Source organism: Sandarakinorhabdus sp. AAP62, from assembly GCF_000331225.1.
GTDB lineage: Bacteria > Pseudomonadota > Alphaproteobacteria > Sphingomonadales > Sphingomonadaceae > Sandarakinorhabdus.
The window spans coordinates 514,622-620,285 of the sequence record NZ_ANFY01000003.1 but is presented as its reverse complement, the minus strand read 5'-3'; the positions used below and the strand labels follow the sequence as shown (position 1 = coordinate 620,285).

Sequence of the window (105,664 nt, the reverse complement as noted above, 5' to 3'; positions counted from 1 at the left end):
CACTGGCGGCGGCTTCGGCTTCGCGCAGGCGGGTGGCGGCCGCATCAGCGGCGGCGGCCGTGGCTTGGCGTTCGGCTTCCAGTTCGGCGGCCCTGCGGCGCGCGCGCAGACGGGCGGCGGCGGCATCCGTACGGCCACCGGCGTCCACCAATCCGTCCCAGCGCCACAATTTGCCATCGCGGCTCACCAGTCGCTGGCCCGGCTGCATGGCCGCCAGCAGCGCCGCATCCGGCACCGCATCGACAACGCCGATCTGCGCCAGCCGCCGCGCCAGTTCGGGCGGGGCCTGCACCTCGGCGGCCAACGGTCGAACGCCGGTGGGCAATGCCGGATCGGCCGTCGCACCCGCACCGGCAAAGCGGCGCGGCGCCGTCGAATCGGCAGGGCCAGCCTCCATATCCTCGCCCAGCGCCACTGCCAGCGCAGACTCGAAACCGGCGGCGACCACCAGCCGATCAGCCATGCGCGGGCCCTTGCCTTGATCGGCGGCAAGACGGCGAGCCAGCGCCTGGGCTTCGGCATCAAGGCTGGCCAGCGTGGCGCGCGCTGCAGCCAGCGCGGCGGCGGCCTCGCTGCGCGCCGTTTCGGTGGCCGGGCGCGCCGCTTCGGCTTCGGCGACAGCGGTTTCGCAGGCCGCCACATCGCCCTGGGCCTTGGCCACGGCCGCGCGCTGTGGTTCCAGATCAGGGGCTGGGGCCAGCCGTGCCAACCGGTCGGCCAGCGCCCTGGCTTCAGCCTCGGCGCGGGCGGCGCGGGCGGTGGCCGCGGCCGCTGCATCACTGGCGGCACGTGCAGCCGCCGCCGCCGTGGCATGGGCCGCCATTGCATCGGAAAGCGCCGCTTCGGCAGCAGCAGCTGTCGCTTCGGTAGCGGCCAGTTGCTGCGCAAGGGCTGGCTGGCCGGCAGACAGCGCCTGCAACCGCTCGGCCAGCGCCGCATTTTCGGCCGCCAGCCGTTGACCCGCCGCCGCCGCGTCATCGGCCAGCGCGGTTTCACGCATTGTATCCCGTTCGACACTGGCGATGCTGGCGGCCAGCGCGGCATCGCGGCGGGAAAGTTCCTGCGCTTCGGCCTCCAGCAGTGCGCGGCGCTGGCGCAGCGCCTGCGCGGCGGCGGCGGCTTCGGCTTCGGCCTGGCGCAGCGCCGGCAGCGCGGCATTGGCGTCGGCCGCTTCGGCAGTGAGTTGCGCGGCCAGCCGCGTGCGTTCGGCGGCCAGGGTTTCAGCGGCCACGGCGGCCTGGCGGGCGCGCTCACTCAGCGCAACGGCGGTGTGCCAGCGGGCGTGCAGCAAGGCTGCCTCGCCATGGCGGATCCGGTCCGACAGGCTGCGATAACGCTCGGCTGATTTGGCCTGCCTGCGCAGCGTGTTGGCCTGCGTCTCCAGCCCGCGGATGACATCATCCAGCCGCGTCACATTGGCTTCGGCGGCGCGCAGGCGAATCTCGGCCTCGCGGCGGCGCACGGCGAGGCCGGCAATGCCGGCGGCCTCTTCCAGCAACTGGCGGCGTTCGGCCGGCTTGGCAGCGATGATGGCGCTGATGCGGCCCTGGCCCACGATCGCGGGGCTGTGCGCGCCGGTGGCCGAATCGGCGAACAGCAGGCGCACATCCTGGGCGCGGGCATCGCGGCCGTTGAGGCGATAATCGGAACCGGCGCCGCGCTGGATGCGGCGCTGCACCTCGATCTCCTCGCCGGCGCTGCCGGCCAGATGCAGCGTCACCGTGGCGAACTCGCGCGCCGGGCGGGCGCTGGTGCCGGCAAAGATCACATCGTCCATGCCGCCTGATCGCATGGATTTCGGGCTGCCTTCGCCCATCACCCAGCGCAAGGCTTCCAGCAGATTGGACTTGCCGCAGCCGTTGGGGCCGACAACACCGGTCAACCCCGGTTCGATATGCAGATCGACCGGTTCAACGAAGGACTTGAAGCCCGCAAGGCGAAGGCTGCGAAATTCCAACGTTAGGGTCCAAACTCAGTCTGGAACGGGGTCGGCATGGGCCGGAGCGGCGATATGGCTAGGCGCGGGCGCGCAGGCGGGGCTTCGCCCCCCGGCAAGCGACTGCAACGACGCCATATCGCCGCTCCGGTCCACCCTTCGGGCGGTGGCTGGAAGCCCGATAGCGCGCTCGCTCGATTGCCAGATAGCGCCGCTATCTGGCTGCACTCGCTCACTTCTATCGGGCTTCCAGCCACCGTGACGACCCCGTTCCAGACTGAGTTTGGACCCTTACCGCAGCGCCGTCTGCAGCTTGGGTTCGAGATCCGCCCAGGTGTAGACGCCTTCCTGCACGGTGCCGTTGATGATGAAGCTGGGCGTGCCGGTAAGCTTCAGCTCGTTCACCGCCTGATTGCGCAGATCGTTGATGGCCTTCATCTGCGCCGGATCGGCCAGGCACTGATCGAACTTGGCGCGCGGGATGCCGCGCAGCTTCACATAATCGGCCAGGCCGCCCAGTTCGGCCATGCGGGCAATCGCCTGCTCTTCCGGCATCTTGCCCAGCGCTTCCTGATCGGCCTTGCCGATACGGCCGAAGGGCTCGGTCCAGCCGGCCTGATCGGCGAAGAAATTGTCGAGCAGGCCAAAGAACGGCCCGGCGCCCTGGCAGCGGGCCAGCACGGTGGCGGCAAAATCCGGACCGTTCAGCACGAAATTGCGGAATTCATAGGAGACATTGCCGCTGGCGATATATTTGGATTTCAGCGTGGCCGACGCGGCTTCGTGGAATTCGCGGCAGTGCGGGCAGGTGAGCGAGGCGAATTCGACCAGCTTCACGCGTGCATCGGGGTTGCCCATGCGGAAGCCGCCTTCCGGCGTGGCAGCGACAACATCCACCCAATTCTGGCCCGCTGGCGCGGCGACAGCGGGGGCGCTGGCGGTTTCACCGGCCGGCGCGGCCGTCTTGTCACCGCAGGCGGCAAGGGCAAAAGCGAGGGCGGAAACGGTGAGAAACTGGCGCATCATTACTTCCTTTGCGGTGCCGCCTTGATGGCAGCGTCAATCAGGGGTTCCAGCGCGGCCCAATCAAACACATCGGTCTGCATGCGGCCGTTGATGAGGAAACTGGGGGTGCCCTGCAGTTGGTGATTCTGCACGGCATCGGCACGGATGGCGAGTAGCCGTTCCATCGCGGGCTTGGCCGCGATGCAGGCATCATAGCGCGCGCGCGGCAAGCCGGCGGCGGCAGCGAATTCCGGCAGCTTGCCGGCGACGGCCATGGCCGGGCCCTGGGCGTCGGACGCCAGGCCCTGGATGCGGGCACGCTCGGCCTCCGGGATGGTCATGAACGGCGACACCAGCTCATCCTGCCGGGCATAGACGCGGTTGACGAAGGCCCAGGCTTGCGGCGCGGCCTGGCACTGCAGCAGCAGGCCAGCCATCAGATCGATGCCGTTCAGCGAGAAGGAGCGATATTCGTAACTCACCTGGCCCGCCGCCAGCCAGCGCCCCTTGATGACCGGCAGGCCCTCGGAATGGAAGGCGCGGCAGTGCGGGCAGGTGAGGCTGCCGAATTCGACCAGCTTCACCGGCGCATTGGGGTTGCCCAGCAGGATGCCGCCCTGCGGCGTGAGGGCAAGCCTGGTGGACCAATCAGCGACAGCCGCCCGCGCCGGCGCCCGCGCCGGCTGGGCCGCGATGGGAGCCGCCAGCAGGCCGGCGATCAGAAGTGCAGAAGCAAAGCGCATGGTTCTTCTCTAGCGTGGTGCAGCGGCAAGCGCCAAGCCCCCTCGGGAAGCGATGCGTATCAGCGGATCTTGGGCGGGCCCTCGCTGATGGTCAGCGCTTCGGCGAGCGATTGCAGCGTGGCGCGCAATTCCGGATCGGCGATGTCGCGCAAGGACGAGCGCGCGGTTTCCGGCAAGGGGCCGGGCTGTGGCGGCGGCGGGGTGGCTGCGGCCATGGTGGCAGCGCCCTGATCGATGCTGAGCCGGGCCACGGCGGCATAGCCCAGGATGCGATTGGTGCGTTCGATGATCTGCGGTTCGACATGGCGCAGCATCGGCGCCAGCGCGCCGGTGGCGGCGATGGTGAGCGTGCCGCCATCCTTCTGGCCGCGCGGGAATTTCAGCCGCGTCGGCTGGCAGTGGCGGGCATAGGTGGCGCCAACGATTTCGGCCCAGCGATCATTCAGCGCGCTATGGTTGAAGCCGAAGCGCTTGAAGGCCTGGCCGCCCACTTCGCCCACCAGTTCGGCAATCGGCTTGGCCCGGCCGCCCCTCACCCTTTCCTTGGGCGATTTGGGCAGCGCCGGCTGCGGCGGTTCACGGGGCGTTTTCGGCATGCGGCTTCCATGCCATAGACACGGTGTGACCGATAGCTGGCCCCATCAACTTCTCGACTGGTATCGCGCCCATGCAAGGGTGCTGCCGTGGCGTAATCCGCCAGGCAGAGCGCTGCCGACGGACCCCGATTGGCCGTACCGCGTGTGGCTGTCGGAAATCATGCTGCAGCAGACGACCGTGGAGGCGGTCACGCCCTATTTCCACGCTTTCACGGCACGCTGGCCCAATGTGGCGGCACTGGCAGCGGCAGACGATACCGAGGTGATGCAGGCCTGGGCTGGCCTTGGCTACTACGCCCGCGCCCGCAATCTGCTGGCCTGTGCTCGCGTCGTGGTGGAACGGCACGGCGGCCGCTTCCCCGGCCTTGAGCCCGAGCTGCGCGACCTGCCCGGCGTGGGCGATTATACGGCGGCGGCAGTGGCGGCGTTCGGTTTTGGCCGCGATGCCGTGGTGATCGATGGCAATGTCGAACGGGTGGTGAGCCGTCTGCATGCGATCAGCACCCCCCTGCCCGCCGCCCGCGCCGCGATCAGGGCCGCGCTGGCGCCGGTAGTGCCGCAGGGGCAGGCCGCTGATTTCGCCCAGGGAATGATGGATCTTGCCCGCCGCGTCTGCACGGTGCGAGGGCCGAACTGCCTGTTGTGCCCTCTGGCCAACAGCTGCGCCGCACGCCGCGCCGGCACGCCCGATGCCTTCCCGGTGAAGGCCGCCAGAAAAGCGCGACCAACCCGCACCGGCACGGCCTGGTGGATCGAGGCCGGCGGCCATGTGCTCACCATCCTGCGCCCGGCCAAGGGCCTGCTTGGCGGCATGCGGGCGCTGCCAAGTTGTGATTGGCGCGGGGAAGGCACGCCGCCGCTGGCTGGCGACTGGCAGAGCATCGGCATGGTGCGCCACGGCTTCACCCATTTTGAACTGGAACTTGTCGTGCAGGCGCTGCTGCTCGATCAGCGGCCCGATCTGGCCCTGCCCGGCGAGCAGTGGCTGGCGCTGGACACGGTGGAAGCCGCCGGCCTGCCCACGCTTTTTGCCAAGGCTGCCCGGCTGGGGCTTGCCGCCGCGCAAGAACGCGGGAAGATGGCGGCATGACGATGTTCCATGATGTGCCGGTCACCGGCTTTTCCGGCAACGAACTGGACCGCGCCGACGAGATCAGGCGCGACCCCGCCGCGCTGATCGCCATGCGCGCGCGGCCTGATGCGCGCTGGCTGGTGCTGGATGGCCTCAACCCAGTGGTCAGACCGGGCGACAATCCGACGATCCTGTGGGCCTATCGGTCCGATGTGCCGCACGATGCGCTGTCGATCTTTCTGGGCGTCGGCCCCGAAGGCCCGCGCTTTGCTGCCGCGGCGCCGTCTGATGAACTGATCAGTGATTTTGGCGGCAAGTTGCTGGATGCGCGTGCCGCAGGGGCCCTGCTGCCGGCGCGCGAAGCCGCCATCGTGGCGCAGGCGCGCTCCATCCTCGATTGGCATCAGCGCCACGGTTTCTGTGCGGTGTGTGGCGGCAAGACCGTGCTGGCCAAGGCCGGCTATGCCCGGCAATGCCAGGCCTGCAAGGCCGAACATTTCCCGCGCGTCGATCCGGTGGTGATCATGCTGGCGGTTAGGCAAGGTCACGCCCTGATCGGCCGCCAGCCGCGCTTTCCCAAGGGCTTCCTGTCGGCGCTGGCGGGTTTCGTCGAACCGGGTGAAAGCCTGGAGGAGGCCGTGCGCCGCGAATTGTGGGAAGAAGCCGGCATCAAGACGGGCCGCGTGCGCTATCTCGCCAGCCAGCCCTGGCCCTTCCCGTCCAGCCTGATGATCGCCGCCTTTGCCGAGGCGGAGGGGTTCGAGGTTCGGCTGGACGAGGATGAGCTGGAGGAAGTGCGCTGGGTGACCAAGGACGAAGTGCGCGCCGCGCTGGCCGGCACGGGGGACTTCCTGGCACCCCCACCGCTGGCGATTGCCCACACGCTGCTGAAGAGCTGGGTGGAGGAATAGGCCTCAGACGGCCACTGGCTGACACACCAACCTGGTCGCTTCTTCGGGCGGCATCGGCTTGCCGAACAGATAGCCCTGGACCTGCGTGCAGCCCAGTTCGCGGCACAATTCGAAGGCGGCGCGGGTTTCGGTGCCTTCCGCGGTGGTCTGCATGTCGAGGCTGGCGGCCAGCCGCACGATGGCCTGGATGATGGCACTGGCTTCATCGCCCATCGCCGTGGCGCGCTTCACGAAGCTGCGATCGATCTTGATGCGGCTGAAGCTGGCCTTCTGCAGCGTGCCCAGCGCCGAATAGCCAGTGCCGAAATCATCCAGCGCAAAGCTGACACCCAGCGCCGTCAGCCGCGCCAGTACATCGACGACGGCCGGCTTTTCGGCGAGGAACAGGCTTTCGGTGATCTCCAGTTCCAGCCGCTCCGGCGCCACCGCGTGGCGGGCCAGGGCGCGGGCGATCACGTCGGGCAGATCGGGTTCTTCCATCTGCACGGCCGAAAGGTTCACCGATACCTTGACATGCGCCGGCCAGCGCGTGGTCCAGGCCAGTGCCTCGTCAATCACCCAGGCGCCGATCGGCACGATCAGGCCGGTTTCCTCAGCCAGCGGGATGAAGTCCAGCGGCGAGACCACGCCCAGTTCGGGATGGTGCCAGCGCAGCAATGCTTCGAAACCGGTGATGCGTTCGTCGCCCGAATCCACCACCGGCTGAAACAGCAGCCGCAACTGATCGCGTTCCAGCGCAGCGGCCAGATCTGCTTCCAGCTTGCGGCGCTCGGCCGCGGCCGCCGCCATTTCCGGCGTGAAGCGGCAGGCGGCGCCGCGGCCCTGTTCCTTCACCCGGTACAAGGCCAGATCGGCGCATTTCAGCAGTTCTTCGGGCGTGGTTGCGTCAAAGGGGGCCAACGCCCAGCCCACCGACGCACCCACCACGGCCGAACCGGCATGGCCTTCGTCACCCAGCGGGAACGGCCGCGCCATGTCCCGCACGATGCGTTCGGCGAATTTCTGAACGCGATCGCCGCCGCCGTCGGGCAACACGATGGCAAATTCGTCGCCGCCCAGGCGCGCGATGGTGGCGCCGCCCTTCACATGCGCCTTCACCAGCGCCTGCAGCCGCTGCGCGACCTGGCGCAGCAACAGATCGCCGGCGCCATGGCCAAAGCAATCGTTCACCGCCTTGAAGCGGTCGAGATCGACAAACAGCAGCGCCGAAGGCTTGCCCGACAGGGTCGCCGTTTCCACCAGCTCGTCCAGCGATTCGCGGAACAGGCTGCGATTGGCCAGGCCGGTGAGCGGATCGAAGCGGGCCAGCTGCGCGATGCGTTCCTGGCTGCGCCGCACCTCGGTCACATCACGGCCCACGCCGCGAAAACCGGTGAAATTGCCGGCCGGATCCTGCTTGGGCGTGCCCGACAGCGCCCACCAGCGCAGATCACGGCCCAGCGGCACCGGCACCACCAGATCACGGAACGCCTCCCGCTCCCGGATGGCGTGAACCAGTGCGGCCGTGTTTGCACCGCCCTGCACCGGATCGAGCAGCGCCAGCAGCGGCTGCCCCAGCATGTCGGCGCGACGGCGGCGAGCAACATCGGCAAAGCGCACGGTAACATGGGTGAGGCAACCACGCGCATCCAGTTCCAGCAGCCAGTCCGAGCCGTTGGATTCATATTCGTTGAGCAGCAGGCGCACGACTTCGCCCTGTTCCTGCAGATCAGCCTCGCTCTTCAGCCGCGCCATGGTGTGATAGGTGGTGACCAGCGCCGACCGCAGCTTGATGGCGATGAAGCAGGCCAAGCCGAACCCGACCAGCGGATGGCTGAGCGGCGCACCGTCTGGCAGGGCCAGCACCATGCCGCCGCCAATGGCGAAGCACACCAGCAGCGCCGCCACCGGCATGGTGGCCGCCGCGTTGGTGACGCTGCCCATGAAGATCAGCGAGAACAACATGATCACCGTCTGGCTGTCGGCGGGAAGTTCGGGCACCAGGGCATTGAGCAATCCGGCCCAGAACAGCGCCAGCACCCCGATTTCGCAGGTGACGCGCAGATGTTCGTTCCGGCTGGCACGGCGCGGGCCAATGCTGGGCGGTCGGCGCACGATGCGCAGGCTCCACAGGCACACCAGCAGGCCAATGCCGCACAGCCAGGGCGCCAGCCGCATGAAATTCACGACCGTGCCGAAATTGGCCAGAACGGCAATCAGGTTTACGGCCAGCAGGGTGAGATTGAACGGGATGTTGCGGCTGAGCTGCTGCAGTTGCTGGCCGCGCACTTCGGCCCAGAACACATCATCGGCCTGATCCAGCCCCAGCACTTGCCGCCATCCCAGATCGCGCACCATCTGGACAGGCGGCTTCAGCATCGCGGTCATCGGTCATCCTTGTCGATCAGGCCACAAGGAGAGGAACGGCGGCGATGGCAGCGCATTGAATCGCCCGCATGAACAGCCCCGCATTGCAGCTTGGCAGCCGAGCCGTTGTTCCTTAATTGTTCACTGATGACCCTGCCCGCCTCCCCTGATTCCGCGCCGCCGTGGCTCGCCGGGCTGAACCCGCCCCAGCGCGAGGCGGTGACGACCACCGAAGGCCCGGTGCTGATCCTCGCCGGCGCCGGCACCGGCAAGACCAAGGCGCTCACCGCCCGGCTGGCGCATATCCTGTTCAATCGCCTCGCCTGGCCGTCGGAGGTGCTGGCCGTCACCTTCACCAACAAGGCGGCGCGCGAGATGCGCCACCGCACCGAAATGCTGCTGGGTCCGATGGCCGAAGGCCTGCCGTGGCTGGGCACATTTCACGCTCTGGCGGCCAAGATGCTGCGCCGTCATGCCGGGCTGGTGGGTTTGAATGCCCAGTTCACCATCCTCGATACCGATGATCAGCTGCGCCTGCTGAAGCAGGTGGTGGCCGAAGCCGGCCATGACGACAAGCGCTGGCCCGCCAAGCAGCTGGCCGGCCTGATCGACCGCTGGAAGAACAAGGGGCAATTGCCCGCCGACGTGCCGGCAGGCGAGAGTTTTGCCTATGCCGATGGCGCCAAGGGCGGTGGTGCGGCCATGTATGCGCGCTATCAGGAGCGGCTGGTGGCCCTGAACGCCTGCGATTTCGGCGATCTGCTGCTGCACATGCTGACCATTTTCCGCCAGCATCCCGATGTCGCCGCCGATTATCAGCGCCGCTTCAAATATCTGATGGTGGATGAATATCAGGACACCAACAGCGCCCAGTATCAATGGCTGAAGGCGCTGGTGGGGCCGGGGCGCAATCTCGCCTGTGTCGGCGATGATGATCAGTCGATCTACAGCTGGCGCGGTGCCGAAGTCGCCAACATCCTGCGCTTCGAACAGGATTTCCCCGGCGCCAGGATGATCCGGCTGGAACAGAATTACCGCTCCACCCCGCACATCCTCGCCGCCGCCAACGCGCTGATTGCCCATAATCGCGGCCGGCTCGGCAAGGCGCTGTTCACCGCCCACACCAGCGGCGAACGGGTGGAAGTGACCAGCGTGTGGGATGGGCCGGAGGAAGCGCGGCTGGTGGGCGACGAGGCCGAACGGCTGGGCCGCGAAGGCGCGTCGCTCAATGACATGGCGATATTGGTGCGCGCCCAGTTCCAGACCCGCCTGTTTGAAGACCGTTTCATCGCCATCGGCCTGCCCTATCGCATCGTCGGTGGTTTCCGTTTCTATGAACGCGCCGAGGTGCGGGACGCGCTGGCGTATCTGCGGCTGGTGCAGTCGCCCGATGATGCGCTGGCCTTTGAACGCATCATCAACGTGCCGAAACGCGGCCTCGGCGACAAGGCGATGGCGACCATGCATGCCGCCGCGCGGGGCCTGAAGCTGTCGCTGCCGCGCGCGGCGGCAGAGTTGGTGGACAGCAATGATCTTACCCCGGCCGCACGGCGGGCAGTGAAATCCTTCATGACCGATCTCGCCCGCTGGCGCGACATGGCCGGCACCATGGGGCATGCCGAACTGGCCGAAGTGGTGCTGGAAGAATCCGGCTATGTCGCCATGTGGCAGGCTGACAAGTCCACCGAAGCCGATGGCCGCATCGAGAATTTGAAGGAACTGGTGCGGGCGATGGGCGATTATCCCAGCCTGACCGCCTTTCTCGAACATGTCGCGCTGGTGATGGACAATGACGCCAATGCCGATGGCGAGAAGATCACCATCATGACGCTGCATGCCGCCAAGGGCCTGGAGTTTGATCATGTCTTCCTGCCCGGCTGGGAAGAAGGCGTGTTCCCCAGCCAGCGCTCCCTGGATGAAGGCGGCACCAATGCGCTGGAGGAGGAACGACGGCTGGCCTATGTCGGCATCACCCGCGCCCGGAAACGCGCCCATATCATCAACGCCGCCAACCGGCAGGTCTATGGCCAGTGGACGGCCGCCCTGCCCAGCCGCTTCATCGCCGAATTGCCCGAAAGCCATGTCGTCGCCCGCTCCACGATGAGCGGCGGCCCCAGCCTGTGGCGGGCAGCACTGGCAGGCGGCGACCCGTTCGCCCACATCAGCCGTGGCACCGGACGCGGGCCGGGGTGGGACCGGGCGGCGCAGGGAGGCGGCAGCTTTGCCAACCGATCAGAACGCGATTTCGGCCCGCGCAGCGCTGCCCCCCGGGAAGCGCGGGTCAGCGCCGTCTCGCTCAGCCCCAGCCCGTCGTTCCGCAAGGGCGCGCGCGTGTTTCACGCCAAGTTCGGCGAAGGCACCGTGTTCCATGTCGATGGCAACAAGCTGGAGATCGATTTCCCCGCCGCGGGACGCAAACGCGTGCTCGACAGTTTCGTGAGCCTCAAAGAGGCCTGATATCATGCCCGGTCAGCGCGCTCATCACTTCGCGGAAAATGCCGGGTGTCAGGAAAATCAGGCCCACGGCCGTCAGGGCCAGGCACTGCGGCATCTGCCAGTGCAGATATTCCTGCCCAAAGAAAAAAGTGCCGACCAGGATATAGCCGTTGAACCGCGCCACAAGTGACAGCACGATCGCGACCAGCCCCCATTGCCAATTCAGGCCCAGGCTCCAGCCCGCCCAGGCCAATATCATCATCATGACGCCAACGCCGCACAGGACGACGGCCATCACATAGCCGGGAAATTTGCGAAAACTCGACATTGGCACCGAAACTACCACCGTCAGCGATGATCGGCAAATTGGCTGCGCCGCGCAGATTTCCCGAATGGATGATTGCCGCTCGCGCCGGCGCTTTCTATGGAGGATGGGTGCCGTCCATCCCTGCGCCCTTGCTGATCGCCGATTATCGCGCCTTCTGGGTTTCGCGCTTTCTCGCCACCGTGGCCGGGCTGATGCTGGTAGTGGTCATCGGCTGGCAAGTGTACGACATCGCCCGCGAAACCATGAGCCGGGACGATGCGGCCTTCCTGCTCGGCATGATCGGGCTGGCGCAGTTCCTGCCCTTGTTTTGCCTGGCCCTCGTCGTCGGCGTCATCGCTGATCGGGTGGACCGGCGTTACATCGCCCGCGCCGCTGTTGCACTGGAAGTCGGCTGTGCCGGCGTGCTCGGCTGGCTGGCGCTTGTGGGCACCGTGCCGATGGTCTCGCTGTTCGTGGTGGCGGCGCTGTTGGGCGTGGCCCGCGCTTTTCAGGGGCCATCGATGGCCGCCCTCGCCCCCAATCTGGTGCCGCGCGAACTGCTGCCACAGGCCATCGCGCTGAACAGCATCAGCTGGCAGGCCGGCGCGGTGATCGGCCCGCCGCTGGGCGCCCTTCTCTATGCGGTGTCGCCGGCAACGCCCTATGTGGTGGCGGCGATCCTGTTCGCGCTGACCTTCGTCTGCCTGATGATCATCCGGCCGGTGCCGCGCCCGGCGCCCTCCACGCTGACGCCGTGGCGCAGCCTCGTCGAAGGCATCGCCTATGTCCGCCACAACAAGGTGCTGCTGGGCGCGATCAGCCTGGATCTGTTTGCCGTGCTGCTGGGCGGAGCGACGGCGATGCTGCCGGTTTATGCCCGCGACGTACTGCACGTTGGCGTCGAAGGGCTGGGGCCGCTCAGGGCCGCGCCGTCGGCCGGCGCCGTGCTGATGGCGGTGCTGCTCGCCAGCCGGCCGCTGCGTCGTCACGTCGGGCCGGTGATGTTCGGCTCGGTGGCGCTGTTCGGGCTGGCCACCATCGTCTTTGGCCTGTCGACATCATATCCGCTCAGCCTCGCTGCCCTGTTCGTGCTCGGCGCCGCCGATGCCATCAGCGTGTTCGTGCGCGGCAGCCTGATCCAGCTGCACACGCCCGATGACATGCGCGGGCGGGTCAGCAGCGTGTCGGGCCTGTTCATTTCGGCCAGCAACGAACTGGGTGAGCTCGAATCCGGCCTTGCCGCCCGCTATATCGGTGCCGTGCCGGGCGTGGTGATCGGCGGTGTGGGCGCCATCATCGTCACGCTTGTCTGGGCCTGGCGCTTTCCGCAACTGCGGCTGGCTGACCGCTTCGACCAGCAACGGCCCGGCTGAAATTCGGCCGTTGGCGCAGGCCGCGGCAGGGCCTAAAAGGAGTGCAAACAACCCGGGAAGGTGCCGCGATGAAGGCCAACAACATCCTTGAAACCATCGGTCGCACGCCGCATGTGCGCGTCGCCAAATTGTTCCCGAATGCCGAAGTGTGGATCAAGTCCGAACGCACCAACCCCGGCGGTTCGATCAAGGATCGCATCGCATTGGCCATGATCGAGGCCGCCGAAGCCGATGGCACGCTGAAGCCCGGCGGCATCATCGTTGAACCGACCAGCGGCAACACCGGCATTGGCCTTGCCATGGTCGCCGCCGTGAAGGGCTACAAGTTGATCCTGGTCATGCCCGAAAGCATGTCGATCGAGCGGCGGCGGCTGATGCTGGCCTATGGCGCCAGTTTCGATCTCACGCCGCGCGAAAAGGGCATGAACGGCGCCATCGCCCGCGCACTGGAAATCGTGTCCACCACGCCCAACAGCTGGATGCCGCAGCAATTCGAGAACCCGGCCAACATCGATGTGCATGTTCGCACGACATCGGAAGAGATTTACGCCGATTTCGCTGACAGCCCGCCTGATGCCATCATCACTGGCGTTGGCACCGGCGGGCACATCACCGGTGTCGCCAAGGTACTGAAGGCCCGCTGGCCCAAGCTGAAGGTTTTTGCCGTCGAACCCGCCGCCTCGCCGGTGATTTCCGGCGGCTCGCCCAGCCCGCACCCGATCCAGGGCATCGGCGCCGGCTTCATCCCGAAGAATCTGGATGTGGCGCTGCTCGACGGCGTGATCCAGGTGGACGCTGCCGACGCCAAGGCCTGGGCACTGCGCTCGGCCGCGGAAGAAGGCATGCTGGTCGGCATCTCGTCGGGTGCGACACTGGCCGCCATTGCACTGAAGCTGAAGGAAATGCCCGCCGGCGCCCGCATCGTCGGCTTCAACTACGACACCGGCGAGCGTTATCTGTCGGTGCCGGAATTCCTGCCAGGGGGTTGAGGCGCCGGCTGAAGCGCCACCACCACGATCTCGCCCTGCGTGCCCAGCCGCATCGGCACCACCGATGTGCCGATGCCGGCAGACACGATCATCTGCTGGCCGGATGCGTTGCGGAAGAGGCCGCGCAGATATTTGGCATCGGCCTTCTTGAACCGTGGCCAGCCAAATATCTGGATCTGGCCGCCGTGGGTGTGCCCGGCCAGCAGCAGGCCCACGTTGGGGGGTAACTGCGTGAACAGTCGCGGTTCGTGCACCAGCGCGATCAGCGGCTTGTCTGGCCGAGCGCGGGCGGCGGCAGAGCGCAGGCGCTGAAGGGGCAGATGGCCCATGATCAGATCATCACTGCCGACGATCTGGATGGGCCCGAGATCAACCAGATCACCGGCCAGCAGCTTGAGGCCGAAGCGGCGCATCACCCAGCGTATCCAGTAGGGATCATCATGGTTGCCCGGCACGCTCCACACGCCCAGCGGCGCCTTCAGCTTTGTCAGCGGGCGCAGCGCATCTTCCAGCCGCATTGGCGGGTCCCAGATCTTGCTGGCGTGGAAATCACCGGTGATCACCACCAGATCGGGATGCAATGCATTCACCTGATCCATGATGCGGTTCAATCGCACCTGCGGCATGTCCCAATTGCTGCCATGCATGTCAGACAGGTGGACGATGCGCAGCGGACGCTGCAACCCGGCCAGTTCGACATGCGTGTGCACCACCGCCGGATCGCGGATCGCACCCAGCCAGCCAGCCCAGCCGATCGCCGCGGCCAGGCCCAGTATCAACAGGGAAAAGCGCTTCAAACGCGGGCCTTGTTTTCCTTGTCCTCGGCCAGGAACGCCTTGAACGGGTTCAACTTCTCTGCCGGGGCGCCGCTCGCGACCCGCCTGATCTGCTGGTAATACCACGACTGTGCGGCAAAGCCGTTCAGCGTGCGCACCAGCTTGAAAGGTGATTTCGGACCGAGCCAGCCGGGCCCGATCGCCAGCCGTTCCTCGTCGCGCGGCAATTCCTCGATATGGCCTTCCAGCAGCTCGGTGACGCAGGTGGGATCGGCGCACAATGGCCGGCCAACGCCGACAAAGGCGATGCCACTGGCCAGCGCATCCTGCATCGCACCCAGGCTGCGGAAACCACCCGTCACCATCAACGGCGGCGTCCTGGCGGCCATCAGGGCCTTGGCCAGCTGCACGAAATAGGCCTCCCGCTGGCGGGTGGATTGCTGCTTCGGCTCCTCGCGCGGGGCGAGGCCGTCCATGTCCATCATCGCCGGCTGTTCGTAGGTGCCGCCCGACAATTCCAGGCAATCGACGCCCAGATCGGCCAGCCAGCCAGCAACGGTGAGGCAATCTTCGAAGGCAAAGCCGCCCTTCTGGAAATCGGCGCTGTTCAGCTTCACCGACACGGTGAAATCGGCGCCAACCGCGGCCCGCACCGCCTTCACCGCTTCAATCAGGAAACGCGCGCGGTTTTCAAGGCTGCCGCCCCATTCATCGCGGCGCAGATTGGCGAGCGGGGAGAGGAACTGGCTGATCAGATATCCATGTGCCGCGTGGATCTGCACGCCGGTGAAGCCGGCTTCGCGCGACACGACGGCGGCGTGCGCCCAGCGCGCGATCAGATCCTGGATTTCAATGCCGGTAAGCGGATGCGGCATGCCGAATTGCCCGCCCGGCAGCGCCAGCGGCACCGCCGACGGCGCGCGTGGATGTGGGTTGACGTTCTTCTGCGTCTGGCGGCCGGCGTGGCTGATCTGCACCCAGGCCTGGGTGTCGTTCTCGGTCGCCGCCGCCGCCCAGCGCGCCCAGGCCGCCTTGGCCTCATCGCTCAATGGCCCATCGACGATGACATTACCCGGCCGTTCCAGATGGCCGCGATCGATCTGCACATTGCCGGTGATGAGGAGGCCGCAGCCGCCATCCGCCCAGCGCCGATACAGGGTTTCATGGGCCGGGTTGGGCAGGCCATCACGAAACGCCAGCCCTTCCGTCATCGCCGCCTTGGCGATGCGATTGCGGAACTTCTGGCCGTTGGGCAGGCTGAAGGCGTCGTTCACGTCTGGCATGGTGGCACCCCTGTTTGCCGGCAAGGTGCCGTGGTGGCGGCAAGAGAGCAAGCCACCTTCTCCCCTCCCTGCTTGCAGGGAGGGGCCGGGGGAGGGTCCTGACCACCAGCACCACTGGTTGGCGCGTGGGGCCAGTCACCCTCCCCCAACCCCTCCCTTGAAAAAAGGGAGGGGGGCTTTCTTACGCTGCCTGCTTCGCCGCCATGGCGTAGAAGCTGTCACCGCGTGCCGCCATGTCGCGCAGCAGTTGCGGCGGCGCGAAGCGCTCGCCATGGCGCTGGGCCAGCCGGTCCAGCGTGGCGACGACATTGGCGATGCCCACCGTGTCCATGTGGCTGAACGGCCCGCCAGTGAAGGGCGCAAAGCCCCAGCCGAAGATGGCGCCCAGGTCGCCATCCTGCGGGGTTTCCAGCACGCCTTCGGCAAAGCAGCGCGCGCATTCGACGAGTTGGCGATAGAGCAGGCGCTCCTTCACATCGGCGGCGGAAGGCTGGTCAGCAGCAAGGCCACCGGCCACCGTTTCCACCAGTTCCGGCCACAGATATTTCTTGCCGCCTTCCGGATAGACATAGAAACCCTTGGCATTCTTGCGGCCCTGGCGACCAAGTTCATACATCCTGGTGATCACGCCATCCGCCGGGCCCGGCTTGTAGGCGTCACCCAGATCGGCGCGCGTCTGCTGGCCAACCTTGTAGCTGAGATCAAGGCCGACTTCGTCGTTCACCGCCAGCGGGCCAACGGGCATGCCCATCTGCTTGCCGACATTCTCGATCAGCGCCGGCGTGGTGCCTTCGCCCAGCAGCGCCAGGCCTTCCTGCACATAGGTGCCAAAGCAGCGCGAGGTGTAGAAACCGCGGCTGTCGTTCACCACGATCGGCGTCTTGCGGATGGCGGCGACATAATCCAGCGCCTTGGCGATGGCGGCGGGGCCGGTTTCCTTGCCGACGATGATTTCGACCAGCGGCATCTTTTCCACCGGCGAGAAGAAGTGGATGCCGATGAAATTTTCCGGCTTGCTCCACGCCTTGGCCAGGCCGGTGATCGGCAGGGTGGAGGTGTTGGAACCAAAGATCACATCGGGGCCGACCACGGCTTCGGTGGCCTTGGTGACATCGGCCTTGATCTCGCGGGTTTCGAACACCGCTTCGATGATCAGGTCGCAGCCGGCCAGATCGGCATAATCGGCGGTGGGGTGGATGCGATCAAGAATGACCTGCGCCTTGGCCGGATCCATGCGCTTCTTGGCGAGGCGATCGGCGGTGTATTGCTTGCCCTTCTCGGCGGCGGCCAGATCACGATCGAGCAGCACCACTTCGATGCCGGCCTGCGCCGTCACCATGGCAACGCCCGCGCCCATCAGGCCAGCGCCGAGCATGCCGATCTTCTTCGTCGGCATCGGCGCGATGCCCTTGGGACGACGCGCGCCCTTTTCGGCGGCCTGCTTGGAGACGAACAGGCTGCGGATCATGTTGCCGGCCTGCGGGTCGGCCACGACCTTGGCGAAATATTTGCTCTCGATGCGGATGGCGGTGTCCATCGGCACCTGGGTGCCTTCATACACGGCGCTCAGGATCGCCTTGGGCGCGTTCATGTTGTCACCGGCATTCACGTGCGTCATCGCCGTGCCACCCACGAAAATCTGCGCGAAATTGGGGTTGAGCGCCGTTGCCGGCCCGCCCGGCATCTTGAAATTCTTGGTATCCCACGGCTGCACGCCGCCATTGGGGTTGGCCTTCACCCACGCCTTTGCCGTGGCGATGATCTGATCGGCGGGCACCACGGCCTGCGCGACGCCAAAGCCAAGCGCTTCCTGCGGGCTCATGTTCTTGCCTTGCAGCAGGTACATCAGCGCTGGCTGGATGCCCATCAGGCGCGGCAGGCGCTGGGTGCCACCCGCGCCGGGGAACAGGCCGACCATGATTTCCGGCAGGCCGAGCGTGATCTTGGGATTGTCGGCAATCACGCGATAATGGCAGGCAAGGATGAATTCGAGCCCGCCGCCCAGCGCCAGGCCATTGACAGCCGCCGCCACCGGCTTGCCGCAGGTTTCGAGGTCGCGCAGCAGCTTGTTGAGGCCGAAGACGCCATCGAACAGCGCGGCCATCTTGCTCTTGCCTTCCGGCACACCGCCGCCGCCGAACAGCGCACCCATGCCCTTCAGATCTGCACCGGCCATGAAGCCGCTGGCCTTGCCACTGGTGAGCACGGCGCCCTTCACGGCGTCGTCGGTCTTCAGCCGCTCGATGGCGGCAGCGAGATCGGCCTGCACTTCGGGCGTGATGACATTCATCGACTGGCCGGGCACGTCCAGGCGCAAGAGGAGGATGCCGTCGGCATCGAGTTCGGTGTGGATGGCGGTGGTCATTGCTCGGTCCCTTCTTTCTTCTCCCCTCCCTGCAAGGGAGGGGTCGGGGGAGGGTGCGTGCCGCGAGGACACAGCTTGGTTTCAAATGGCGGTGCGGGCGGGGAGAACCCTCCCCCAGCCCCTCCCTGCGAGCAGGGAGGGGAGTTTTACAGGCGCTCGATGATGGTCCCGGTGCCCATGCCGGCACCGACGCACAGGTTCACCAGCGCGGTGCCCTTGCCGGTGCGTTCCAGCTCATCCAGCACCGTGCCCAGGATCATCGCGCCAGTGGCGCCCAGCGGATGGCCCATGGCGATGGCGCCGCCGTTCACGTTGATCTTGTCGTGCGGGATGTTCAGCGCCTGCATGTAGCGCAGCACGACGGACGCAAAGGCCTCGTTCAGCTCGAACAGGTCGATATCATCCTTGGTCATGCCGGCGCGCTGCAGCACCTTGGCGGCCACGAATTCCGGCCCGGTCAGCATGATCATCGGCTCGCTGCCGATAGAAGCCATGGCGCGGATGCGGGCGCGGGGCTTCAGGCCATATTTCTCGCCCATCGCCTTGTTGCCCACCAGGATGGCCGATGCGCCATCGACGATGCCGCTCGAGTTGCCGCCATGGTGGACATGGTCGATCTTCTCGATTTCCGGATAGCGCATCAGGGCGATGGCATCGAAACCGGGCATCTGTTCGCCCATCGCCTGGAAGGCCGGCGCGAGGCTGCCCAGCGACTGCATGTCGGTCTGCGGGCGCATATGCTCGTCATGGGCCAGCACGATCTCGCCGATCACGTCGCGCACCGGCACGATGCTGTTCTTGAAACGGCCTTCCGCCCAGGCGCGGGCAGCGCGGGCCTGCGACTCCATCGCATAGGCGTCCACATCGTGGCGGCTGAAGCCATATTTGGTGGCGATCAGATCGGCGCCGATGCCCTGCGGGGCGAAATAGGTCTTGTAGGCCACGGCCGGGTCCATCGCCCAGGCGGCGCCGTCGCTGCCCATCGGCACGCGGCTCATGCTTTCCACGCCGCCGCCGATGGCGAACATGGCTTCGCCCGACATCACCTTGGCCGCCGCCATGTTGGTGGCTTCCAGGCCCGAGGCGCAAAAGCGGTTGATCTGCACGCCCGCGGTGGTTTCGGCATAATCGGCGTTGAGCACGGCGACGCGCGCGATATCGCTGCCCTGCTCACCCACCGGGGAGACGCAGCCCAGCACCACATCGTCCACATCAGACGTGTCGATGCCGGTACGGTCGCGCACGGCCTGCAGCACCTGGGTTGCCAGCTGGATCGGCGTGATCTCGTGCAGCTTGCCGTCCTTGCGGCCCTTGCCGCGTGGGGTGCGGACGGCGTCGTAGATATAGGCTTCGGTCATTGTCGGGCCTTTCTTCTCTTACCCCCCTCCCTGCTTGCAGGGAGGGGTTGGGGGAGGGTTTGTGGGGTCGGAGATCGGCCGTGCGGCACGAACCTTCCCCCGGCCCCTCCCTGCTACGCAAGGAGGGGAGGAGTCGGTCAGAACATCTCGGCGGGCAGTGCCATCACGGTGTCGGCGCCAGCTTCCAGCTGGCCTTTCAGGCTCGCGGTTTCCGGCAGCACGCGGGCGGCAAAGAAGCGGGCGGTGGTGAGTTTGGCGTTGTGGAAATCGGGATCGGCCGTACCGGCATCGAGCGCAGCCAGCGATGCACCGGCCATCTTCAGCCACATATGGCCCAATGCGACATGGCCCATCATGCGCATGAAGGCGGTCGCCCCAGCCCCGGCATTATCCGGATTGGCCATGCCATTCTGCAGCAGCCACATCACCCCAGCCTGCACATCGCCCAGTGCCTTGGCCAGCGGCTGCGCGATGAAGGCCAGCCGCTCGTCGCTCGCCGCCGCGATGTCACCCGCCACCAGCCCCAGCCACGCCTGCGTGCCGCGCCCGCCCTTCGATCCCAGCTTGCGGCCGACCAGATCGAGCGCCTGGATGCCGTTGGTGCCTTCGTAGATCATGGCGATGCGGGCATCGCGCACGAACTGGTCCATGCCCCATTCGGCGATATAGCCATGGCCGCCCAGCACCTGCTGGCAATTGGTGGCGACCTCATAGCCGCGATCGGTGCCATAGCCCTTGATAACGGGGGTGAGCAGGCTGATCAGGTCGTCGGCCATCTCCCGCTCGGCGGCGTCGGGCGCCTTGCGCGACAGGTCTACCCGGATCGCGCCCCACAGCACCAGCGCGCGCATGCCCTCGGTATAGGCGCGCGCGTCCATCAGCATGCGGCGCACATCGGGGTGGACGATGATCGGATCGGCCTTGCCGTCGGGGTTCTTCGCACCGGTCAGGCTGCGGCCCTGCAGGCGGCCCTTGGCGTATTCGACGGCGTTCTGATAGGCGGCATCGGCCTGTGCCAGGCCCTGGATGCCCACCCCCAGCCGCGCCGCGTTCATCATGATGAACATGGCGGCCAGGCCCTTCATCTCCTCGCCCAGCATATAGCCGGTCGCGCCATCATAGTTCATCACGCAGGTGGCGTTGGCGTGGATACCCATCTTGTGTTCGATGGAACCGCACGTGACGGCGTTGCGCGCACCCAGCGAACCATCGTCATTCACGATATACTTCGGCACGATGAACAGGCTGATGCCCTTCACGCTGTCCGGCGCGCCCGGCGTCTTGGCCAGCACGAGGTGGATGATGTTTTCGGACAGGTCATGCTCGCCGGCCGAGATGAAGATCTTGGTGCCGGTGATGGCGTAACTGCCATCGGCGTTGGGCTCGGCGCGGGTGCGGATCAGGCCGAGATCGGTGCCGCAATGCGGCTCGGTCAGGTTCATGGTGCCGGTCCAGCGGCCCTGCACCATGTTGGGCAGCCACTTGGCCTTCTGCTCCGGCGAGCCCACCACCTCGATCGCCGCCTGCGCGCCTTCGGACAGGCCGGGATACATGCCGAACGCCATGTTGGACGCGGCGATATATTCCTGCAGCACCGCGCCGATCGTGTAGGGCAGGCCTTGGCCGCCGTGATGTTCGTCCGCAATCAGCCCGCCCCAGCCGCCGTCGCAGAACTGCTTGTAGGCATCACGGAACCCATCGGGCGCGGTCACGCTGCCATCGGGGTGGCGGGTGCAGCCCTGGCGATCACCGGGCAGATTGAGCGGCGCCAGCACTTCGCCGCAGAATTTGCCGCCCTCGTTCAGCACGGCCTCCACCAGATCGGGCGAGACGCTCTCGAAACCGGGCACGTGGGACTGGTTGTAGAGGCCGGCCACGGCCTCCAGCACGAACAGCGTGTCTTTCACCGGGGCGCGATAGCTGGGCATGGAATCAGGCTTTCATCGATTGTTCGACGATGTCGCAAAATTGTTGCAGCTCGTGGATGGTGGCGTCGATATCGGCGCGCTGCTCTTCCAGCAGGGCCACGCGGGCACGGCATTTTTCCAGCGTGACGCGCTTCTGCGTCAGCCGATGATCGCCCACGTCATACAGGTCGATCATCTCGCGGATTTCGGCGAGGCTGAAGCCGACATTCTTGGCGCGCAGGATCCACGCCAGCCGGGCGCGATCCCGCCGGGAATAGATGCGGTTCTGCCCTTGCCGTTCCGGCGTGATCAGGCCCTGGTCTTCATAGAAACGGATGGCGCGCGGCGTGATGTTGAAGGCCAGCGCCAATTCGGTGATCGAAAAATGGCTGGCATCTCCGGCGGCCGGCGGGGCCGGCGCGGTGGCAAAGGCGTGCAGCAGGGCTGCTGCCTCATCATCAGTGCGGGGCGCCTCAGCCGGGTTGCTCATGGCCGAAGGAGGTAGTTGACGTTTACGTTAAGGTCAAGTTGCGGGCATCGGGTAGAGCGGACTGTCTGATCTTGGGACAATCTGGTCATTTGATATCGCCGCACTGACGACGACCAATACGCAGTGGCTCAGGATGGAGCGCCGAGATAAGCTTCGGCATGGACCGATTTGCGCCAACCACGAGCGACTATGGCTTGCTTGCCTTGCCGCTGAAGCAGGTTGCATCCGCCTATGCCGCACTCTGGGCGAATGAGCCTGTAGTCACGCATAAGCTTGACCTTCAGGGCAACCAGGAAGAACTCTTCAGGCAACTGGAACCGCTGAGCATGGCGCTGGATCGAACCCTGCTTATTGCCAACGGCGACAACTGGACCAGCTATTTCGCCAACGGGTTGCTGGGATCGGATGTCTTCCTGCCGGTATCCCGCATGGCCGCAGCGTGCGGATGCACTGGGTTGCGCGTCGTCAGGTCGGCCGCTGCGACAATATTCGAGGCATATGAAAGCCCGGAGCGCGGCGGTAACCGAATAAACAGTCGCAGGTCCATCTATGCCGCACGCGATGGCAGTTGGAGATTCGGATCCTCGGGCGAGCCTTACGCGTTCGAAGACGTCTCCCGATACGACGCAAAGCGCATCAGGGATCGGTTCACACCCGAACATCTCGACGACCTTCTTGCGGGCCTGGGCGCGCCCTCGGGTCCACTTCCAGAGGACCGGCCCCTCACCGCAGTTTTGTTCGTTCGGGACTCGAGGGCGCCGCACCTAGCACGCTTCAGTTACGCGGAAGTGCAGGCCGGGATACCGTGGAAGAGGGGGTAGACGGTCACGCCAGCGCGGGCGCGGTGGCAAGACCATCCCGCAGCCTCGGGAACCAATCGTCAGTTCGAGAGGCTCGGCCGGATTGCTCACGAGCCAATGTGTCCTTGAGGTTCACTTCAACTGAAGGTTGGCGATGGCGCTGTTCGTGTGGCGGAAGACGCCAGCTTCGCTGCGTTTCGTAAGCGCCACAATCGCACCCGCCACCGCGTGGGCCGGCAGGCTGCCCAGGTCACGCGGCAGGGCGAGGTCCATCACCGGCGCGGCCCATTGCAGGAAGCGTTCCACCGGGCGGCGTTCGGCGCGGGGGCCGATGAGAAGGCCGGGCTGCATTATGTCGAGCCGGGCAAAGCCCATGGCCGCCAGCGCCGCCTCCACTTCGCCCTTGGTGCGCGGGTAGAGCAGGCTGGCCTTGGGGTTGGCGCCGACGCTGCTGACCAGGATGAAGTGGGTGACTCCGGCGGCTTTCGCGGCGCTGGCGAAGGCAAGCACGGCGTCATGATCGACGGCGCGGAAGGCGGCATCGCTGCCGGCCTTGGCCCGCGTCGTGCCGAGTGCGCAGACGCCGACTTGCGCCTCTGGCAAGGGCGGCAGATCGTCGAAATCGGCAACCACGCCCGGCCGGCCGATCGGGCGGCGCGTGATGGGGATGGCGTCCGGGCACAGGCCCAGTACAAGGCCACCGACGAGGCCAGACGCGCCGGCCAACAATAGCCTCACGGGCGAACCCACAATTGCTGCACGCCATTGAAGGCGGCGGAGATGTTGCGCTCGATCGGATCGCCGGTCAGCGCCAGGTTGGGGAAGCGCGCGAACAGGCGGGTGAGCGCGATTTCGGCTTCGGCGCGGGCGAGCGGCGCACCCAGGCAGAAATGCACACCGCCGCCAAAGGCAAAGTGCGTCTTGTCGGCCCGGTCGATGTCGAAGGTGAGCGGGTCCTTGTGCAGCGCCGGGTCCTGCCCGGCGGCCATCAGGAAGGTGGTTACCGCCTCCCCGGCCCGCACCGGGCAGCCGCCGATCTCGCGTGGCTCCAGCGGGATGCGCAGGGACTGTACCACCGGCGGATCGAGCCGCAGCGTTTCCTCGATGGCATCAGCGATGCGGGCCGGGTTGGCTTGCACCGTCGCCCGTTGTTCGGGGTGGCGCAGCAGGGCCAGCACGCAATTGCCGATCAGATCGGTGGTGGTGAGGTTGCCGGCGAGCAGCAGCAGGATGCACATGGTGACGATTTCCTGCGTCGTCAGCCGATCGCCGCCGTCTTCCGCCGCGATCAGCGCGCTGATCAGGTCATCACGCGGGGCCGTCCGGCGTTCACCGATCACGCGTTCGAAATAGGCGCTGATCTCGTCGGAATTGGCCTGCAGCGCGGCCAGAAATTCCGGCGAGCGAATGGGCGAGAACACGTTGGCCAACCCCTTGGACCAGCGCCGGAAATCGCCGCGATCAGCCACATCCACGCCCAACATGGCGGCAATCACCGTGATCGGCAGCGGCGAGGCGAAATCCTCGATCAGGTCGAACCTGTCCTGCTCCACAACGGCGTCGAGCAGTTCATCAGCCACGGCGACCACCTGCGGCTTTACCGCTTCGATGGCGCGGGCGTTGAAGGCGTGGGTGACCAGCCGGCGCAGGCGGCCGTGTTCGGGATCATCCAGCACCAGCATCGAACGCGGCGCCTCGCGGTCCTGCATCGTGGCGAGACGCTGCACGATCGTATCGGGCGCGGCATTGCGCTGATCGACCGACAGGCTGCGATCTTTCAGTGTGGCGGCAACATCGGCGGCGCGGGTAAGCAGCACGCGGCCGAGCACCTTGTCCTCATGCACCGGGTCCGCCTCGCGCAGGGCATCGAAGCGTTCGTGCGGGCGGTTGCGGAATATCTCGTCGAAGATGGTGACTTGCAGGCCAGTGGGGATGCTCATTCGCCGTCTCCGATCATCACCAGCCGGCCGCCATCGAGCCGGCGATAGAAGCAATCCTGCCGGCCGGTGTGGCAGGCCGGGCCGGCCGGTTCCACGCGCAGCAGCAGGCAATCCTGGTCGCAATCCACCCGGATTTCGACGACTCGCTGGATGGCGCCACTTGTGGCACCCTTATGCCATAATTCGCGGCGGCTGCGGCTCCAATAATGCGCTTCGCCAGTGGCCAGTGTCGCCGCCAGCGCATCGGCGTTCATGTGCGCCACCATCAGCACCGCGCCGGTGCCGGCATCCACCGCCACGGCCGTGAGCAGATCATCGGCACCCCATTTGGGTCGGAATTCCAGGGTTTCGTCCAGCGCATGGCTCATATGTGACACTTTCATCACAACACGGGGGGCGACAAAGCCCCGCCTCCACCCTATATGGCGCGGCATCTGCCGAATGACAAAGGCCGCACAATGGATTCGATGCTCACCACCGATCCGTGGGAAGATGACCATCTCCACGAAGAATGCGGCGTGTTTGCGGTATATGGCGCCGAGGGCGCCGCTGCGCTGGTGGCGCTGGGCCTGCACGCCCTGCAGCACCGTGGCCAGGAAGCCGCCGGCATCACCACCTTCGATGGCAAGGAATTCCACACCCACCGCGCCATGGGGCATGTGGCGGGCAATTTCGACAATGATGCGGTGATCGCCAAGCTGAAGGGCGAAATAGCCATCGGCCACAACCGCTATTCCACCACCGGCGAAACCGCGCTGAGGAACGTGCAGCCGCTGTTTGCCGAGCTGGCCTCGGGCGGCTTTGCGGTGGCGCACAACGGCAATATCTCCAACGCCACCACCCTGCGCCGCGAACTGGTGCGGCGCGGTTCGATCTTCCAGTCGACCAGCGATACCGAGGTGATCATCCACCTTGTTGCCACCTCGTCCTATCGTACCCTGCTCGATCGCTTCATCGATGCGCTGAAGCGTGTGGAAGGCGCCTACAGCCTGATCTGCCTCACCGCTGAAGGCATGCTGGCCTGCCGCGATCCGCTCGGCATCCGCCCGCTGGTGCTGGGCCGACTGGGGGACAGCTACATCCTCGCCTCCGAAACCGTCGGGCTCGACATGGTGGGCGCGACCTTCCTGCGCTCGGTGGAGCCGGGCGAGCTGATCATCATCACCGGCCGCGGCCTGCGTTCGATCCGGCCGTTCGCGCCGGTACGCGCCCGCCCGTGCATTTTCGAGCACGTCTATTTCAGCCGGCCCGATTCAATGATGGACGGCAGCAGCGTCTATGAAGTGCGCAAGCGCATCGGCGCCGAACTGGCCCGCGAAAATCCGGTGGACGCCGACATGGTGGTGCCCGTGCCGGACAGCGGCGTGCCGGGCGCCATCGGCTATGCGCAGCAAAGCGGCATCCCCTTCGAACTGGGCATCATCCGCAGCCACTATATCGGCCGGACGTTCATTCAGCCCGGCGATCAGATCCGCAACCTGGGCGTGAAACTGAAGCACAATGCCAACCGCGCGCTGATCGCCGGCAAGCGCATCGTGCTGATCGACGATTCGATCGTGCGCGGCACGACATCCGTGAAGATCGTGCAGATGCTGCGCGAGGCCGGCGCCGAGGAAGTGCATATGCGGATCGCCAGCCCGCCGACGCGGCACAGCTGTTTCTATGGCGTCGACACGCCGGAACGATCGAAGCTGCTGGCAGCGCAGATGGATGTCGAGCGGATGCGCGATTACATCAAGGTGGACAGCCTGTCCTTCCTCTCCATCGACGGCCTCTATCGCGCCGTGGGAGAGCCGGCCCGCGACGAGCACGCGCCGCAATATTGCGATGCCTGCTTCACTGGCGACTATCCCACCCGCCTGACCGATCAGGAAGAAGTGGAAGTGCCGGACCAGCTGAGCCTGCTGGCCGAGCGCGTCATCTGAGGCGCTTGCCCTGCCCGCCCCTGCCGCCTAAGGCCGCCGCATGACTGATATCACTGCCAAGAAACTCGCCCTCGTCACGGGTGCCAGCCGCGGCATTGGCGCGGCCACCGCCGAAATGCTGGCCCGCGAAGGCTGGCACGTGATCATCACCGGCCGCACCGAAGCCGGGCTGGCCGAGCTGGACGACCGCATCCACAAGGCTGGCGGCACAGCCACGATCGCGCCGTTTGACCTGACCGACGGCGACGCCATCGACCGGCTGGGCAATGCCATCGGCGCGCGCTGGGGCCGGCTGGATGCGCTGATCCTCAATGCGGCGCAGCTCGGCACTCTGGCGCCGGTGCCGCATCTTGATCTGAAGGAATGGGACAAGCTGATCGCGCTCAATCTCACCGCCAACATGCGGCTGATCCGGGCGCTCGATCCGTGGCTGCGCCAGTCGGCGGCCGGTCATGTCGTGGCCGTCACCTCGTCGGTGGCCGCCAGCCCACGCGCCTATTGGGGCGGCTATGCCGCGACCAAGGCGGCGCTGGAAAATCTGGTGCGCACCTATGGCGAGGAAGTGAAGAACGTCTCCGCCATCCGCACGCATATCGTCGATCCCGGTGCCACCCGCACCGTGATGCGCGCCCGCGCCTATCCGGGTGAAGATCCGGCCAAGCTGAAGCCGCCCGAAGACGCGGCGCGGCTGATCCTCGATCGGCTGGGCTGAATCACCTCTCCCCGCCGGGGAGAGGTGAATTCAGGCCGCCCGGCTGCTTCTGCGCAGCTTTTCCAGCTTCTTCAGCAGCATGTCACGCTTCAGCTTGCTGAGGTGATCGATGAACAGCACGCCGTTCAGATGGTCCATCTCGTGCTGCAGGCAGGTGGCGAGCAGGCCATCCAGCTCCTCGTCGTGCGCCCTGCCCTGCTCGTCGAGCCAGGTGACGCGGATGCGCGCCGGGCGCTGCACATCGGCATACATTTCCGGCACCGACAGGCAGCCTTCCTGATAGACCGACAGTTCGTCGGATTCCCAGGTGATCTCCGGGTTGATGAACACCCGCGGTTCCTTCACCCGCACAATCCTTTCGGGATCGGCGTCCTCTGGCGTATCATCCGCCTCGCGCTGCAGATCGATCACCAGGATGCGTTCCGCCACGCCGACCTGGATGGCGGCAAGGCCGATGCCGGGCGCGTCATACATGGTCTCGAACATGTCGGCGATCAGCGTGCGGTGCGCGTCGGTGACGGTTTCCACGGGCTTGCTGATCTGCTTCAGCCGCGCGTCGGGCGTCTCGATGATGGGAAGAATGGCCATGTCTGGCAGGTATGGCGCAGGCGTCGGGGCGTCAAGGGCCGTGCGGCACTGCCACCACTGCACGAGTCTTAGCTTTTCAGCGCCGCCCGGCACGGGCAGGGTGTGGCCCAGAGCATATTTGGGAGGACAATGATGAACCGACTGGCAGGCAAGGTGGCGCTGATCACCGGCGCGGCGCAAGGGCTGGGCGAGGCGATGGCCCGTCGCATGGTGGAAGAAGGCGCCCGCGTGGTGCTGACCGACATCAACGAGGCCGGCGTGAAGGCCGTGGCCGCCAGCATCGGTGATGCGGCCGTGGCCTGCCGCCACGATGTCACCAGCATGGATGACTGGGCCGCCGCCATCGCCTTTGCGGAAGAGAAGTTCGGCGGCTTCCAGGTGCTGGTCAACAATGCCGGCATCGCAGGCGGTTCGACCGTGGAAGCCACCGATTTCGAGACGTGGAAGCGCGTGCATTCGATCGATCTCGACAGCGTGTTCCTGGGCTGCAAGCTGTCGCTGCCCACCATGGCCCGCACCGTGCGCGAAACCGGGGTGCGCGGCAGCATCATCAATCTTTCCAGCATCGCCGGCGTGATCGCGGCGCACAATTCGGCCGCCTACAACAGCGCCAAGGCCGCCGTGCGCCACCTCACCAAGAGCGTCGCCCTGCATTGCGCCAAGCAGCAATATCGCATCACCTGCAACAGCATCCACCCGGTCTTCATCGACACGCCGATCCTGAAGGGCATCACCGATACGCTGGGCCGCGAGGCGGGCCTCGCCAAGCTGGGCCGGCAGATTCCGCTGGGTGCCGTGGGCGAGCCTGATGATATCGCCTGGGCCGCCGTCTATCTGGCCAGCGACGAAGCCAAGATGGTCACCGGCCACGGTCTTTACGTGGATGGCGGCATCAGCGCGATGTGATGGGCACTGGCACCAAGCGTGCCATATGAATTTGCGTTAACTGGCAATTCCCATCGCTTGCCGCCGCCGGAGAATTGCGACACGCAGTTCACCGGGTCTGGCAGGGGGGTGCCATGTTCAGTGCGGGGGATGATCAGAAACGCAATGTGCTGCCTGCAGTGCATTTTGTGCTGCCAGCAGCGCAGCTACGACCGCTGATCACCACCTATTATGGCGTCACCACCCCGGTAGCGCTGGAAGACCATCTTCACCCCGAGTGGGGCAATATCCGCTTCACCCTGCGCGGTGACTGGACGATGGAACGGCCCGGCTGCACCGACCCGACACCGCGCCACACCGCCCTGTTCGGGCCGACGGATCGCACGGGCATCGTGCGTTCGGCCGGACCGGGCAGCGTGGTCGGGGTGGGGCTGACGGCCCTGGGCTGGGCAGTGCTGGTGGATCGATCCGCGCATGATCATGCCAACCGCATGCACGAACTCACCGACATCTATGGTGCGCAGGCCGAAAGCCTGTGGGCGGCGCTGTGCGCCACCGATTGGGAAGGCTGCTGCGCCTTGTTGGATGCCTTTTTCAGCGAACGGGCCGCTGCCGCGCCGCCACCTGATCCGCTGATCGAACGCGTGCAGCAGGCACTGGTCAGCGGCAACATCGATACGGTGCCGGATTTTGCGGGCGGCCTGGCCATGACGGAGCGCACCCTGGCGCGGCTGTGCCACCGTGCCTTCGGCTTTTCCCCCAAGCAGTTGCTGCGCCGTCAGCGCTTCCTGCGCACACTGGCCCAGATCGGCGACCGGCTCGACCTGCCGCTTTCGACGCTGCTCGATGGCGGCTATTATGACCAGTCGCACTTCATCCGCGAGTTCAAGGCCTATATGGGCATGACCCCGCTGGCCTATTTCAACAGCCCGCGCCAGATGATGCGCCGCGCCGGCGCCGAACGGCTGCGCACCGCCGGCGCCCGGGTGCAGGGGCTGCACCAGCCGGGCTGATTCAGCGGCCCATCAGCCATTCGCCCAGCGTGCGCCCGAACGGCAGGGTGAACAGGCCGGCGATCAACAGGCTGCCGATCACCAGGCCGCGGATATTGCCTTCATGGCCGGCCCGATCATGCCGGCGCGCCTTCAGCACCGCCTGCGGCACCGAAATGGCCACGAACAGGCTGATGGCGTGGATGGGCGAAAAATCGCCGACGAACACGCCGCCCAGCTGCCGCGACCCGGCGTTGAAACACAGGGTGAGCAGCGCGTTGCCCAGCATCAGCGCCGCCCAGATGCGGCCCAGCAGGCGATGGCGCGGCGTGCCCTTGGGCCCCAGCAGCATCGGCACGGTTAGCCCCATGATGACGATCATGCTGGCAAGGTGGATCTGCACCAGCAGCGGCAGGCCCGGAAACTGGCTGGCACCACGCACGACCGCCGCCAGCACAACGGCGAGCAGCAGCGCCGTGGCAGCAGCCAGATTGCGATTGGACAAAATTGCCTGCATTGCGAACCCCTTGCCGGACAACCGGGTTTCGCCGGGCCGGCGCGGCGCTGCAAGCGGTTTTACGCTGCCGGCATTTTGCGATATGGGCCGCGCGATGATGAACGATGCCCCCCCGACGAACGACGATGTGGCGCTGCCGGCTGATATGATGCCCATCCCCGGCCCATCCGATCCGATGGTGCTGCCACGCAAGGCCGTGGCGCGCGCCGATGGCAAGCGCGCCCTGATCGGCCTTTCGAAAGAACAACTGCGCGCCGCGCTGGCCGAGATCGGCCTGCCGGCCAAGCAGGTCAACATGCGGGCGAGCCAGGTGTGGCACTGGCTCTATCACCGCGGCGTCACCGAGATTTCGGCGATGGCCAACATCGCCAAGGACACGCGCGCCCTGCTGGACGCGCATTTCGTTGTCGGCCGTCCGGAAGTGGTGACCGCGCAAGTGTCGAACGACGGCACCCGCAAATGGCTGCTGCGCTTTGGCGACGGCGAGGAAGCCGAATGCGTGTTCATTCCCGATGCCTGGCGCGGCACCTTGTGCGTGTCGAGCCAAGTCGGCTGCACGCTCAACTGCCGCTTCTGCCACACCGGGACGATGAAGCTGGTGCGTAACCTCACGGCCGCCGAAATCGTCGGCCAGGTCATGCTGGCGCGCGATGCGCTGGGCGAATGGCCGGGCGCCACGCCCGTGCCGATCACCCGCCCCACCACCAGCGATGCCGCCGACGATCTGGACGAGGATGACGTGCCGTGGATCCCCGGCGCCCACAATGCGGGCAGCAACTACACATCCGAAGGCCGCATGCTCACCAACATCGTGATGATGGGCATGGGCGAACCACTCTATAACTTCGACAATGTGCGGGATGCGTTGCAGATCGTCATGGACGGCGAAGGCCTGGGCCTGTCCAAGCGCCGCATCACGCTTTCCACCAGCGGCGTGGTGCCGATGATGGCCAAGGCTGGCAAGGAGATCGGCGTCAATCTCGCCGTGTCCCTGCACGCCGTCACCAAGGACATCCGCGACGAGATCGTGCCGATCAACAAGAAATACGGCATCGAACAATTGCTGCAGGCCTGCGCCGATTATCCCGGCGTCAACAACGCGCGGCGCATCACCTTTGAATATGTGATGCTGGCCGGCAAGAACGACAGCGACGAGGATGCCCACGAACTGGTGCGGCTGATCCGCAAATATCGCCTGCCGGCCAAGGTGAACCTGATCCCGTTCAACCCGTGGCCGGGCAGCCTCTATGAATGTTCATCGCCCGAACGCATCCGCGCCTTTTCCGATATCATCTTCAAGGCCGGCATCTCCGCCCCGGTGCGCACCCCGCGCGGGCGGGACATCATGGCGGCCTGTGGCCAGCTGAAATCAGCGTCGGAAAAGATCAGCCGCGCCGAACTGGACAAGCGGGCGGCGGAGAAGGAATTGGGCTGGGTGGATTGAACCCAGGCCAAGTTTTTTGAGAAGAATTGGCCTCCGGCGGGCAGGCCTGAGGCCTGCACCCGTTTGTTTTCTTGCCACCATTCGCCGCCTGGCGCGTGCCAGCGAGAGTGGGTCCAGGGCCTCAGGCCCTGGCCGCCGGAGGCCCCTCTCGCTTACGCCGCGCCGCCCGGCAGGCGCTGTTCCACGTCGCGCATATAATCCCGGCTCAGGGGCAGCGTGTCGCGTCGTTTGATCATCTGCACCTGCACATTCATGTGGCCGTCGTGCACAAAGGCGCACCAGGCCGAGGCCAGATAGAACATCCACATCCGATAAAAACGTTCGTCGTAGATGCCGGTGATCGCCGCTTCCTGTTCGGCGCAGCGGTCATACCAGGCTTTCAGCGTGTGGGCATAATGCAGGCGCAGCACCTCGATATCGCTGATCCACAACCACGCCCGCTCCACCGCCGGCACGATCTGCGACAGCGCCGGGGCATAGCCGCCGGGGAAGATATATTTGGCGGTCCACGGATCGGTCGCCCCCGGCCCGTCGGCGCGCGCGATCGTGTGCAGCAGGGCGACACCGTCGGGCTTCAGCAGGCGTTCGACGGTGTCGAAAAACTGCTGATAATGCGGCAGGCCGACATGTTCGAACATGCCGACCGAGACGATGCGATCAAACTGGCCGGTCACCTGGCGATAGTCGATCAGCTGATAATCGACCCCGGTTAGCCCCTGCCGCGCCGCTTCGGCCTTGGCATAGGCCAGTTGCTCTTCCGACAGGGTGACGCCCAGCACCTGCGCGCCCGACACCTTGTGCAGATAGCGCGCCAGCCCGCCCCAGCCGCAGCCGATATCGAGCACTTGGCTCCCCGGCTTCAGGTCCAGCTTGGCGGCGATATGGGCCAGCTTGGCTTCCTGCGCCGCTTCCAGCGTGGTGATGCCCGGTGCCCAATAGGCGCAGCTATATTGCCGGTGCGGATCAAGGAAGAGATCATAAAGCCGGTCATCCAGATCATAATGATGGGCGACATTGCGCTTTGACCGACGTTCGAAATTGATGCCATCCCACCACGCCGCCAGCCGCGCCTGTCGCCACAGCGAAAAGCGCACCGGATTGTCGCGCTGCCAGCGCAGATTGAAGATGATGAGATCGAGCAGCGCCAGGATATCGCCCTGCTCCACCAGCAGCCGGCCATCCATATAGGCCTCGCCCGCCCCCAGCGCCGGGTTCATCGCAATGGCCCGCGCGGTGGCAGCATCGGTCAGGCGCACCTGCACGGGGGGATGGCCGTCGCGTGGGCGGCCATAATGATGCGCCTTCCCGTCCGCCGCGATGACGATCAGTTCGCCATCGCGCACGACCCGGCGGAAGAATTTGTCCAACAACCACATGCACTCGCTCCCGAAACGGAAACAAGCCAAGAGGTCGCCCCCAACCACTTGCCGCCTGCTGCCGGTTCGCAGCAGCTCGGCGCGCGGTTACCCGCTGGCGCGCGCAACACTCACCCCCGCGACGCGCAGGCGTCAGCCGGAGCGCGCAACACTGACCATCGCTGGTCGCAGCAAGCGATCACGGATCGTCCAGCCACTGGCCAGTTCGGCCACCACACTGCCGGCGTCCATGTCACTTTCCACCTCCAGCATCGCCTGATGGCGATTGGGATCAAGCGGTTCGCCGGCGGTGATTTCAATACGGGCTATCCCTTGCCGGCCAAAGATCGCCAGCAATTCGCGCTCCGTCGCCTCGATACCGGCGCGCACATTGTCAAAGCCTTCGGCCGGCAGCGCGGCCACGGCACGGCGCAGATTTTCCGCCACCGCCAGCATGTCGCGGGCAAAGCCAGTGACGGCATATTGGGTGGCTTCGGCCTTGTCGCGCTCCAGCCGGCGGCGGGTGTTTTCCAGATCGGCCAGGGTACGCAGCACGCGATCCTTCAGCTCGGCGATTTCCTGATCCTTGGCAAGCAGCGCTTCGGCCAGATCAATCTCCGGCGTGTCCGGGGTTTCCGGGGCATCGGGCGTTTCGGGATTTTCGGTGTTTTCAGTCGTGTCGGTCATGATACCAGTCTGCTCAGGGTTCGGGCGGTGTAATCCACCATGGGGATGACGCGTGCATAGTTCAACCGCGTCGGCCCGATAACCCCCACAACGCCGATCACCTTGCCATCATTGCCGCGATAGGGGGCCGCAATGACGCTGGAGCCTGACAGCGAGAACAGGCGCGATTCCGCCCCGATGAAGATGCGCGCCGCCTCTGCCTCGCGGGCGCGGTCGAGCAGGCGGATGAGTTCGGCCTTGTCTTCCAGATCGTCGAGCAACTGCCGCACCCGCTCCAGATCCACCGCGTCTTCGACCAGATTGGCCTGACCACGCACGATCAGCACCGGCCGGGCGGCCGCATCGGACGACCAGGCCGCCAGCCCGGCGGCCACCGCCGTCTGCGTCAGCGTGTCCAGCATGGCGCGATCACGGGCGATTTCCAGCTCCATCCGCGCCATCGCTTCGGCCAGGGTAAGCCCGGCCAGCCGCGTGGTGATGTAATTGGCCGCCGCCTCGAGGCTGGCCGGCAGCACGCCCACCGGCAGATCGAGCAGGCGGTTTTCCACGCTGCCATCGGCGCCGACCAGCACCACCAGCGCGCGCGTGGGCGACAGCGGCACGAAACTGATCTGGCGGATAACCAGTTCGCGTGCCGGCACCAGCACCAGCCCGGCGCACTGCGACAGCCCCGACAGGGCAGCGGTGGTGCGGGTCAGCGCTTCTTCCATGGCCACGCCCGGCGCCAGCCCGGCTTCCAGCGCAACGCGTTCGTCCTGCGACGGTTCGGCGGCCTGCATCATGCCATCCACGAACATCCTCAGGCCCAGTTCCGTTGGCAGACGGCCGGCAGAGGTGTGCGGCGCGGCGAGCAGACCGAGTTCCTCCAGATCCTGCATCACGTTGCGGATCGAGGCCGGCGACAGACCCAGCCCACCACCCTTTGACAGCGTGCGGCTGCCCACCGGCGCGCCGGAGGTGAGATAGGCATCGACGATCTGCCGGAAGATCGCCCGCGCCCGGTCGTTCAGATCGGCCAAAGGCGGCGTTTGTTGCATGGCACCAATCTAAGGGTTGGGCCTGCGCGGCGCAATGGGCGCTTCCCTTCCGGGCCAGCACACAATAAGGCGCGGGGCAGCAGCAACAGGAAAGACAATATCATGCGCCCTTCAGGCCGCGCTCCCGATCAGATGCGCTCGATCGAAATGATCCCGGGCTTTTCCGCCCATGCCGAAGGCTCGTGCCTGGTGAAATTCGGCAACACCCATGTGCTGGTGACGGCGAGCGTCGAAGACCGGGTGCCGCCGTGGCTGCGCGGCGGCGGCAAGGGCTGGGTGACGGCCGAATATGGCATGCTGCCGCGCGCCACCCACACCCGCGGCCAACGCGAAGCCGCCAAGGGCAAGCAATCGGGCCGCACCCAGGAAATCCAGCGCCTGATTGGGCGCAGTTTGCGCGCCGTCACCGACCTGGTGGCGCTGGGCGAACGCCAGATCACGCTGGATTGCGACGTGATCCAGGCCGATGGCGGCACCCGCACCGCGGCCATTTCCGGCGCCTGGGTGGCGCTGCGCCTCGCGCTCGACACCATCCACGCGAAAACGCCGCTGGCCGCTGATCCGCTGACCACGCAGGTGGCGGCGATTTCCTGCGGCATCTACAATGGCACGCCGGTGCTTGATCTTGATTATATCGAGGACAGCGCCGCCGGCACCGACGCCAATTTCGTGCTGACCAACAGGGCCGGCATCGTCGAAGTGCAAGGCACAGCCGAAGGGGAGCCCTTCGACGAGGAGGCCCTGCTGCGCCTGCTGCGCCTCGCCCGCATCGGCTGCAATGAGGTGTTTGCGGCCCAGCTGAAGGCCGCCGGTCGGTGAGGCAGTTGTTGCCGGGCCGGCTGGTGCTGGCCACGCACAATCCGGGCAAGGTGGTGGAGCTGGCCGAGTTGCTGGCCCCGCACGGGCTGGATGTGGTGTCGGCCGGCAGCCTGGGCCTGCCCGAACCCGACGAGACGGAAACCAGCTTCATCGGCAACGCCCGGCTGAAGGCGCTGGCCGCCGCGACCGCCAGCGGCCTGCCGGCGATTGCCGACGACAGCGGCCTGTGCGTCGATGGCCTTGACGGGGCGCCCGGCATCTATTCGGCGCGCTGGGCTGGGCCGGGGAAGGATTTTGGCCACGCCATGGCCCGGGTGAACGACGAACTGGGCGAGCGAGCCCGCACCGCCCATTTCATCTGTGCGCTGTGCGTCGCCTGGCCCGATGGCCACACCGAGGTCGTCGAAGGCCGGGTGGACGGCACGCTGGTGTGGCCGCCGCGTGGGACCAATGGTTTCGGCTACGACCCGATGTTCCTGATGGACGGCAAGGCGCAGACCTATGGCGAGATGCCCCGGGCCGAGAAGGAAGCCGACAACCACCGGGCGCGGGCGTTCCGGTTGCTGGACGCGCTGCTGCCGTCGGCCGACTGATGCAGGACAGTCCGGTCGCGCTCTACGTCCACTGGCCGTTCTGCGTCACCAAATGCCCCTATTGCGATTTCAACAGCCACGTCCGCGAGCGGGTGGATCAAGACGCATGGGCCACGGCCCTCCTCACCGATCTCGCCTTTGAAGCCGGCCGCCTGCCCGGCCGCCGGCTGGCCAGCATCTTCTTTGGCGGCGGCACCCCCAGCCTGATGCCACCCGCCACCGTCGCAGCGATCATCGAAGCGGCCTGCCGGCACTGGACTCCGGAGCCCGATCTGGAAATCACGCTGGAAGCCAATCCGTCGAGCGTCGAGGCCGGCCGCTTTGTCGGGTTCGCCGGCGCCGGGGTAAATCGGCTGTCACTCGGCGTGCAGGCCCTTGATGATACGGCGCTGAAGCTGCTCGGCCGCCCGCACGATGTTGCCGCCGCGCTGGCGGCGCTCGATGTGGCGCAGGCGACGTTCGATCGGGTCAGCTTCGATCTCATCTACGACCGGCCAGGCATGACTCGCGAAAGCTGGCAGGCCGAACTGTCCCGCGCACTCGGTTTTGGCACCACGCACTTGTCGCTCTACCAGCTCACCATCGAACCCGGCACGCGCTTTGCCGCCCTCCACGCCCGCGGGCAGTTGGTGATGCCGGATGAAGACACCAGTGCCGACCTGTTCGCCATGACGCAGGCGATCACGGCGGCGGCGGGCATCCCCGCCTATGAAATCTCCAACCATGCCGCACCCGGCATGGAGAGCCGCCACAACCTCACCTATTGGCGCTATGGCGATTATGCCGGCATCGGCCCGGGTGCGCATGGTCGCCGCTTGGCGCAAGCGACGCTGCGGCGCAAGAAGCCGGAGCATTGGCTGGCGGGCGTCACCGAGAGCGGCCACGGCATGGACAGCGAAACTCCACTCAGCGTGGCCGAACGCACCACCGAAGCGTTGGTGATGGGGCTGCGGCTGGCCGAAGGGCTGGACGCGGCGCGCTTTGCCGCGCGCAGCGGCACGGCGCTGGCCGATGCGGTGAAACCCGATGCTGTCGCCCGACTGGTGGCACAGGGCCTGCTGATCAGCGACACGCGCGGCCTGCGCCTGACCGCCGCCGGCTGGCCACTGGCCAATGCCGTGCTGGCCGAGATCGCGCGTTAGCCCCGGCTTTCGCCGGGGTGACGGTCACCTGTTTCAGAATGCGGTGGGGGCCTGCGACACCACGCCGGTGCCCAGTTGGTCCACTTCCAGCGCCCGCTCCGCCACGCCCGATGGGGTAAAGCGGAACGCGCCATCGATGCCGGCAAAGCCATCGCGGGCCAGCAGCGCCGCGCGCGGGAAGGGCTGGCCCAGTGGCCAGCGCGCCGCCAGGCTGCTGGCCAGCAGCACCGCATCATAGCCCAGCGAGGCCAGCCGCGACGGGTTGGTGCCGTGCTTGGCCCGATAGCGCGCGGCGAGGCTGTTGAAGCGCGCATCGGACACGGTGGCATAAAGCGCGCCCTTCAGCGCCGGCACGCGCGCCAGCCCCGGCTCGTTGTTCCACAATTCGGTGCCCAATATCACCACCTGGCCCGGTGCCGCGCCATAGCGGGCCAGCGGCGTGAGGAAACGCGCGGCGGCCGCACCGGAATCGGCGATCATCAGTGCCTGGAACGGCACCGGTGCCAGCGCGCCTGCCACCCGCGCCACCGTGCCATCGGCGCGGATCTGCGGTTTGCCGCTGGCACGCACGCGGGCATCATAATTGGTCACCTGCGCGGCGGCTGCCGCCAGCTTGGTCGGATCGCGGGCATAGGCCACAACGGCGGTCGATCGCCCGCCCGCATCATTCACCGCCTTCACGAACGCCAGCTGCGCGCGCTGGCCATAGGCGCCCTGCGGTACCAGCGCGGCAAAACGCTCCACGCCGCGGCTGCGGGCATAGGAAATCACCCGGGCAATGGCCTGGCCGGGCTGGAAGCCCAACACGAACACATCGCCGCCGGCCGCCCCGGCATCGTTGGAGAAAGACAGGATCGGCACCGGCCGCCCGGCCACGGCCGCCGTCACCGCCGGCACGTCGCTGGCCAGCAGCGGCCCGAGGATCAGCCCGGCACCGGCGGCCATCGCCTTGGCGGCGGCTTCGCCCGCCCCCGGCGCGGTGTCATAGCTGATCAGCTGCACCTGCGGCTTGCCCAGATCGGCCATGGCCAGATTGGCGGCATTGGCGATGGATTCGCCCAGCGCCGCATTGGGTCCGGTGAGCGGCACCAGCAGCGCCACCTTGTTCAATCGGGCTTCGGGCAGCGGCGCCGGCTTGGGCGCCACAACCACCGGCGGCGGCGGCGGCGGCACCACGGGCGCGGCCTTCCTGGGGGTCGAACAGGCCGCGACCAGCACGCCAAGCCCGATCAACCCAGCGCGCAACACTTGCCAGCCGGGCTTAACCCCGCTCTTGATAGCCATGTGACCCAGCACCCTTCCTTCGATCCGGCCAGTTCACCCGCCGAACCACTTGCCGCCGGCCTATACATTGTGGCCACCCCGATCGGCAATCTCATGGATATCACCGCGCGCGCCCTGCTGGTGCTGGCCCGCGCCAGTCTGATCGCCTGTGAAGACACAAGGGTGACCGGCAAGCTGCTCGGCCATTTCGGCATCGTCACCAGGATGCTGCCCTATCATGATCACAATGCCGGCATGATGCGGCCCCGCCTGATTGCGCAGGCGCTGAACGAACCGGTTGCGCTGGTTTCCGATGCCGGCACGCCGCTGATTTCCGATCCCGGCTACAAGCTGGTCGCCGAGGCTCGCGCCGCCGGTGTGAACGTGGTGACGGCGCCCGGGCCATCGGCCGTGATCGCGGCGCTCTCCATTGCCGGCCTGCCCACCGATCGCTTCCTGTTCGCCGGCTTCCTGCCGGCCAGGGAAAAGGCCAAGGCCGACGTGATTGCCGAACTGGCAAACGTGCCGGCAACGCTCGCCTTCTACGAATCCGGCCCGCGCCTGGCAGCCACGCTGACGGCGCTTCGGGCCGGGTTGGGCGACCGGCCGGCCGCGGTGGGGCGCGAACTCACCAAGAAATTCGAGGAGATGATCAGCGGCACGCTGTCGGAACTGGCCGCGCGCTGGGCTGATGCGCCGCCCAAGGGCGAGATTGTCGTGCTGGTCGGCCCGCCGCTGCCGGCGCCGGCCGCCACGGCCGATGAGCTTGATTCGGCTTTGCGCGAAGCGTTGACAAGCCTGCGCGTAAAGGACGCCGCAAGGGCCGTCGCCGATCGGCTCGGCCTGCCCAGGGCGCAGGTCTATGCCCGCGCGCTGGCCCTGAAGGATGCGGCGCGCAATGGTTGAGGCCCGCCGCCACCGCAAGACCAACGAGCGGCGTGCCCGTGAAAGATGGGGCCGCCTGGCCGAACAGATCGCCGCCATCTGGTTGATCGCCAAGGGTTATCGCCTGCTCGGCCGGCGCCTGAAAACGCCTGGCGGCGAAATTGATCTGCTGCTGCGCCGCCGCGATGCGCTGGTGTTTGTGGAGGTAAAGGCGCGGCCCACTCTCGACACCGGCGTGGCGGCGCTGCATCTTGCGCAGGCGCGGCGCTGTCAGGCAGCGGCCCGCTGGCTGGCCACACGGTACGGCTGGCCGGGCGCGGTGCTCCGGCACGATGCCGTCGTGATCACGCCGTGGGCCCTGCCCCGGCACCTCATCGCCATCTGGCGGGAAGAAGACTGATGTTGCTGGCAACGATTGGCCTGATGGATGATGACGATATCGACCTGGTCGAAGCCGGCATCGCGCTGAGTCTGGCCGACAATCCCCGCGCTGATGCCGACAGGCTGCGCCGGCTGGTCACCGACTGGGCGGTGCGCCTGCAACGCGAGGCAGCACCGGCGGTGGCCAAGGCCCGCGCCCTGCACCTGGCCAGCCTGATCAGCGGCGAATCCGGGCTGACCGGCGACACGCGCGATTACGACAACCCCTTGAACGCCGATCTGGTGGCAGTCGCGGCGCGCGGCCTCGGCCTGCCGATCTCGCTGTCCATCCTCTATGTCGCGTTGGCGCGCCGGGTCGGCTGGCGGGCCGATGCGCTCGCCCTGCCGGGCCATGTGCTGGTGGCCGTGCACGGCGGCGGCGAATCGGCGCTGCTCGATCCGTTTGATCATGGCACCAGCGTCAGCCCCGCCCGCGCCGCCGATATCGCGGCCCAGGCCGGCGGCACGCCCCCGGCTGGCGGCTTTCCGGCGATGAGCAACCGCCAGATGCTGGTGCGCATGGTATCGAACCAGGCCAGCCGCGCGCGCCTGAACGGCGACACCAATCGGGCGCTGACCCTGTATGAACGGCTGACCAGCATCGCGCCCGATCAGGCTGGCCTGTGGTGGGAACGCGCCCGGCTCGAACAGCGCGTGGGCCGTTTGCCCGCCGCCCGCGCCAGCCTGACCGCCATGCTGGAAACCACGCACGAGCCGCTGGCCGTTGATCGCATCCGCACCCTGCTGGCAACGCTGGCCAGATCCGACAATTGAAAAGGCACAGGCCATGACCATGCGCATCGCGGTCCAGATGGACCCGATCGAAACCATCAACATCGGCGGCGATTCCACCTTCGCGCTGATGCTGGAAGCCCAGAAGCGCGGCGCCAGCCTGGTGCATTATCTGGCTGGCGACCTGTCGGCGGAAAATGGCCGGGTGCGCGCGAAAGCCCGACCCTTGAAGGTGATGAACCAGCCCGGCGCCCATTATGAATGGCTGGGCGAGCCCCGCACCGTCGACATTGGTGACGAGGCCGATGTGGTGCTGATGCGGCAGGATCCGCCGTTCGACATGGGCTATATCACCGCCACCCACCTCTTGGAGCAGGTGCAGGATCGGGTGCTGGTGGTCAACGATCCGGCCGAAGTGCGCAATGCGCCGGAAAAATTGTTCGTGTTGCGCTTCCCCGATCTGATGCCGCCGACACTGGTGACCAAGAGCCTGGAAGAAGCCATGGACTTTCGCGCCCGCCACGGCGCCATCGTGGTGAAGCCGCTCTATGGCAATGCCGGCACCGCGGTGTTCCTGATCGACAAGACCGACGGCAATCTGCCGGCGCTGGTCGAACTGTTCGGCAGCGTCTGGCGCGAACCGTTCATGGTGCAGGCCTTCCTGCCTTCCGTGGCGGAGGGCGACAAGCGCATCGTGCTGATCGATGGCGAACCGGCTGGCGGCATCAACCGGCTGCCGAAGAAGGGCGAAATCCGTTCCAACCTGGCCGCGGGCGGCAGCGCCCAGCCCACCGAACTGACGGCGCGGGAGCAGGAAATCTGTGCACGACTGGGGCCGGAACTGAAGAAGCGCGGTCTCATCTTTGTCGGCATCGACGTGATCGGCGGCTACCTCACCGAGATCAACGTCACCTCCCCCACCGGCATCCGCGCCATCGACCGGTTCAATGGCACCGACACGCCGGCGCGCATCTGGGATGCGATTCAGGCACGGCTCGACGCCCGCTGTTGACATTTCGATAATTGTCGAATATTTCGATATCTGTCGAAAGGATATCGGATGGATTCGCCGCACGCCATCGCCGCGCTTGCTGCACTGGCCCATGAACGTCGGCTCGCCGTGTTCCGCACGCTGGTCGTGGCCGGTGCGGACGGGCTGGCCGCCGGCCGGCTGGCGCAGGCGCTGGATGTGCCGCCCTCCAGCCTTTCGCATCATCTGGGGCTGCTGGAACAGGCCGGGCTGGTGCAGGTGCGCCGGGCTGGCCGCAGCCTCATCTATGCGGCGGATTTCGCCGCGATGCGGGCACTGATCGGTTTCCTGACCGAAGATTGCTGCCAGGGTCTTGCCCCCGAAGCCGCCTGCACAACCGGAGACTGCATATGAAGCGTTTGCACGTGCACGTGGGCGTGACCGATCTCGCCCAGTCCATTGCCTTCTACACCAATTTGTTCGGCACAGGGCCGACGCTGGTGAAGGAGGATTATGCCAAGTGGATGCTGGACGATCCGCGCGTCAATTTCGCCATCAGCCACGGCCATGCCGCGACCGGCATCGAACATCTCGGCATCCAGGCCGAAACGGCAGACGAACTGGCCGAAGTGACGGCCCGGCTGAACCAGGCCGATGCGCCGGTGCTGGCCGAGGGCGAGACCATCTGCTGCTATGCAAGGTCGGAAAAAAGCTGGACCACCGATCCGCAGGGCGTGGTGTGGGAAGCGTTCCACACCATGGAACAGGCCCGCACCTATGGCAGCAGCCCGATGCTGGACACATTGGCGGCGATGGCGCCGGCCCCTGCCAAGGGTGGCTGCTGCTAGAATCAATTGCGCTTTGATTGTGTCCCGAACCCGCTCATGCCGAGGCACTCGCCTCATTCGGTCGGTGCCTTGGCATCAGCGGTTCAGTCTGGATGCCGGGAAGGCTAGCCTTTCGGCTTGGCCGCCTTGCCCTTGGCTGGCGGGCCGTCCACCTGTTCCCAGCTGCCCAGCCCGCAGCCACCGAATGACACACCGCCCATGGTGAAATCCACCACCTGCACGATGTCACCCCGGCACTGGTTGCCGATCGGGCTGGTGTGCACCAGCGCCCGGCGCGGGCTGAGGCCGGGGCATTCCATCGTGTTGCGCCACCAGGTCCGGTCGCGCAGGCGGACATACCATTTGCGGTCGGGGCCGGCCTGGCTTTGCTGGATGTTGCGGGTCACGAGGCAATCGACCGGTTTGGACGCGGCCGGCGCACGTTCGGCGGCCACCGCCGGAAATGCCGCGACAAGCGCAGCGGCCAGGAATGCGGTTCTGATCATCTGGCCATGATGCCCGTCTGACGCTGTATCATCGCTGAACATGTCACCCTCAAGAAATCACCCTTTGAACACGTCCTTGGCGGCGCGGCGGCGGGCCAATTCGGCAACGCTGCCAGCGCGCACGAAGGGGTTGGTCGCCGCTTCCATGGCCAGGCTGAACGGCACGGTGGGGTCACCGCGTTCGCGCAGCCGGTCCACGGCCTCGGCGCGGCGCCGCAGCGCTTCATTGTCCGGCTCCACCGTCACGGCAAAGCGGGCGTTGGACTGGGTATATTCATGCGCGCAATACACCAGCGTGCGCGGCGGCAGCGCCATGAACTTGGCCAGCGCGCTGTGCATCTGTTCGGCCGTGCCTTCAAACAGCCGGCCGCAGCCCATGGCAAACAGCGTGTCGCCACAGAACAGCGCACCGTCAAAGGCATAGGCATTGTGGCCGGCCGTGTGCGCCGGGCAATCGATCACCCGACCCAGCTGGCTGCCGATCTGCACCGTGTCGCCTTCCACCACGGCGCGGCTGATGTGCGGGATCTTCGCCGCCTCGCCGGCCGGCCCGGTCACTTTCGCACCGGTGGCCGCCACGATATCGGCGTTGCCGCCCACATGATCGGGGTGCCAGTGGGTGTTCAGTATCTGGGTGATCTTCCAGCCGCGGCTGGTGGCGGCTTCCAGCACCGGGCCGGCCACGGCGGGATCGATCACCGCCGTCTCGCCGCTGGCCGCATCATGGGCGAGCCAGACATAATTGTCTGAAAGCACGGGCACGCCGACAATGTCGAGCATCCTACCAGTTCCCCACATTGGGCATCGAGGCCCAGGGCTCGGCCGGAGCCAGCGCTGCACCTGCCTGCAGCAATTCCACCGAAATCCCGTCCGGCGACTTCACAAAGGCCATGCGGCCATCACGCGGCGGCCGGTTGATGGTCACGCCGCCTTCCATCAGCCGCTGGCAACTGGCGTAGATATCATCGACGGCATAAGCGAGATGGCCGAAGTTGCGCCCGCCGCCATAGCCGGCCTCGTCCCAATTGTGGGTGAGTTCGACCTGGGCATCCTCGTCGCCGGGCACCGCCAGGAAGATGAGGGTGAAGCGCCCGGCCTCGTTGTCATAGCGGTGCAGTTCCTTCAGCCCGAGCAGTTCGAAGAAGCGCAGCGTTTCCGCCACATCCGACACGCGGATCATGGTGTGCAGATATTTCATTTCAGCGCGCGTCCTTCAAAGGCTTCGAACAGGGCGACCAGCTTATCCGGCACCGGCGTCGGCCGGCCGCGCGGTTCATCCACGTGCACCTGCACTTCGGTGCCGCTGGCGCGCAGATCCTCGCCATCGCCAACGTGCACTTCAAAGGCGAAGCCGAGCGAGGTGCGGCCAATCTTTTCACAGCGCACGCAAATGGCGATCGCTTCATCGAGCAGCACGGGCGCATGATAGACAACTTCGGCCTTCACCACGTGCAGTTCGGGTGCGCCCTGCAGATTGGGCGCCGGATAGAGGCCAACGGCGCGGAAATATTCGGTAATGCCGATATCGAAATATTCGAGATAGCGGCTGTTGAACACCACGGCCTGCGCGTCGACCTCGGCATAACGGGCGCGGGCGTTCCAGACGAATTTGAAATCAGATCGTGCCATCAGCGTGGTGTAGCAGGCAGCGCCCCGTCCGTCAGTGGTTTTTCCGCCAGTGTCTCCTTGGGAATGGCGGCATTCATGCGGCCCAGCGCGGCAGCCGCCGCCTGCCCGGCTGGCGTATCGGGCCCGTCGGCAGCAGCTGCTTCCCAGGCCTGGCGGGCCAGCGCCAGATCACCCTTGGCCGCTGCGATATTGCCAGCCTCCAGCTCGACATCGGCCGACTCCGGCGCCAGCGCAGCAGCCTTCAGCAGCGCCGCTTCGGCCCCGGCCACATCGCCTTGACGCCGGGCCAGCGTCGCCTTGAGCAGCCACGGCGTGAAAAACTCTGGCGACAGGCTGGTGGCGCGCGACAGATCGGCCATCGCCAGATCGGGCTTGCCCGCTGCCACCTGTGCTTCGGCGCGCAGATTGAGCAGATCGGCTTCGGCGCGCGGGCTCAATTCCGCGCCGCCGGGCCGGGCCAATGCCCGCGTCAGGAAACGCACTGCTTCGCCCGGTTGCTCGGCGATCAGCGCCGCCTCGGCCGCCTGCCGCCACAGCGCAATGGCCTGGCCGTCGCGCGCCGCCTCGCTGGCCTCGCCGGCGGCCGCATAGCTTTTCAGCGCCGCCTCGTGATGGCGGGCGTGCATCTGCGCCACGGCCAGGCAATGGCGCGGGGCGACGCCGCCACCTTCGATGCGCCAGGCATAGGCCATCTGCATGGCCCGCGCCGGATCCTTGCCGGCAATCTCAATGCAGGCGGCATAGCGGGTGGGATCGGATGGCGCGGCCAGCACAGGCACACACAGCAACAGGGACAGCACCAGGGCCTCTGGGGCCAGCGATTTCACAGCAGTTCCTCGATGGTGGCGATCAGCACGGCAATATCAGCCTCGCGGGAAAGCCGATGATCACCATCCTTGATGAGCCGCACCTGAACATCATTGCCCTTCAGCCGCGCTGCAATGTCGAGCGACAGTCGCCACGGCACCGCATCGTCCTGCTGGCCGTGCAGCAGCCGCACCGGCGCGCTGATGCCGATCTGGCCATCGAGCAGCAGATGATCGCGTGCATCATCGATCAGCGCCCGGCTGTAGCGATAGGGTTCGCCATAGTCCGACGGCCGGGTGAAATACCCCTGCTTGTCGAGCTGGCGCCGCTCGGCCTCACCCACTGTCAGCCCCCAAACGGTGAAATCCGGCGCCGCGGCGATGCCCACCAGCCCGGCCAGCCGATCCTTCAGCGCCCGGCCCGCCAGCAGCGCGATCCAGCCGCCCATCGACGAACCGACCAGCAGCAGCTTTCCCGTGGGCCAGACATGGTCGATCACCGCCAGCGCATCCGCCGTCCAGCGCCCGATGCTGCCGTCCAGGAAATCACCGCCGCTCGCCCCGCAGCCGGAATAATCCAGCCGCAACATCGCCTGCCCCCTGGCCCGCGCCCAGTCGCTCAGCGCCTCGGCCTTCGAACCGGTCATGTCGCTCATGTAACCGGGCAGGAACAGCAGCAGCGGGCCGGCGCCGGGCACGAACCGATAGGCCAGGGCCGCACCCTGGTGGTCGAGATGCTGCAGGCTGCTCATGCCAGCCAGGAACGCGGACGCGGATCGGTTCCGGGCCAGCCGATCGCCTTGGCCAGATCGGGCAGCGGCTGCGATCGCACCGCCATGTTGCCGCTGTCACGCACAGCCCACAACCCGGCGGCAATCACGCCCAGCAGGGCAAGCAGGATGATCGCCAGCCGCCGCAGCGGATTGGCCGGCGGCAGCAGCGGCAGATCATGCACCCAACTGCCCGGCGGCGGCACGGTATCGAAACGTATCTGCCAATCCTTGTTGTCGGTGCGGCGCAGGTTCAGCCCGTCATCGCGGCGCACGCGGGCGAGCGGGATGGCACTGATATCGGCCTCGACATTGATCACCAGCCGCTTTTCCAGCGCCGTCACCACCACAGCCTCGCGCCGGCCATCGCCGGTGAGCACACCGGAAAGCGGGCGGTTCTTGGCAGATCGACGGTTAAGCGGGGCGGGCGGGGTTGGCATCAGCTCTACCCTGCCAAGCGGCGGGCGATGCTGCAAGTCAATGCGGCACTGGCGCCGCTCACCAGCCGGCGGCCTGGCCGTCCTTGCGGTGATCGGAACCGGCGCGATAGACTGGTTTGCCGTCCTTGTCGGTCTCGATGCGGATTGCCTGATAGCCGCCCATGGGGCCGCTGCCGGGCGGGCCGACGCGGTGGCCCATCGCCTTCAGATCGGCGCCGACCAGGGCATCGAGCGCCGGCTCCAGCGTCAATCGGTCCGACACCTGGCCGTGGCGGAAGCGCGCCATGTCGGTCGCCATCTGCACATTGGCGCCCAGATCGAGCATGTTGACCAGCACCTGGCCATGGCCCTGCGCCTGCATGTCGCCGCCCATCAGCAGCAACGACAAGAGCGGCGCGCCATCCTTCAGCACGAAACCGGCGGCCAGCGTGTGATAGGGGCGCTTGCCCGGCGCGATGATGTTGGGGCTGGCCGGATCAAGGCTGAACTGCACGCCGCGATTGTGCAGGATCAGGCCAAAATCCTTCACCGTCAGCCCCGATCCCCACGGCGATGAAATGGAGTTGATCATCGCCACCACATTGCCAGCCGCATCGGCGGTGGCCAGCGCCACCGTGTCGCCGGTGCGATCGGCCGGGCCGGGCCGGGTGATGGCGGCGCGCGCCGGATCGACGCGGCTGCACAGCGAAGCGGCATAGGCTTTCGAAGTCAGCCGCTCCACCGGCACCGTGACGAACTTGGGATCGCCGTTCCACGCCGCGAGATCGGCATAGGCCAGTTTCTTGGCCTCGACGAGATAATGCCAGAAGCGCGGGGATCGCGGGCCCAGACTGGCCAGCGTCTGCCCCGGCGACCACACCGGCACACAGGCTTCAAGGATGTTGAGCATTTCCAGCGCGCCCCAGCTTTGCGCGGGCGGCGGCAGTTCATAGACATCATGGCCGCGATAGCGTGTGTGGACCAGATCGACCCACTCCCCCTTGTAGCCGGCCAGATCGGCCGCAATCATGGTGCCGCCCAACGCCTGCGATTTGGCCAGGATCGCGCGGGCAATGTCGCCCTTGTAGAAGCCATCCGGGCCTTGGCTGCGCAACAACGCGAAGGCGCGGGCAAGGCCAGGATTGCGGAATATCTCGCCCACCGCCGGACCCTTGCCGCCGGGCGTCCACACCGCCAGCGTGTCGGGATCATGATCGGTGCAGCAGGCCTTGATCGGCAGCGCGCGCGGCAGCGTCGCCCACTCATCGGCAATGCGCGGGCTCACCGGAAAACCGTCGCGGGCATAAGTTTCCGCATCGGCCAGCACCTCGGCAAAGCCCATGCTGCCAAAACGTTTCAGCGCTGCATCCCAGCCCCACACCGCGCCCGGCACGGTGACCGTGAGGATGCCGCCCGTTGGCATGCCCGAACCCAGCGTCCAGTTCTTCGGGTCCTTGCCATAGCCCAGTTCGGCAAAGCGTTGCGGCGTCGCCCCGGTGGGGGCCGGGCCAGCAGCAGCCAGCGCGTTTAATTTCTTCGACTTGGCATCCCAGACGATCATGAACAGATCGCTGGCAATGCCGGTGCTGAACGGTTCGACCACGCCCAGCACTGCCGCCGTCGCCACCGCCGCATCCACCGCATTGCCGCCGCGGCGCAATATGGCCAGCCCGGCCTGGGTGGCGAGCGGCTGGCTGGAGGTGACCATGCCGTTGCGCGCAATCACTTCGGCCCGGCTTTGCGCCGCCCAGCCTTCGGTGCGCCCGCCGGCCACGGCGGCGCAGGCCGGCTGCGGGCAGCGTGCCTCTTGCGCTGCCGCTGGCCATGCCAGCCCAGCGAGCAGGCCCAATCCGATAATCCGCCGCATCATCTCACTTCACCCCCGCATGGCCGCTTGGATCTCGGCGATACTGCGCGGGATGCCGGCCGACATCCGCTCCGATCCCGTTGCCGTCACCAGATATTGATCCTCGATGCGGATGCCCTGGTTGGCCGAATGGGCGTACAGCCCCGGCTCGATGGTGATCACCGCGCCGGCCGGGATGGGTTTCGATCGGTCGAACGGATCATGCACGTCCAGCCCGACATAATGACCAAGGCCGTGATAGAATTCATCGATGCGGCCGGCTCTGCGGAACACCTCCTTGGCGGCGTCTTCCAGCGCGTCATAGGCCACCCCGGCCTTCAGTTTCGCTTCGGCTGCGGCCTGGGCGGCCAGCACCAGTTCGTAATCCTTGCGCTGGGCGGCGCTGAAGCGGCCATTGGCGGGAAAGGTGCGGGTGACATCGCAGGCATAATGGCCCACCGACGCCGCCGCATCGATCAGCACCAGATCGCCATCGCGGATCGGCCCGGTTTCGGTGATGTAATGCAGCGATGCGGCGTTGCGCCCGGCCGCCACGATGCTGTTGTAGGCAAGGCCGGTGCCGCCGGCATTGGCAAAGCCCTCTTCCAGCACCCGGCGCAACTGGCGTTCGCTCATGCCGGGCTTCACGCTGCGCATCGCCGCAATATGGCCGGCGCGGGTGGCGGCCATTGCCTTGTGCATCAGCTCCAGCTCGCGCGGTTCCTTCACGCTGCGCAGGGCCGTCAACAGGCCCGATTGATCGCGAATGCTGGTGCCCGGCACCCGCGCCGCGATCTTGTGATACAGTTCCAGCGTTTCGGGGATCGGCGCATTGGCCGAAACCACCGGCCCCAGGAAATGCAGTTCCTTGTGGCGGGTGGCCAGCTGCGTCACCAGCCCGCCCAGCCGCGTGCTGCGCTGCACGCGCTGGATGCCGGTGCGCTGCTCGATCAGGGAACCCAGCGGCAGGCGCTCCGCCGTCACCCGCTCCACCTCGACATCGCGCGCGGGCAGGAACAGCCATTCTTTCACCGTCGCCTCAGCCGGCGCCAGTACCAGGATGGCGCCGGGTTCATCCATGATGCCGGTCAGCCAGGCGAAATCGCCGTTCTGCGTGAACGGGGCCAGCAGCGTGTTGTCGGGCGCGTCGAACGCGGTGGCGCCGTGGATCACCGCCAGCCCGCCCTTCAGCTCCGCCATCAGCCGGGCGCGGCGGGCGCGATAAATGTCGGGCGCGAACGGGCTGGTGCCCAATGGCGTGCCATAGCCAGGCCCGGGCAGCAGCTGCGCCCGCGCGCCCGCTGCCAGCGTGACGGCCGCCGCCCCTGCCAGAAACTGCCTGCGCCCAACCATCATCGCAATCGCCCCCAATCTGCTTGGGCGAAAGGCTGGCAGATGATTGCGATGCCGTCTACCGGCTTCAGTCCAAGTATCGGGTGGCGAAAGCGCGGATTTTTGATTAGGCACGGCCCGCCGCCACAGTTTGGCGGCGCCAGCAATTTTCAAAGGCCACCATGTCCGACCTCATCACCCTCACGCTCCCCGATGGCTCGCAGCGCAGTGTCGCGCGCGGCACCACCGGCGCCGACGTGGCGGCGAGCATCGGGCCCGGCCTGGCCAAGGCGGCGCTGGCAGCCAGAGTGGATGGCGAGATCGTCGATCTGTCGCGCCCCATCACCCAGGATGCCGCGCTGGCGCTGGTGACGGTTAAGGACGAAGCCGACGCGCTGGAACTGGCCCGCCACGATTTCGCACACGTGCTGGCCGAAGCTGTGCAGGGCCTGTTTCCCGGCACGCAGATCACCTTTGGCCCGTCAACGGACGATGGCTTCTACTATGATTTCGCCCCCGCCCCTGGCCGCGGCCCGTTCACCGAAGATGACCTGCCGGCCATCGAAGAGGCGATGCGCGCCATCATCCGCGCCGACAAGCCGCTGCGCCGCGAAGTGTGGAGCCGCGCGCAACTGATCAGCCGCTGGAAGCAGCAGGGCGAAAGCTTCAAGGCCGAATGGGCCGCCGAACTGCCGGGCGATGAAGACCTCACTGTCTATTGGTCTGGCGATGACTGGCTCGACATGTGCCGCGGGCCGCATTTGCCCTCCACCGGCAAGCTGGACCCGCAGGCCTTCAAGCTGACGCGGGTTTCGGGGGCCTATTGGCGCGGCGACCAGAAGAACGCCATGCTCAGCCGCATCTATGGCACCGCCTGGCTGAACAAGAAGCAGCTCGACGCCCATCTGCTGCGGCTGGAGGAAGCCGCCAAGCGCGATCACCGCAAGCTGGGCCGCGAGATGGACCTGTTCCACCTGCAGGAAGAAGCCCATGGCAGCGTGTTCTGGCACCCGCGCGGCTTCATCATCTACCGCGAACTGGAAGCCTATATGCGCCGCCGGCTCGATCCGGCCGGATACCAGGAGGTGAAGACCCCGCAGATCATGGACGCGCGCCAGTGGGAGCAATCCGGCCACTGGGGCAAATATCGCGAGAACATGTTCGTCATCCCCGACGAGGTGCCCAACACCGAGGATGAAGGCCCGGTCGTTTCCAACGACGCGCAGTGGATGGCCTTGAAGCCGATGAACTGCCCGGCGCACGTGCTGATCTTCCGCCAGGGCATCAAATCCTACCGCGATCTGCCGCTGCGCATGGCCGAAATGGGCTGCTGCCACCGCAACGAGCCGCACGGCGCCCTGCACGGCCTGATGCGGGTGCGCCAGTTCACGCAGGACGATGGCCATATCTTCTGCCGCCAGGATCAGATCGTCGCCGAAATCGCGGCGTTCTGCGATCTGCTCGACGTGGTCTACAAGGATCTGGGCGGGTTCAGCTATGCCATCAAGCTGGCGCTGCGCCCCGAAAAGCGTTTCGGCAGCGATGCGATGTGGGACTGGTCCGAACAGTCGATGCGCGATGCCGTGAAGGCCACGGGCCGCGACAACGCCGATTGGGGCTGGGAAGAACTGCCCGGCGAAGGCGCCTTCTATGCGCCCAAGCTGGAATTCCACCTGACCGACGCCATCGGCCGCACCTGGCAGGTCGGCACCATCCAGACCGATACGGTGCTGCCGGAACGGCTCGACGCGTCCTACGTGGGCGAAGACGGCAACCGTCACCGGCCAGTGATGCTGCACCGGGCGATCCTGGGCAGCTATGAACGCTTCATCGGCATATTGATCGAGCATTTCGCCGGCTGGTTCCCCACCTGGCTGGCGCCGTGCCAGGCCGTGGTGGCGACCATCGTTTCGGATGCGGATGACTATGCCGCCACCGTGGCCGACACGCTGCGCAAGGCCGGCATCCGGGTCGAAACCGATCTGCGCAACGAGAAGATCAACCTGAAGGTGCGTGAGCACAGCCTGCAGAAGGCGCCCTACATGCTGGTGCTGGGCCGGCGTGAGGCGGAAGAAGGCACGGTGGCATTGCGCAACCTGAAGGGCGGCGAGCAGAAAGTGATGCCGCTGGCCGAGGCCGTGGCGCTGATTGCCGCCGACGCGCTGCCGCCCGATCTGAAGTGACCCTCACCTCTCCCCGCCGGGGAGAGGTCGAGAGACGAGCGAAGCGAGGCCCGGGAGAGGGGTGGCGCACCCGGCAACGGTTTTCCATCCCGATCCGACCCCTCTCCCGCCGCGCTGCGCGCGAGTCGACCTCTCCCCGGCGGGGAGAGGTGATTTCCCCTGCGCCAATTGGGCCATTGGCGTTGGCGGGCAGCAGGGGATATGGGAGCGTTCAGCCGTAGTGGCTTGAAATGGGGAGACCGATGATGATGCGTGCCGTTTTTGCTGCCGTTCTGGCCACTGCCGTGATCCTGCCGAGCGCCGCGTTTGCCGGCCCGATCGAGGATCGCAAGGCGATCATGAAGGGCAATGGCCGCGACACCAAGATGGCCGCCGACATGCTGAAGGGCGCCGTGCCGTTCGATGCTGCTGCTGCCAACAAGATCCTTGCCAACTATGCCGCCGCCGCCAAGGCCTTCCCGGCGCATTTCCCGGCCAACAGCAAGACGGGCGGCGAGACCGAGGCTTCCTCGGCGATCTGGGCAATGCCGGCCGACTGGAAGATCGCCACCGACAAGTTCCAGAAGGACACGGTGGCAGCCGTTGCCCTGAAGCCCGGCGACGCTGCCAGCTTTGGCAAGGCGTTCGGCATGGTCACCGCCAACTGCAAGAGCTGCCACGAAGGCTTCCGCATCAAGAAGGGTTGAGATGCGGCTGTTGGCGGGTCTGGCCGGGCTGGCTGCCGTTGCTGCGGCGGCCGGCTGGCTGTTGACCGCGCCGGTTCGGCTTGATGAAAATGCCGTCGCTCAAGGCCCGGGCGATGCGCTGCGTGGCGCGCGCATCTTTCATGTTGGCGGGTGCGCCTCCTGCCACGCGGCCAAGGGCGCCAAGGGTGATGACCGGCTGAAACTGGGCGGCGGCGCGGTGCTGGCAACGCCGTTCGGCGATTTCCAGCCGCCCAATATCTCGCCGGGGGCCGATGGCATCGGCGGCTGGAGCCTGGCTGATTTCGACAATGCCATGCGCCGCGGCGTCAGCCCGGATGGCCGGCATTATTATCCGGCCTTCCCCTACACCAGCTATGCCCGGATGACGCCCGGCGACATTGCCGACCTGTTCGCCTTTCTGAAGACGCTGCCCGCCGTGGCCGGCCAGCCGGCACCGGGCGCCATCGCCTTTCCGTACAATATCCGGCGCGGCATCGGCCTGTGGAAGCATCTCTATCTCGATGCGGCGCCGGTGGTGACGCTGCCGGCCAGCGCGCCCGCCGCGGCCCGCGCCGGCCAGTATCTGGTGGAAGGCCCCGGCCACTGCAGCGAATGCCACACGCCGCGCGATGGCTTTGGCGGGCCTGATCGCGCCCGCTGGCTGCACGGTGGCCCCGATGCGGAAGGGAAAGGCAAGGTGCCCGGCCTCACGCCGACCCAGCTGAAATGGAGTGCGTCCGAGATCGCCGACTATCTGAAAACCGGCTTCACGCCCGATTATGACAGTGTGGGCGGCTCGATGGTGGAGGTACAGGCCAACATGGCCGAACTGTCCGATCAGGATCGCGCCGCCATCGCCGCCTATCTGATGGCCGTGACACCATGACATGCTGACAAATTTGGTCGCTGCTCAAATTAACGCGCAACTGCCCTTGGCCAGCGGCTGTCTTGTCTCTATATGGCACCTCTGAGAGGGCGTTGGCGCGTCTGCGGGCGCACCATATTGAAGGAATGAAGTGAATGCAGACGTCTGGCCCGGGGGTTCCCTGCCGTCGCCCGTCCCGCCCGCTGGTCGCCGCCCTGCTGGGCGCGTCGCTGCTCGGCCTGTCGCCGGTATCGGCCGAAACGCTGCAGGGGGCGCTGGCCAAGGCCTATCAGACCAACCCGACGCTGAACGCCGCCCGCGCCAACCAGATGGCGACCGATGAGAATGTGCCGATCCAGCGCGCCGCCGGCCTGCCGTCGGCCCAGATCAATTCCACCTTCAACGAAAACGTGCTGATCCCCGGCGGCCAGTTCATCATCATCCCGCGATCCATGCAGACCCAGGGCCAGCTCACCGTGCCGATCTATCAGGGCGGTCTGGTGAAGAACGGCATCAAGGCCGCCGATGCCCGTGTTGCCGCCGGCGAGGAAACGCTGCGCGCGACCGAAGCCAGCGTGTTCAGCCAGGTCGTCGCCGCCTACAATGATGTGCTGCGCGATACCCAGATCGTCGAACTCAACCGCAACAACGTGAAGAATCTGGAAGTGAACCTGCGTGCCACGCAGGATCGGTTTGAAGTGGGTGATCTGACCCGTACCGACGTCGCCCAATCGGAAGCGCGCCTGAGCCAGGCCAAGGCCGATCTGCGCAACGCCGAGGCCAATCTGATCGGTTCCAAGGAACGCTATATCCAGCAGGTGGGTGATGTGCCGGCCGATCTGTCGTCGCCGCCGCCGCTGCCGGGCCTGCCCGCCGATGTGGCCGAGGCGGTGGAAATTGCCATCAAGGAAAATCCCGATATCGCCGCTGCGACCAGGAACAGCGAAGCGTCTGGTTTTGACGTGAAGGCCGCCCGCGCAGGACGGCTGCCGACATTGAGCGGCTTTGGCACCGTCAACCGCAACGACAATTTCGGCGGCGCCATCGTGCCGCCCGGCTTCCCGGCGCAGCCATCATCGCAAACATCTGCCGTGATCGGCGGGCGTCTGGCGCTGCCGCTTTACCAGGGCGGCCGGCCTTCGGCGCAGATCCGCCAGAGCCAGGCGCGCCGCACCGCCGCGATGGAAAACCAGATCGGCACCGAACGCGCCGTGATCCAGCAGGTGCGTGCCGCCTTCGCCAGCTGGCGCGCCAGCCTTGATGTGATCAAGTCCGCCGAAGCCGCAATTGCCGCCAACAGCCTCTCCCTTGAAGGCGTGCGCGCCGAAAATGGCGTCGGCAACCGCACCATCATCGAAGTGCTGAATGCCGAACAGGAACTGATCAACAGCCGCGTGCAGCTCGCCACGGCACGACGCAATGCCTATGTTGCCGGCTTCACCCTGCTTGCTGCCATGGGCAATGCCGAAGCGCGCGATCTCGATCTGCAGGGCATCACGCTCTACAATCCCAAGGACAATTATCGCCGAGCCAAGGGCCAGTTCCTCGATTGGACCGGCCGCGATGCGCCGATGATCCGCTCCACCCGCACGGTGACGACACCGGCGCAGGAAGCGGCCCTCACCGTGGGCGATCAGGACACGTCGGCAGCCGCGCCGCAGTAAGCGCCGGGCCTTACGGGGCCAGCCGCGGCTTCAGCCAATCCACCCAGCGCCGCCACACGTCACGGCCACGGATCGGATCGGCCGGGCTGTGGCCCGGCACCGGAAAGGCGACGAACTTCACCTCCACCTTGTTGTCCGACAGGGCGCGATACAGTTTGTAGGCCTGCGGGATCGTCACCCGCCAGTCGCCGACATCGGCCATGATCAGCGTCGGCGCCCGCGCCTTCCACGCCTGGAAGATCGGCGACTGGCGGCTGTAGCTGGCCATATTGTCGCCCACGAACGGGGACGGGCCATATTGTGCGGCGCGCTGCCGGTTGCTGTCGGCGGTGGAATATTGATCGAGGATATCGGTGACGGGTGCGCCGGCCACCGCGGCCTTCCACGCCTGCGGATAGGCGCCGATCAGCCAGCTGGTCATCATCCCACCGTACGACCAGCCGGTCACGGCCATGCGCGTCTCATCGATCAGGCCGCGCCGTTTCAGTTCGGCAACGCCGGCCATGATATCGCGGCCTGGCCCGGCGGTGGCATCGCGAATGATCGCCTGCTGGAACCTGTAACCCCGATTGTTGCTGCCGCGATAATTGGGTTCCAGCACGATCCAGCCCTGCGCCGCGAGGATCTGCGACGAGGTGGTGAACGTGTGCTTCGACGCCGACACGGGCCCGCCGTGGATATAGAGCACCAGCGGCCGCTTCTCGCCGGGCTTGTAGTCAGGCGGATAGGTGATGACGCCATCGGCGGTATAGCCTTCGCTTTTCCACGTCAGCGTTTCCTGGCGGCCCAGCGTCATGCCATCGGTGGCCGTCTGCAGATTGGTCAGCGCTGCCGGTTTGTCACCGGGGGCGGGCAGCACGAACAATTCGGGCGGACGGGTGGGCGACGACGCCGTGAACGCGATCGCCCCGGTGCTGCCGATATCCACACTGGCCGGATCAAGATCGCCCAGATCCAGCCTTGTCGCCTTGCCGTCCCGGGCCAGCCACAGGCCGGACCGGGTGCCATCGGTACCGCTCAGCAGCACGGTCTGGCTGTCAGCCAGCCAGCCGACAAGCTCCACCGCGACATCCAGATTCGGCGCGGCATCGCGCGGCGGGCCGCCGGCGACGGGCGCAATCATCACCCGCGACTGGTGTGCCGGCACGCCATCGCGCGCCGTGCCATAGGCAAGGCTGCGGCCATCGGGCGACAGCACCGGCACGCGCACGCTGGTTGGTGTGGGCAGCAGCGGCTGTACGCTGCCGGTCGCCACCTCCACCCGGATCAGGCGGCTGCTGTCGGCATCGCCAGTGGCCGGCGTATCGGCCTGCACCGTGATGATGGCGGTGCCATCGGGCGTCCAGTTCAGCTGCGAAGGCGCGCCGGTGGGCGGCAGACCCAGCGGCAGCGATCGCGGCCCACTGGTCAGCCGCCGCGTGGCACCGTCAGCCACGGCGACCGTCCAGATATGGATGGGCTTGCGCGCTGCCCGGTCGAGGTAGCTGTGATTGCCCACTTCGAACGCGTCTTCAAAACGGGCTTCGCCGAATTTTTCCGGTTCCTCATCGGCGGCCGCGAAGGCCAGTGCCGCGCCATCGGGGCGCCAGGCGAGATGGGTCACACCGGTCTTGGCTGCCGTCAACACCCGCGCATCACCGCCGTCCATCGACAGGATATGCACTTGCGCCTTGCCGCCGGCATCCTGGGCCAGAAAGGCGATGCTGCGGCCATCGGGCGACCAGCGCGCGCTGCTCACGCCCTGGCGGCCCTGGGTCAGCACGCGGCTGGCCTTGGTGGCGACATCGATCAGCGTCAGTTCGCCTTCCCAGCGATTATCCTTCAGATTGGCGCGGGCAATCACGCTCAGCACCGCCTTGCCATCGGGCGACAATTGCGGATCGCCGATGCGCACCAGCCTGGGCAGATCGTCGGCTGAAAAACGCCGCTCCTGCGCCAGGGACGGGATGGCCATTGCCAACGCCATTGCCACCATCGCGCCCCGGGTGATCGTGCGCCGCTTCTCCGTCAACATGTTCATGTCCAGCCCCCGAAATGCGCGTCTTGCTGCATTTTCGGGCCAAGCCTACCAGCCAGCCCCGGCTTGCACAATGTGGCCGCCCCGCCGCCGCTGGCCATGTGACACGCAAGTGCATGCTGGTGCTGCAAGCACCGGATTCCCCCGGTCCAGACGGAATATCTCAGGCCACCGGCACGGTGCGCAGCTGCCGGCTCAGCCGGCCCGAACAAGCGTGCCCGCACCCTTGCGCGTGAAGATCTCCAGCAGCAATGCGTGCGGCACCCGGCCATCCAGGATGACGGCGGCATCCACGCCGGCGGCCACCGCGTCAACGCAGGTTTCCAACTTTGGGATCATGCCGCCGGTGATGGTGCCATCGGCGATCAGTCCGGCGATGGCTGCCGGGGTGAGATCGGTCATCAGCGTGCCATCCTTGCCCAGCACACCGGCCACATCGGTCAGCAGGAACAGGCGGGCGGCGTTCAGCGCGCCGGCAATGGCGCCGGCCATCGTATCGGCGTTGATATTGTAGGTGTGGCCATCGGCACCCACTGCCACCGGCGCGATCACCGGCACGATGCCGGCGGCGGTCAGCGTGTCGATGATGCTGCGGTCAACGCTGGCCGGCTCACCCACGAAGCCCAGATCGACCACCTGCTCGATCAGGCTATCCGGATCCTTGGTGGTGCGTTCCACCTTGGTGGCGGTCACCAGGCGCGCGTCCTTGCCGCTGATGCCCACCGCCTTGCCGCCAGCCTGGGCGATATGGGCGACGATTTCCTTGTTGATGCTGCCGGCCAGCACCATTTCCGCCACTTCCGCCGTGGCGGCATCGGTCACGCGCAGGCCATCGACAAAGCGGCTTTCGATGCCCAGCCGTTTCAGCAGCGAACCGATCTGCGGCCCGCCGCCGTGCACCACCACGGGATTGATGCCCACCGCCTTCAGCAGCACGATATCCTCGGCAAAATCGCGCGCCCGTTCGGCATCGCCCATGGCGTGGCCACCATATTTCACCACGAAGGTCTTGCCGGCATAGCGCTGCAGATAGGGCAGTGCCTCGATCAGCGTTTCCGTCTTGGCCAGCATGTCGGGGTGGGGGGCGTGTGCGCTCATGAAATCCGCCTTATTGGGGATGTGCGGGCAATTCCAGCACCATCTTTCCGCCCACCGACACCGCCGCCCACTGCGCGCTCACTTCGGCCATGCGCGACCGGATGGCGGTGAGCAGTGCGCCGGTGATCGGCAACGGCGTGTCGCCTCTGTCCTCGCAGGTAACGGCATAGAGGGCGATGAACGCGTCATCGGGAAGCACCGTTTGGCTCCAGCCCTCGCCCTGGAACATCTCGACCAGCCGCTCGACACTTTCGGCCGAAGATATGCCCAAGGCCGCACGCTGCCCGCTGTCGCCGCCACGCGCAATCAGGCGCAGGAAGCCCGCCGCAGCAACCTCGGCTTCCACCGCCCAATGCACCATATCGTGCGGGATGATGCCCTGCTTCGGGCAATCGATGGCTGCGCGCGGGCCATCGCCGGCAACGATGTCCAGCCGGTCATATTTGCCGGCGCCCTTGGTGAAGGTCAGCTTCACCGGGTCGGCACGGGCTCCGCGCCCGTGTAGTCATAAAAACCGCGCCCGGATTTGCGGCCATACCAGCCAGCTTCGACATAGCGAACCAGCAGCGGCGCCGGGCGATATTTCGGATCGCCGGTGCCATCCTGCATCACCTTCATGATGCTGAGCAGCGTATCGAGCCCGACGAAATCCGCCAGCGTCAGTGGCCCCATCGGATGGTTGGCGCCCAGTTTCAGGCCGGTATCGATATCCACCACGCTGCCAACGCCATCCCCCAGCGCGAAAATGGCTTCGTTGAGCATCGGGCAGAGCACGCGGTTGACGATGAAGGCCGGCGCGTCACCGGCCAGGATCGCCGTCTTGCCCAGCTTGGCGGCAAAGCCCTGCATGGCCGCCGTGGTGGCGGCAGAGGTGGCGAGGCCGGGAATGATCTCCACCAGCGCCATCAGCGGCACCGGATTGAAGAAATGCAGCCCGCAGAAGCGATCCGCCCGCCCCGTGGCCGCCGCCAGCCGGGTGATGGAGATGGAGCTGGTGTTGCTGGCCAGCAGCGCCTCGGGCTTCAGTATATCGCGCAGGCCCGCGAAGATCTGGCCCTTGATGGCTTCATTCTCAGTCGCCGCCTCGATCACCAGATCGGCCGTGGCGAAAGCAGCGCTGCCGGTGGTGAGGCTGATCCGGGCCAGTGCCGCGTCGGCCTCTCCCTGCGTCAGCACGCCCTTGCTCACCTGCCGGGCCATGTTCTTCGCGATCGTCGCCTTGGCCGCTTCACAGCGTTCCATCGCCACGTCCGAGAGGATCACATGATAGCCGGCCTGCGCCGCCACATGGGCAATGCCATTGCCCATCAGGCCTGCGCCAATCACCCCAATGGTCTGCATGTCGATCTCCCTCAATGCGTGGGAGATGCCATAGCGGCTGTCGCGGCTCCGGCAAATGCCGAAGCCGCGAAAAGTTCAGGCCGCAACCGTGGCGCGGCGACGGCGGGCAGCCGCACCGACAAGGCCAAAACCGGCAATCAGCATGGCCCAGCTCGCCGGTTCCGGCACGCCGATCAACGAGGCATCAAACAGGGCAACATCAGCCCCGGTGACGGCAAAGCTGTAGAGCCGCGACGGCACCAGCGCCTGGCCATTGGGGCAGGCCGCGCCCAGCGCCACCTGCGTGGCGGCCAGACCGCCGCCGAAGCAGACATCAAACTGTTCGTTGCTGCCGTTCTGCGTCACCGAAAAATCATTGTCGGTGGCCAGCAGCAGCGCAAAGCCGCCACCCGCCAGCCGCGGGCCGATGGCAAGGCCCTCCAACTTTTCCGGCAACACTTCGCCAGCCGCCGTCAGCGCGGCCTGCACATCAAGGAACAGCAATTTGCTCACTGGCGTCACACCGCCGGGCAGGCTGTTGCTGCCGGCAAAGCTGATGGCCGAAACGTCGGTCGCGCCCGCCAGATCGATGAGATAGACGCGCTTGCTGCCCACGTCGCCATTGGAGCTCAGCAGATTGTCCGGCCCTTCGCCGCGATTGTCCCGCTCGATCACCAGGAAGCTGGTGCCACCGATCCAGGTGATCGACGACACGCCGATGCTGCGGCCCTGATTGGTCGCGGTGAAATCCGTCGTGGTGCGGGCATTGATATCGGCGATGCTTTCCAGCTGATAGGCGAACTGGCCGGTCGATTGGCCGGTGGCAACGTCGAACTGCACGATGCGCAGATTCTGGCTGCGGCGGCCATCGTTGTTGGAACCTTCGTTGACCAGCGGATCCTGCAATATGGCCCAGGCCGTCTTGCCGTCGCCGGAAATGGTCAGGCCTTCATAGCCGCGATTGTCCTGCCGGCCCGAGGTGATGGTGGGCCGGCCATTGGCGAAATCGGGGCTGCCATTGGCCAGCGGCACCACATTGGCCGGCTGGGTGAAGGCACGGATGAAAACGCCCCTGTTGTTGGTTTCATAAACCGACGGGCCATATTCATCGGCCACCAGGAAATTGCCATTGGGCAGGCGCACAATGCCTTCGGAATCCAGCGCCGCGCCAAGCACGCCGGCGCCGCCGGGCAGCCGGCTGGGGTTGAGGCCGCTGAACACCTGGCCATTGGCCTGGCGGAACTCCGTGGTATCGACCACGCGGAAATTGCTGATGGCGCCATTGGCCGCCGTATCCACCTTGAAGGTTTCGATGCGCGGCGCCCAATCGATGGTGCCGCCGCCGGGGCCGCGATCGCTGATGCCATAAAACACGCGCCGGCTGGGATCATAGACCATGTCCGAACCAAAGCTGAGGCGATTGAGGTTGGGGCCGACACCCAGCTTCGACAAGTCGGTGGCATCGCCAGCCACTTCGATCTTGCCGGCGAAGGTGACGGCCGCAGAAGCGGGCACCGCGGCCAGCAGGGCAGCGGCAAGAAGCAGATGGCGCATAGAAATTCCCCCCGTGATGAACAGAAAAATGGTTAACCATCACCTGTGAATGTTGGATGACGCTTGCATGTCAAATTCATGTCAGCGCGCCAGCAAGCCTGCTGGCCGGCTTGACCTTCACCGGTTCTTGGCCGACAGCGCGGCCATGCAGAGACTGAATGGCAAGACCGCCCTGATCACCGGCGCCGCGCGCGGGATCGGCGAAGCCATCGCCCGCCGCTTTGCCGCTGAAGGCGCAATGGTGTGGGTAACCGATATCGACCCTGCTGGCGCGGCCGTGGCCGACAGCATCGGCGGACGCTTCGCCCGGCTCGACGTGCGCGACGAGGCGGCGTGGGCGCAGGTGATGGATGATGTCGGCGCGCTCGATATCCTGGTCAACAACGCCGGCATCACCGGTTTCGAAGGCACGCCAGCCGCGCATGATCCGGAGCATGCCAGCCTGGCCGATTGGCGCGCGGTGCATGCGGTCAATCTGGATGGCACCTTTCTCGGCTGCCGCGCCGCGATCCGCGCGATGCGACCGGCCGGCACGGGCAGCATCATCAACATCTCTTCACGCTCCGGCATTGTCGGCATCCCGGCAGCGGCGGCCTATGCCGCGTCGAAGGCGGCGGTGAGGAACCATACGAAATCGGTGGCACTGTGGTGTGCGCAGAACGGCCTCGCGATCCGCTGCAACTCCATCCACCCGGCGGCGATCATGACGCCGATGTGGGAACCGATGCTGGGCACGACCCCGGCAGCACGCGAAGCGGCCATCAGGGCGTTCGTTGCCGATACACCGCTCAAACGCTTTGGCACGGCCGACGAAGTGGCCGCCATGGCTGCCTATCTTGCTGCCGATGAAAGCGCCTATGTGACGGGCAGCGAATTCCATATCGATGGTGGCATCCTGGCCGGATCGGCCGCCTCGCCGGAATGATCCGGCTTCAGCCCTGTCGAATTGACAGGGTATAGTGCCGGAATCATGCTTTGCGTCAGTTCACGTTGCGCTCGCGCCCGGCCCAATAGGGCTCGCGCAGGTCCTTTTTCAGGATCTTGCCGCTGGGATTGCGCGGCAGGGCGTCGATGAAGTCCACCGATTTGGGCACCTTGTAGCCGGCGATCCGCTCCCGGGCGAAGGCGATCAGCGCGTCGGCCGTCACCTCGCCCTTCTTCACGACGATGGCCTTCACCGCTTCGCCCCACTTGTCATCCGGCACGCCGATCACGGCGCAATCGGCCACGGCGGGATGTTCGTGCAGGGCATTTTCGACTTCGGCCGGATAGATATTCTCCGCGCCCGAAACGATCATGTCCTTCACGCGGTCGTGGATATAGAGATAGCCATCGGCATCGAGATAGCCGGCATCGCCGCTGTGATACCAGCCGTCGATCAGCACCTTGGCGGTGGCCTCCGGCTTGTTGTGATAACCGGTCATGTTGCCGGGCGAACTGATGAGGATCTCCCCCACCTCGCCCGCCGGCAGATCATTGCCATGGCCGTCGATGATGCGGATCCGATCGCCGGGATAAGGCTTGCCACAGCTGCGCATGCGCTCGTTTCCGGCCGGATCATGATCTTCGGGTGGCAGCCAGGTGACGCTGGCCGACGTTTCGGTGGCGCCATAGACCTGCACGAACAGGGCGCGCGGAAAGGCCAGGATCGACCGCCGCAGCACATCCAGCGGGATCGGCGAGGCGCCGTAATACAGCTCGCGCACACAGCTCAGATCGGCCGGAACCGTTTCCAGATACTGGCTGATCGCCAGCATCACCGCCGGCACCAGCACCAGGCGGGTGATGCGCTGTTCGATGATGCTGTTGACGATCAGGGCGATCTCCGGGCGCGGCAGGATCACCGAAGGCGCGCCATGCGCCAGACCCATCAGCAGCCACAACGATCCACTGACATGAAACACCGGCATCGCCACCAGCGAGACATCGTCCGCCTGCCAGGGGCCCAGGGCCGTGCCTTCCAGCCGGTCCGGCTTGGCGACGGCCGCCAGCAATTGCCGGTGCGACAGCAGCGCGCCCTTGGGAAAGCCGGTGGTGCCACTGGTATACATCTGGATCGCGATGTCGTCGGGCTGGGCGGCAATCGCCGCCAGGTCGGGCGCGTGGCCGGTCACATGGTCGGCAAAGCGCGGCCGGCCATCATGCGGCGCATCGAGCAGCAGCACGGTACTCAGCCCGGTTGCGGTCTGGGCCTCCACCACCAATGGCAGGAACGCCGTCTCCGTCACCAGCACATTGATGCCGGCATCGCCCAGCACATAGGCGATTTCCCGCGCCACCAGCCGGGCATTGATCGCCACCATCACTGCGCCCATCCGGAAACAGGCGCACATCAGCGTGGCGAACTCCGGGTGATTGAGCGCCAGCCAGCCGACCCGATCACCCTTCTGCACACCCAGCGACTTGAGCGCCGTCACCGCCCGCCGTTCGCGATCATGCAGTGCGGCAAAGCTCCAGTCGACACCTTCGGCACGGATAGCGGCCTTGTCGGGCGTGGTCGCAGCAAAATGCGCCGTGATATCGGCAAGCGTATTGAACATGGCGTTCCCCTCTTCCCCGGCGGCGATACTGCCAAACAGGCGCGCAATTTGCCACCCGCCATTGCGGGAAGCGGTTACGGTCTGTATGGGCCACGGCCATGGAAAACACCCTCGTCGCCTTCGTGAACATCTTCACCATGACCACCGAAGTGGTGATCTGGGGTCTGATCGTGTGGGCGATCTCCAGCTGGCTGGTCGCCTTCAACGTGGTCAACACCCGCAACCGCTTTGTCAGCGGCGTGCTGGATGCGCTGGACCGCATCTATGGCCCGATGGTGCGCCCGATCCGTCGCATCCTGCCGGATTTCGGCGGCATTGATCTGTCGCCGCTGGTGCTGTGGCTGCTGCTGCGTGGCCTGCAGATGCTGGTGCCGGCGCTGGTGCTGGATTCGACAAGGCTGCTGCAATGACTGCCGTCCTGATTGACGGCAAGGCCCGCGCTGCGGCCCTGCGCGCCGAAGTGGCAGCTGGCGTCGCTGCGTTTGTTGCCACGCATGGCCGTGCACCGGGGCTCACCGTCGTGCTGGTTGGCGATGATCCGGCCAGCGCCGTCTATGTCGGTTCCAAGGGCAAGGCCACGCGCGAAGCCGGCATGATCTCGGGCGAACACCGCCTGCCGGCCGATACCAGCGAGGCCGATCTGCTGGCCTTGATCGCCAGCCTCAACGCAGATCCGGCGGTGGACGGCATCCTCGTCCAGATGCCGCTGCCGAAACATATCGACAGTGACCGCGTGATCGCCGCCATCGATCCGGCCAAGGATGTCGATGGCCTGCACCCGATCAACACCGGCCTGCTGGTGAGTGGCCGCGACGGGCTGGTGCCATGCACGCCGTCGGGCTGCATGCTGCTGATCAGGGAAGCATTTGGAGGCAGCACGGGGGGCAACATCGCCGGCGCCGAAGCCGTGGTGATCGGCCGCTCCATCCTGGTGGGCAAGCCGATGGCGGCGCTGCTCACCAATGCCAGCGCCACCGTCACCCTTGCCCACAGCCGCACCCGCGATCTGGCCGGCCATGTGGCGCGTGCCGATATCGTCGTGGCGGCCGTGGGCATCCCCTTCATGGTGAAGGGCGAATGGATCAAGCCCGGTGCCTGCGTGATCGATGTCGGCATCAACCGCATCGCCCTGCCTGAAGGCAAGACGCGCCTTGTGGGCGATGTCGATTTCGATGGCGCCGTGGGCCGCGCCGGCTGGATCACCCCCGTGCCCGGCGGCGTCGGCCCGATGACCATTGCCTGCCTGCTCGCCAACACGTTGAAGGCGGCGCGCGCCAGGGCCCTGGGATGAACGGCCTGGCGCTCGACGGACCGCTGGTCCAGCTGTTCATCTCCTCGTTCGTCACCTTGTTCGTGGTGATCGATCCGCCGGGCTGCGTGCCGATCTTTTCCAGCCTCACCGCCGGCACCACGCCCAGGCACCGGTTCGACATGGCCATCCGCTCCAGCCTGATTGCGGCCGGCGTGCTGATTGCCTTTGCACTCGGCGGCGAGGCCTTCCTGTCCGCGCTGGGCATCACGCTGCCCGCCTTCAAGATCGCCGGCGGCCTGATGGTGTTCGTGATCGCCATCGACATGGTGTTCGAAAAGCGCACCCAACGCCGCGAAAACCGCGCCGAAGGGGTGAAATCCGCGGCCGATGCGGCCGGCAAGCCGCTGGAACAGGAAGATATCTCGGTATTCCCGATGGCCATCCCGATGCTGGCCGGCCCCGGCTCGATCGCGTCGGTGATGCTGCTGTCGGCGCGCACCGGGGGCGATGTGGCAGAGGAAGCCGTGGTGCTGGGCGCGCTGGTCGCGGTGCTGGTGCTGACCCTGCTCTGCCTGCTGGCCGCCGGGCCGATCATGAAGCTGATGGGCGCCAAGTTCGAGGGCGCGCTCACCCGTTTGCTGGGCGTCGTGCTGGCGGCGCTGGCGGCCCAGTTCGTCATCGACGGCATCAAGCAGAGCTTTGGGCTGTAACAGCCGGGATTGCTCGACAGGTCAAACCGCGCGGGCCAGACTGCCTCCTGCAACCACAGGAGACTCAACCATGAACTCAGCCCTCATCATCGGTGCCTCGCGCGGCATCGGCCTTGGCCTCACCCAGGAACTGATCAGCCGCGGTTGGGACGTGGTGGCCACCCAGCGCAGCCCCTCTCCGGCGCTGGCCGCCACCGGTGCCCAGGTGGCGAATGTGGACATTGACGACAGCGACACGGTGGCTGCCCTGGCCGCCAGCCTGGCTGGCCGCACCTTCGATCATGTGCTGATCAACGCCGGCATCACCGGTGGCCGCGCCGATACCGCCAGCACGGTGAGCCGCGAGGCCATGGCGCAACTGTTCTGGACCAACGCCATCGCCCCGATCCGCGCCGGCCGCATCCTGCTGCCCCTGGTGAAGGAGGGCGGCTCGATCGGCTTCATGAGCTCGATCCTGGGATCGGTGGGCGGCCGCCAGAGCGCCTGGGCCGAACTCTACAGTGCGTCGAAAGCCGCCCTCAACAGCCTGACGCGCGGCTTTGCCGTGCAGGATGTCGGCAACCGCGCCATCGCCGTGCTCACCCTGCACCCCGGCTGGGTGAAGACCGACATGGGCGGCCCCGATGCCGATATCGATGTGGCGACCAGCGTGAAGGGCCTTGCCGATGTGATCGCCGCTGCACGCCCGCCGGGCCAGCGCTATGTCGATTACAGCGGCGCCACCATCCCCTGGTAGGCCCGAAACAAAAAGGGCGCCGCTCCCCGGGGGAGCGGCGCCCGTTTTCTGTCAGTCGCGGCCGGAGGCTCCGGCCGCTGCCGGATCAGGCAGCCACACTGCCGCGGCGACGGCGAGCCGCAAGGCCGACCATGCCGAAGCCGGTGAGCAGCATGAACCAGGTGGCCGGTTCCGGCACCGCGCTGTCGACCAGGATATTGTCGAGGATCGGGCCAGCCGAATCGTTCGGGCCACCAGCGCCGAAGGTCAGCAGCAGCGAACCAGCGCCCGTCGACACGAACGACAGGGCATAGGTCACGAACGGACGGTTGCGCACCAGCGATTCCGTGTAGGTGCCCATGCTGGTGATGTTCGAACCGATGGTGCCATAGCTGCCCTGGAAGCCGGAGATCAGCGTGAACGCAGCGATATTTTCCGGATTGGTGAAGCCCAGGGCGAAGTTGAAGATATCGGGCGGCGTGTTGGCGCGCGGGTTGCCGCTCAGATCAAAGGTCACCGTGATCAGGCGACCAGCCTGGAAGTTGATCGGATTGGACGTGACCGAACCGACGTTCGGCGAACCGACGAGATCGAGGCAACGACCAGCGGCACCAGCGCACAGCACACCGGCAGTCCCGTTGGGGATCAGGTCAACTGCGCCCGAAACAGTGAAGCCCGGCACGTTGGTGGTGTTGTTTGCCTTCGGTGCCGAATCGAAATTCTGGCTGAAGATGGTCACGGCAGATGCCGGCATGGCCAAAACAGCGGCCGCGGCAAGAGCAGCAAGAATACGCATTGAAATCTCCCTCTGGTTTGCCGCCTCCCCTGCAAGCAGCGTGCCAAGATGGGTTTTTCGCTATTCATGCTGATTTATCAGGCAGTTGATGGGAGCGGATCGAATCCAACATCCAAAATGGATGTAAAGAACGCCGACACGCCAGATGCCGCACAGCAGCATCCGGGTCCAACAGGGCAGAGCCTGACGGCGCTAGAGATGACAGTCTGATGACGCGACTCGGCGTCAACCATCACCACAAGTAAACATATCTTAAGTCTTCTGACGCGACCATTAGAAAATGGTTAACATCTGGCCAGAGACGCATTTTTTGCCGTCATTGCGGGCCAGCGCACGCCTTGTGTAAAATTTTCCGACACCGCAATGGCATCGCCGGCCACATGGTGGCGGCCGGCGGCGTGGAGATGGAAACAGGGTTGTGGCGTCGCGCAACAGGCGATCAGGCCAGGACCGCGCGGCGGCGGCTGACCGTACCAACCAGGCCAGAACCGGCAATCAGCATTGCCCAGCTCACCGGCTCCGGCCCCTGGCTGACCAGAACATTGCCTTCCTGGGCTCAATGAGATCAGCGCTGCCACTGCCGAAAATCAGGATTCCGGCAATTTGGGCGAGAAGGCGTTAACGGCCGTCGCGCCGCCCCAGCAGGCGCAGCCGCAGTGCGTTCAGCCGGATGAAGCCCGCCGCATCGCGCTGATCATAGGCGCCGCGATCATCCTCAAATGTGACGATGCCGGCGGAGTACAGGCTATAAGGCGATTTGCGCCCCACCACGCCCACATTGCCCTTGTACAGCTTCAGCCGCACCGTGCCGGTGACCTTGGCCTGGCTGTGATCGATGGCCGCCTGCAGCATCTCGCGCTCGGGTGAGAACCAGAAGCCGTTGTAGAGCAATTCCGCATATTTCGGCATCAGCTCATCCTTCAGATGCGCCGCGCCGCGATCCAGCGTGATCTGCTCGATGCCGCGATGCGCGATGTGCAGGATGGTGCCGCCCGGCGTTTCATACATGCCGCGCGACTTCATGCCGACAAAGCGGTTCTCCAGCAGATCGAGCCGGCCGATGCCGTGGCGCTTGCCCAGTTCATTCAGATTCGCCAGCAGCGCCGCCGGGCTCAGCCCCTCGCCATTCACCGCCACCGCGTCGCCGCTTTGGAAATCGATGGTGATATATTCCGGCGTGTCCGGCGCCTCTTCCGGGTGATCGGTGCGGCTGTAGACATAATCCGGCACTTCTTCCCACGGATCTTCCAGCACCTTGCCTTCGCTGGAGGTGTGCAACAGGTTGGCGTCGGTCGAAAACGGGCTCTCGCCGCGCTTGTCCTTCGACACCGGGATCTGGTGCTGTTCGGCAAAGGCAATCAGCGCCTCGCGGCTGTTCAGGCTCCACTCCCGCCACGGCGCGATGATGCGGATATCGGGGCTGAGCGCATAATAGCCCAGCTCGAAGCGCACCTGGTCATTGCCCTTGCCGGTGGCACCGTGGGAGACGGCATCGGCGCCGGTCAGCTTGGCAATCTCGATCTGGCGCTTGGCGATCAACGGCCGGGCGATCGAGGTGCCGAGCAGATAAAGCCCTTCATACAGCGCATTGGCGCGCATCATCGGGAACACATAATCGCGCACGAACTCTTCGCGCAGATCGTCGATGAAGATATTCTCCGGCTTGATGCCGAGCAGCAGCGCCTTGGCCCGCGCCGGCTCCAGCTCCTCACCCTGGCCCAGATCGGCCGTGAAGGTGACAACCTCGCAGTTATACTCGGTCTGCAGCCACTTCAGGATCACGCTCGTATCGAGCCCGCCCGAATAGGCCAGCACCACCTTCTTGACCGAATCAGCCATGATCATTCCTTCCAATTGTGGATGCGCGCCTATTTGCTAAGCTGCCGACATGCAAGCCGGGGGATCCACCATGGCCGATACACCGAAAACATTGCCCACCACCGCCAGCGTGCCCGCCTTCCTCGCCGCCCTCGAACCCAGCCGCCGCCGCGACGAAGCCCAGACCATCTGTGCCCTCCTTGAACAAGTCGCCGGCTGCCCACCCGTGCTCTGGGGCAGCAACATCATCGGCTATGGCCAATATGACTATAAATACGCCAGCGGCCGCACCGGCACCTGGCCCCGCCTCGCCTTCTCCCCGCGCAAGGCCCAACATGTCATTTACCTGATGGACGGCTTCACCGGCCAGGCCGACCTGCTGGCGGGGCTGGGCAAGGCAACGACCGGCGTCTCGTGCCTTTATGTGAAGAAACTCGCCGATATCGACATGAACGTGCTGGCCGAAATGGCGCGCCGGTCGTGGGCGATGATGGCGGAGCGCTATCCGGGGTAAGAGAAAAAAGGGCTCCGCCCCGGATCAAGTTCGGCGTGACGTGGGCAGGGGCTGAGCCCCTGCACCCGGTCGTTTTCATGCCCCCCAGATCAACAGGCACCCCATCATGCAGGTGCAGGCCTTCATGAATCGGTCAGCCGGCACACTTCTGCGACGGCGATGGTCCACGCGGCATGGCGGATGCTGGCCTACGCCAGCATGGCGGGGCCACATAGGCCAAGTGCTGCCCGAAATCGAAAGTGGGTGCAGTGGCTCAGCCCCTGCCCGCCGGAGGCGGCCTTATTTCTGTCTACGAATGAAGTCCCTCAAGTCAGACGACAATTTCTTCCGGTCCGCATCGCGCACATACATCATGTGGCCGGCGTCATAATAATGGAATTCGGTGCGGCCTTCGGGCCAGCCGGGGCGGTTCATGCTATATTCGGCGAAGTGGAAGGGGGTGGCGAAATCGTACCAGCCCTGGCCAACCCAGACCTTGGTGCGGCTGTTCTCCCGCAGGGTGCGAGCGAGGCCGGGGGCGACGTTGACGTAGCTGTCCCGCCCGTTGCCGAGGCGCCAATCCCACGGGCCGACGCCGCCGATGGAGACGTAGGAGCGATCCGTCTTGTAGCCGAGATCGCCGCGCAAGTAAGCGTTCACGGCCGCCGGGTAGGAGGCATCGATGCCGTAGAAGCTGGGGTCATTATCGGGCCCTTCACCGGCGTTGTCGTAATCCTTGCCGGTGTAGCGGGCATCGAGGCGGCCGATGGTGAGGCCGCGGTCGCGCAGCAGTTCCTTGTAGAAGCGGCCGGGCGTGACGCGCAGATTGGCCTGTTCAAGATAGGTTTCGGACAGGCCGGTGAAGCGGGCCAGTTCCTTGCGGATGGCGGCGCGTTCCACAGGTGCCAGGCTGTTCCCCTTGATCAGCGCGGTGATGTAGGGGCCGCTGGCAAAGGCGCGGGCTTCGGCGGCCCAGGTTTCGACGTTGGCGGGCTTGTTCGGGATCTTGTCGTGATACCAGGCCGCCGCCGCATAGCTGGGCAGCAGGCCCATGTACTGCATTTCATTGCCCTCATCCTCGGCCTCCAGACCGAAATCGAGGATGGCGGAAATGAGGATGACGCCGTTCAGCGCGACATCGTTGAAGCCGCGGTTGAGTTCGTGGGCAACAGCGGCGGAGCGTGTGGTGCCATAGGATTCGCCGCCCAGGAACTTGGGGGCGTTCCAGCGGTTATGCTCATTCAGCCAGAGGCGGATGAACTCGGCCACGGATCTGGCGTCGCTGCGCACCCCCCAGAATTCCTTGGGATCGGTCTTGCCGAGCGCGTGGCTCCAGCCGGTGCCGACCGGATCGATGAACACCAGATCGGCGACATCGAGCAGCGACTCCGGGTTGTCGCTGATGTCATAGGGCGGGGCGCCATCGTCCTTGGCGTCGGGGATGTTGACCCGCTTGGGGCCAAAGGCGCCCATGTGCAGCCACAGGCTGCCCGAGCCCGGCCCGCCGTTGAACAGGAAGAACACCGGGCGGTTCGGCTCGGGATTGTCCTTCAGATAGGTGGTGGCGAAGATGGCGGCGGTGGGCTTGCCGTCCTTGTCCTTCAGGAAGGTTTCGCCGGCAATGGCGGTGTAGTTCATCTTCACCCCGCCGAAGGTGCCGCTGCGCTTGGCGACGACGCGGTTGGGGGTGCCAGGGGTCTGCGATGCGGCCTCGGCGGCCTTTTCGGCGGGCTTGTCGGTGGTTTGCGCGAAAGCCGGAACGGCCAGCGCAGCAGCCAGCGCGATGAGCGAAACGAAACGAGCCATGAACTTCTCCCCTTGGTGCCGACCGGGATAGCCGGCGAACCGGGGGAGTTCAATCAGAAGGCGTCGTTCGGCGTTGCCCAGGCAATCGGCGGCGGTGTCACCAGTGGTGCGCGTGGGGCTTCGGGCTGCGGCTCCGGGGTGGCGGCGGCGGGCGCGGACTTGGCCAATTGGCCCACACCCCACGCGCCGACAGCCATGGCGGCCAGGCCCAGTGGCGAGACGCGGCGCAGCACGAACGGCAGCGCGACGGCGGCGACATTGCCGATGGGGCCGAGATGCGAGCCCGAAACGCGCGCGGCAATCTGGCGGCTGGCGGCAGCAGCGACGGCGCGGACGGCAAGGCGGGCAAGCGGATTGGCCATGGGACAGGCTCCTCGAGTCGATTTGGCCCTTATAGCACGGACAGCGCTTGATGTTGCAGCGCACAAGCCTCGCGCCCTGCTGCCGGCCGCGCTATGAGGTCGGCATGTCGCGTGATGCCCTGTCCCCTGCCGACGCGCTGCTGCGCCTGTGGATGCTGGCCGCGGTCGCCCTGGCCGGTCTCTATCTGTGGCTGGCCTGGCGGATGCGGGATTGGCCCGGCGATGGTCCGGCACCGCAGCCGCTCTCCACCGTGGCCGTCGCCGAGTTCATGGCCTTGTTCATCTTCGTGCCCGCCGCCATCGTGGTGGTGATGCGCTGGCGGGCGACGCGGGATCGGCCGCTGGCCGGGCTGGGGTTGCTTTATGGGTTGGCGTCGGCAGCCTCGGTTGCAGCGTGGGCGCAGGCCGATACCGCCGGCATGGTGCAGGCCCTGTTCGTCTGCGACGCTGCCATTGCGCTGACGGGCGTGCCGGTCGCGCTCAGGGCGCTTCGGCTGGGTTGATCTTCGCCGCGCTGGTCGCGCCCGACAGCGTGTCCACCGCCGTCACCCATGTGGCATCAGCGGGCACGGCGGCGGCAAAACGCCCGGTCTGCCCGGCCCATTTCAACGGCACGGCGCTGCCGCCGACCGCCGATCCTACCCACGCCTTCACCTCGAAACGCTTCTCATCCCACAGCGTGCCCGGCGCGATCGGGCAGCCGCACAGCATCGACACATCGGCCACCACCTGCCCGCCATCACGCCGCGCCGTCAGCGCCAGGCCGGGCAGTTCCACCACCCAGCCATCACCCACCACCGGTTGACCAGGGATCAGCCAATACGAAGACAGCACCGATACGATGGTGCCCGCCGGCTTGAGCGGGCCTCGCACCATCACGTTCACCCGGCGTGGCTCTGCGATGTCGATCACGGCAGAAAAGCCGGCCGATTGCGCGTCGGCCACGGGGGTGCCGCGCGGGTTGCCGTTCATGATCCTTGCCGTATCGCCGGTGCCGCCTTCGATGCGGCCATGCGCCAGGGGCGTGCCGGTGGCCGCATCGCTCACCACCACGTCCACCCCGCCCATGCCGGTGCCGATGAACTTGGCGCCCTGGCTCAGCACCCGCACCGTCACCGGCGTCGGCACGGCCAGTGCCGGCGCCGCCGCGAACAGGGCAGCAATCAGGATCAGGCGGTTCATGGCTTCTCTCCCATCAGGCGGGCGGCAGCGGCCCGCATTTCGGCATCGCGGTGGCCCAGGCGCTCGGCGGTGAAGGCCCGCATCTGAGCGATGATCTCGGGCCGGGCGGTGGCCGGCGTACCGCCGGGCCGGCTTTCGGGATCATATTCCAGACCAAGCCGCAAACTGGCCGCGACGTCGGGCCCATGCAGATGTTCCAGCACCCGGAAGGCGAAATCGATGCCGCTGGTGACGCCGCCGGCACTGATGATGTTGCCATCGAAAACCGTGCGTTCCTGCACCCATTCGGCCCCGAACAGCGGCAGATAATCGCCCCAGGCCCAGTGGCAGCCCGCCTTGCGGCCTTTCAGCAAGCCGGCAGCGGCGAGGATCAGCGAGCCGGTGCAGACACTGGTGATCCAGGCGCACCCCGGCGCCTGGGCGCGCAGCCAGCCCAGGATCTCGTCATCATTCATGGCGGCCGAACAGCCAAAGCCGCCCGGCACGCATATGAAATCAAACTGCCCGGCTTCGGCCAGTGTCATGGTCGGCATCAGCGCCAGCCGGCAATCGCTCATCACCGGCTCCATGGTCTTGGCGACATATTCCACCGTCGCGCCGGGCATGCGGCTGAGCACCTGGGCCGGGCCCGTCATGTCGAGCTGGGTAAGCTGATCATAGAGCAGGAAGGCAATGCGCATGGGCTGTCCCTTTGCTTCGGTTGGTTCGGGATGGCCCGGCATAGCGCGCGGCAGGCGTCGCCGCCAGCCTGCCACTTCCACCGATGCCGCATTGCAGCACGAGGCCGCCTATGCTAGTGCGCCGCCCCTCTGCAACGGTCGGGCATCTTTCATGTCGAACCAGGGTGAGTCGGCCGCTTTGTCCGCTCATGCCGATCATCACGGGCACCAACAGTCGCTGTGGAAACTGGCGCTTGGCGCCGTTGGCGTGGTGTTTGGCGATATCGGCACGAGCCCGCTTTATGCGTTCAAGGAAACCTTTGCGGGCCACCACCCGCTCGGCCTGTCCACGGTCAGCATCTTCGGCGTCATCTCGCTGATGTTCTGGACCATGATGCTGGTGGTGACGCTGAAATATGTCTCCGTCATCATGCGGGCCGACAATCGTGGCGAAGGCGGATCGCTGGCCCTGATCGCGCTGATCTCACGCCTGTCGCCCGGCGACACACGCTCGGCGCAGCTGGTGCTGCTGGGCGTGATGGCCACGGCGCTGTTCTTTGGCGATGCCATCATCACGCCGGCCATGTCGGTGCTGTCGGCGGTGGAAGGCATCACGGTCGTTGAAGCACGGATGCAGCCGCTGGTGGTGCCCATTGCCATCGGCATCCTGCTCGCGCTGTTCCTGTTCCAGAGCCGCGGCACGGCCAAGGTGGGCGCCATCTTCGGGCCCATCGTGCTCATCTATTTCGCCACGCTGGCGGTGCTGGGCATCACCAACATCATGGCCAATCCCACCATCCTGTGGGCACTGAACCCCTGGTATGCGGTGCAGTTCGTGGCAGCCATGCCGGGTGCGGCGTTCCTGGCGCTGGGCAGTGTCGTGCTGGTGGTGACCGGGGCCGAGGCGCTCTATGCCGACATGGGCCATTTCGGCCGCAACCCCATTCGCCTCGCCTGGTTCGCGCTCGTGCTGCCGGCGCTGATGATCAACTATCTCGGGCAGGGTGCGCTGCTCACCGCTCATCCCGAAGCCGTGGCCAATCCCTTCTTCCTGATGGCGCCGGAATGGGCGCGGCTGCCGCTGGTGGTGCTGGCGACGCTGGCCACCATCATCGCCAGCCAGGCCGTCATCTCGGGCGCCTTCTCGGTCACGCAGCAGGCAATCCAGCTCGGCTTCCTGCCGCGCATGAAGATCGTCCACACATCTGCCTCCGCCTTCGGCCAGATCTACATCCCGGCGGTGAACTGGACCCTGCTGGTACTGGTGATGTTCCTGGTGCTGGCCTTCCAGTCCTCCTCCAACCTGGCGGCCGCCTATGGCATCGCGGTCACCGGCACGATGCTGATCGATACGCTGCTGGTCGGCGTGCTGGTGCTGACGATCTGGCGCTGGCCGGCGTGGTGGGCGGCACCGTTGCTGGCGATCTTCCTGGTCGTCGATTTCGCCTATTTTGCCTCCAACCTGACCAAGGTGCCCGATGGCGGCTGGTTCCCGCTGGTCATCGGTATCATTGGCTTCACCGGCCTCACCACCTGGTCACGCGGGCGCAAGCTGATGCAGGAACGGCTGCGCGATTCCTCGATGCCGATGGAGGTGTTCATCAAGTCGGCTGCCTCGGCGGCCACCCGCGTGCCGGGCACGGCGGTGTTCATGACCACCTCGCCGGTGGGCGTGCCGCAGGCGCTGCTGCATAATCTCAAGCACAACAAGGTGCTGCACGAACGCATCATGATCCTGACAGTGGTGATCGACGAAGTGCCCTATGTGTCCGACGAGGATCGGATCGGCGTGAAGGATCTTTCCGGCGGCTTCTACCGCATCCTCATCCGCTATGGCTTCATGCAGGAAATCGACATTCCCGCCGTGCTGAAGAAGGTCGAAAACTGCGGGCCCAAGCTGAAGATGATGGAAACCAGCTTCTTCCTCTCCCGCCAGACGCTGCTGGCCAGCGACAAGCCCGGCATGGCGCTGTGGCGCGAGCATCTGTTCAGCTGGATGATGCGCAACGCCGAAAGCGCCATGGACTTCTTCAAGCTGCCCACCAACCGCGTGGTGGAACTGGGCAGCCAGGTCGAAATTTAGGCGTCCGGCAAGCGGGTGATGGCGCTGCCATACCAGGCGGCCACAGCTGACAAATGGTCGGCCGCGCTGTCCCGGGCGACGCTTTTCAGGATCTCAGCCAGCGATACCGACTTCAGGGCGGTGCGCCAGGCCTGTTCGGCACCGGCAAAGGCCGCTGCAATCGGGCAGGCCCGCACGCAATCGCGGCGCGGGATGGCACAGGGGCCATTCTGGCGAATTTCGGTGCAGCGAAAGGCGGGTTCCGGCCCGTCAATTGCCGCAACGACATCCCAGAGCGAAATCGCCTCGGGCGCCCGCGCCAGCCGATAGCCACCGGTGCGACCGGGCCGGGTCGACACCAGCCCGGCGCGGCTCAGCGCCTGCAACTGCTTGGCCATATAGGCCAGCGGCACCCCGTGGAATTCGGCCAGCGCCGCCAGGCTGAGGCCATGGCCCGGTGGCAGCGGCGCCAGCATCGCGCAGGCGTGCACCGCCCATTCCACACCCTTGCTCATCCGCATCGGCAATGACCCGTCTCGACTCAAACTCGGATATTCGATATCCGGATTGAAATTGCAAGGAGCGACTCGATGTCCGTCCGCCTGCACCGCGTCACCGGCCTGGCCCTGCTGTTGTTCATCACCAGCCACCTGGCCGTGCATCTGGTGGCGTTGCACAGCCCCGAAGCGCATGGCGCGGCCCTGGCCATGGTGCGCAAGGCCTATCGCCCGGCGCTGGTCGAACCGCTGCTGGTCGCGGCCTTTGCAATGCAGATCGGCATCGGGCTGCGACTGGCCTGGCGGCGCTGGCGCTCGGGCACGGGCGGCACCATGGCGCGCTGGCAGCTGGCAAGCGGGCTTTATCTGGCGCTGTTCCTTGTCAATCATATCGGCGCGGCGCTGGCGACCCGCCTTGCTTTCGGGTTGGACACCAATTTCCACTGGGCGGCCGCCACGCTGCTGCATCCGGTCACGCGGTGGACCTTCTATCCCTATTACGCTGCCGCCGTGATGGCATTGTTTGTCCATCTTGCCGCCGCCCTGCACTTTCACGGCCGCGGGGTGGTGGTGGTCAGGCTGGTGGTGACGGGCGGCATGATGGTCACCGCTGCCATCCTGCTGGCCTTTGGCGGCTGGCTCTATCCGCTGGCGTTGCTGCCGGCCAATCGGGCCTATCTCGACGGGTTGCTCGCCATGTTCGGCCTGTGAAAACACCCCTCCCGGTTGCGGGAGGGGTCTGCCGTGGCGAGAAGCGCCTATGCTGTGCGCAACCAAGGAGAATCTCCATCATGACGACATCCCGTGAAATCAGCCTTGCCAGCCGCCCTGTTGGCATGCCCGCCGCCGAAAATTTTGCGGTCGCCAGCAAGGACGTGCCGGCCCCCGGCCCCGGTGAAGTGCTGGTGCAGAACAAGTTCATGTCCGTCGATCCCTACATGCGCGGCCGCATGTATGACCGGCCGAGCTATGTACCGCCGTTCCAGATCGGCGAAGCGCTGCAGGGCGGCGCGGTGGGTGTCGTGGTGGAAAGCAACGCCGAAGGCCTGAAGAAGGGCGACATCGTCTCCTCCATGTTCGGCTGGCGCGAAGCCTTCGTGGCGCCCGCAGCGGCACTTGAAAAGCTTGATGTGCCGGGTGGCATTCCGATGGAAAGCTTCCTCGGCGTGCTCGGCATGCCCGGCCTCACCGCCTGGGCCGGCCTGACGCAGATCGGCAAGCCCAAGCCCGGCGACGTGGTGTTCGTCTCCGGCGCCGCCGGCGCTGTCGGCAGCATCGTTGCCCAGGTCGCCAAGCTGAAGGGCTGCACCGTCATCGCCAGCGCCGGCAGCGACGACAAGTGCGAATGGCTGAAAAGCCTCGGCATCGATTCCGTCATCAACTATCGCACTTGCGGCAATCTGCTGGCCGCCGTGCAGGCCGCCGCGCCGAAGGGCATCGACATTTACTTCGACAATGTCGGCGGCGAGCATCTGGAAGTCGCCATCGAAACCGCCCGCCCGTTCGCCCGGCTGATCGAATGCGGCATGATTTCCGCCTATAACGACACCGAGCCGACCCCGGGCCCGCGCAACATCATCCAGGTGGTGGGCAAGTCGCTCACCATGCGCGGTTTCATCGTCATCGAGTTCGCCGGCCTGCGCGGCGATTTCCTGGCCGAGATGGGGCCCTGGATTCGCGCCGGCAAGCTGAAGTGGCAGGAAACCGTGCTGGAAGGCATCGAAAAGGCGCCGGAAGCCTTCATCGGCCTGTTTGAAGGCAAGAACACCGGCAAGATGCTGGTGAAGCTGTAAGTCAGCTTCTCCCCTCCCTGCTTGCAGGGAGGGGTCGGGGGAGGGTTCTTGCCGCAAGCCGTAACTTGGCCGCGCATGCCGAAGCTCGCTGCGCTCGCACCCTCCCCCAGCCCCTCCCTTGCAGGGAGGGGAGGCTCAGCCCACCGGCCGCCTTGCATTGAGCGCCAGCGCCAATGTGCCTTCGTCCAGCCAGTCCAGCTCGCCGCCCATCGGCAGGCCCTGCGCCAGCTGGCTCACCTTGACGCCGGTGGAGGCCAGCGCCTCGGCGACATAGTGCATGGTCGCCTGCCCCTCCATGGTGGCGGACAGGGCGAGAACCACTTCCTTCACGACGCCGTCACCGGCCCGCGCGACGAGTGAGGGGATGGCCAGATCCTCCGGCCCCACCCCGTCCAGCGCCGACAAGCGCCCGCCCAGCACGTGATAGCGCCCCGAAAACAGGTGCCGGCCATCCAGTGCCCACAGATCGGCGACATCGGCCACCACGCACAGCAACGCCGGATCACGGCGCGGATCGCGGCAGATGGCGCAGGGATCGCTGGTTTCAACGTTGCCGCACACCCCGCACACCACCAGATTGGCCGCCACCGCCTGCAACGCTTCGAGCAACGGATGCAGCGCCACTTCGCGCCGCTTGATCAGGTGCAGCACCGCGCGCCGCGCCGAGCGCGGGCCCAGGCCCGGCAGACGCGCCAGCGCATTGGTGAGGGCATCAATTTCGGGCGAAGCCATGGCCCCTTATGGTGACAGATTTTTACCGGCGCAACCGGTCTGGATTTTGACACGAATTCCCCGTTGGCAGGCTTTTCGCGCTGCACCAACTGGGCTAGACCGTGCGACAACTTGTCAAAACACATACTTGAGGAGGGCGCCATGACCGCCATCGGCCAGGACAGTCTGAACACTCGCCGCACGCTCAATGCCGGCGGCAAGGAATATGCCTACTACAGCCTGGAGGCTGCCGCTGCCGTATTGGGTGACGTGTCGCGCCTGCCCTATTCGATGAAGGTGCTGCTCGAAAATCTGCTGCGTTTTGAAGACGGCAGCACCGTGACCCGCGCCGATGTGCAGGCCGTCGTCGATTGGCAGGCCACCCGCACGTCCAACCATGAAATCAACTATCGCCCGGCGCGCGTGCTGATGCAGGATTTCACCGGCGTGCCCTGCGTGGTCGATCTGGCGGCCATGCGCGATGCGATCACCAAGCTGGGCGGTGATCCGATGAAGATCAACCCGCTGGTGCCGGTCGATCTGGTGATTGATCACAGCGTGATGGTCGATGAATTCGGCAACCCCAAGGCCTTTGAAGACAATATGGCGCTGGAATATGCCCGCAACCTCGAACGTTACGAGTTCCTGCGCTGGGGCGCCGGCGCGCTGAAGAATTTCCGCGCGGTGCCGCCCGGCACCGGCATCTGCCACCAGGTGAACCTCGAATATCTGGCCAAGACAGTCTGGAGCAGCGCCGACACGTCTGGCGCCATGGTCGCCTATCCCGATACCTGCGTGGGCACCGACAGCCACACCACCATGATCAACGGCCTTGGCGTGCTGGGCTGGGGCGTGGGCGGCATCGAAGCCGAAGCCGCCATGCTCGGCCAGCCGGTCTCCATGCTGATCCCCGAAGTCGTCGGCTTCAAGCTGACCGGCAATCTGGCCGAAGGCGTGACCGCCACCGATCTGGTGCTCACCGCCACCCAGATGCTGCGCAAGAAGGGCGTCGTTGGCCGCTTCGTCGAATATTATGGCCCCGGCCTTGATGCGCTCACGCTCGCCGATCGCGCCACGCTGGCCAACATGGCACCGGAATATGGCGCCACCTGCGGCTTCTTCCCGGTCGATAGCAAGACCATCGATTATCTGGTGCTGTCCGGCCGCGATGCCGAAACCGTGGCGCTGGTCGAAGCCTATGCCAAGGCACAAGGCCTGTGGCGCGAAGCCGATACGCCCGATCCCGTCTTCACCGACACGCTGGAGCTTGATCTGGGCACCGTCATGCCCAGCCTCGCCGGCCCGCGCCGCCCGCAGGACAAGGTGCTGCTGTCCGATGCCAAGCCGGCTTACGAAAAGGAACTGGCCGGCGGTTACGGCAAGGCCGAAAAGATGGGCCAGCGGGTGGCGGTTGCGGGCGCCAATTACGACATCGGCCATGGCGACGTGGTGATCGCCGCCATCACCAGCTGCACCAACACCTCCAATCCCAGCGTCCTGGTCGCCGCCGGTCTCGTTGCCCGCAAGGCGCGCGCGCTTGGCCTGAAGAACCAGCCCTGGGTGAAGACCAGCTTTGCCCCCGGATCGAAGGTCGTTACCGATTATTTCGACAAGTCGGGCCTGTCGGCGGACATGGACGCGCTGGGCTTCAACCTGGTCGGCTATGGCTGCACCACCTGCATCGGCAACTCCGGCCCGCTGCCGGAACCGATTTCGGAAGCGATCAACGGCAATGACATCGTTGCCTGCTCCGTCTTGTCGGGCAACCGCAACTTCGAAGGCCGCGTGTCGCCGGACGTGAAGGCCAATTATCTGGCTTCGCCGCCGCTGGTCGTCGCCTATGCGCTGGCCGGCACGATGCGCAAGGATCTGACCAAGGAGCCCATTGGTGAAGGCAGCAACGGCCCCGTCTATCTGAAGGACATCTGGCCGACCAACGCCGAAGTCGCCGGCATGGTGATGGCCAACGTGACGCCCGAGATGTTTGCCGCCCGCTATGCCAATGTATTCGACGGCGATGAGCGCTGGCAGGCGATCAAGGTTGAAGGCGGCGCCACCTATCGCTGGAACCCGTCGTCCACCTATGTGCAGAACCCGCCCTATTTCGACGGCATGACGATGACGCCGGCCCCGGTGGCCGACATCATCGCCGCCCGCGCGCTCGCGGTGTTTGGCGACAGCATCACCACCGATCACATCAGCCCGGCCGGCAGCATCAAGGAATCGAGCCCGGCGGGCCGTTATCTGACCGAACGGCAGGTGACCAAGGCCGAGTTCAACAGCTATGGCGCCCGCCGCGGCAACCATGAGGTGATGATGCGCGGCACCTTCGCCAATATCCGCATCAGGAACGAAATGGTGCCGGGCGTCGAAGGCGGCGTCACCCGCCACATTCCGTCGGGCCAGCAGCTCGCCATCTACGACGCCGCCATGGCCTACAAGGCGGACGGCACGCCGCTGGTCGTCGTTGCCGGCAAGGAATATGGCACCGGCTCCAGCCGCGACTGGGCGGCCAAGGGCACCACGCTGCTTGGCGTGCGCGCCGTCATCGCCGAAAGCTTCGAGCGTATCCACCGTTCCAACCTGGTCGGCATGGGCGTGCTGGCGCTGGAATTCGCCGCCGGCACCGACCGCAAGAGCATCGGGCTGACCGGTGAGGAAGTGTTCGAAATCACCGGCCTTGCCGATCTGAAGCCGCGCCAGCTGCTCACCGTGGCCTTCACCCGGCCGGATGGTTCGACCGGCAGCTTTGAAACCCTGTGCCGGATCGATACCGAGCAGGAGCTGGCCTATTATTACGCCGGCGGCATCCTGCCCTACGTGCTGCGCAACCTCGCATCTGCATGACCTGGCAAAGCCTCGCGGTTGAGGCGGCGGGCTGGACGGGAGCGGTGCTGGTGCTGGTCGGCTTCGTGCTGGCCAGCAACGGCCGCATCCAGGCGCGATCACGCACCTTCCAATGGCTGAACCTGCTCGGCGCGGCGGGCTTTGTGGTCAATTCCGCCTGGCACGGCGCGATTCCATCGATGGTGCTCAACATCATCTGGTGCGGCATGGCGCTGTTCACCCTGTGGCGACTGCGCTGAAAACGCGCACCGCCGAACCTTAAGACAAGATGAATTTTTTGTTGATAAGAGCATAATGCTCTCTTAGGGTTCCGCATCCGCGCCCTGTTGGCGCTGATTCTTGAGGGGTATTTTCAGATGCGTATGCAGGTTTCCGCCATCGCCTTGGCGATGGCCGTTGCGTCTCCAGCGCTTGCCATCGAAGCGTTCGAAGCCGCGCCCAATCCCGCCGCCATTTCAGCCCAGGCCGTTGCGCAATTGAGCGCTGTGCAGCCGGTCAAACTGGCCAGTGGCTCGAAGAATGGCCTGAGCTGGACGGCTGTCAGCCGTGTGATCGGTCAGACCGCGACTTCGGATGTCCTGCCGGGCGTGCCGAACAATAGCATTGGCGGTGGCAACCCGATCTACAAGCCGTCCGCCAACAAGAGCGGCACGGTCGCCCTGATCATGGAATATGCCAATGGCAGCGCGTTCATCTGCTCGGGCAGCTTGCTGGCCGATGGTCGCTCGATCGCGACGGCGGCCCACTGCGTCAGCGACGGTGCCGGCACCGCCAACCCGGTGAAAACCACGGTCCACTTCTTCAATGGCAATGCCGACGAGCGGTCCGTCGGCGCTGGCAACACCAGCGAAACCCGCAGCGTCACCGCCTATTACGTTCACCCGGAATATACCGGCGAAGTGATCGATCAGAACGACATCGCCATCCTGCGCATCAACCGCGACGCGCCGGCATCGGCGCAGCGTTATGATCTCTACACCAATGGCGATCTGACCGGCACGGAATTCAACGTGGCCGGCTATGGCACGCGTTCGACCACGGGCGGCGCCAACGGCACCACCGCGCCTTTCGGTGCCCGCACTGGCTGGCTGCGCGAAGGTGACAATCGCTATGAGTATGCTTGGGGTAACAGCGCCTTGGGCGGGTTCTTTACCGATCGCGACGGCACCGGCGAAGGCTTTTTCGGCTTTGCGGACTATGAATCGAGCTTTGTGTCCGATTTCGACAACGGCCTCGCAGCTCAGGATCAGGCATTCCGGATCTGCCTCGCAGTTGGTGGCGGTGCTGCCTGTGCGCAGTTCCAGAACGTCGGTCTTGGCGCACGTGAAGTCGGCATTGCTGGCGGCGATTCGGGCGGCCCGGGCTTCGTCGATGGCAAGCTCGCCTCGATCAACAGCTACGGTCTGACCTTCGGCGCCAACTTTGGCGACTTTGGCGGCGGTCTGAATTCAGGTTGGGGTGAATATTCGGGCTACGTCCCGATCTACATCCACACCGATTTCATCGCGTCCACCGCTGTGCCGGAACCGGCCAGCTGGGCGTTGCTGATCATGGGCTTTGGCCTGACCGGTGCTGCCGCCCGTCGCCGTCGCGGCTCGGCTGTCGCCGCCTGACACCAGGCTATCGGCTGAAAGGGCCGGCTCCGGATGATCCGGAGCCGGCCTTTTTCATGCCCGTTCGAGCAGGCTGCCCCTGATCCGGCCCCAGTGCACTTGTGGCCAACCGCGTTCCGCCGCAAACGCCGCCAGCCTGGCCGATGGATTGGCGCACAGCACCGTGCCGCCGCTGGCCAGCGCCAGTTCAAAACAGGGCAGATCACTGTGGTGGTCGCTGGTGAAATGCACCACCGCGCCAGCCAGCCCTTCACCCGCCAGCCAGCGTTCAAGCGCCGCTCGTTTGGCGGCGCCATAACAATTGGCACCATCCAGCGCGTGGGTGACGAAGCCGCCATCCCGCACCGCCTCCGTTGCCACGACATCGGCCACACCAAACCGCTCCGCAATGGCGCGCACATAAAAACCATGGCTGGCCGAAGCGATCACCACCCGCCGCCCAGCCACGGCATCGGCGGCGATGGCAGCCCGCGCCGGGGCCAGCGCATGATCGGCCACAAAATCAAAGGCAAAGGCGTCGGCCACGGCCAGCAGCCGTTGTTCTGCCACCCGCGGGCCGATCAGCCAGCGGTGTGACCAGCGCTTGATCTGCCCGCGCGACAGCCAGCCCAGGCCATAGGCAACGCCGCCCAGCGCCACCATCGGCAGCAGCAGCACCCGCCACGGCGCTTCATGCGCCAGCCAGAACCGGATGAAATGCGCCCAGCTGCCCGTATCGGTCAGCGTGCGGTCCAGATCATAAACCGCGATTTCGGTGGGTGTGGAGGTCATTGTTCCCCTTGGCATTTGCTCCCGCATAGCCCAGTTTGCCCGGCATGGGCAGCAGCATCAGCTGGCAGGATACAGGCGACGGCGGCGCGCGCGTCGTGCTGTCTGGCCGGCTGACCATCGATGATGTCGCCACGTTGACCGATGCGCTGGCCACGGTGCCGCCGCGCGCGCCGGGGCTGACAGTGGATCTTTCGGCCGCAGCCGCCATTGATACCGCCGGCGCCTGGGCGATCAACAGCCTGATCAACCGCTGGCATGATGCTGGCCACCTGGCCGAAGTGCAGGGTGCCGCCCCCGATATCGATCGGCTGATCCGCGCCCTTACCGTGCCGCCGCCACCCGTGAAGCGCCGGCCCGATGTGGGGAACCCGGTGCTGGCCCGGCTGGAGCAGATCGGCCGGGCCGTGGTGCGCCAGGCCGATAATGCCGGCGGCTTCCTCGCTTTCCTGGGCCAGACACTGGTGGTGCTGGCCATGACGCTGATCGGCCGCCGCCGCCTGCGCTGGCATGCCGTGGTGCACCAGGGCGAAGCCATCGGCATCAACGCGCTGGGCATCATCGGGCTGCTGCTGTTCCTGGTCGGGCTTGTCGTGGCGCAACAGGGCGCCGTGCAGCTGCGCCAGTTCGGGGCCGAGGTGTTCACCGTCAACCTGATCGGCAGAGCCACCACCCGCGAACTGGGCATCCTGCTCACGGCCATCATGGTCGCGGGCCGCTCCGGCTCGGCCTTTGCCGCCCAGATCGGATCGATGAAGCTCAACCAGGAGATCGATGCACTGCGCACCATCGGCCTTGATCCGATCGAGGTGCTGGTGGTGCCGCGCGTCATCGCCTGCTCGCTGATGCTGCTCGGCCTCGCCTTCTATGGCGGGCTGTGCGCGCTGGTGGCCGGCGGCCTGTTTGCGTGGAGCGAACTGGCGATGCCGCCGGCGGCCTATATCACCCGCCTGCAGGAAGTGATCCTGGTCTCCGATTTCGCCATCGGCATGATCAAGGCGCCGGTGTTTGGCTTCATCATCGCCATCATGGGCTGTTTCCACGGCTTCCAGGTGACGGGCAACGCCGAATCGGTGGGCAGCCGCACCACCCAGGCGGTGGTGGAGGCGATCTTCGTCGTCATCGTCTTCGATGCCTTCTTCGCCTTCTTCTTCAGCGCGCTGGGTTACAACTGATGGCTGCGCTCTCCGCCACCCTGGCTGATGGTGCCGATGTCGCGGTGCGCGTGCGGGGGCTGGTTACCGGTTTTGGCGATCACATCCTGCACGATCATCTCGATCTGGATGTGGCGCGCGGCGAGATCCTGGGCCTCGTCGGCGGCTCGGGCAGCGGCAAATCGGTGCTGATGCGTACCATCATCGGGCTCAATCCGGCGCGGGCCGGCAGCGTGTCCATCTTTGGGCAGGATGCGCTCGCCGCCGACGCTGCGGCCCAGCGTGCCCTGCGCCGGCAATGGGGCGTGCTGTTCCAGGAAGGCGCGCTGTTTTCCGGCCTGACCGTGGCAGAGAATATCGAAGTGCCCATGCGCGAATTTCTTGCGCTGCCCGATGCGGTGATGGATGGGCTGGCCGCCGCCCGCCTGCGCCAGGTTGGCCTGCCGGCAGACAGCTGCACCAAATTCCCCTCCGAACTGTCGGGCGGCATGAAGAAGCGGGCAGGCCTTGCCCGCGCCCTGGCGCTCGATCCGCCGCTGCTGTTCCTCGATGAACCAACGGCCGGGCTCGATCCGATTTCGGCGGCGGCTTTTGACAATCTGATCAAGCTGCTGAAAGACACGTTGGGGCTCACGCTGTTCCTGATCACCCACGATCTCGATACGCTGATCGCGATCTGTGATCGGGTGGCGGTGCTGGGGGAAGGCAAGGTGCTGGCCTGTGGCACCGTGGATGAGTTGCGCGGATTTGATCATCCGTGGGTGCAGGAATATTTCGGCGGACCCCGCGGGCGCGCCGCCACCGGAGAAGCCGCCTGATGGAAAACCGCAGCAACTATGTGATCGTGGGCAGCATCGCGCTGGCGATGGTGATCGGCATCTTCGTGATGGTGCTGTGGCTGGCGCGCTTTTCGGGCGGCGACAGCAAGATCTACGACATCTATTTCAAGCAATCGATCACCGGCCTGGCGCTGGGATCGCCGGTGCAGTTCAACGGCGTCACGGTTGGCAAGATCACCCAGATTCGCCTGCTGCCGGAACGGCCCGAATATGTGCGCGTGCGCATCAACATCGATGGCGATGTGCCAGTGCTGGAAGGCACCACCGCCGGGGTGGAAGGCGTGGGCTTCACCGGCGTGTCGCAGATTCAGCTGGCCGGGGCCATGCAGGGCGGCAAGGAAATCACCGCACCCGGCCCCGATGGCGCCCCGGTGATCCCGCCGCGTACCGGCGGCCTCAACGATCTGCTCGCCACCGCGCCGGAAGTGCTGTCGAACGTCTCACTGCTCACCAAGCGGCTGAACGATGTGCTGAAGGATGAAAATCGCGAGGCACTGTCGGGGATCCTGAAGAACACCGATGTCGCCACTGCCGCATTGGCCAAGGGCGCGCCCGATCTGGCCGCAGCACTGGCTGAAGCGCGCACCACCATGACGGCGGCCACCGCCACCCTGCAACGCATCGAGGCGCTGGCCGGTTCAGGGCAAACGCTGGTGGATTCCGATCTGCGCCCGCTCGCGGCCGAACTGCGACGCACCGTGACCAGCGCCAATGCGACGCTGGCCAAGGTGGATGCCCTGGCCGGCAGCGCCCAGCCGGGGGTGGAGATGCTGGCCAACCAGACCATTCCGGAAACCACCCAGCTGATCCGCGAACTGCGGGAAACCACGTCGCGGCTGGGGGCGATTGCCGCGAAACTGGATGAAGACCCGGCTGGCGCCCTGATCGGCGGCCGCCGCCTGCCCGAATATCAACCGCCCCGGGAGAACCAGCAATGACGATCCGCCTGGCTTCGATCATCGCGGCCCTGGCGCTGGCCGGCTGCGGCCCGCTGGTGCAGGTGGGCGGCAACGCGCCCGCCCCCGATGCGCTGCTGGTGCTGCGCGCCGATGCGCCGCCGCCGCAATGGGCGGGGCCCACGGCAGTGGGGGACACGCTGGCCGTGGCCGTGCCCGATGTGCCGGCCGAATTGCAGACGCTGCGCCTGCCGGTGCAATTGACCAGTGCCACCGTGCAATATCTGGCTGGTGCCAGCTGGGCGGAGCAACCCAATCGCCAGTTCCAGCGTCTGCTCGCCGATACGCTGGCCGGGGCCGGCGTGGCGGTGCTCGATACACGCAGCGGCAGCATCGCACCCGCCCGCGCGCTCACGGGCCATCTGCGCGAATTCGGCCTGGATGTGCGCGGCGCCCCGGTGGTGCGCGTGCGTTATGACGCGCAATTGGCCGGGCCGCGCGGGGCCGGCACCGTGGCGCTGCGCAGCTTCGTGGCCGAAGAGAAAGTGACGAGCCAGCAGCCCGCGGTGGTCGCCGCCGCCCTCAACCGTGCCGCCAACCGGCTGGCCGGCGAAGTGGCGGCCTGGGTGAAGGGGTAGACGGGCGCATCGCTGTCCTACACCGGCAAAGCCTGTCATCATGGCGGAGTCCGGCATGTTGGCGCCGCCGGTGTGGACATGAATTGGCAAAGACAAAACCCGCGAGATGCGGAAAAAGCGTCAAATCCGGACGGGATGTGCGGGCCGGCTTCCCCACCCAAATAAACGGTTGCCCGCTGCCATGTCCGCCCTAAAACTGCCGCCAAACACGCCTTGGGAGTTTCCGTCATGCCCGCCAAAACGCCTTATGTCCGCCCCGATGTTGCCAATCTGCTGGCCATGATGGCCGCCAATCCGGGCCCGTCATTCACCGAAATGAGCCCCGCCGAAGGTCGCGCCATGTATCAGGGCATGGGCCAGATGCTGGAACTGCCGCGCGGCGAGATCGGCAGCACGGATCTGGTGCTGCCCGGCGGCATCAAGGCCCGGCTCTACACGCCGGCAGCGCTCGAAGATGGCACGGTTGTCGCCTATTATCATGGCGGCGGCTGGGTGATTGGCGATCTCGACACGCATGATCCGCTCTGTGCCGAAATTGCCCGGCAACTGTCTCGCCGCGTGTTGGCGGTGGATTATCGCCTGGCCCCGGAAGCCCGGTTCCCGGCCGCAGCCGAAGACTGCCTGGCCGCCACGCGCTGGCTGGCAGGTTCGCCCGCTGAAGTGGGCAGCGCCGTCACCGGCATCATCCCGGCCGGTGACAGCGCCGGCGGGCACATGGCGGCGCTCGTCACCCGCGAGCTGCACGGGGCTTTGCCGGTGCCGATCGTGGCGCAATGGCTGATCTATCCGGTGACCGACATGACCGCCGCCGAAGGTTCGATGGTGGAACTGGGCGACGGCTATGTGCTGACCAAGGCCACCATGGACTGGTTCATCGCCGCCTATATGGGCGACGCGACCGACAAGTTGCTCCACCCCTGGGCCAGCCCGCTGCACGCCGAAACGCTGGATGGCCTGCCGCCGGCGATGCTGCTCACCTGCGGGCTCGATCCGCTGCGCGATCAGGGCCGGGCCTATGCCGGCCGGCTGATCGAACATGGCGTGCGCACGATCTTCCGCGAAGCCGCCGGGCAGATCCACGGCTGCTTCACGATGCGGCAGGGCATCCCGTCCGCGCAGGATGATCTGGCAGGCTGCATCGCGGACTTGAAACTGCTGCTGGCATGACGCCGCCTTCCGCCATCCCGCGCGAACATCCTTCCGGCCTGCCCTATCGCCCCTGCGTGGGCGTGATGCTGGTCAATCCGGCGGGACTGGTCTTCACCGGCCAGCGCCTCGATCAGATGGTGGAGGCCTGGCAGATGCCGCAAGGCGGGATCGATCCGGGCGAAGACCCGTATGAAACCGCGCTGCGCGAATTGTGGGAGGAAACCGGCGTCGATCCGGCGCTGACGTCCTTGCTCGGCGAAACGCCGGAGTGGCATTATTACGACCTGCCCGACGATCTGATCGGCCGCATCTGGAAGGGCAGATATGCCGGCCAGCGCCAGAAATGGTATGCGCTGCGCTTCCACGGCACCGATGCTGACGTGAACATCGCGACGGATCACCCCGAGTTCCGCCATTGGCGCTGGAGCCCGGTCGACACGCTGGTGGAGATGGCGGCGCCGTTCAAGCGGGAGCTTTATGCGGATGTGATCGGGGTGCTCGCGCCCTATCTCTGAGCCTGCCAGTCGATCGGGGCCACCTTCGGCACCAGCACAGCCAGGCTGATGCAGGCGATCAGCGGCCCGGCCGCCGCAAGCGCGAAGGCCCAGCCATAGCTGCCGGTGGCATCAATGATTGCACCGGTTATGATCGGATTGGCGACGCCCGCCAGATTGCCGAAGCCGTTCTGCACGCCCACCCATTTGCCGGCGGCCAATGGCCCGGCAAACACCTGCGCCATCATGTTGACGCACACATGCTGCAAACCAAAGCCAAGACCAGCCAACACCAGCCCGGCAATCAACCCGGTCTGACTGTTTGACGCCCCGATCAGGGCAACCCCGCCCGTCGCCGCCAAGGCGCCCGCCATCGCCGCCGCCCGCCGCAACCGCTCCTGCGGCTGCCCACGCGCTACCAGCCGATCATTCACCAGCCCGACCAGCAGCGCCGCCACCGCCTGCGCGACGAACACGATACTGCCCAGCCACGCCATGTCGGCCAGCGAATAATGGCGCACGTCCACCAGCCACAGCGGCAACCAGGTGACGAGGAAGTAGAGCGCAAAGCCAAAGCATATCTGCACCAGTGACAGGCTGAGCGCCGGGCGATTGGCCAGAACATGCCAGTACCCCGGCCCGGCCGCTGCCCGCTCCATCGCAGCTGGACCAGGCAAACGCCGGATCAGCATCAGCCACGGCACCAGCCAGATCAAGGTAAGCAGGCCCATCGCACCAAAAAGCCAACGCCAGCCGAGACTGGCCAGCAACAGCCCGCCCGCCAATGTGCCCAGCGCCGGCCCCAGCGCCAGCCCGATCGACAGGGCACTATTGGCCGCACCCCGCCGCGCGTCGTCGACCTGATCAACGATCAGCTTGAAGGCCGCTGGAAACGCCACCGCTTCGCCCAGTCCGAGCAGCAGCCGCAACGCCACCAGCGTCACCAAACCGCCAACCAGACCGGTGAGCGCGGTTGCCACGCCCCACAGCGCCAGCCCCGCCGCCAGCAGCCAAGCGGCATTGACCCGGCCCACCAGCCATCCCATCAGCACCTGGCCGGGCGCATAGACCCAGAAGAACGCCGAAGCCGCCACGCCGAACTGTGTCGCCGTCAGTCCCAGATCAGCCTTCATCCGGGGTGCCGCAATCCCCAGCGTGCCACGATCAACATAGTTGATGAACACGGCCAGCCCCAGCAGCCAGATCAGCACGCTGATTGTCCCGGCCGACGCGCGCGGCTGCACCCCCGATTGTGCCATTGCTGCCCCCTTGCCGTGGCAGCGTGGGGACAGGCTGGCGGCGAGTCAAGCAAAGGCCGCCGCAGTTGTGCGGGGGCTGCGGGTGCGATAGACTTGCCTACAACAGGGGAGAATTGCCATGGCGGGGCTTGAAGGCGGATGCCTGTGCGGCGCGGTGCGCTACAGCGTGGCGGTGGAGCCGGTGATGCAGGCGGTGTGCCATTGCAGGAATTGCCAGCGCCAGGCCGGCAGTGGCTGGTCGATGATCATGGGCGTGCCGGCAGCGGCGCTGGCCATCACCGGCGAGGTGAAGACTTACGAGGATCACGGCGAGTCCGGCGGTGACGTGCTGCGGCAATTCTGCCCCAACTGCGGCTCACCGCTGTTCAGCCGGGTCTCGGCGGCGCCCGATCTCGTCTTCATCAAGGCCGGCACGCTGGATGATACCAGCCAGTTCACGCCGCAGATGCAGTTCTGGACCGACAGCAAGCAGCATTGGGTCGATATCGCCGGCGTACCGGGATTCGCCCGCAATCCGGGCTAGATCAGGCCGGCCAACGGGCTCGACGGATCGGCGTAGCGGCGCTTGCCCATGCGGCCGGCGCGGTAGGCGAGGCGGCCGGATTCCACCGCCAGCTTCATGGCGCGGGCCATCAGGATCGGGTCTTTCGCTTCGGCGATGGCGGTGTTCATCAGCACGCCGGCGCAGCCCAGTTCCATCGCCACCGCTGCATCCGACGCGGTGCCGACCCCGGCATCAACCAGCACGGGCACCTTGGCATTCTCGATGATCAGCCGCAGGTTGACCGGGTTCTGGATGCCAAGGCCCGATCCGATCAGGCTGCCCAGCGGCATGATGGCGGCGGCACCCAGCTCTTCCAGCTTCTTCGCGGCGATGGGATCATCGGCGCAATAGACCATGACGTCGAAGCCATCCTTCACGAGAATGTCGGTTGCCCGCAGCGTTTCCGCCATGTCCGGATAGAGGGTGCGCGCTTCGCCGAGCACTTCCAGCTTCACCAGATTCCAGCCACCCGCCTCGCGCGCCAGCCGCAGGGTGCGGATCGCATCGTCAGCGGTGAAGCAGCCGGCGGTGTTGGGCAGATAGGTGAAGCGCGCAGGGTCCAGGAAGTCCGTCAGCATCGGCTGGCTGCGGTCCATCACGTTGACGCGCCGCACCGCGACTGTGACGATCTCGGCCCCGCTGGCCTCGGCCGCGGCGGCGTTCTGGGCATAATCCCTGTATTTGCCGGTGCCGACAATCAGCCGTGAGGTGAAGCGGCGGCCGGCGACTTCCCACGTGTCATCGTCCTGCCCGCCACCAACAAAATGCACGATCTCAAGCGTGTCGCCTTCGGCCAGCACCACATCGGCAAAGGTCGAGCGCGGCACGATGGCGAGGTTGCGCTCCACCGCCACCTTTGCCACCGGCAGTTCCAGTTGTGCCAGCAGATCGGCAAGGCTGGCGCCTTCGGCAATGCGGCGCGGTTCGCCATTCAGGGTGATGGTCAGTTCCGTCATCGTCATCGTCATTGGCCAGTGGCCGCCGCCAGCACGGCGGCGCGCAGTTCGGGGATGCCGACGCCCTTTTCCGAACTGGTGGCGATCACTTCGGGATAGGCGGCGGGGTGGATGCGGGCGGCGGCGCTTGTCGTTTCCAGCACCTTGGCCAGCTCGGTCGGCTTGATCTTGTCGCCCTTGGTCAGCACCACCTGGAAACTCACGGCGGCCTTGTCGAGCAGGCTCATGATCTCGCGGTCCACTGGCTTGATGCCGTGGCGGCAATCGATCAGCACCAGCACGCGGCGCAGCACCTGGCGGCCGCGCAGATAGTCCTGGATCAGATGCTTCCACTGCCGCACCACGTCCTTGGGCGCCTCGGCAAAGCCATAGCCGGGCATGTCGATGATACGGAACAGCGTCGGCTCACCCACTTCGAACACGTTCAATTCCTGCGTGCGCCCCGGCGTGACCGAGGCCCGCGCCAGGCCATTGCGGCCGGTGATGGCGTTCAAGAGCGACGACTTGCCCACGTTGGAGCGACCGGCCACGGCCACTTCCGGCACGTCCGGCGCCGGCAGGAACTTCAGTTCCGGCGCCGACAGCAGGAAACTCACCGGCCCCGAAAAACGCTTGCGCGCGGCCTCGATCAGTTCGGCTTTTGCCGCTTCATCCGTCACTTGCGGCGGCGTCCTGCACTCGGCTTCGGCGCACCCGGTTTCGGGCCAGCGGGCTTGGGCGCGGGCTTGGGCGGGTTCGGCTTCACATCGATCACCGCGGCTGAAGGCGGCGTTGCCGGGGCCGGATATTTGCGATTCATGTAAAGCTGCTGCCCAATCGAAACCAGGTTGTTGATCGTCCAATAGAGCTGCAGGCCGGCCGCGAACGGCGCCATGAAGAACATGAACAGCCACGGCATCAGCGCAAACACCTGCTGCTGCACCGGGTCCATCTGCGCGGGGGAAAGCTTCTGCTGCAGCCACATGGTGACGCCGAGCAGGATTGGCAGCACGCCCAGCGCGATCATCGCCGGCGGCTGCCAGGCAATCAGGCCGAACAGGTTCAGGGGCGTCAGCGGATCGGGCGCGGACAGATCGGTGAGCCACAGCACGAACGGCTGGTGGCGCATCTCGATCGAGATCAGCAGCGTCTTGTAGAGCGCATAGAAGATCGGGATCTGCAGCAGGATCGGCAAGCAGCCGGCGAGCGGATTGACCTTCTCGTTCTTGTAGATGGCCATGATTTCCTGCTGCGCGCGCAGCTTGTCGTCGCCATATTTTTCCTGGATCGCCTTCATGCGCGGGCCGATCAGGCGCATCTTGGCCATCGATTCATATTGCTTGTTGGCAATCGGGAACATGATGGCGCGCACGATCAGCGTCAGCCCGATGATGGCGATGCCGAAATTGCCAGTGAACTTGAACAGGAAATCCAGCAGATAGAAGATCGGCTTGGCGATCACTTCGAACCAGCCCCAGCTCACCGACTTGTCGAGGCGCGGGATGCCGGCTTCGGTGTAGCGGTCGATCAGATCGACTTCCTTGGCGCCGGCAAACAATTTGGCGGTGCTGGTCACGCTGCCGCCCGCCGGCACGGTCACGGCCCCGGCCAGCCAATCGGCCTGATACTGGCCGGCGGCATATTGGAAGGTGGCATCAATCTTCGCCTTCTGGTCGGGCACCGAGGCAGCCAGCCAATATTTCTCGGTCAGGCCAAGCCAGCCACCGGTGGAGGTGAAGCGCTGCGGGCCATCCTCGCGCAGCTTCTCGAACTCCAGGTCACTGTCCTTCAGCGTGTCCTGCAACACACCCACCGGGCCGACATGGACATTGGTTTCAGCCGCAGCGGCTTCACCGCGGCGCGAAACAAGGCCGAACGGCTGCAGCACCACCGGCGCGGCGCCGGGGTTGCTGATGCTCTGCTCAACGGTGAACAGGAAATCCTTGTCCACGCTGATCTTCTGGCGGAACACGAGGCCCTGCGGCGAGGTCCAGCTCAGCGTCACCGGGGCCGATGTCGTCAGTGTCGTGCGGTCAGCCGTCCATACGGCGGTAGCTGGCGGCGCGACGGCACCCACCCAGCCGAACTGGGCAAATTGCGCGTCGGCGGTGCGGCTCGGCGAGAACAGGCGCACGGGCGGCGATGTCTTGTCGTTGGTCTGGCGATAGCTGGGCAGCACCAGATCGTCGAACCGCGCGCCGGTGAGATTGATCGAGCCCTTCAGGCGCGGCGTGTCGATGGCCACGCGCGGACCAGCGGCCAGCGCCGCCTCCCGCCCGATCACCGCACCCGGGCCGGCGATCGCCGGAGCCGATCCAGCCGCAGCCGGCGCTGCCGCGCTGGTGGCGGCAACGCCGGGCCTGGGCTGTTCTGCGGGGAAGAATCGATCGGCCACGAAGGTCCAGCCGATCAGCACGAACGCCGAAAGCACGACGGCCAGAACGATATTCTTCACGTCGGGCGATTGATTGTCCTGGGGAGGCACGCGTGTCTCTCTGGCTGGAAGGGCAGGATTCGGTTGGGATCGCGGCTGCTATAGCCGGTGAGGGTCTGGGATCAACTAATCCATGGGCCGTCACGAAGCAAGGAAGGCCGCTAGAAGTGAGTGAGTGCGGGCTGATAGCAACGCTATCAGCCAATCGAACGAGCGCGCTAGCGGCCTTCCTTGCTTCGCCCGAAGGGTGGCTCGGAGGGGCAATATGGCGTCGTTGCAGTCGCTTGCCGGGGGGCGAAGCCCCGCCAGCGCGACCGCGCCTAGCCATATTGCCCCTCCGGGCCATGCCGGCCCATGGATTAGTTGATCCCAGACCCTATGGCACCGGGTCATAGCCCGAACCCCCCCAGGGGTGGCAGCGGGCAATGCGGCGAACGGCAAGATCAAGACCCTTCACAGGCCCATGGCGTTCGATGGCGGTGATGGCATAGGCCGAACAGCTGGGCGAAAAGCGGCAAGTGGGCGGCAGGACGGCCGAAAATGTCACCTGCCACAGGCGGATCGGCCAGATCAGCAGGGTTTTCATGTCCGGTCCGTCTCCTTGGGCTTGGGCGGGAGATGGGCCTTGGCGAGCGCCTTTTCCAGATCAGCGCGCAACACGGCGAAATCGCGGGTCAGGCCGGCCTCCCGCCCGATCAGCACATGATCGGCGCCGCTGTGGCCGTAGGCGGGCAGGGTAAGCAACACAATCTCGCGCAGGCGGCGCTTCAGCCGGTTGCGGATCACGCTGTTGCCGATCTTCTTGGTGACGGTATAGCCGGCCCGCATCGTGTCGCTGCCGTCATCGCGCTGCCGAACAAGCAGCACAAAGCCGGCGGATGCGACCCGCCGGCCCTGATTTGCAGCCAGGAAATCCCGTCGCTGCCGGATGGTCTCCGGCGCGCGCATCAGCGTCAGGCCGAAAGCTTCTTGCGGCCGCGGGCGCGACGGGCGCGGATGACATTGCGGCCGCCAACAGTGGCCATGCGCGCGCGGAAGCCGTGACGGCGGGCGCGGACGAGCTTGGACGGCTGATAAGTGCGCTTCATGGGAAACAGTCCTGAAAACAGATTCGAGTTGGCCGCAGTTGCCTGCGTCCGGAAAGAGTGGTGCCGATAATGGGCTCTGGCGGCAGAGTCAACGCACTTGTCACTGGACAAGCGGCTTGTGCGTGGCAATGGGCGAAGCCATGGAACGCTCACCGCTCGCCCTGCCCTTCCCCGCCCTTGCCCCCATCGCCGGGGTGCGCATCGGCACGGCCAGCGTCGCCTACAAGAAATGGACGCGCGATTGCGTCACGCTGGTGGAACTGGCCCCAGGCACGGTGGTGGCAGGGGTGACGACGCAATCGAAATGTCCGTCGCCCGAAGTGGAACTGTGCCGGGCGAAACTGCCGCAGGGCAAGGCGCGCGGGCTGATCGTCAACGCCGGCAACAGCAATGCCTTCACCGGCATGAGCGGCCGGGAGGCGGCCCAGGCGCAGGCGACGCGGGTTGCCGAAGTGCTGGGCTGTGATGCAGCCGAGGTGTTCAGCGCCTCCACCGGCGTGATCGGCGTGCCGCTGCCGGTCGATCTGGCGTTGTCGGGCGTGACCCAAGCGCATGCGGCGCTGGGCACGGCCGACTGGCTGGCGGCGACCAACGCCATCGGCACGACCGACACCTTCCCCAAGGCCGCCACGGCCAGCGCCATCGTCGCCGGCCGCCAAGTGACCATCGTGGGGATCGTGAAGGGTAGCGGCATGATCATGCCCGACATGGCGACCATGCTGGGCTTCATCTTTTCGGATGCCGCCGTCACGCCAGCGCTGTGGCAGCAGATGCTGCACGCCGCCGTGGGGCCGACGTTCAACAGCATCACCGTGGACAGCGACACCAGCACATCCGACACGGTGCTGGCCTTCGCCACCGGTGCCGCCGGCCATCCCGTGCTCATCAGCATGGACAATGCGGGCGCCGACGCGCTCGCCGCCGCGCTGGCCGATGTGTGCCGGCAACTTGCGATCCTCGTGGTGCGCGATGGCGAAGGCGCGCAGAAATTGATCGAAGTGAACGTGGCCGGCGCGGTGGACGATGTTTCGGCCAAGCGCGTCGCCATGAGCATCGCCAATTCGCCGCTGCTGAAAACCGCGATTGCCGGCGGGGATGCCAATTGGGGCCGGGTTGTGATGGCGGTGGGCAAGGCCGGCGAACCGGCCGAACGCGATCTCCTGAGCATCCGTTTCGGCGACACGCTGGTGGCCAATCAGGGCATGGTCGTCCCCGGCTATGATGAGGCCCCGGTGGCGGCGCACCTCGCGGGGCAAGAGGTGCGCCTCACCGTTGACCTGGGCCTTGGTTCTGGCCGCGCCCGCGTGTGGACCTGCGATCTCACCCACGGCTACATCAGCATCAATGCGGATTATCGCAGCTGAACGCTGCGGGGGCAGATTATCGCAGCTGATGCAGCCGCAGCTCCAGCCGGTGCAGCTCGCGCAGCACCCGGTTGGCTTGCATCATCGGGTTCATCGACAATTTCACGATCAGCGACAGCAGCAGCAAGGTCGCCGCCGGCAAGCCCCAGTGCAGGGCGCTGAGCACATCGGTGGCGGCAAAAAATTGCCAGCCGGCCCACACCGAGGCGAGGAAGGCCGCCGCCTGCACCAGCATCAGCAGCCAGTTCACCCAGCTGCCCGGCCCGGAAAACAGGCCCAGCGCCTCGCCGATGAAGCCCGGTTCCGGGCCCATGCGGGCCAGCAAGGCGCGTTCTTCGGCGGCCACCGCCGCATCAATGTCGTTCTCGGTCATGTGTCGTCTCCTTCCAATATGGCCCGCAGCTTGCGGCGGGCGTGAAACAGCCTGGTCTTCACCGTGCCGACCGGCACCGCCAGCGCCACGGCCACTTCCGCCACCGAAAGCTGATCGAAATGATGCAGCGCGATGGCCGCGCGTTGTTCGGGCGGCAAGCTGCGGATGGCGGCGTGCAGGCCTGCATGGTCACCGGCCGGCGCGGCATCGGGTGGCAGTTGCGGTTCCGCTGCCAGCGCGGCGGCCAGCGCGCGGCCCCGCTGGTTGTGGCGGATGCTGCCGGCACAACGGCGGGTAACGATGCGATAGGCCCAGGCCGGAAAGGCGTGCGCATCATCCAGCCGCGGCAGCCCGCGCACGATATCGATCCAGCCGGCCTGCACGGCATCGCGCGCTGCCTCGCCATCGCCGAGCAGGCGCATCGCATGGGCCAGCAGCCGGCGCTGCCAGCGGGCAGCCAACAGCGCCAGTGCGCGCCTGTCGCCACAACGGGCATCGGCCACCAGGCAGGCTTCGATCAGGCGGTCTTGCGGGTTCATCGTGGCATAGGTGGCCACGACAGCGCGATTGGTTCAATCGCCGATGCAATATTCCAAGCGCCCTCCCGTTTTGGGGGATGGCGCGGCCGCGCGAAAGGCCGATCATCCCCAGCATGATCCCGATCCTCTACCATTATGACATCTCGCCCTATGCCGAACTGGTGCGCACCGGTTTTGGCGCCAAGGGGCTGACCTGGGGCAGCGTGATGGTATCGAGTATCCTGCCCAAACCCGACCAGACGCGGTTGACCGGTGGTTATTGCCGGACGCCGGTGGTGCAGATCGGGGCCGACATCTATTGCGACACGCTCGCCATCATGCCGGCACTCGAAGCCCTGGGCGGGCACACGCTTTATCCGGCGCCCCTGGGCCAGATGCATCGCATGGCAGCAAGCTGGGCCAACGGCCCGCAGTTCACCGCGCATGTGATTGCCGGCTTCAGCGCCATACCGCCTGAATCGTTTGACGAGAATTTCGTCAAGGATCGCCAGGCGCGCTTTGGCCTGAACCTGGCCAGCCTTACGGCAGCCGGGCCCCATTACCTGGGCCAGGCGCTGGCCTGCGCCGACCTGCTGTCACATATGCTTGCCGACGGCCGCGCCTTCATGGGCGGCGATGCGCCCGGCGCCGGCGATCTGGCACACTACAGCAATATCTGGATGGTGAAGAAGAATCCGGGCTCAGCCGCCGTTGCCGACCAGTTGCTGGCGCTGCCGCACGTGGCTGACTGGTATGCGCGGGTGGCTGGCATCGGCCATGGCGACAGGCGCGAGATGACCGGTGCCGAGGCGATGGCGGAGGCCCGTGCCGCCACGCCGATACCGGTCGTGGGCACTGTGGCCGCGCCTTATGTGGCCGGGATGATGGCGGCTGTCAGCCAGCCCGAAACGAAGGACCCGCCCACCATCGGGCGGCTGCTGCGCTGTGATGCCGGCGGCATCACCCTCGCACGCGAAGTGGACGGTGAGCCCGGGTTCACCGTCCCCAAGTTCACCGTGCACGTGCATTTTCCGCGATTGGGGCAGGTGGTGGCGCCGGCCTAGGCCAGCGCGCTCGTCAGCCCCTGCGTTGGCCTCAAGCCAGCGCGCCCGTCAACCACGCCTTCAGTTCACCCTTGGGCCGCGCGCCGACCATGGTGGCCGCCGGTTGCCCGCCCTTGAACAGGATCATGGTGGGGATCGACATCACGCCATAACGGCCGGGTGCGTCCGGGTTCTCGTCGATATTGACCTTGACGATCTCCACCCCGTCCAGCTCGTTGTTCAGCTCTTCCAGCGCCGGGGCGATCATGCGGCAGGGGCCGCACCATTCGGCCCAGAAATCGACCAGCACCGGCTTGTCGGCACTGATCACATCGGCATGGAAGCTGGCATCGGTCACGGCTTTGGTCATCGGAAGACTCCGCAGATAAGGTTCACATCGGATAGATAGGCGCTGGCCCGTCCGGCTGCAATGCGGCTGATGGCTGCCATGCGCTGAGCACATCGCCCGGCACCTCGATCAGGCGCGGTCCCGCCGTGTAGAGCAGCCCGGCCCGCACCGTGCGGCCCGGAAACACGCGGGCCAAGGCAGCGGCATAGGCGCCCATCTGCGCCAGGTGTGACGGCGGCACCATATCAAGCCCGGCCGGCACGCGGCTGCCGGTCTTGAAATCCACGGCCAGCACCTCGGTCTCGCTCACCAGCAGCCGATCAATGCTGCCGGCGATCACCGTTTCGCCCAGCACGGCGGCCACCGGTGCTTCGGTGAGTGCGCCGGCGGCAAACACGGCCGCAAATTCCGGATCATCGAGCACGGCCAGCACCGTCGCCGCCAGTTCCTCTGCTTCCAGATCGGGCACGTTCAACGCGCACCATTGCAGCGCCACCTCGCGGCGAACGTCGATGGCAAGCCCCGGCAGGGTTTCGAACAGCCGATGCAGCGCCGTCCCGCGCCGCGCCGCCGCCAGCCGCGCCGCATCGGGCGGCGGATCGGCCACCGTGTCCGGCCCCAGGCTGGATGGGGCCAGCGGGCGCGGCGGGCGGGCTTCGGCCGGGGCCTGACGCAGCCACCAGCGATCGGTAGGCAGCAACGTGGCATCGGGTTTCACGTCGGCCTCGCGCAGCACCGTCGGCGGGCCGGAACGGAACAGCCGCACCGGTTGCGGCCAATGCGGATTGTCCACCGCCTCCAGATCGGTCAGCGCCCCCTCAACCAGCTGGTACCAGCTTTCGGGATGCACATCCCATTTCTTGCCGGGCTTGGTGGCGCCGCCGATGCACAACACTTCCTCGGCCCGCGTCAGCGCCACATAGAGCAGCCGGCGATGCTCGCGCGCGGCCCTGGCGGCACGATCGGTTTCGGCAGCGGCCAGGAAGGCCGGCGGCGCCACCAGCTTGGTCGGAACCCACAACGGCAGTTCCGGGCCGTTGCCCAGTGCCAGCAGCAGCGCGCCCTTCTCGGGCGGCGGCACATGGCAGGCATCGGCCATGATCACGATCGGCGCCTGCAGGCCCTTGGCACCATGCACCGTCATCAACCGCACCGCATCGATGGCGGCTTCGGGATCGCGCTTCACCTCCAGATCCTCGGCCGCCATCCAGGCCACGAACGCCTGCAAGCTGGCTGCGCCCGCCGCTTCGCAGGCCAGCGCCTGATCGAGCACGGTATCGATGGCATCACGGGCTTCCTCACCCAGCCGCGCCAGCAGCTTGCGGCGACCAGCGAGCGGCCCGGACAGGATGGTTTCCAGGAAACGATAGGGCGACACGTCCGCCGCCAGCCGCAACACCTCGGCCAGCACGGCGCGCGGCGCCGCCACGGCGGGATCGTCGCTGGCGAGCACTGCCGCCCACAGGCTGCCCGGCCGTCCGGCGGCGATCCCGGTGAGCTGATCATGATCAAGGCCGCAGAAGGGCGAGACCAGCAGCGCCGCCAGCGTGAGATCATCATCGGGCTGACAGGCGAACTGCACCAACGCCAGCAGATCGGCCACGGCCAGCGGCTCGGCCAAGTTCAGCCGGTCAGCGCCGGCCACCGGCACGCCGGCTTCGTGCAGCGCCGTCACCAGCGCGTTCATCAGCCCGCTGCGCTTGCGCACCAGCACCAAGATGTCTTGCGCGGCTGCCCGCCGGCCACTGGCGGGCAGGATCAGCGCGGTTTCCGGCGCCAGCCAGCCCGCGACAGTCGCGGCGATATGGCGCGCCATGGCGATATGCTGTGCCAGTGGCGGGGAATCATCTTCTGCAGCATCGTCGTCGTCCTCGTCCGCAGTGCTGCCGGCATCGGGCAGCAATGGCGGCCACAGCATCACCAGCCCGGCACCCTGCTTGTGGGCGACATGCGGCTCCACCCCCTGCGGATCGAACATCTCGGGGCCAACATGGCCAATCACCTGGTCCACCACGTCAAGAATGGCCGGCACCGATCGGAAATTCACGGTGAGCGGCAGTTCCTTCCAGCGGTCCGGTTCCGCCTCGCAGAGCTGGAAAAACACCTCGCGCATGTCGGCATAGATCAGTGGATCAGCACCCTGAAAGCCCATGATGGACTGTTTGAAATCGCCGACCACGAAAAGGCTACGGAACTGGTCACGCTGGCCCAGCCCCGAGAAATATTCCTCCACCAGCGCCCGGATCACCTGCCATTGCAGCAGGTTGGTATCCTGCGCTTCATCAACCAGCACATGATCGATGCGGCTGTCGAGCTTGAAGCGCACCCAATCGGCGGCGCCCGGCTCACCCAGCAGGCGCGCGGCGGCGGCGATCATGTCGTCATAATCGATCACCCCGGCGCGGTGTTTGGCCGCGCGCCAATCCTGCGCCAGCCGCACCGCCACGCGCAGGTGGCGGCCGGCGAAGGCCAGGATCTGCCAGCGTTCGAGATCGGCGCGCAGGCTGAGCAGCTGCGCCTGAAGTTCGGCGCAGAAGGGCCGCCAGTCGGGATTCTCGGCATCAAGGTCCTTCAAAACCAGCGTAGTGAGTAGCAGGGGCTCGTTCTTGGTGGAAAAGAACAGCCGCCACAGCTGATCCCAAAGCGCCGGCTTGTTGCTCGCCATGAGAAAAGCAACCAGATTCCCTGCCAGCTTTTGCGATGTGGCTTTGTCCTGCCGGCCGAGTGCCTGCGCGAACTGCTGCAATTTCAGCAATGGCAGCGCCGCTATCCCCGCTGCCAGCGTCGCCGCCTCACTGTCACCATCGGCCAGGCCCAGCGCACGGCGCAGCAGCGGCTCCACACCCTCTACGCGCAATTCCGCCAGCGCAGCGCCGTGGCGGGCCAGCGTCTTCATGATCGCTTGCAGCCGGGCCTCGCCACCATCGATGGCGATCTCCGCCACATCGGCCAGAAACCTGGGGTTGGACGTATCGGTGAGCGCATCGGTCAGCACACGGCGGCGCAGCAGCGCGGCGGCGCGGTCATCGAGCGTCTGGAACCCCGGCGTGATGCCGGCCTCCACCGGAAAGCTGGCGATCAGCCCTTGCGCGAAACTGTGGATGGTCTGGATGGCAAGGCCGGCGGGCGCTTCCAGCACGGCGGCAAACAGCCCGCGCGCAGTGGCGCAGGTTTCGGCATCGGTCGCCGCCCCGATGGCCTTCAGGTCATGGGCCAGTTCGGCGTCGGTGCAGCCCGCCCACCACGCCAGCCGCGCCATCACCCGGTTCTGCATTTCGGCGGCGGCCAGCTTGGTGAAGGTCAGGCACAATATCGCATCGGGCCGCGCGCCGGTCAGCAACAGCCGCAGCACGCGCGCGCTCAAGACCTGCGTCTTGCCGGTCCCGGCCGAAGCCGCCACCCAGGCATGCACCTGCGGATCGGCCGCATCCGCCTGCGCCGGCTTCAGCGGTTCCAGCGCCCTGGTGCGTTCACGGTTCATGGCACCGCTCACGAGACGCGCTCCCGCCGGTTGATCCACTCGGCAACGCGCGCCAGATGATCGAAATCACCCCAGGCCCATTGCGGCTGCAGCTTGGCCGGAAACGGTGTCTGCGACAGCAGATATTGCGCCACCAATTGTTCGGCCCGGATCAGCGCCCGTGTCACATGATCGGGCACATCGGCGCCCTTGCCGAGCGGGGTGTGGCGCTTGCCCTGATCCTTGCGTCCGCCCTTCAGCTGCCAATATTCGATTGAACCGGCTGTCCCGCCCGGCACCGGCTGGCCATCGCGGCTCAAGCCGCCAGCCGCGGCGATCGCCAGCCCCAGCGCCAGCTGGTTCGCCTCCAGCGCCTTCACACGCGTGCCGGAAGGCACGCCACCCGTCTTGTAATCGATCACCCGCAGATTGCCCTCGGCATCACGGTCGAGCCGGTCGATGCGGCCGCTCAGCATCACGCCGCCAGCCAGTTCCAGCTCGCCCTTCACTTCGGCCAGCATCTGCGTCCAGCCGGCGTCTTCCTCGGTCAATATTTCCTGGCCCGCCCATTCCAGCGCCCGCTGGATGCGCGGCACCCAGGCGGCAGCGAGCAGCGGGAAATGCGAGGTGGCGCTGCCCAGCACCTCGGCGGTGATCTGCTGCAGCTGCGCCAGGCTGCCGTGGCGGGCGGCCACCCATTTGTCGAGCACGTCGTGGGCCAGGTTGCCGCGCATCATCGCGGTCGGGTCCTGATCGAGCGGGTCGAGCTTGCGCAGCTTCAATATATGCTTGGCGTGGAAGGCAAAGGGATCGGCGATCAGCGTGTCGATCTCGGTGATGCTGATGCGGCGCGGGCGCAGCTTCAGTGCCGGGTTGGGCCGCGGCTGTGGTGCCGGCTTGGGGCCTTCCGTGGCACCATCCAGCGCGCGGGCAATCCGGATCAGCTCATCCCGGCGCGGCAGCAGATCGGCGCCGGCGCGCTCAAATTGCGCCACCAGCCGCAGCCACAGCCGCGAGGCAACTTGTGGCCCGCTGGCATCGCGCCGCGCCCGCGTGATCAGCACGCGCCTCGCGCTGGCAGCCCGCAGGAAATCCTGCGCGGCCAACCCTTGCGCCCGCGCCGTACCGGGCAGGCCCAGGGCGCGGCGGATGGCCGGGGCCAGCCACGGATCAGGCGAGGGGCGGCCAGGCCAGGTCGCTTCGTTGAGGCCGGCCAGCACCAGCGTGTCGGCGCGGGTCAACTGCGCTTCGACCGGGCCCAATATGGCAAGGCGCGGATGGCCCTGCCCCGGCACGCGCACGCTGCTGCCGGCCATCAGCGTGGCCAGCAGTGCCGGGGCTTCATCGGGGCGCAGGCTACCGAACAGCGCACCATGCGTTTCAATTTCGGCCACCAGGGCCGCCAGTTGCCGGCCATCGGGGCCAGCCCAGGCGCCATCGCCGGCCAGCGCCGTCAGCGCATCGCGCAGCGCCTGCATCAATTCGGGCAGGGTGATGGCGGTCGACAACCGCAGCCGGTCCAGTGGCTCCAGCGCCGGGGCGAGATCGTGCCACCAGCCCATCAACCGGGCAGCAAAGCGATCGTGACGCCCATCCTGTTCGTGCAGCCAGCGATCAAGGCCAGCACCGGCGCCATCAAGGCCGGGTGCCGGCCGCACGCCGCGCAAGGCGATATCGGCCAGGCGCACATCAGCGCTGAACACCTCGTCCTCGGGCCGCACCAGACCATGTTTCAGCACGGCGAGCAGCCGCGCCGGGGCGAATTCCTCGGCCATCGCCTCCACCAGTGCCAGCGCCAGCGCACCCGGCGGGGTGAGCAGCAAGGGCTGGCCGGCCGATGAATCGATGGCGATGCCCCAGCGCCGGCAATGCGCCGCCACGCGCCGGGCGAGCAGCGGATCGGGGGTGATCAGTGCGGCGCGCTCATTCGGCCGCTCCAGCGCCTCGCGCAGCGCCAGCGCCACCACCTGGGCTTCCTCGGCCGCGGTGGCGCACTCGGCCAGTGCCAGTCCATCGAAGGCAGCGGGCGGCGGTGGCGGCGGGGTCGTCGCGGCCGCCGCCGGGGCCAGTGCCGCCAGCAGCGCGGCGGCGCGTGCGGGCGGGCCATCCAGCTTGCCGCCGCTGGCGGGCCACGCCTGCACGTCCGCACGCTCCAGCCCAATCGCGGCCAGCAGCTTCTTCAGCGCCCATTGCGGGTGGCCCGGATCATCGCGGCCACCTTCGGCGCTGCTGATCGGGATCGCCGCCCAGCGCGCCATGCCCGCTTCAGACAGGTCATCATCAAGGCCGGGCAGCACCACCAGGCCCTGCGGCAAGCGCAGCACCGCATCCAGCAGCCGCACCAGCGCCGGGGTGGGATTGGCGAGGCCCGCCGCCACCACCAGGCCGATGGGCGGCGTCGTCTGCCAGCGCGCGATGGTGGCATCGATCAGCGCGGCGAGGCGCGTGGCGCCTTCCGTGCCACCATGGCCCGTCCGCGCTTCCGGCCAGACGGCGATGATGAGTTCCAGAAAGGCCAGCGTCTTCTGCCAGTGATCGGCCAGATCCTGGCCATCGGCGGCGGCGCGCAGGGCCTCGGGCTCGATTTCCTCGGCCAGCAGCGCATCCAGCACTTCGCCCAGCGCATCGCCCAGCCGCAGCCGCTCCACCGCCGATCGGTCGCTGCCGGGCAGGCTGCCCGCCAGCCGCGCCAGCTCCAGCCGGCGCAGCAGCGGCGCCACGGCGGGCAGCAGCACCTCCGCACCGGCCGCCAGCCGATCGAAACCGCCGTCATCCAGATCGCCCACCGGCACCATGCGCGGCAGCAGCAGGCCACCACCGGACGCCGGTTCCGGCAATTGCCGCACAAAGGCCTCGGTGAGCGCCGTCACCGCGCGGCGGTTGGGCAGCAGCACCAGGGCCCGCGCCAGCGCCAGCGGATCGCCCGCCGTGCGCGCCAGCAGCCCGGCCGCCAGCGCATCGGCAAAGGCGACATGCAACGCGATGTTGAACACCGGTGGGCGCAGGGGTGGGCGTGTTGATGGGCTGGTCACGGTTCCAGCATAGGGCCAGTTGCAGCACCCGCCAGCCCCTGATTGGGGATATCGCCGGCCGTGCGAACGCGGCGCAGCGCTGCCGGCCAGCGCTCTGGCTGCCGGGAAGCGGAATCAAGGCGGCGGGTGCGTGGGCCACCCGCCGCCGCCCCGCCTGGGCGGGATTCAGTTCAGGCTGCCGCGCTGCGTTGATATCGGGCGCGAACCCGATCGACCGTGCGCAGGCCATCGGCCGCCAGCGCCAGCATCGCGCGATAGGATTCAGGCGAAATGCCCAGGAAACTGCGGCGGCCATCGCGCTGGCAGGGCCGGCGCACGATCAGGCCGGCCTTGGTCATGCTGTTGATCCA

The 105,664-nt window shown here is 66.4% G+C and carries 105 protein-coding genes (1 of these 105 only partly in view); 47 read left to right on the top strand and 58 right to left on the bottom strand.

All coding sequences use genetic code 11. The features are described 5' to 3' along the window. The 4 genes from D619_RS0103330 to D619_RS0103315 form a co-directional block, all read right to left on the bottom strand. On the bottom strand, positions 1 to 1,957 hold a 1,957-nt coding region (locus D619_RS0103330), incomplete at its 3' end, for an AAA family ATPase (RefSeq protein WP_017667149.1). Between the two features lie 270 nt (positions 1,958 to 2,227). Next, positions 2,228 to 2,962: a thioredoxin domain-containing protein gene (locus tag D619_RS0103325; protein ID WP_017667148.1), complete on the bottom strand. Its 735-nt coding sequence runs from the start codon at positions 2,960 to 2,962 to the stop codon at positions 2,228 to 2,230. Beyond that, positions 2,962 to 3,684 (bottom strand): thioredoxin domain-containing protein, encoded by a 723-nt coding sequence (locus tag D619_RS0103320; RefSeq protein WP_017667147.1) that lies wholly within the window; start codon positions 3,682 to 3,684, stop codon positions 2,962 to 2,964. Before D619_RS0103320 ends, D619_RS0103325 begins: the two co-directional genes overlap by 1 nt. 59 nt (positions 3,685 to 3,743) lie before the next feature. Next, positions 3,744 to 4,280 (bottom strand): DUF721 domain-containing protein, encoded by a 537-nt coding sequence (locus D619_RS0103315; RefSeq protein WP_017667146.1) that lies wholly within the window; start codon positions 4,278 to 4,280, stop codon positions 3,744 to 3,746. Positions 4,281 to 4,305: 25 nt separating this feature from the next. Between D619_RS0103315 and D619_RS0103310 the strand changes: the two genes are divergently transcribed. Then, positions 4,306 to 5,370, top strand: coding sequence for an A/G-specific adenine glycosylase (locus tag D619_RS0103310; protein WP_243442594.1), 1,065 nt, complete (start codon positions 4,306 to 4,308; stop codon positions 5,368 to 5,370). Further along, positions 5,367 to 6,263, top strand: a complete 897-nt coding sequence (gene nudC / locus D619_RS0103305; protein WP_017667144.1) for an NAD(+) diphosphatase — start codon at positions 5,367 to 5,369, stop codon at positions 6,261 to 6,263. Before D619_RS0103310 ends, nudC begins: the two co-directional genes overlap by 4 nt. A 3-nt stretch (positions 6,264 to 6,266) precedes the next feature. On the opposite strand, the gene D619_RS0103300 is transcribed toward nudC, so the two are convergent. After that, on the bottom strand, positions 6,267 to 8,630 hold the full coding sequence (locus D619_RS0103300; protein WP_017667143.1) for an EAL domain-containing protein: 2,364 nt from the start codon (positions 8,628 to 8,630) through the stop codon (positions 6,267 to 6,269). Positions 8,631 to 8,756: 126 nt separating this feature from the next. Between D619_RS0103300 and D619_RS0103295 the strand changes: the two genes are divergently transcribed. Next, positions 8,757 to 11,066 (top strand): UvrD-helicase domain-containing protein, encoded by a 2,310-nt coding sequence (locus D619_RS0103295; protein WP_017667142.1) that lies wholly within the window; start codon positions 8,757 to 8,759, stop codon positions 11,064 to 11,066. Here D619_RS0103295 and D619_RS0103290 read toward each other — a convergent pair. Further along, complete coding sequence (locus D619_RS0103290; protein ID WP_017667141.1) at positions 11,053 to 11,373, bottom strand: hypothetical protein; 321 nt, start codon at positions 11,371 to 11,373, stop codon at positions 11,053 to 11,055. The genes D619_RS0103295 and D619_RS0103290 overlap by 14 nt on opposite strands. Positions 11,374 to 11,480: 107 nt before the next feature. Between D619_RS0103290 and D619_RS0103285 the strand changes: the two genes are divergently transcribed. Both D619_RS0103285 and cysK read left to right on the top strand, forming a co-directional pair. Beyond that, the gene (locus D619_RS0103285; RefSeq protein WP_026090663.1) at positions 11,481 to 12,725 is read left to right on the top strand and encodes an MFS transporter; all 1,245 of its coding nucleotides are present in this window, start codon (positions 11,481 to 11,483) and stop codon (positions 12,723 to 12,725) included. A 68-nt stretch (positions 12,726 to 12,793) separates the two neighbouring features. Next, a complete protein-coding gene (cysK, locus tag D619_RS0103280; RefSeq protein WP_017667139.1) occupies positions 12,794 to 13,714 on the top strand; it encodes a cysteine synthase A in 921 nt (306 codons plus the stop codon). Here the strand turns inward: cysK and D619_RS0103275 are convergent. The 6 genes from D619_RS0103275 to D619_RS15435 form a co-directional block, all read right to left on the bottom strand. Beyond that, positions 13,678 to 14,511 (bottom strand): metallophosphoesterase, encoded by an 834-nt coding sequence (locus D619_RS0103275; protein WP_017667138.1) that lies wholly within the window; start codon positions 14,509 to 14,511, stop codon positions 13,678 to 13,680. The two genes, cysK and D619_RS0103275, sit on opposite strands and share 37 nt — an antisense overlap. After that, positions 14,508 to 15,773 (bottom strand): NADH:flavin oxidoreductase/NADH oxidase family protein, encoded by a 1,266-nt coding sequence (locus D619_RS0103270; RefSeq protein ID WP_017667137.1) that lies wholly within the window; start codon positions 15,771 to 15,773, stop codon positions 14,508 to 14,510. Before D619_RS0103270 ends, D619_RS0103275 begins: the two co-directional genes overlap by 4 nt. Before the next feature lie 181 nt (positions 15,774 to 15,954). Then, positions 15,955 to 18,138, bottom strand: a complete 2,184-nt coding sequence (locus D619_RS0103265; protein ID WP_017667136.1) for a 3-hydroxyacyl-CoA dehydrogenase NAD-binding domain-containing protein — start codon at positions 18,136 to 18,138, stop codon at positions 15,955 to 15,957. Between the two features lie 146 nt (positions 18,139 to 18,284). Further along, positions 18,285 to 19,496 carry an acetyl-CoA C-acetyltransferase gene (locus D619_RS0103260; protein WP_017667135.1) on the bottom strand — a complete coding sequence of 404 codons (1,212 nt, stop codon included), beginning with the start codon at positions 19,494 to 19,496 and terminating at the stop codon, positions 18,285 to 18,287. Between the two features lie 137 nt (positions 19,497 to 19,633). After that, positions 19,634 to 21,424 carry an acyl-CoA dehydrogenase C-terminal domain-containing protein gene (locus tag D619_RS0103255; protein WP_017667134.1) on the bottom strand — a complete coding sequence of 597 codons (1,791 nt, stop codon included), beginning with the start codon at positions 21,422 to 21,424 and terminating at the stop codon, positions 19,634 to 19,636. A gap of 4 nt (positions 21,425 to 21,428) precedes the next feature. Beyond that, positions 21,429 to 21,893: a MerR family DNA-binding transcriptional regulator gene (locus D619_RS15435; RefSeq protein WP_017667133.1), complete on the bottom strand. Its 465-nt coding sequence runs from the start codon at positions 21,891 to 21,893 to the stop codon at positions 21,429 to 21,431. Between the two features lie 158 nt (positions 21,894 to 22,051). On the opposite strand from D619_RS15435, the gene D619_RS0103245 reads away from it, so the two are divergent. Continuing rightward, positions 22,052 to 22,714 carry a hypothetical protein gene (locus D619_RS0103245; RefSeq protein WP_017667132.1) on the top strand — a complete coding sequence of 221 codons (663 nt, stop codon included), beginning with the start codon at positions 22,052 to 22,054 and terminating at the stop codon, positions 22,712 to 22,714. Between the two features lie 111 nt (positions 22,715 to 22,825). On the opposite strand, the gene D619_RS15430 is transcribed toward D619_RS0103245, so the two are convergent. From D619_RS15430 to hisI, 3 genes are read right to left on the bottom strand one after another with little or no spacing between them, the layout of a single operon-like run. After that, a complete protein-coding gene (locus D619_RS15430) occupies positions 22,826 to 23,431 on the bottom strand; it encodes a hypothetical protein (protein ID WP_033372873.1) in 606 nt (201 codons plus the stop codon). After that, positions 23,428 to 24,633, bottom strand: a complete 1,206-nt coding sequence (locus tag D619_RS0103235; protein WP_017667130.1) for a cytochrome P450 — start codon at positions 24,631 to 24,633, stop codon at positions 23,428 to 23,430. The genes D619_RS15430 and D619_RS0103235 overlap by 4 nt, the downstream gene beginning before the upstream one ends. After that, the gene (gene hisI, locus D619_RS0103230) at positions 24,630 to 25,001 is read right to left on the bottom strand and encodes a phosphoribosyl-AMP cyclohydrolase (RefSeq protein WP_017667129.1); all 372 of its coding nucleotides are present in this window, start codon (positions 24,999 to 25,001) and stop codon (positions 24,630 to 24,632) included. Before hisI ends, D619_RS0103235 begins: the two co-directional genes overlap by 4 nt. A gap of 99 nt (positions 25,002 to 25,100) precedes the next feature. Here hisI and purF point away from each other — a divergent pair, with 99 nt between their 5' ends. Both purF and D619_RS0103220 read left to right on the top strand, forming a co-directional pair. Next, complete coding sequence (gene purF, locus D619_RS0103225; protein ID WP_026090661.1) at positions 25,101 to 26,558, top strand: amidophosphoribosyltransferase; 1,458 nt, start codon at positions 25,101 to 25,103, stop codon at positions 26,556 to 26,558. Positions 26,559 to 26,598: 40 nt separating this feature from the next. After that, positions 26,599 to 27,270 carry an SDR family NAD(P)-dependent oxidoreductase gene (locus D619_RS0103220; RefSeq protein ID WP_017667127.1) on the top strand — a complete coding sequence of 224 codons (672 nt, stop codon included), beginning with the start codon at positions 26,599 to 26,601 and terminating at the stop codon, positions 27,268 to 27,270. Positions 27,271 to 27,300: 30 nt separating this feature from the next. Here D619_RS0103220 and def read toward each other — a convergent pair whose 3' ends face one another. Next, on the bottom strand, positions 27,301 to 27,858 hold the full coding sequence (gene def / locus D619_RS0103215; protein ID WP_017667126.1) for a peptide deformylase: 558 nt from the start codon (positions 27,856 to 27,858) through the stop codon (positions 27,301 to 27,303). 132 nt (positions 27,859 to 27,990) lie between these two features. Between def and D619_RS0103210 the strand changes: the two genes are divergently transcribed. Continuing rightward, entirely contained in the window at positions 27,991 to 28,764 is a 774-nt protein-coding gene (locus D619_RS0103210) for a glucose 1-dehydrogenase (protein WP_026090660.1), read from the top strand. Between the two features lie 113 nt (positions 28,765 to 28,877). Beyond that, positions 28,878 to 29,756: a helix-turn-helix domain-containing protein gene (locus D619_RS0103205; RefSeq protein ID WP_017667124.1), complete on the top strand. Its 879-nt coding sequence runs from the start codon at positions 28,878 to 28,880 to the stop codon at positions 29,754 to 29,756. 1 nt (position 29,757) lies between these two features. On the opposite strand, the gene D619_RS0103200 is transcribed toward D619_RS0103205, so the two are convergent. Next, a complete protein-coding gene (locus D619_RS0103200) occupies positions 29,758 to 30,252 on the bottom strand; it encodes a hypothetical protein (RefSeq protein WP_017667123.1) in 495 nt (164 codons plus the stop codon). Positions 30,253 to 30,349: 97 nt separating this feature from the next. Between D619_RS0103200 and rlmN the strand changes: the two genes are divergently transcribed. After that, positions 30,350 to 31,696 (top strand): 23S rRNA (adenine(2503)-C(2))-methyltransferase RlmN, encoded by a 1,347-nt coding sequence (gene rlmN / locus D619_RS0103195; RefSeq protein ID WP_051033447.1) that lies wholly within the window; start codon positions 30,350 to 30,352, stop codon positions 31,694 to 31,696. Between the two features lie 152 nt (positions 31,697 to 31,848). Here the strand turns inward: rlmN and D619_RS0103190 are convergent, their stop codons facing one another. The 3 genes from D619_RS0103190 to hrcA form a co-directional block, all read right to left on the bottom strand. Continuing rightward, on the bottom strand, positions 31,849 to 33,072 hold the full coding sequence (locus tag D619_RS0103190; protein WP_017667121.1) for a cyclopropane-fatty-acyl-phospholipid synthase family protein: 1,224 nt from the start codon (positions 33,070 to 33,072) through the stop codon (positions 31,849 to 31,851). Between the two features lie 132 nt (positions 33,073 to 33,204). Then, positions 33,205 to 33,738: a nucleotide exchange factor GrpE gene (grpE, locus tag D619_RS0103185; RefSeq protein ID WP_017667120.1), complete on the bottom strand. Its 534-nt coding sequence runs from the start codon at positions 33,736 to 33,738 to the stop codon at positions 33,205 to 33,207. Continuing rightward, on the bottom strand, positions 33,735 to 34,775 hold the full coding sequence (gene hrcA / locus D619_RS0103180) for a heat-inducible transcriptional repressor HrcA (protein ID WP_017667119.1): 1,041 nt from the start codon (positions 34,773 to 34,775) through the stop codon (positions 33,735 to 33,737). The genes grpE and hrcA overlap by 4 nt, the downstream gene beginning before the upstream one ends. A 102-nt stretch (positions 34,776 to 34,877) precedes the next feature. On the opposite strand from hrcA, the gene rph reads away from it, so the two are divergent. The 3 genes from rph to hemW are packed head-to-tail and all read left to right on the top strand — an operon-like array spanning position 34,878 to position 37,329. Further along, complete coding sequence (rph, locus tag D619_RS0103175) at positions 34,878 to 35,594, top strand: ribonuclease PH (RefSeq protein WP_026090656.1); 717 nt, start codon at positions 34,878 to 34,880, stop codon at positions 35,592 to 35,594. Then, on the top strand, positions 35,591 to 36,187 hold the full coding sequence (gene rdgB / locus D619_RS0103170; protein WP_026090655.1) for an RdgB/HAM1 family non-canonical purine NTP pyrophosphatase: 597 nt from the start codon (positions 35,591 to 35,593) through the stop codon (positions 36,185 to 36,187). The genes rph and rdgB overlap by 4 nt, the downstream gene beginning before the upstream one ends. Beyond that, a complete protein-coding gene (gene hemW, locus D619_RS0103165; RefSeq protein WP_017667116.1) occupies positions 36,187 to 37,329 on the top strand; it encodes a radical SAM family heme chaperone HemW in 1,143 nt (380 codons plus the stop codon). Before rdgB ends, hemW begins: the two co-directional genes overlap by 1 nt. Before the next feature lie 33 nt (positions 37,330 to 37,362). Here hemW and D619_RS0103160 read toward each other — a convergent pair whose 3' ends face one another. Continuing rightward, the gene (locus tag D619_RS0103160) at positions 37,363 to 38,613 is read right to left on the bottom strand and encodes a penicillin-binding protein activator (RefSeq protein ID WP_026090654.1); all 1,251 of its coding nucleotides are present in this window, start codon (positions 38,611 to 38,613) and stop codon (positions 37,363 to 37,365) included. A 69-nt stretch (positions 38,614 to 38,682) separates the two neighbouring features. Here D619_RS0103160 and rsmI point away from each other — a divergent pair, with 69 nt between their 5' ends. From rsmI to D619_RS0103130, 6 genes are read left to right on the top strand one after another with little or no spacing between them, the layout of a single operon-like run. After that, positions 38,683 to 39,498 carry a 16S rRNA (cytidine(1402)-2'-O)-methyltransferase gene (gene rsmI, locus D619_RS0103155; RefSeq protein WP_279379369.1) on the top strand — a complete coding sequence of 272 codons (816 nt, stop codon included), beginning with the start codon at positions 38,683 to 38,685 and terminating at the stop codon, positions 39,496 to 39,498. Beyond that, complete coding sequence (locus tag D619_RS0103150; RefSeq protein ID WP_017667113.1) at positions 39,491 to 39,877, top strand: YraN family protein; 387 nt, start codon at positions 39,491 to 39,493, stop codon at positions 39,875 to 39,877. Before rsmI ends, D619_RS0103150 begins: the two co-directional genes overlap by 8 nt. Next, a complete protein-coding gene (locus D619_RS0103145; RefSeq protein ID WP_017667112.1) occupies positions 39,877 to 40,671 on the top strand; it encodes a tetratricopeptide repeat protein in 795 nt (264 codons plus the stop codon). Before D619_RS0103150 ends, D619_RS0103145 begins: the two co-directional genes overlap by 1 nt. 13 nt (positions 40,672 to 40,684) lie before the next feature. Then, the gene (gene gshB / locus D619_RS0103140) at positions 40,685 to 41,641 is read left to right on the top strand and encodes a glutathione synthase (protein WP_017667111.1); all 957 of its coding nucleotides are present in this window, start codon (positions 40,685 to 40,687) and stop codon (positions 41,639 to 41,641) included. Positions 41,642 to 41,689: 48 nt separating this feature from the next. Beyond that, entirely contained in the window at positions 41,690 to 42,013 is a 324-nt protein-coding gene (locus D619_RS0103135; RefSeq protein WP_017667110.1) for a metalloregulator ArsR/SmtB family transcription factor, read from the top strand. Then, positions 42,010 to 42,447 carry an ArsI/CadI family heavy metal resistance metalloenzyme gene (locus D619_RS0103130; RefSeq protein WP_017667109.1) on the top strand — a complete coding sequence of 146 codons (438 nt, stop codon included), beginning with the start codon at positions 42,010 to 42,012 and terminating at the stop codon, positions 42,445 to 42,447. The genes D619_RS0103135 and D619_RS0103130 overlap by 4 nt, the downstream gene beginning before the upstream one ends. Before the next feature lie 104 nt (positions 42,448 to 42,551). Here the strand turns inward: D619_RS0103130 and D619_RS0103125 are convergent, their stop codons facing one another. From D619_RS0103125 to D619_RS0103085, 9 genes are read right to left on the bottom strand one after another with little or no spacing between them, the layout of a single operon-like run. After that, the gene (locus D619_RS0103125) at positions 42,552 to 42,932 is read right to left on the bottom strand and encodes a hypothetical protein (RefSeq protein WP_152417253.1); all 381 of its coding nucleotides are present in this window, start codon (positions 42,930 to 42,932) and stop codon (positions 42,552 to 42,554) included. Positions 42,933 to 42,989: 57 nt separating this feature from the next. Then, positions 42,990 to 43,712 carry a hydroxyacylglutathione hydrolase gene (gene gloB, locus D619_RS0103120; RefSeq protein ID WP_017667107.1) on the bottom strand — a complete coding sequence of 241 codons (723 nt, stop codon included), beginning with the start codon at positions 43,710 to 43,712 and terminating at the stop codon, positions 42,990 to 42,992. A gap of 1 nt (position 43,713) precedes the next feature. Next, complete coding sequence (locus D619_RS0103115; RefSeq protein WP_017667106.1) at positions 43,714 to 44,130, bottom strand: VOC family protein; 417 nt, start codon at positions 44,128 to 44,130, stop codon at positions 43,714 to 43,716. Next, positions 44,127 to 44,561: a thioesterase family protein gene (locus D619_RS0103110; protein WP_017667105.1), complete on the bottom strand. Its 435-nt coding sequence runs from the start codon at positions 44,559 to 44,561 to the stop codon at positions 44,127 to 44,129. Before D619_RS0103110 ends, D619_RS0103115 begins: the two co-directional genes overlap by 4 nt. Next, positions 44,561 to 45,388: a hypothetical protein gene (locus D619_RS15425; RefSeq protein WP_017667104.1), complete on the bottom strand. Its 828-nt coding sequence runs from the start codon at positions 45,386 to 45,388 to the stop codon at positions 44,561 to 44,563. Before D619_RS15425 ends, D619_RS0103110 begins: the two co-directional genes overlap by 1 nt. Next, the gene (locus D619_RS0103100; protein WP_017667103.1) at positions 45,385 to 46,119 is read right to left on the bottom strand and encodes an alpha/beta hydrolase; all 735 of its coding nucleotides are present in this window, start codon (positions 46,117 to 46,119) and stop codon (positions 45,385 to 45,387) included. The genes D619_RS15425 and D619_RS0103100 overlap by 4 nt, the downstream gene beginning before the upstream one ends. Further along, positions 46,116 to 46,577 (bottom strand): hypothetical protein, encoded by a 462-nt coding sequence (locus tag D619_RS0103095; protein WP_152417252.1) that lies wholly within the window; start codon positions 46,575 to 46,577, stop codon positions 46,116 to 46,118. Before D619_RS0103095 ends, D619_RS0103100 begins: the two co-directional genes overlap by 4 nt. A gap of 58 nt (positions 46,578 to 46,635) precedes the next feature. Next, positions 46,636 to 48,426 (bottom strand): gamma-glutamyltransferase family protein, encoded by a 1,791-nt coding sequence (locus D619_RS15420; RefSeq protein ID WP_017667101.1) that lies wholly within the window; start codon positions 48,424 to 48,426, stop codon positions 46,636 to 46,638. 6 nt (positions 48,427 to 48,432) lie between these two features. Next, positions 48,433 to 49,758 (bottom strand): Xaa-Pro peptidase family protein, encoded by a 1,326-nt coding sequence (locus D619_RS0103085; RefSeq protein ID WP_017667100.1) that lies wholly within the window; start codon positions 49,756 to 49,758, stop codon positions 48,433 to 48,435. Positions 49,759 to 49,916: 158 nt separating this feature from the next. Between D619_RS0103085 and thrS the strand changes: the two genes are divergently transcribed. From thrS to D619_RS0103065, 4 genes are all read left to right on the top strand, one after another. Next, complete coding sequence (thrS, locus tag D619_RS0103080; protein ID WP_017667099.1) at positions 49,917 to 51,917, top strand: threonine--tRNA ligase; 2,001 nt, start codon at positions 49,917 to 49,919, stop codon at positions 51,915 to 51,917. Between the two features lie 245 nt (positions 51,918 to 52,162). After that, the gene (locus D619_RS0103075) at positions 52,163 to 52,603 is read left to right on the top strand and encodes a cytochrome c (protein WP_193743242.1); all 441 of its coding nucleotides are present in this window, start codon (positions 52,163 to 52,165) and stop codon (positions 52,601 to 52,603) included. A gap of 1 nt (position 52,604) precedes the next feature. After that, positions 52,605 to 53,489, top strand: coding sequence for a cytochrome c (locus D619_RS0103070; protein WP_017667097.1), 885 nt, complete (start codon positions 52,605 to 52,607; stop codon positions 53,487 to 53,489). Positions 53,490 to 53,623: 134 nt separating this feature from the next. Beyond that, entirely contained in the window at positions 53,624 to 55,132 is a 1,509-nt protein-coding gene (locus tag D619_RS0103065) for a TolC family outer membrane protein (protein ID WP_017667096.1), read from the top strand. Positions 55,133 to 55,142: 10 nt separating this feature from the next. On the opposite strand, the gene D619_RS0103060 is transcribed toward D619_RS0103065, so the two are convergent. The 5 genes from D619_RS0103060 to D619_RS18290 all read right to left on the bottom strand — a co-directional run bounded on the left by D619_RS0103060 (position 55,143) and on the right by D619_RS18290 (position 61,121). After that, the gene (locus D619_RS0103060) at positions 55,143 to 57,152 is read right to left on the bottom strand and encodes a S9 family peptidase (protein WP_017667095.1); all 2,010 of its coding nucleotides are present in this window, start codon (positions 57,150 to 57,152) and stop codon (positions 55,143 to 55,145) included. A gap of 192 nt (positions 57,153 to 57,344) precedes the next feature. Next, positions 57,345 to 58,247: an acetylglutamate kinase gene (gene argB, locus D619_RS0103055; protein ID WP_026090649.1), complete on the bottom strand. Its 903-nt coding sequence runs from the start codon at positions 58,245 to 58,247 to the stop codon at positions 57,345 to 57,347. A 10-nt stretch (positions 58,248 to 58,257) separates the two neighbouring features. Beyond that, the gene (locus D619_RS0103050) at positions 58,258 to 58,722 is read right to left on the bottom strand and encodes a hypothetical protein (RefSeq protein WP_017667093.1); all 465 of its coding nucleotides are present in this window, start codon (positions 58,720 to 58,722) and stop codon (positions 58,258 to 58,260) included. Then, entirely contained in the window at positions 58,719 to 59,588 is an 870-nt protein-coding gene (locus D619_RS0103045) for a 3-hydroxybutyryl-CoA dehydrogenase (RefSeq protein WP_017667092.1), read from the bottom strand. Before D619_RS0103045 ends, D619_RS0103050 begins: the two co-directional genes overlap by 4 nt. 75 nt (positions 59,589 to 59,663) lie before the next feature. Beyond that, on the bottom strand, positions 59,664 to 61,121 hold the full coding sequence (locus tag D619_RS18290) for an esterase-like activity of phytase family protein (protein ID WP_017667091.1): 1,458 nt from the start codon (positions 61,119 to 61,121) through the stop codon (positions 59,664 to 59,666). Positions 61,122 to 61,266: 145 nt separating this feature from the next. Here D619_RS18290 and D619_RS0103035 point away from each other — a divergent pair, with 145 nt between their 5' ends. Further along, entirely contained in the window at positions 61,267 to 62,046 is a 780-nt protein-coding gene (locus tag D619_RS0103035; protein WP_026090647.1) for an SDR family oxidoreductase, read from the top strand. 55 nt (positions 62,047 to 62,101) lie between these two features. Here the strand turns inward: D619_RS0103035 and D619_RS0103030 are convergent, their stop codons facing one another. Next, a complete protein-coding gene (locus D619_RS0103030; protein WP_017667089.1) occupies positions 62,102 to 63,661 on the bottom strand; it encodes a long-chain-fatty-acid--CoA ligase in 1,560 nt (519 codons plus the stop codon). Between the two features lie 98 nt (positions 63,662 to 63,759). Between D619_RS0103030 and D619_RS0103025 the strand changes: the two genes are divergently transcribed. From D619_RS0103025 to D619_RS0103010, 4 genes are all read left to right on the top strand, one after another. Then, positions 63,760 to 64,071, top strand: coding sequence for a YggT family protein (locus D619_RS0103025; RefSeq protein ID WP_017667088.1), 312 nt, complete (start codon positions 63,760 to 63,762; stop codon positions 64,069 to 64,071). Then, positions 64,068 to 64,952 (top strand): bifunctional methylenetetrahydrofolate dehydrogenase/methenyltetrahydrofolate cyclohydrolase FolD, encoded by an 885-nt coding sequence (gene folD / locus D619_RS0103020; RefSeq protein ID WP_017667087.1) that lies wholly within the window; start codon positions 64,068 to 64,070, stop codon positions 64,950 to 64,952. Before D619_RS0103025 ends, folD begins: the two co-directional genes overlap by 4 nt. Positions 64,953 to 64,975: 23 nt before the next feature. After that, positions 64,976 to 65,623 (top strand): MarC family protein, encoded by a 648-nt coding sequence (locus D619_RS0103015; protein WP_026090646.1) that lies wholly within the window; start codon positions 64,976 to 64,978, stop codon positions 65,621 to 65,623. Between the two features lie 70 nt (positions 65,624 to 65,693). Beyond that, positions 65,694 to 66,359: an SDR family oxidoreductase gene (locus D619_RS0103010; RefSeq protein WP_017667085.1), complete on the top strand. Its 666-nt coding sequence runs from the start codon at positions 65,694 to 65,696 to the stop codon at positions 66,357 to 66,359. Positions 66,360 to 66,444: 85 nt separating this feature from the next. Here the strand turns inward: D619_RS0103010 and D619_RS18285 are convergent, their stop codons facing one another. Then, positions 66,445 to 67,092, bottom strand: a complete 648-nt coding sequence (locus tag D619_RS18285) for a PEPxxWA-CTERM sorting domain-containing protein (RefSeq protein ID WP_017667084.1) — start codon at positions 67,090 to 67,092, stop codon at positions 66,445 to 66,447. A gap of 90 nt (positions 67,093 to 67,182) precedes the next feature. Here D619_RS18285 and D619_RS17995 point away from each other — a divergent pair, with 90 nt between their 5' ends. Then, positions 67,183 to 67,344, top strand: a complete 162-nt coding sequence (locus D619_RS17995; RefSeq protein ID WP_193743241.1) for a hypothetical protein — start codon at positions 67,183 to 67,185, stop codon at positions 67,342 to 67,344. Positions 67,345 to 67,752: 408 nt separating this feature from the next. Here D619_RS17995 and D619_RS0103000 read toward each other — a convergent pair whose 3' ends face one another. Continuing rightward, positions 67,753 to 68,973 (bottom strand): argininosuccinate synthase, encoded by a 1,221-nt coding sequence (locus D619_RS0103000; protein ID WP_026090645.1) that lies wholly within the window; start codon positions 68,971 to 68,973, stop codon positions 67,753 to 67,755. 70 nt (positions 68,974 to 69,043) lie between these two features. Here D619_RS0103000 and D619_RS0102995 point away from each other — a divergent pair, with 70 nt between their 5' ends. Next, positions 69,044 to 69,466: a DUF1801 domain-containing protein gene (locus tag D619_RS0102995; RefSeq protein ID WP_017667082.1), complete on the top strand. Its 423-nt coding sequence runs from the start codon at positions 69,044 to 69,046 to the stop codon at positions 69,464 to 69,466. A gap of 279 nt (positions 69,467 to 69,745) precedes the next feature. Here D619_RS0102995 and D619_RS0102990 read toward each other — a convergent pair whose 3' ends face one another. Both D619_RS0102990 and D619_RS0102985 read right to left on the bottom strand, forming a co-directional pair. Beyond that, a complete protein-coding gene (locus D619_RS0102990; RefSeq protein ID WP_017667081.1) occupies positions 69,746 to 71,251 on the bottom strand; it encodes a hypothetical protein in 1,506 nt (501 codons plus the stop codon). A 53-nt stretch (positions 71,252 to 71,304) separates the two neighbouring features. Next, a complete protein-coding gene (locus tag D619_RS0102985; RefSeq protein WP_017667080.1) occupies positions 71,305 to 71,613 on the bottom strand; it encodes a hypothetical protein in 309 nt (102 codons plus the stop codon). A 104-nt stretch (positions 71,614 to 71,717) separates the two neighbouring features. On the opposite strand from D619_RS0102985, the gene D619_RS0102980 reads away from it, so the two are divergent. After that, positions 71,718 to 72,116, top strand: a complete 399-nt coding sequence (locus D619_RS0102980) for a hypothetical protein (protein ID WP_152417251.1) — start codon at positions 71,718 to 71,720, stop codon at positions 72,114 to 72,116. Here D619_RS0102980 and D619_RS0102975 read toward each other — a convergent pair. Further along, positions 72,094 to 72,795 carry a hypothetical protein gene (locus tag D619_RS0102975; RefSeq protein ID WP_017667078.1) on the bottom strand — a complete coding sequence of 234 codons (702 nt, stop codon included), beginning with the start codon at positions 72,793 to 72,795 and terminating at the stop codon, positions 72,094 to 72,096. The genes D619_RS0102980 and D619_RS0102975 overlap by 23 nt on opposite strands. Further along, positions 72,792 to 73,475: a DJ-1/PfpI family protein gene (locus tag D619_RS0102970; RefSeq protein ID WP_033372861.1), complete on the bottom strand. Its 684-nt coding sequence runs from the start codon at positions 73,473 to 73,475 to the stop codon at positions 72,792 to 72,794. Before D619_RS0102970 ends, D619_RS0102975 begins: the two co-directional genes overlap by 4 nt. A gap of 151 nt (positions 73,476 to 73,626) precedes the next feature. Between D619_RS0102970 and D619_RS0102965 the strand changes: the two genes are divergently transcribed. Then, a complete protein-coding gene (locus D619_RS0102965) occupies positions 73,627 to 75,537 on the top strand; it encodes a potassium transporter Kup (protein ID WP_026090644.1) in 1,911 nt (636 codons plus the stop codon). Here D619_RS0102965 and D619_RS15410 read toward each other — a convergent pair. Beyond that, positions 75,534 to 76,031, bottom strand: coding sequence for an Rrf2 family transcriptional regulator (locus D619_RS15410; RefSeq protein ID WP_017667075.1), 498 nt, complete (start codon positions 76,029 to 76,031; stop codon positions 75,534 to 75,536). The genes D619_RS0102965 and D619_RS15410 overlap by 4 nt on opposite strands. 75 nt (positions 76,032 to 76,106) lie before the next feature. Between D619_RS15410 and D619_RS17085 the strand changes: the two genes are divergently transcribed. Beyond that, positions 76,107 to 76,724: a hypothetical protein gene (locus D619_RS17085; protein ID WP_017667074.1), complete on the top strand. Its 618-nt coding sequence runs from the start codon at positions 76,107 to 76,109 to the stop codon at positions 76,722 to 76,724. An 80-nt stretch (positions 76,725 to 76,804) separates the two neighbouring features. After that, the gene (locus D619_RS0102950; protein WP_026090643.1) at positions 76,805 to 77,806 is read left to right on the top strand and encodes an NADP-dependent oxidoreductase; all 1,002 of its coding nucleotides are present in this window, start codon (positions 76,805 to 76,807) and stop codon (positions 77,804 to 77,806) included. 135 nt (positions 77,807 to 77,941) lie between these two features. Here the strand turns inward: D619_RS0102950 and recR are convergent, their stop codons facing one another. Further along, the gene (gene recR / locus D619_RS0102945; RefSeq protein WP_017667072.1) at positions 77,942 to 78,538 is read right to left on the bottom strand and encodes a recombination mediator RecR; all 597 of its coding nucleotides are present in this window, start codon (positions 78,536 to 78,538) and stop codon (positions 77,942 to 77,944) included. A gap of 141 nt (positions 78,539 to 78,679) precedes the next feature. On the opposite strand from recR, the gene acnA reads away from it, so the two are divergent. The 3 genes from acnA (at position 78,680) to D619_RS0102930 (ending at position 82,977) form a co-directional block, all read left to right on the top strand. After that, positions 78,680 to 81,364, top strand: coding sequence for an aconitate hydratase AcnA (gene acnA, locus D619_RS0102940; RefSeq protein ID WP_017667071.1), 2,685 nt, complete (start codon positions 78,680 to 78,682; stop codon positions 81,362 to 81,364). Then, complete coding sequence (locus D619_RS0102935) at positions 81,361 to 81,603, top strand: YgjV family protein (protein ID WP_017667070.1); 243 nt, start codon at positions 81,361 to 81,363, stop codon at positions 81,601 to 81,603. Before acnA ends, D619_RS0102935 begins: the two co-directional genes overlap by 4 nt. 117 nt (positions 81,604 to 81,720) lie before the next feature. Then, positions 81,721 to 82,977: a trypsin-like serine protease gene (locus tag D619_RS0102930; protein WP_081587015.1), complete on the top strand. Its 1,257-nt coding sequence runs from the start codon at positions 81,721 to 81,723 to the stop codon at positions 82,975 to 82,977. 54 nt (positions 82,978 to 83,031) lie between these two features. On the opposite strand, the gene D619_RS15400 is transcribed toward D619_RS0102930, so the two are convergent. Further along, the gene (locus D619_RS15400; RefSeq protein ID WP_017667068.1) at positions 83,032 to 83,748 is read right to left on the bottom strand and encodes an HAD-IB family phosphatase; all 717 of its coding nucleotides are present in this window, start codon (positions 83,746 to 83,748) and stop codon (positions 83,032 to 83,034) included. Between the two features lie 44 nt (positions 83,749 to 83,792). On the opposite strand from D619_RS15400, the gene D619_RS0102920 reads away from it, so the two are divergent. The 6 genes from D619_RS0102920 to D619_RS0102895 all read left to right on the top strand — a co-directional run bounded on the left by D619_RS0102920 (position 83,793) and on the right by D619_RS0102895 (position 88,936). Next, complete coding sequence (locus D619_RS0102920) at positions 83,793 to 84,920, top strand: ABC transporter permease (protein WP_017667067.1); 1,128 nt, start codon at positions 83,793 to 83,795, stop codon at positions 84,918 to 84,920. Further along, positions 84,920 to 85,717, top strand: coding sequence for an ATP-binding cassette domain-containing protein (locus D619_RS0102915; RefSeq protein ID WP_017667066.1), 798 nt, complete (start codon positions 84,920 to 84,922; stop codon positions 85,715 to 85,717). Before D619_RS0102920 ends, D619_RS0102915 begins: the two co-directional genes overlap by 1 nt. Further along, positions 85,717 to 86,676 (top strand): MlaD family protein, encoded by a 960-nt coding sequence (locus tag D619_RS0102910; protein WP_017667065.1) that lies wholly within the window; start codon positions 85,717 to 85,719, stop codon positions 86,674 to 86,676. Before D619_RS0102915 ends, D619_RS0102910 begins: the two co-directional genes overlap by 1 nt. Continuing rightward, positions 86,673 to 87,272, top strand: a complete 600-nt coding sequence (locus D619_RS0102905) for an ABC-type transport auxiliary lipoprotein family protein (RefSeq protein WP_017667064.1) — start codon at positions 86,673 to 86,675, stop codon at positions 87,270 to 87,272. The genes D619_RS0102910 and D619_RS0102905 overlap by 4 nt, the downstream gene beginning before the upstream one ends. Positions 87,273 to 87,500: 228 nt before the next feature. Then, on the top strand, positions 87,501 to 88,439 hold the full coding sequence (locus tag D619_RS0102900; RefSeq protein ID WP_017667063.1) for an alpha/beta hydrolase: 939 nt from the start codon (positions 87,501 to 87,503) through the stop codon (positions 88,437 to 88,439). Then, positions 88,436 to 88,936: an RNA pyrophosphohydrolase gene (locus tag D619_RS0102895; protein ID WP_017667062.1), complete on the top strand. Its 501-nt coding sequence runs from the start codon at positions 88,436 to 88,438 to the stop codon at positions 88,934 to 88,936. Before D619_RS0102900 ends, D619_RS0102895 begins: the two co-directional genes overlap by 4 nt. Here D619_RS0102895 and D619_RS15395 read toward each other — a convergent pair. Continuing rightward, a complete protein-coding gene (locus D619_RS15395) occupies positions 88,927 to 90,174 on the bottom strand; it encodes an MFS transporter (RefSeq protein WP_017667061.1) in 1,248 nt (415 codons plus the stop codon). The two genes, D619_RS0102895 and D619_RS15395, sit on opposite strands and share 10 nt — an antisense overlap. A gap of 118 nt (positions 90,175 to 90,292) precedes the next feature. Between D619_RS15395 and D619_RS0102885 the strand changes: the two genes are divergently transcribed. Beyond that, positions 90,293 to 90,697, top strand: a complete 405-nt coding sequence (locus D619_RS0102885) for a GFA family protein (RefSeq protein ID WP_051033434.1) — start codon at positions 90,293 to 90,295, stop codon at positions 90,695 to 90,697. Here the strand turns inward: D619_RS0102885 and thiS are convergent. The 6 genes from thiS to rpmH form a co-directional block, all read right to left on the bottom strand. Then, positions 90,694 to 91,686 (bottom strand): sulfur carrier protein ThiS, encoded by a 993-nt coding sequence (thiS, locus tag D619_RS0102880; protein ID WP_017667058.1) that lies wholly within the window; start codon positions 91,684 to 91,686, stop codon positions 90,694 to 90,696. The genes D619_RS0102885 and thiS overlap by 4 nt on opposite strands. Further along, positions 91,683 to 92,333 (bottom strand): ribosome biogenesis GTP-binding protein YihA/YsxC, encoded by a 651-nt coding sequence (gene yihA / locus D619_RS0102875; protein ID WP_017667057.1) that lies wholly within the window; start codon positions 92,331 to 92,333, stop codon positions 91,683 to 91,685. Before yihA ends, thiS begins: the two co-directional genes overlap by 4 nt. Further along, complete coding sequence (gene yidC, locus D619_RS15390) at positions 92,330 to 94,138, bottom strand: membrane protein insertase YidC (RefSeq protein WP_017667056.1); 1,809 nt, start codon at positions 94,136 to 94,138, stop codon at positions 92,330 to 92,332. The genes yihA and yidC overlap by 4 nt, the downstream gene beginning before the upstream one ends. A gap of 325 nt (positions 94,139 to 94,463) precedes the next feature. Next, positions 94,464 to 94,673 carry a membrane protein insertion efficiency factor YidD gene (gene yidD, locus D619_RS0102865; RefSeq protein WP_017667055.1) on the bottom strand — a complete coding sequence of 70 codons (210 nt, stop codon included), beginning with the start codon at positions 94,671 to 94,673 and terminating at the stop codon, positions 94,464 to 94,466. After that, positions 94,670 to 95,035: a ribonuclease P protein component gene (gene rnpA / locus D619_RS15385; protein ID WP_017667054.1), complete on the bottom strand. Its 366-nt coding sequence runs from the start codon at positions 95,033 to 95,035 to the stop codon at positions 94,670 to 94,672. Before rnpA ends, yidD begins: the two co-directional genes overlap by 4 nt. Before the next feature lie 5 nt (positions 95,036 to 95,040). After that, entirely contained in the window at positions 95,041 to 95,175 is a 135-nt protein-coding gene (rpmH, locus tag D619_RS0102855; protein WP_017667053.1) for a 50S ribosomal protein L34, read from the bottom strand. Positions 95,176 to 95,315: 140 nt separating this feature from the next. On the opposite strand from rpmH, the gene argJ reads away from it, so the two are divergent. Continuing rightward, positions 95,316 to 96,539 (top strand): bifunctional glutamate N-acetyltransferase/amino-acid acetyltransferase ArgJ, encoded by a 1,224-nt coding sequence (gene argJ, locus D619_RS0102850; protein ID WP_026090639.1) that lies wholly within the window; start codon positions 95,316 to 95,318, stop codon positions 96,537 to 96,539. Positions 96,540 to 96,555: 16 nt separating this feature from the next. Here the strand turns inward: argJ and D619_RS18275 are convergent, their stop codons facing one another. Next, positions 96,556 to 96,912, bottom strand: coding sequence for a DUF6768 family protein (locus D619_RS18275; protein WP_017667051.1), 357 nt, complete (start codon positions 96,910 to 96,912; stop codon positions 96,556 to 96,558). Further along, entirely contained in the window at positions 96,909 to 97,469 is a 561-nt protein-coding gene (locus D619_RS0102840) for a sigma-70 family RNA polymerase sigma factor (RefSeq protein ID WP_017667050.1), read from the bottom strand. Before D619_RS0102840 ends, D619_RS18275 begins: the two co-directional genes overlap by 4 nt. A gap of 95 nt (positions 97,470 to 97,564) precedes the next feature. Here D619_RS0102840 and D619_RS17080 point away from each other — a divergent pair, with 95 nt between their 5' ends. After that, the gene (locus tag D619_RS17080; RefSeq protein ID WP_193743240.1) at positions 97,565 to 98,494 is read left to right on the top strand and encodes a glutathione S-transferase family protein; all 930 of its coding nucleotides are present in this window, start codon (positions 97,565 to 97,567) and stop codon (positions 98,492 to 98,494) included. Between the two features lie 31 nt (positions 98,495 to 98,525). On the opposite strand, the gene trxA is transcribed toward D619_RS17080, so the two are convergent. The 4 genes from trxA to D619_RS17075 all read right to left on the bottom strand — a co-directional run. Then, positions 98,526 to 98,843, bottom strand: coding sequence for a thioredoxin (gene trxA, locus D619_RS0102830; protein ID WP_017667048.1), 318 nt, complete (start codon positions 98,841 to 98,843; stop codon positions 98,526 to 98,528). Between the two features lie 22 nt (positions 98,844 to 98,865). Next, entirely contained in the window at positions 98,866 to 102,303 is a 3,438-nt protein-coding gene (gene addA, locus D619_RS15375) for a double-strand break repair helicase AddA (RefSeq protein WP_033372849.1), read from the bottom strand. An 8-nt stretch (positions 102,304 to 102,311) separates the two neighbouring features. Then, on the bottom strand, positions 102,312 to 105,314 hold the full coding sequence (addB, locus tag D619_RS0102820) for a double-strand break repair protein AddB (protein ID WP_026090638.1): 3,003 nt from the start codon (positions 105,312 to 105,314) through the stop codon (positions 102,312 to 102,314). A gap of 170 nt (positions 105,315 to 105,484) precedes the next feature. Further along, a protein-coding gene (locus D619_RS17075; RefSeq protein WP_152417250.1) for a winged helix DNA-binding protein crosses the window boundary here: on the bottom strand, positions 105,485 to 105,664 show its final stretch. It continues 696 nt past the right edge of the window; only the last 180 of its 876 coding nucleotides appear in the window; its start codon lies off the right edge, out of view — the gene reads right to left on this strand; the stop codon is at positions 105,485 to 105,487.

Excerpts from the sequence above, each read along its gene's own strand:
- D619_RS0103325 (WP_017667148.1), bottom strand. The coding sequence starts at position 2,962 with ATGATGCGCCAGTTTCTCACCGTTTCCGCCCTCGCTTTTGCCCTTGCC.
- D619_RS0103320 (WP_017667147.1), bottom strand. The coding sequence starts at position 3,684 with ATGCGCTTTGCTTCTGCACTTCTGATCGCCGGCCTGCTGGCGGCTCCC.
- D619_RS0103315 (WP_017667146.1), bottom strand. The coding sequence starts at position 4,280 with ATGCCGAAAACGCCCCGTGAACCGCCGCAGCCGGCGCTGCCCAAATCG.
- nudC (WP_017667144.1), top strand. The coding sequence starts at position 5,367 with ATGACGATGTTCCATGATGTGCCGGTCACCGGCTTTTCCGGCAACGAA.
- D619_RS0103300 (WP_017667143.1), bottom strand. The coding sequence starts at position 8,630 with ATGACCGCGATGCTGAAGCCGCCTGTCCAGATGGTGCGCGATCTGGGA.
- D619_RS0103295 (WP_017667142.1), top strand. The coding sequence starts at position 8,757 with ATGACCCTGCCCGCCTCCCCTGATTCCGCGCCGCCGTGGCTCGCCGGG.
- D619_RS0103290 (WP_017667141.1), bottom strand. The coding sequence starts at position 11,373 with ATGTCGAGTTTTCGCAAATTTCCCGGCTATGTGATGGCCGTCGTCCTG.
- cysK (WP_017667139.1), top strand. The coding sequence starts at position 12,794 with ATGAAGGCCAACAACATCCTTGAAACCATCGGTCGCACGCCGCATGTG.
- D619_RS0103270 (WP_017667137.1), bottom strand. The coding sequence starts at position 15,773 with ATGCCAGACGTGAACGACGCCTTCAGCCTGCCCAACGGCCAGAAGTTC.
- D619_RS0103265 (WP_017667136.1), bottom strand. The coding sequence starts at position 18,138 with ATGACCACCGCCATCCACACCGAACTCGATGCCGACGGCATCCTCCTC.
- D619_RS0103260 (WP_017667135.1), bottom strand. The coding sequence starts at position 19,496 with ATGACCGAAGCCTATATCTACGACGCCGTCCGCACCCCACGCGGCAAG.
- D619_RS0103255 (WP_017667134.1), bottom strand. The coding sequence starts at position 21,424 with ATGCCCAGCTATCGCGCCCCGGTGAAAGACACGCTGTTCGTGCTGGAG.
- D619_RS15435 (WP_017667133.1), bottom strand. The coding sequence starts at position 21,893 with ATGAGCAACCCGGCTGAGGCGCCCCGCACTGATGATGAGGCAGCAGCC.
- D619_RS0103245 (WP_017667132.1), top strand. The coding sequence starts at position 22,052 with ATGGACCGATTTGCGCCAACCACGAGCGACTATGGCTTGCTTGCCTTG.
- D619_RS0103235 (WP_017667130.1), bottom strand. The coding sequence starts at position 24,633 with ATGAGCATCCCCACTGGCCTGCAAGTCACCATCTTCGACGAGATATTC.
- hisI (WP_017667129.1), bottom strand. The coding sequence starts at position 25,001 with ATGAGCCATGCGCTGGACGAAACCCTGGAATTCCGACCCAAATGGGGT.
- purF (WP_026090661.1), top strand. The coding sequence starts at position 25,101 with ATGCTCACCACCGATCCGTGGGAAGATGACCATCTCCACGAAGAATGC.
- D619_RS0103220 (WP_017667127.1), top strand. The coding sequence starts at position 26,599 with ATGACTGATATCACTGCCAAGAAACTCGCCCTCGTCACGGGTGCCAGC.
- def (WP_017667126.1), bottom strand. The coding sequence starts at position 27,858 with ATGGCCATTCTTCCCATCATCGAGACGCCCGACGCGCGGCTGAAGCAG.
- D619_RS0103210 (WP_026090660.1), top strand. The coding sequence starts at position 27,991 with ATGAACCGACTGGCAGGCAAGGTGGCGCTGATCACCGGCGCGGCGCAA.
- D619_RS0103205 (WP_017667124.1), top strand. The coding sequence starts at position 28,878 with ATGTTCAGTGCGGGGGATGATCAGAAACGCAATGTGCTGCCTGCAGTG.
- D619_RS0103200 (WP_017667123.1), bottom strand. The coding sequence starts at position 30,252 with ATGCAGGCAATTTTGTCCAATCGCAATCTGGCTGCTGCCACGGCGCTG.
- rlmN (WP_051033447.1), top strand. The coding sequence starts at position 30,350 with ATGAACGATGCCCCCCCGACGAACGACGATGTGGCGCTGCCGGCTGAT.
- D619_RS0103190 (WP_017667121.1), bottom strand. The coding sequence starts at position 33,072 with ATGTGGTTGTTGGACAAATTCTTCCGCCGGGTCGTGCGCGATGGCGAA.
- grpE (WP_017667120.1), bottom strand. The coding sequence starts at position 33,738 with ATGACCGACACGACTGAAAACACCGAAAATCCCGAAACGCCCGATGCC.
- hrcA (WP_017667119.1), bottom strand. The coding sequence starts at position 34,775 with ATGCAACAAACGCCGCCTTTGGCCGATCTGAACGACCGGGCGCGGGCG.
- rph (WP_026090656.1), top strand. The coding sequence starts at position 34,878 with ATGCGCCCTTCAGGCCGCGCTCCCGATCAGATGCGCTCGATCGAAATG.
- hemW (WP_017667116.1), top strand. The coding sequence starts at position 36,187 with ATGCAGGACAGTCCGGTCGCGCTCTACGTCCACTGGCCGTTCTGCGTC.
- D619_RS0103160 (WP_026090654.1), bottom strand. The coding sequence starts at position 38,613 with ATGGCTATCAAGAGCGGGGTTAAGCCCGGCTGGCAAGTGTTGCGCGCT.
- D619_RS0103150 (WP_017667113.1), top strand. The coding sequence starts at position 39,491 with ATGGTTGAGGCCCGCCGCCACCGCAAGACCAACGAGCGGCGTGCCCGT.
- D619_RS0103145 (WP_017667112.1), top strand. The coding sequence starts at position 39,877 with ATGTTGCTGGCAACGATTGGCCTGATGGATGATGACGATATCGACCTG.
- gshB (WP_017667111.1), top strand. The coding sequence starts at position 40,685 with ATGACCATGCGCATCGCGGTCCAGATGGACCCGATCGAAACCATCAAC.
- D619_RS0103135 (WP_017667110.1), top strand. The coding sequence starts at position 41,690 with ATGGATTCGCCGCACGCCATCGCCGCGCTTGCTGCACTGGCCCATGAA.
- D619_RS0103130 (WP_017667109.1), top strand. The coding sequence starts at position 42,010 with ATGAAGCGTTTGCACGTGCACGTGGGCGTGACCGATCTCGCCCAGTCC.
- D619_RS0103125 (WP_152417253.1), bottom strand. The coding sequence starts at position 42,932 with ATGATCAGAACCGCATTCCTGGCCGCTGCGCTTGTCGCGGCATTTCCG.
- gloB (WP_017667107.1), bottom strand. The coding sequence starts at position 43,712 with ATGCTCGACATTGTCGGCGTGCCCGTGCTTTCAGACAATTATGTCTGG.
- D619_RS0103115 (WP_017667106.1), bottom strand. The coding sequence starts at position 44,130 with ATGAAATATCTGCACACCATGATCCGCGTGTCGGATGTGGCGGAAACG.
- D619_RS0103110 (WP_017667105.1), bottom strand. The coding sequence starts at position 44,561 with ATGGCACGATCTGATTTCAAATTCGTCTGGAACGCCCGCGCCCGTTAT.
- D619_RS0103100 (WP_017667103.1), bottom strand. The coding sequence starts at position 46,119 with ATGAGCAGCCTGCAGCATCTCGACCACCAGGGTGCGGCCCTGGCCTAT.
- D619_RS0103095 (WP_152417252.1), bottom strand. The coding sequence starts at position 46,577 with ATGCCAACCCCGCCCGCCCCGCTTAACCGTCGATCTGCCAAGAACCGC.
- D619_RS15420 (WP_017667101.1), bottom strand. The coding sequence starts at position 48,426 with ATGATGCGGCGGATTATCGGATTGGGCCTGCTCGCTGGGCTGGCATGG.
- D619_RS0103085 (WP_017667100.1), bottom strand. The coding sequence starts at position 49,758 with ATGATGGTTGGGCGCAGGCAGTTTCTGGCAGGGGCGGCGGCCGTCACG.
- thrS (WP_017667099.1), top strand. The coding sequence starts at position 49,917 with ATGTCCGACCTCATCACCCTCACGCTCCCCGATGGCTCGCAGCGCAGT.
- D619_RS0103075 (WP_193743242.1), top strand. The coding sequence starts at position 52,163 with ATGATGCGTGCCGTTTTTGCTGCCGTTCTGGCCACTGCCGTGATCCTG.
- D619_RS0103070 (WP_017667097.1), top strand. The coding sequence starts at position 52,605 with ATGCGGCTGTTGGCGGGTCTGGCCGGGCTGGCTGCCGTTGCTGCGGCG.
- D619_RS0103065 (WP_017667096.1), top strand. The coding sequence starts at position 53,624 with ATGCAGACGTCTGGCCCGGGGGTTCCCTGCCGTCGCCCGTCCCGCCCG.
- D619_RS0103060 (WP_017667095.1), bottom strand. The coding sequence starts at position 57,152 with ATGAACATGTTGACGGAGAAGCGGCGCACGATCACCCGGGGCGCGATG.
- argB (WP_026090649.1), bottom strand. The coding sequence starts at position 58,247 with ATGAGCGCACACGCCCCCCACCCCGACATGCTGGCCAAGACGGAAACG.
- D619_RS0103045 (WP_017667092.1), bottom strand. The coding sequence starts at position 59,588 with ATGCAGACCATTGGGGTGATTGGCGCAGGCCTGATGGGCAATGGCATT.
- D619_RS18290 (WP_017667091.1), bottom strand. The coding sequence starts at position 61,121 with ATGCGCCATCTGCTTCTTGCCGCTGCCCTGCTGGCCGCGGTGCCCGCT.
- D619_RS0103035 (WP_026090647.1), top strand. The coding sequence starts at position 61,267 with ATGCAGAGACTGAATGGCAAGACCGCCCTGATCACCGGCGCCGCGCGC.
- D619_RS0103030 (WP_017667089.1), bottom strand. The coding sequence starts at position 63,661 with ATGTTCAATACGCTTGCCGATATCACGGCGCATTTTGCTGCGACCACG.
- D619_RS0103025 (WP_017667088.1), top strand. The coding sequence starts at position 63,760 with ATGGAAAACACCCTCGTCGCCTTCGTGAACATCTTCACCATGACCACC.
- folD (WP_017667087.1), top strand. The coding sequence starts at position 64,068 with ATGACTGCCGTCCTGATTGACGGCAAGGCCCGCGCTGCGGCCCTGCGC.
- D619_RS0103010 (WP_017667085.1), top strand. The coding sequence starts at position 65,694 with ATGAACTCAGCCCTCATCATCGGTGCCTCGCGCGGCATCGGCCTTGGC.
- D619_RS18285 (WP_017667084.1), bottom strand. The coding sequence starts at position 67,092 with ATGCCGGCATCTGCCGTGACCATCTTCAGCCAGAATTTCGATTCGGCA.
- D619_RS17995 (WP_193743241.1), top strand. The coding sequence starts at position 67,183 with ATGGGTTTTTCGCTATTCATGCTGATTTATCAGGCAGTTGATGGGAGC.
- D619_RS0103000 (WP_026090645.1), bottom strand. The coding sequence starts at position 68,973 with ATGGCTGATTCGGTCAAGAAGGTGGTGCTGGCCTATTCGGGCGGGCTC.
- D619_RS0102995 (WP_017667082.1), top strand. The coding sequence starts at position 69,044 with ATGGCCGATACACCGAAAACATTGCCCACCACCGCCAGCGTGCCCGCC.
- D619_RS0102990 (WP_017667081.1), bottom strand. The coding sequence starts at position 71,251 with ATGGCTCGTTTCGTTTCGCTCATCGCGCTGGCTGCTGCGCTGGCCGTT.
- D619_RS0102985 (WP_017667080.1), bottom strand. The coding sequence starts at position 71,613 with ATGGCCAATCCGCTTGCCCGCCTTGCCGTCCGCGCCGTCGCTGCTGCC.
- D619_RS0102980 (WP_152417251.1), top strand. The coding sequence starts at position 71,718 with ATGTCGCGTGATGCCCTGTCCCCTGCCGACGCGCTGCTGCGCCTGTGG.
- D619_RS0102975 (WP_017667078.1), bottom strand. The coding sequence starts at position 72,795 with ATGAACCGCCTGATCCTGATTGCTGCCCTGTTCGCGGCGGCGCCGGCA.
- D619_RS0102970 (WP_033372861.1), bottom strand. The coding sequence starts at position 73,475 with ATGCGCATTGCCTTCCTGCTCTATGATCAGCTTACCCAGCTCGACATG.
- D619_RS0102965 (WP_026090644.1), top strand. The coding sequence starts at position 73,627 with ATGTCGAACCAGGGTGAGTCGGCCGCTTTGTCCGCTCATGCCGATCAT.
- D619_RS15410 (WP_017667075.1), bottom strand. The coding sequence starts at position 76,031 with ATGAGCAAGGGTGTGGAATGGGCGGTGCACGCCTGCGCGATGCTGGCG.
- D619_RS17085 (WP_017667074.1), top strand. The coding sequence starts at position 76,107 with ATGTCCGTCCGCCTGCACCGCGTCACCGGCCTGGCCCTGCTGTTGTTC.
- D619_RS0102950 (WP_026090643.1), top strand. The coding sequence starts at position 76,805 with ATGACGACATCCCGTGAAATCAGCCTTGCCAGCCGCCCTGTTGGCATG.
- recR (WP_017667072.1), bottom strand. The coding sequence starts at position 78,538 with ATGGCTTCGCCCGAAATTGATGCCCTCACCAATGCGCTGGCGCGTCTG.
- acnA (WP_017667071.1), top strand. The coding sequence starts at position 78,680 with ATGACCGCCATCGGCCAGGACAGTCTGAACACTCGCCGCACGCTCAAT.
- D619_RS0102935 (WP_017667070.1), top strand. The coding sequence starts at position 81,361 with ATGACCTGGCAAAGCCTCGCGGTTGAGGCGGCGGGCTGGACGGGAGCG.
- D619_RS0102930 (WP_081587015.1), top strand. The coding sequence starts at position 81,721 with ATGCGTATGCAGGTTTCCGCCATCGCCTTGGCGATGGCCGTTGCGTCT.
- D619_RS15400 (WP_017667068.1), bottom strand. The coding sequence starts at position 83,748 with ATGACCTCCACACCCACCGAAATCGCGGTTTATGATCTGGACCGCACG.
- D619_RS0102920 (WP_017667067.1), top strand. The coding sequence starts at position 83,793 with ATGGGCAGCAGCATCAGCTGGCAGGATACAGGCGACGGCGGCGCGCGC.
- D619_RS0102915 (WP_017667066.1), top strand. The coding sequence starts at position 84,920 with ATGGCTGCGCTCTCCGCCACCCTGGCTGATGGTGCCGATGTCGCGGTG.
- D619_RS0102910 (WP_017667065.1), top strand. The coding sequence starts at position 85,717 with ATGGAAAACCGCAGCAACTATGTGATCGTGGGCAGCATCGCGCTGGCG.
- D619_RS0102905 (WP_017667064.1), top strand. The coding sequence starts at position 86,673 with ATGACGATCCGCCTGGCTTCGATCATCGCGGCCCTGGCGCTGGCCGGC.
- D619_RS0102900 (WP_017667063.1), top strand. The coding sequence starts at position 87,501 with ATGCCCGCCAAAACGCCTTATGTCCGCCCCGATGTTGCCAATCTGCTG.
- D619_RS0102895 (WP_017667062.1), top strand. The coding sequence starts at position 88,436 with ATGACGCCGCCTTCCGCCATCCCGCGCGAACATCCTTCCGGCCTGCCC.
- D619_RS15395 (WP_017667061.1), bottom strand. The coding sequence starts at position 90,174 with ATGGCACAATCGGGGGTGCAGCCGCGCGCGTCGGCCGGGACAATCAGC.
- D619_RS0102885 (WP_051033434.1), top strand. The coding sequence starts at position 90,293 with ATGGCGGGGCTTGAAGGCGGATGCCTGTGCGGCGCGGTGCGCTACAGC.
- thiS (WP_017667058.1), bottom strand. The coding sequence starts at position 91,686 with ATGACGATGACGATGACGGAACTGACCATCACCCTGAATGGCGAACCG.
- yidD (WP_017667055.1), bottom strand. The coding sequence starts at position 94,673 with ATGAAAACCCTGCTGATCTGGCCGATCCGCCTGTGGCAGGTGACATTT.
- rnpA (WP_017667054.1), bottom strand. The coding sequence starts at position 95,035 with ATGCGCGCGCCGGAGACCATCCGGCAGCGACGGGATTTCCTGGCTGCA.
- rpmH (WP_017667053.1), bottom strand. The coding sequence starts at position 95,175 with ATGAAGCGCACTTATCAGCCGTCCAAGCTCGTCCGCGCCCGCCGTCAC.
- argJ (WP_026090639.1), top strand. The coding sequence starts at position 95,316 with ATGGAACGCTCACCGCTCGCCCTGCCCTTCCCCGCCCTTGCCCCCATC.
- D619_RS18275 (WP_017667051.1), bottom strand. The coding sequence starts at position 96,912 with ATGACCGAGAACGACATTGATGCGGCGGTGGCCGCCGAAGAACGCGCC.
- D619_RS17080 (WP_193743240.1), top strand. The coding sequence starts at position 97,565 with ATGATCCCGATCCTCTACCATTATGACATCTCGCCCTATGCCGAACTG.
- trxA (WP_017667048.1), bottom strand. The coding sequence starts at position 98,843 with ATGACCAAAGCCGTGACCGATGCCAGCTTCCATGCCGATGTGATCAGT.
- addA (WP_033372849.1), bottom strand. The coding sequence starts at position 102,303 with ATGAACCGTGAACGCACCAGGGCGCTGGAACCGCTGAAGCCGGCGCAG.